Below are 115,343 nucleotides of genomic sequence, written 5' to 3'. Positions count from 1 at the left end.
CGACCTCTGAGCCTCTTGCCGCCGCTGATCGACGAGACCTGCCACGCCGCTTCGACGTAGGGCATTATCCGCTCGGCGCGACTCTTGCTATAAGCCACAGCCGCGATGCTGCCCGGGTGCCTGTCCGGCCGATGTTCGATCATTCGCGCACGGAAGCCGGTCAGGTGATCTGCGTAGTAGACCTCCCCTTCGGCCGGCCGCAGTCGGGGGGCTGTGGCCCCCCCGACGGACTGTCGATCAGCGGCGACGCGACGGGTGTGGTTCTCGACGGAGATTGTCATCCCGGTCATTGAGGTGATGGACAGGGCCTCGAGACGCGACCAGGACCCGAAATATACCTCGACTGCTGTCACAGAGGCGGCACCCATCCAGGTGTTGTTTACCAAGGTACTGCCATCGACGGAATCGCAGCGGCACACGAGGGAGCCGAGCGGCGGCCTCCTCATGGCCACGTACTTGACGTCTTCCCCCGCCCACACTGGTTCCATCTGACTGTTGTGATCGGCCAGAAATTTCATTATGGCATCTTGAGTGGCCTCCTGAGCATCGACGTCAAAATTGACAGGGCTGTCTCCGCTCTTGTTCATTTCGGAGTAGTAGACGTCATCCTGACCCTGGTCGTCGACCTGCAGATTGGCGCGCAGGCGGCCCAAGCCGCTCGTAGACCCCGCTTCTGCCAACTTGCGCCGGAAATGACGAGCGCTGTATTCGCGAGTGACCATATCATCCAGTGGCCAATCGATCCGGAGCGGATCACGCTCGAGCCGGTCGCCACCCGAAACGTTCGTCATGCAAACCACCCCTCAATCGGGTTTACCGATATCTGCCGTCGCTGCCTTGGCGGCCAACAGTCCCTTGTGGAGACTCTTTTGAACGACGCGGTTGACCTCGAGGTCGGGCCGCTTGACGCGGAAAGATTTGGACACCTGCCGACTTGGGCGAGAATGCCTGCGTGGCCCCACCGGGAGTGAGACCCCGAGTTGACCGCCGGAATCAGGAGATCACTTGCCTCGAGGCCCAGCCGTTCTGCGAACGCCGCCGTTGCAGCCGCGGCAGCGGTCTTGCTTCGTCAGGGTCTTGCCTCCGACCACACGAGTCGGCGCTCGCTCGCTCCGGGCCAGCGGTGGCGGCGGAGTTCGTGCTGTGATGCCTGCTCATTGGATACCCCTAGGCTAATCGCCGATGGGCTGACGCTACTGCGAGATACGACTGGTCCAGAGCCGTCCCCGGTGGAGTGCGAATGCCCGTACACCTGGGACGGCCGCCGTACCTCGCGGCCGTTCCGTCGCCATCAATGCTGGAACGAGCAGGTAGGATCCGCTTGATCGATTGCATGCCTCTCCGGCAGCTGCAACCGTTTAGCGTGCCTTCAAGCCGACTTCGGGGTGGCACTGGCGGGCCGCGCCGCCAACAGCAACCGGGCCCGACGTGCATCGAGTCGGATCGCCCAGCGGCGGTACTGGCCGCTGTCGGTCGACCAGGATGTGGCCTGAGACGCGGCGCGGCGGAGCGATTGCGCGGCCTCGATTGATCCTGCGGATGGGAACCAAGATCCGTCTGGTTGAGGACCTACAAGCCATGATCAGACCGCCTATACGACCCTGCCGGCGGCGCCAACCGGCAGCGATCAAGACGGTGGCTGACTCGCCTTGCAGAGGACAGTTGAGCACGGAGGAACTTTCATCAATGGGCGTTGGCGACAAATTTGCGACAGGGGGTGACGGGTTGATTCGATCACGCGCATCGTGGACGGTGGAAGCATGTCTGCGACCAGCGGATCCGGCTATGTGGGCTGGGTGCTGCGCAGCAACCGGCGTTTCGCCGGGAACGCTGACTTCCATTTGGCCCGCAACTTCGCTCGCGCCTTTCGATTAAGCGCGGAATCGGGCCTTGCCCCGTCGCAGATCACCCGGTGGGAGCAGGGTACGACGACAGCCAGCCGGGGAGTTCTCCGCCGATATGAACAGCTGTTGGGTGTGCCTCCCGAGTCGTTCGTCGTGGTGAGTGACGCGATGCGCCGCAGCGAGGGGCTGACCTTCGACGTCACGCCTGGCCGGCAAGACGATCAGAGCCGCCTCTATGAACTCCTCGACCGTGCCCTTGCTCCCGGCGAGATGACGGGAGCCGACTGGGGCGTACTGACGGAGCTGATCGCCGCGCAGCCGGCCTTGGTGCTCTATCCCCCAGGGTTGTGGACTGTGATCGCCGGGCAGGTGCTGAGCGAGCTTGTGGTCTCTGAGAACACTGCATGGCTTCAACGGCAGGAGGCCATCAGCCGCCTGTTGGAGCATCCCGTAGCCCGTCCGCATGCCGTAGCGGCGTGCGTTGGCATGGCCGACGATCAGTCCTCTCCAGCCGTCATCGAGCCCGTTTCCCTCCTCGATGTGGTGGCGCACGACGACGCGAACAGATATGTCCTTCGACAGATCGAGAACCCGAGCAGCGAGCGTGCTCGCTACGCTGGCCTGCTTGCCGCGGTACGAAAGATACGACATGGGCATTTCGCCGGGGATGACTACGTCCGGCTCGCCCGGGCAGTTCGGCAGGCAATGTCCGACTCGGCACCCGATTCCTCGATAGCCCCGCTGCTAGCCCAAGTCGCGACGGCACTCAACCGCCGCATGCCGGCCCAGCCCCCGCTACCGGGAGGCCTTCGCGCTACGGGTTCGTACGCCCCGGCCAACGGCGCTACCGCCCAGCGGACGGGGGCGCACGTGGTAAGCCAGCGCGTCGCCGACCTCGCACAAGTCCGCCTAGGCGACCACCGCGGCCGGGATCCCGTCCTGGCACGACTTGTCGGGCAGGCGCTGTTCCACGCCAATCCGGATCAGCGCCTGATGGCCACCATGCTGATCTCCGCGACACCGTACCGTGAGCCCGTGGCCGGGGCGCTGCTGATGCAGCTCCAAAGTGATTTGTCCCGCCGCGTCGAAGAGATGGCAGCGACGGCCTTGAGCATGTTGACCACTCTGCATGTCGACATACACAGGCCACTTATGCGGACCATTCTCGCCAGCCGCGCTTCCAACGCGAGCCTGCGCCACGCCGCGGCTTGGGCCACGCCGCACTGCGCCGGCAGGTATTCGCTCGCTAGCTGGCGGCAGATCCTTGCTGAACAGATTGCGGCGTGGTCGACCGCGCCGTCGGGCACGGCTGAATCCATCCTCCACGGCCTCACCTACGGCATCGGCACAGACCGCCATCGGGAGCTGCTGATTGAATTGCAGCAGCGAACAGAACTGCCGACCGCCGTCCGGCAAACCGCGCACTGGCTGCTGTCGTCACCGTCCCAGCCACCAGCCTGACCGAGCGGGATCGGTGTACCGCAAAGAGCGGAAGCGCTCAGATCAATACTCGGACCGCTGGCTAAGGGATGTCTCGTAACCCTGGCGTCCGTCTCTTGAGGATGATCGGGCAGGATGCCCGGGTGCAGGTGATCACCGCAACCCACCCTGAGTGGATCTTCCCGTTCACCGGGCTGCAGCCCGCCCAGTTCCGCAAGCTGGTCCGGCTGGTCGCCGAGCGTGGCGGTGACGCCATCGCCGACGGCCGGCCGGGCCGGCAGTGGGCCCTGGACCTCGCCGACCGGGTGCTGCTGGTGGCCACCTACTGGCGCACGAACCTGACGATGCGCCAGATCGGCCCGCTGTTCGGGGTGTCGCACTCCGCAGCGCACCGGGTCATCGACACCCTTGCGCCGCTACTGGCCCTCGCGCCGGTGCGCAAACGGCCAGTCGAGCAAATCGCCATCGTCGACGGCACCCTGATCCCCACCCGCGATCACCGCCTGGCCGCCCGGAGCAAAAACTACCGCTACTCGGCGAACCTGCAGGTCGCCATCGACGCCAGCACCCGCCTGGTCATCGCCATCGGCGACCCACAACCCGGCAACCGCAACGACACCATCGTCTACCGCACCAGCGGCATCGACCAGAAACTGGACGGGCGCCCGGTGATGGCCGACGGCGGCTACCGCGGCAACCCCGAGGTGATCATGCCGTACCGCAAGCCCGCCGACGGCAGCGACCTCCCGGACTGGAAGGAAGCCCTGAACGTCGAACACCGCAGGGTCCGAGCAGGGGTCGAACACGCCCTGGCCAGGATGAAGTGCTTCAAGATCCTGCGCGACTACCGCCGCGCCGCCCACACATTGGCCGACGCCACTTCCGGCATCGCCAACCTCCACAACATCATCCTCGCTGGCTGACCACCGGTCCGGCGTCGGGCAACGCCTTCACCCAGTTACGAGACGTCCCTTAGGTCCGTGAACACCGGCGGGTGTGTTGATAGGGCCTCACGACGGCGCCTACTTCGCGCTGAGCGTACAGCGTTCGTCGACGACGAGCAGGTTGGCGATCGGGGTGTAAGCCAGGGTGATGGTCTCGTCCCAGGGTTCGGCGTCAATCTTCGCGAGCTGACGGGCCAGCGCTCGGCGCAGCGCGCGCACGGCCTCGAGGTCACCGAGGTGCGCACGGGTGCGCATGGCCACCTGGTACAGCTGCTCGACCCAGGGGTAGTGGGGGATCGCGGTGTCGAGTGCGGCCCACTGCTTCGGCGGATGGCTTCCAGTTCCGAGGTGAGGGTGACCGCCGCGTCAAGGGCCCGTTCGCGCCGTCTAGCGGTAAAGCTCGACCCATTCGTAGTCGCAGCCACCGGCGAGGGGGCGCGGTAGGCGTCGACGGCGGCGCAGTGCGGCGGCGCGCTCCGTCTTACTGTTGGCGGCGTTTGCAGCGCGGACGGCGGTGCGTTCTTCGCGTGTCGGAGATCGAAAATGAACGAGGTCTTCGGTAGATGGTTCAGCGATCAAGCAGAACTTGAAACCGGAGACCTTGTGGACACCTAGACGAGTGATTCCCAACTCTGGGTTGGGCGGCGTGGCGGGTTGACCAGCACAAGAAGAGAGGGCATCGATGGTTGTTTGTGAAGACAGACCTCGACACCCTCTTGACCGCACTGTACGTCCTGATCGACGACCACGTCATCCCGCCGCATCGACGTGGGCCGGGCCGACCCAAGCGGCTGTCCGACTCCGAGCTGGTATGCCTGGCTGTGGCCCAGGTGCTGCTGGGTGCCCGCTCGGAGCACCATTGGCTGCGCCTGTGCTACGGCCGGCTCGGGCATCTGTTCCCGTACCTGCCCAAACAACCCGGATACCACAAGCGGGTCAAGGCCGCCGCGCCGCTGATCTGCCGGGCCACGCTGTACCTGGCCACGCTGTGCCCGTCGTGGCGCGACGACCTGCGGTTGCTGGATGCCACCCCGGTCCCGTGCGGCACGTCTCGGCCCACCGTGCAGCGTTCGGCGTTGGCAGAGATCGCCGGGTACGGCTACTGCGCCTCCCATTCGCGCTGGTACTGGGGGTTGAAGCTGTACCTGATGACCACCGCCGAGGGAATGCCGGTGGCGTGGTGCCTGGCCAACCCCAAGATCGGAGAGCGGGAGGTGGCCGAGGAGTTGCTGGCTCACGCCCGCGAACTGGGCTCGCTGTGCAGCGGCATGGTGGTGTTGGCGGACAAGGGCCTGTCCGGCAAGCAGATCGATCGGTACGCCGCCGAGCAGGTCGGGGTGCTGCTGGCCCGCCCGGACCGCAAGGACGAGCAACGCCGCTTCGGCAACCTCGCCGGTGTCCGGCAGTGGATCGAGTCGGTCAACGACACCCTGAAAGGCCAGCTCAACCTGGAAGGACACGGTGGGCGCACCCCGGCCGGAGTGTTCGCGCGCGTCGCGCAGCGGCTCCTCGCGATGGCCGCAGCGATCTGGCACAACTGGCGGACCAACGCACCCGTCAAGCGTTCCTTGATCGCGTACGACCACTGATCAATTCGGAATCACTCGTCTAGGTTTCGCGATCCCGGGTGTCCGGGTCGTCGGCCCACTGCCACAGGCTGTCGCGCTGGGGCGATCGACTTGCGCGAGACCGCGGACAGAAACGGACCAGGCTTGCCAATCGCCTCATCGGGCGCCCTGGACGAGCAGATCGTCACGGTTCCCGGACACGCCGAAGCCGAGATGATGCTGCCGAGGCTGGCCAACAGCCTGCGTGAGGTCATTCAGCGTGACCCGGTCGCCGCGGGAGGTGAAGAAGATCTTGATGCGCATCATCGCGCCGGGGTCCTGACGCCGATGGCCGGCTCGCGTCAGGATCTCAGCCCGGATTCGGCAAGGAGTCGGCGACGGCAGGCCCTTCATCACACCAGGACATCTGGCCGCCTACGCCGGCTTGGCCCACCGTGAGGTGTCTCTGGGGCTGCCCTACCAGCACCAGCTCGGTTGCCAGCGTCGGTAACCGCCATTGAGATACACCTGCATGCCGGAGCACGTGTACAGCCCGTTGTAGTCGTCGACCATCCGCGTCCGGCTCCAGGTCTGCCCCGCGGAGGTCCAGGCTTTCTGGTTCTGACCGCCGTTGTTCCAGATGCTGATCTCCCCGTGGAACCGGCTGTCCCACGTCCACCACTCCAACCAGGAGGTCAAGCACTGCTTGGAATGGTAGAAGGTCAGGTATCCAGCAGCCATTTTCGACGTGTCGCGGATGATCAGGCTTCCGTCCGAGGTGGCCTCATAGCCCTGAGGTGGCTTGACCACCGTCCCGTCGAAGCAGTCAGCTTCGTAGTACATCTGGCCGTACCTCGACGACGCCTGTGCCGGGGGTGCGATCGTCAGGAGTATTACGAGGGCGGCGAGGGCAGCTCCGGAACCCTTAAGAAGCCTTCGCGTGAGGCGGGTCCGGGTCGGTGCCGGGGCGGCGACGGTCGGCTGACCGATGTCGTGGCTGTGCATCTAAACCTCCCATGTTGGTACTGCGGTCGGTGCGTGGATGCCAACAGGATCGGCTCTGGTGTCGAGTAGCGGCGGGGGCATTGCACAGAGTCACCGCCTATGCAATAAATGGCCCCTGGGTGCCGGGCGGAGTGTCTCCGGCCCGTCGCGGGCGTTCGTACGGGTCGGGTGCCGGCACGGCGGCACGAAGACCTGTCATCCGTAGATCCCTGCCGACAGATGCACCGATGCACCAGATTCGGCAGCTACTAAGGGCCGGGATCTGGCAGTAACATCAGCGGCGAGCGACAGCCCAGAAGGCGGCGGAGTTGCAAGCTGGGGCGGCGGCGCCTCACCGAGGAGGGGCTGCCTGGCCGCAGTGTTCGTTCTCGACGGCGCCATACGCACACTGTGCCGGTCCGCCCCGTTCTGTGACGCGCCGCGATCGATGGCGCGGGCCGCTGTGGCGGCGACGCTGTGCCGTGAGGCTTCCTTTCGGTAAGCCTCACGGCGTTCTCGGCGTTAGGTACTGGAGCTGTTACGGGCAGGCCTGACGGGGGGCGGTGCGGTATGCGCCGCCGAGGAAGCCGATGAAGTTGGTCCGGCTCACGGCCTGTCCGGAGCCCCAGCCCCGGTTGAAGCAGGAGTAGTTCGTTTCGTTGGTCATTTCGACGTGCAGGTGGACTCCGGTCCAGCAGCTGTTCGAGGTGTAGTTCCCGACCGTGCCGACGCGGGTATCCCACCGGCCGATCCACTGCCCGGCGCCCACGGTCGGATTGACGTGGGTGTAGGTGACCCAGCCGATGCGGCTGCCGCCCTCGTACAGACCGACAACGACGGCGTTGCCACCCCGGGCGCGCGTTTGCTCGTGCGTCTCGCCGCTGCGGGCCGCGCAGGCCAGGACCACCGTCTCGACCTTGGCGCTGATCGTGCGCCAGGTCTCGTTCGGCGCTGCGTACAGCTGCACATCCTGGCCGGCGCTCACGCCGAGGTCGACGCTCCAGTCCCCGACGTAGGGCATGCCGTTGCGGAAGGTGTGGTGGACGGTGGGCCAGCTGCAGTCGCTGGAGGGGTATGTCGCGCCGTTGCAGGCGCTGTCCCACACCGCCCAATTGCCGTTGATCGGCGATCCGACCCAGACCGAACTACGTGCGGTTGCCGCCGACGCCGGGGTGGCGGACGCGATGAGCATCAGGGCGATGGCGGCGATGACGGGGGTGCCGATCGCGCGGAGGGAACGCCACGTGCTTCGAGGGGACATCACTGCTCCTTCTGGGTTGGGCCGTTCGCGACGGCTGGCGGGTGGAACGGGACGACGGCGTGATGATGAGTTACGGGCGCGGGATCGTGCCTCAGCACCGGGCGCCGGGCCACGACTTGCGGACGGTTGTGGTGCCGGTCCAGGATTTGGTGACGCAGCCGCTGCCGACCGAGGCGTTGTAGGGTCCGTTGACCTGGACCCACGGGCTGCAGCTGAAGTAGCAGCTGCGCTCGAAGCGGTTCAGGACGGTGGTGGCGTTCGCGGGGGCGCTGAGCCCGATGAGGATCGTTGGCGTGACGAGCAGGGCAGCTAGTCCGACCCGTTGGACTCGGGTACGTCGTTGCACTGGCTCTCCTTCGCTGTCGTGATTTGCGGTAGAGGCGCTCGCGGGTGCTCCAGCCGTCAGGGTGGACGACCGGTGGCACGCCGTTCGGGGCGTGCCACCAGGATCAGCGATGCTGCCTGGTAGTGGCCTAGGCGTTGCGCACCGTAGTCGGCCGTGCAATAAATGGCCGCGTGGGAGCCGGCAGGAGCACCACCGGCCGCCATGGCCGCCCGTACCGGGCGGTTGCAGGACCGGCCGACCGGCCGCGCCTGCCTGCGCACCAGCACCGGGTGGGCTGGCTGCTGCGAGTCAACCGGTTGTACGGGCCGAGTGAACGGTGGCTGCGGTCGGCGGCCTTCGCCGAGGCGTTCCAGGGCGGCTGCTGGGCCGGGCAGGCCAGCATCTACCAGATCTCCCGCTGGGAGACGGCGGCAGTGGGTGCCCCGTACCTGGCCATCCGCCGGTACGAGGAGCTGCTGGACTTGCCGTCGCACCATCTCGTCGCGCTCGTGGACGCCATCCACCGGGACGCGACGTCCACAGGAAGGTGTCGCCGGCACTGGCGCGGGCGCCGGACCGGTTGGCCGCGTCGGACCGCCTCGACGAGCTCGTGGACCGGGCGGCTTCCTCGACGGACCTGCTGACCGGTGTCGAATGGGACGAGCTGACTCGACGGTTGGCGGCCGTACCGGGGATGGTGATCACGCCCCACCGAGCGTGGGCGGATATCGCCGAGCGGCTGCTCAGTGAGACCATCGTCGCCGACGGGATCGCCTGGATGCAGCGCTACGAGGCGCTGAGCCGGCTCCTGGCACATCCCGTCGGTCAACAGGCGGCGGTCGCCGCGTGCGCGAGTCTCGCAGCGGACCCCACGAACCAGGTATTCGTCGAGACGTCGAGCGTGCTGGACGCCAGCGACCATCCCGACGCGAACCGGTACGTACTCCAGCAGCTCGTCCACCCCACCAACGAGCGCGCCCAGTACGGCGCCCTGCTGGCGAGCGTCCGCAAGCTGCGGTTCGGGCACTTCACCGACGCCGACATGCCCGTCTGGTGGCGCACAGGGCCGGTGCGCCCGGGTCGATGACCTCGGCCTCGCCGGGCTCGAACGGCCCGGCGCCCGCCGGGGCGTCGTGGTTGCCCGGCCAGCCCCCGCCCGTCCGCATCTCTCAACAACGCGTGGATCGCCTCCGGCGACAGCAGACCAGCAGCCCGCGCAGCCGCCTCACCATCAGCAACCACCGGCGTCGACGGCACCGTCTGAGGCCGACCAGGGGCGGGTGCTCGTGCGGGTGTCGGGGAAGGTGAAGCCGTCCCTGGCGAAGAAGGTGGAGGCGGCGTTGACCGGGCTGTGACCGTGAACGATGGCCCGCTACCCCGGGGCGGGTGGCGGGCCGCATCATGTCACCGGTCAGTTGACGATCTCGACCAACATCTGGGTCTGCTAGTCCCAACGCCGTTCAGTTAGGCGTTGGCGAGGTCGGTCAAGGGGTGTGTTGATCAGGAAGTAAGGAGCGGAGTTCCGGTATCAAGGTTTGTCACTCCAAGACAACCCAGAACCAGGAACTCCGCTTGGTGGATCAGATTGCCATAACCCGGACGGTCAGGGTAGCGACGGGGCCGTTCGCGGCGGGTCACCTCGGTGAGCTGACCCGGCTGTTGCCGTTCGAGATGATCGATGAGGTTCTGACTGCGACCCGGCGTACGCAGCGGCGGATCCGGCTGCTGCCTGCCCGGGTTGTGGTCTATCTGCTGATCGCGGGCTGCCTGTTCGCCGATCTCGGCTACCGGCAGGTGTGGTCGAAACTCGTCGCTGGTCTGCATCCGCTGCCGGTGCCCGACCCGTCGGGCAGCGCCCTGCGCCAGGCCCGGCAGCGGCTGGGTCCGGCGCCCATGCGGGCCTTGTTCGAACTGCTGCGCGGCCCAGCGGCTACCAGCGCTGCCACCGTGTGGTGGCGGGGCCTGATGCCGGTCGTCATCGACGGCACCGTACTCACCGTCGCGGATTCGCCGGCCAACCTGCGCCGCTACGCCAAGCAGCGGGGCAACAACGGCGGTTCCGGCTATCCCACGCTGCGGCTGAGCGCGCTGCTGGCCTGCGGCACCCGTTCGGTGCTCGACGCGGTGTTCGACCCGCTCAGCACCGGCGAGATCGCCCAGGCTCACCATCTGGCCCGCAGTCTGCGCTCCGGGATGCTGTTGCTGGGCGACCGCAACTACGCCAGCGCCGACCTGATCACCAGGATCGCCGCGACCGGGGCCGACCTGCTGATCCGCTGCAAGAGCAGCCGTAAACTACCTGTGCTCGGCCGCTATCCGGACGGATCCTGGCTCTCAGCCGTCAGCGGCCTGCGGGTCCGAGTCGTTGATGCCCGGATCAGCATCACCACCACCGGCGGCAGCCAGACCGGCGACTACCGGCTGATCACCACCCTGCTCGACGCCCGCCGCCACCCGGCAGGCGACCTCGCCCGGCTCTACCACCAGCGCTGGGAGATCGAGACCGCCTACCTCGAACTCAAATCCAGCATCCTCGGCGGACGAGTCCTGCGAGCCCGCACCCCCGACGGCATCGACCAGGAAATCCACGCCCTGCTCATCACCTACCAGGTGCTACGCACCGCGATGACCGACGCCACCGACAGCCGGCCCGGCCTCGACCCGGACCGGGCCAGCTTCACCACCGCCCTCAACGCCGCCCGCGACCAGATCACCCTGGCCGCCGGCGTCATCGCCGACACCGTCATCGACCTGGTCGGCGCCATCGGCGAACGCGTCCTGGCCAACCTGCTACCCGAGCGCCGCATCCGCACCAAAACCCGAATGATCAAACGCTCGAACTCCAAATACCAGGCCCGCGGACCGAACATCGACCGCCGCACCTACAAGGCCACCACCAACATCGACGTCATCACCAACGAACCTTGACACACCAGCCACCGGCCTAACTGAACGGCGTTGCTGCTAGTCCTCCGGCTGATCCGCGGCCGCGTACCGGACCTCCTGGATGTGCTCGATCAGCAAGTCGGGGGTGTGGGCCTTCTTTGCCCGGCAGGTTGGGGCTGGCCGGCCGGCTACACCGGCAGAACATATGCCGTGACAGCCCAGCCCTGCGCGGGTGTCACCTTGGTGGCGCCGGAAACCCGAACCTGGCGAGCATCTCCGCTTGGCGTTGCTCCCGCCGTTGCTTCCAGTTCGCGTCGCATACCCGGCAGCGGCACGGCGGATCCCACAGCGCCACCTTCCGGCGGTGACGCGTCGCCGTCGCGGCCTTCCGCTCCTCGGTGAGCGGACAGCCGGCCCGCTCCAGGTAGGCGAGTGCGGCCCGCTCCCACGTTCCGTCCTCGCCGATGCTGGGGATCTTGCCCCACAACTCCATCTCACCTAGAAAGCCGTTGCAGCCCGAGCAGAGCAGACCCCGGATGCACTTCCCGCAGGTGTTGTGGTGGTCAGGGCAGCAGACATGGTCGTGATCGATGTAGAGGGGAATCGCGTCGGCCCCTCGCAGGTTTCCTCGCCCGCAGATGCCGCATACTCCGTCCTGGGCGTTGCGGAGTTGCCGGTACTGGTCTGCGGTGATGCGGTGCCGGCCGAGGGCTTTCGTCGGCAGGCCGACGGCGCATACCTGCCACGGGTCGCGGCCCACGCCGACCAGCGCGGGCCACGCCTTTACGGGGTGTCCAGGTGTCATTGCGGGGACTGCCACGGGCCGGCCGGGCATCCGACGGGGCTGCTCACCAGTTCCCGTCGCCGTACAGGGTCGAGCACGCCTCGGCCAGGTCCAGGGCAGCCTGGCTGATGTTCAGGTTCGCGTCGACCGCAGCGTTCTGGTCGCTGTTGAGGTCGGCCGTCTCTCGGGCGGTGACCGCGTCCAGCAGCTTTCGCCCATGCTGTCGCATCACGTCGTCGTCCGACTTGGCAGCATTCTCGGCGGCCTTGCGGGTGTCTCCGAGGTTGTCGAGCAGGGCGAGCATGTCGTGGGTCAGGGTTTGGCAGGCGAGCCGGTTCCAGTCCTGCGTCGGTAGGGCGGCGGGGGTGCTGGTGGGTGCCGAGCTGATGGCCTTGGTGTCGGCCTGGTCGCTGGGGTCCTTGCCGCACGCGGTGATCCCGAGGGTTAACGCGGGGAGCAGGGCCAGGGCGGCAACCGTTCGGCGATGGATGCGGCTGTACGGGTCAGTCATGGTCATCTCCTTCCTTCGAGTGTGTCAGGCGTGCGAGACGGCCAAGATGAGCAGGTCGGTACGACCATGCTGGATCAGGTAGTCAACTAGCCGCTGCCGGACCTCCGGAGTGTCGTTGTGCTGGACGTTGAGCGGCGGCGCTCAGCCTCGATCCAGGCTGTGGTCGCCGACGCCGAGGCGCCGGCAACTGCTCGACGCCGGCGTCGATGCCAGTGAGGTCGAGGTGCAGCCACGGGGCAACTTCGTCTACTTCGGCGATCTTGACGGCAAAAGGTGGTCGCTGCAGGCGATTGAGTCACGCCCCCGCGGCATCGAGGCAGCCAGTCCGGCGGCGCGCTGATGACCACCACCGTGGTGGAGAACTTTCCCGGCTTCCCCCACAGCATCACCGGCCCGGAGCTGATGGACCACCTCCGCAAGCAGGCCGACCGCTTCGGCGCCCAGTTCATCCCCGACGACGTCACCCGCGTCGACCTTGCCGGCCTCATCAAGAGGGTATGGGTCGGCGAGCAGGCTCACCAGGCACAGGCGGTCATCCTCGCCACCGGCTCCGCCTGGCGACCCCTCGGCGTCACCGGCGAGCAGGAGCTGCTCGGCCACGGCATGTCGGCCTGCGCCACCTGTGACGGGTTCTTCTTCCGCGACCAGGACATCGCCATGGTCGGCGGCGGAGACACCGCGATGGAGGAAGCTACCTTCCTCACCCTCTTCGCTCGCAGCGTCACCATCATTCACCGCCGGGACACCTTCCGCGCCAGCCGGATCATGTCCGACCGAGCACTGAGCAACGACAAGATCCATGTGGCGTGGAACAGCGTGGTCGAGGAGATCCTCGGCCACGACGGCCCCGTCGCCGGTGCCCGGCTGCGCGACGTCCACACCGGCGCCACCCGGGTCTGGACGTCACCGGCGTGTTCGTGGCCATCGGACATGACCCGCGCAGCGAGTTGTTCCGCGGCCAGGTCGCGCTCGACGATGACGGCTACGTCACCGTCGACTCCCCCGGAACCCGCACCAACCTTCCGGGGTGTTCGCCGCCGGTGACCTCGTCGACCACACCTACCGTCAGGCCATCACCGCCGCAGGCACCGGCTGGCACCGTCGGGCTCAACCGTCATGGTGATCTCGTCGTTGCGCGGTTCAGGCGTACGAGCGGCCAGGTACGCGAAGTAGATGTAGCGGTAGTCGAACTCGTGGTGGCGGTCGTGAACCCAGTCGAGCCATTGATCCACCTGCGCCAAGGTCCACCGATTCATACGCCCCTCCCCTAGATCCTCACCAGCTCACGGTCACTCCCAACGCCATAGACCCAACGCTATCGATGGGCCGCCACCTGGCCTTTCAGGGCCAGCGCCGCCACATGGCTCAGACCTCGCCTCTCCCCGTGCCGGCAGCGCAACGGCACGCGCCGGTCACCGAGGCGGGCCCACGGCGGGACCTGAGTGGTGGACTGGGCGGCAAAGCCCGTGATTGAGTCCGCCGCCCGTTCCCCACGTCGATCCCAGCTGCTGCATCGCCCGCTCGCCTCGGACGCCGGCACGTGCTTCTGCCGGCTGCCGATCCCTGAGGGGCGAACCGCCGGGCTGAGAGGGCGAGTTCCGTGGGACGTCAGGAGCTGCAGGTGTTCAGCATGCTTTGCAGGGCGGACTTCTCCGACGACTGCAGCGCCAGGCCCCAGGCGTACTTCACGGTGATCCACATCTTGCTGTAGGTGCACCGGTACGACGACAGCGACGGCTGCCAGGTGGACGGGTCCTGGTCGCCCTTGGCCTGGTTGACGTTGTCGGTGACGGCGATCAACTGCGGATGGCTGAGGTCGTTGGCGAAGCTCTGCCGCCGGCTGGTGGTCCAACCGTTGGCGCCGGATCGCCACGCTTCGGCGAGGGGCACGACATGGTCGATGTCGACGTCGGAGGCGGCGGACCAGGTCGCGCCGTCGTACGGGCTGTACCAGCGGCCCGACACCGCGGCGCAGCTGCTGTCGGTGACGACGGAGGTGCCGTCGCGCTTGAGGACGGTCTCGCGGGTGTTGCAGGCGCCGCTGATGGTGATCCAGTGCGGGAACAGGTCCCGGGAGTACCCGCTCGTCGAGCCTTCGGTCCGGACGGTCAGCGCGTTGAGCTGTGACTGGGCGGTCGACTTGGAGGGGATGCCAGGAGGCGTCGCGAGCGCTGGCGCGGCGTCCATGGCGATTAGGTAGGCGCCGGTCAGGGCCACGGCGGCTACGGCGGTGACGGCTCGCCGCAGTACGGGTCGGGTGGACTGTCGGGTGACTGGCATGAAGGCCTCCTCGGCAGCGCGATGAACAGCGACCATCTCGGCCGAGCATGTCCATCGACGGTCGCCTTTGTGAAGAGAGAAAGAGCCTTCTGCGAATACTGGTCCCATGCCAGCTTGCCGGCGCCGCGCCAGCGGCCCGGCGGGCAAGCCTCTTGGTACTGCCGCTCGCGCGTGTCGACATGGCGACGCAGCGGCGATGGCCGCTTCGGCGGCGTCCTACAGCGCGAGTCTCAGGCTGGTAGAGCACCTGGATTCTGGGAGCGACGGTGGCCAACGACCTGATCGTCATGACCTGGAACGTGGAAAACCTGTTCCGCCCCGACGACACCGACACGCCGGCGACGGAAACCTACGCCGCGAAGCTCGCCTACCTGGCCGGGCTCATCTCGGGCACCGGCGCCGACGTCGTCGCCCTCCAGGAGGTCGGCTCTCCGGCAGCCGTTGAAGACCTCCGGGCAGCCCTCGGCGCGCCCTGGCAGGCGCTGGTGTCCTCCCACCCGGACGGCCGTGGCATCCGGGTGGCTGTCCTCGCCCGGCACGCCCTCACCGAGGAAGCGCAGATCCTCGCGCTGCCGCAGGCCGGGCTGCCGGCGGTCCCCGACGTTGACGGCACCACGTTGGCCCACCTGGGTCGCGGAGCGATCCAGGTGCACGTCGACTGCGGCGGCCCAGGCTTGCGGCTGCTGACCGCCCACCTCAAAAGCAAGCTGCTCACCTACCCCGGCGGGCGGCGCTACCCTCTCACAGAAGACGAACGCGCCCGCGGCGCCGGCTACGCCCTACTACGCCGCACCGCCGAGGCCGTCGCGCTGCGCGTGCACCTCAACGAGGTCCTGACCGCGGCCGCCGTCGACGGGCCGCCGGGCATGCCGACGATCCTGTGCGGCGACCTCAACGACGGACCGGACGCCGTCACCACCGTCCTGCTCGAGGGCCCAGCCGACGGAGACGTCAACCGGCCGGACAAGGGCGACGCGGTCCGGCTATACAACGTCGGACGACGACTGCCTCCAACCCGTGCCTACTCCCGCATCTACCAAGGCCGCCGGGAACTCATCGACCACATCCTGGCTACCCGCGACCTGCAGCTGCGCCTGGTCAGCATCGAATCGCTCGTCGACGACATCACCTCTATCGGCGCCTCCACCCGCAGCCGGGAGGCGGTCATCGTCCCTGATCACGCCCCGGTCCTCGCCCGGTTCACCGGCCTGTAGCCCCAGGACCTGACGCTCCCAAGCGGGTCAGCGCTGGTTAGTCATCCGGCCGGCATCCCGAACGGGTCTGCGCCCTCGCCGAGGAGTAGCGGCACGTCGTAGACCGACACGTCCGGTCGCGCTCTGGCATACCGCACGCGGTGGCGCCACCGCTGGTGCTCGAACGCCACGTCAGCGTCGATCTCCGCCACCACCGTCGGCTCCACCTGCATGTACGGCAAGGGCTCGGGCCGGTCCAGCTGGCCGGACCACGATGCGGGCAGCGGCTGCGGCCACGGGTGAACGACAGAGCCAGGGCGCGGCATCCGCGGCGGCGAGAGCAGCGGAGCCAGCTCGGCGGCCTGAGCGGAGGTCAGCGGATGGGAGCGCCCGGTGTACCGCAGCCGCCCCCGCCGGTCGAACCGGCCCAGCAACACCGTCTCCGGGCTGCTAATGCCGCCGGTCAGCCCACCGACGATGGCCTCCGTGACGATCCGAGTCCGGAACTTCGACCAGCCCCGCCGGCCCGGCTCATACCGGCCGCTCAGGCGCTTGCTCACCACGCCCTCGATGCCCGCCGCGACGGTCCAGTTCAGCAGCCAGTCCGCCACCTGCCGCATGTCGCCCGTCTGCGGGGTCAGAGTCAGCTGCGCCGGCGCGTCGGCGAGCAGCCGCTCCAGCCGGGCCCGACGCTCCGATAGCGGCAGGTCCAGGATCACCTGCCCACCGACATCCGCGAGCAGGTCGAACAGCACGTAGTGGGCGGGGAACTCGCGTGCCACGCGAAGCAGGTCACGACCGGCGGTCACTCGGCGCTGAAGCTGCGCGAAGTTCGTCCGCCCGCGCTCCCAGACGATCAGCTCACCGTCGAGCACGACGCCGGGTGGGATGGCTGTGCGGATCGCGCGGGTGATGTCCGGGAAGTAGGTGGTCAGGTTCCGGCCGGCCCGGGACTGCAGGGACACGGTGTCGGTCTCGCGGAAGGCGATCGCCCGCCACCCGTCCCACTTCGGCTCATGCACCAGGTTCGGATCCTCCGGCACCGCGTCCACCGGCGCGGCGAGCATCGGCGCGACGGGCCGGCGCAGCACCGGGTCCGCCGCTGTGCCCGCCCGCGTCCGGGCGGGGCTCACCACGAGCCTCCCCCACACCGGTCGTGAGCCCGTCTCATCTCCCCCTCCCCACGTCATCGTGGGAGGGAACCGGGCCGCCTCGGGCGGAGATCCGCGACAATGAATGCACGAGCGGGCGCAGCACAGTTATCGCAAGCCCGTCCAACAAAGGATGCGCCGCCCCGGTCCCGGCCACGTCGGGCCCAACCTGCTGGGACCGACCGGGCTCCCTACCACCGCCCTGACCTCAAGAAGGAGAAAGCGCTCGGGTGCCTGGATGCGGACCAGGCGGACCACTCGCGTGGGCGTTAGCACATTCCGGCGGCAACCCGCCTGGTCACGGAGGGTGTTAGCACCCTTCGGTCATGATCAGGGTGTGTTCCACAGCCGCCGAAGTTCTCCACAGCACGCAGTCCGCCCTGGCAAGCTGCGGCCACCAGCGGCGAATCTGAACACAGTCGGCGAGGTCACCGCACGGCTGCTGGCCACGGCCACGCGCAGGTGGAGCAGCCGCCGCCACAGGCCACCGACGACCGGTCCCCGCAGCTAACAGATGCGGGGACCGGTTCTCCCCCAACCGGCCCTCCGAATCCGACAGCAGAGCCTCGGACGCCACGCCGCGTCGTCATCCCCCACGTACGGTCGGAGGGTGGACGTGCTGCTACGCGGCGGGCCGGGTGACGGCCAGGTGGTGCCGGGCGGCGAGGAGACCGTCGTGTGGCAGGCCTGCCTGTACGAGATCACGCCGGAGCATGGGCGCCGCAGCGGGCGTGATCTTCGGGTCTACCGGCACCGCCCGGACTGCTGCGAGCCCTACGGCCGAGGCTCCGAGGACCCCTGTGAGTGACCCGTCGTCGCAGGGCAGATGAAGCCCATCCCATCCCGATCTCACGGTTGGTCGAACGTATGTACGATCAGCTCGTGCAGCAGGTGGTACGGCGGTGGTGGAACGGAATCTGGGGGCGCCTGACCCGGCGCGACGTGTGGCTGGTCCGTGAGACGCGCTGGACGGTGATGGCCCGGGCCGGGGACACCGAGTCCGGGAAGGTGCTGCGCTGGGAGTTCGACTCGGAGCCGGAGGCCCTGCAGATGATTGATCGTCTGCTGCGCGCCGACACCGCCGGCCAGTGGCGGGAGCAGGACCGCCGTACTCCCCCGTCGACTGCTGGCGCCGGTGAGGCGCGGCGGGTCACATAGTTGACGTTTATCGTGCTCCCCGCACTGGGCCGGTCGCCGGCAGCAGGCCTTCTCCGGCGCAGGTTCGAACCAAGCTGCCGCGGGTGAAGATCAACGCGCTCGTGCATGATGATCGCCGCTGCGGGCAGCAGTCAGCCGTCCTCGCCATCTCGGACAAGACGGCGCCGCTGCGGCGGCCGGTGCAACCGCAATCGGCGAGTCGGCTGGGGCCTCGGAAGCCGCACTTCAGCCCGCTAGGCATGGTCACGGCCATGCACGCTTACTCCGGTAGTTCAGACGGGTACGGCTACGGCTTCCGGTCGGCAACGTAAGAGGGCATCTCGTGTGGATCTGATCTGATACACGCTGGTTGCTGCCTTGCTGGAGTCGAGGATCTTGCGCCCTGATGATCGGTGGATGACGACCCCTCGCCGTCCGTATCGCACCGATCTGTCTGATGCCAGGTGGGCGTTGATCGAACCGACCATGACCGCCTGGCGGGCGGCTCAAGGCGGCCTGGGCCTGAAGAAACCGGTGCATGACCTGCGGGAGATCGTGAATGCGATCCTGTACGTCAACCGGACCGGCATCGCCTGGGAGTACCTGCCCCACGACTTCCCGCCGTACAAGACCGTGCACTCGTACTTCACTCGCTGGGCCGCTGACGGCACCACCGAGACGATCCACAACCTGCTGCGCGGCAAGGTCCGGCAGGCAGCCGGCCGTGACCCGGAGCCCAGCGCGGCGATCATCGACTCGCAGAGCGTCAAGACCAGCAGCAACGTGCCCGAAGCCAGCCAGGGCATCGATGCCGGCAAGAGGATCAAGGGCCGCAAGCGGCACCTGGCCACCGACGTCCTCGGTCTGCTGCTGGTGGTGATCGTCACCGCCGCCAGCGTCTCCGACACCGCCGCCGGCCGTGACGTCATCGACCGCCTCGCCGCCACCCACCGTCACATCAGCACAGTGTGGGTTGACGCCGGCTACCGCGCCACTGCCATCGCCCGCGGCGCCGCCCACGGCATCGACGTGCAAGTCGTGCCGAAAACACCAGGCCAGAAGGGCTTCCAACCCTTGCCCAAGCGGTGGGCCATCGAACGCACCAACGGCTGGATCATGCTCCACCGACGACTCGTCCGCGATTACGAGACGTCACCAGAGCACTCCCGAGCCCACATCCACTGGGCCATGATCGACAACATGAGCCGGCGATTGACCCACGAGACGACTCCATCCTGGCGCGACGACCACCCCGAGACGGACACACCGCCACACACCTAAACGGGATGCCCTCTAAGAACCGCGAGCCGGCAACGTCACGATCAGACCCCGCTCCCGAAGCAGGCGGACAGCCGCCCGGACCGTTCCGCGACTGACGCCGTACTCCTGCTGTAAATGGGTCTCGCTGGGGACCGGCTGGCGCGGCTTGAGCTTCCCGTCCTCGATCTGCTTGGCGAGGAGGTCTGCGAGCTGGATGTAGAGCGCCACCGGAGACATCTCGTCAACCATGAGCCGGACCTTATGGACGCGCAGCCTGAGTAGGCCGTAGGGTACGGGCAGGACGTATAAGACGGGTTGTACGAGTAGGACGAGTTCGATTACCTTTCGCAGGCGTCCGCAAACCCACAGCCAGGAGGGATCTCATGAGGTTCTGGCCGTTCAAACGCCGTCCGCTACCAGTCGATCAGTCCGGCCCAGCGACCGCCTACCCGAACCGTTCCGGAGCGCTCGGTCCGCTGGCCGTCTCCGAGGTCCAGGCCCGCCGCAACGCCGGCCGCCCGCACTACTGGGCAGTCGAGCCGACGATGGAGTACCAGCGCACCCCGCTCCTCACCCTCGGCCAGCGGTACCGCTCTCAAGGTCGGGCCCAGTGATGGAGGAGAAGTTTCTGACGCAAGTCCCGTTCAAAGTCGTCCTCGCCTCGTATTGCATCGAGTTCCACGAGCGGAACCTGTGCGCGAAGTGCACGGACGCCGGATGTCCTCGGCTCGATGACGCCGCGCACACCCTCGACCGCTACCGGGCCGATCGGTTGGAGCGGTACCGGCTCCGTCGAGCGCAGTAAGGGATCTGTCTACGGAATCGTTTGGCAGCGGCGATGCGTTCATCGAGCGCCGCCCGTCAGGGACGAACGTCGACGCAGCAATGCCTCTCCCCTGTTCGGCACCATGAATCCCATGCGTGTCAGGGCAAGGTCGGGATATGCACTCGGGCCCACGTCACTGCCAGGGCTCGTGGCAGGGGGCAAAGCCCCTGCCACGACCTGATCAGCGTGTTCTAGTCGTGACCCTAAGACATCGGCTTTTGGCTGCTGAGCATGCGCACGGTCGTGCTGAGCTTGATCGGCGCGTCATCAGGGCCTCTGAGGAAGGGGCTGATGTAGATGGGGCGGCGCAGCGCTCTGCGGGGTCCGTATGCCTGGTTGCGCCAGTGGCCAGACACCCAGAACCGGCTGCTCTGAGGGTGCCCTGGGTCGCTTGACGCCGATCGTCCAAGCGGCGGTCGAGTGCCGCGGTTGGCGCCGATACGGACGACCCGAACCTCGGGCGCTGGTCGGTTGGTGCGGGCGTAGGACTTGCGCATGGCTTTGTCGACTTCTGCCGTTGTAACGCTGGCGGCCTGCTGTACGACCAGCAGCCAGGTGGCGACCAACGCTGCAGCGGGATCAGCGCCGGGCAGCTGGTGCTGCTCGTGTACCTGAATGGTGCTCGTCGGGGCGAGCCAACCCACCTGTTCGCGCAGTCGCTGGAGCGGTGTGCCCTCCAGGCCGCCGCCGAGGGTGCGGTAGTTGATTAGCCGCCAGCCGTCGCTGGTGATGGTCCAGGAGGCGGCGGCGATCTCCCGCCGCGTCACGGGTCGCGACCACACGAGCAGTCCGTCGGTGGAGGGCATGAGGTCGCGGCTGATGGTGACGTCGGGGAGTTTCTCTGCGGCGTACTCGGCCAGGTCAGTGAAGTCGCCGTCGATCCAGAACAACCGGGCTCGGTCCAAGCCGGCGGCGATGTGGTCGCGTACGTCGGTGGATGCGAGCGCGAATGGGAGGTCATCGTCGGCTCGGTAGAGGCGAGCGAGCCGGTCGCGTACCTTGGGCAGCTCGCGGGCGGTGATGAGAGTGGCGGGCCAGGCGGTGGTCGTGATGAGCGTCCGTCCCGGGACCCGGGCGTTCAGGAACGCCCGGTGCAGTTGCCCGATGCGCTCTAGCACCTGCGGGTGGTCGCCGAGGCCGAACGCCTGCAGCGCCCGGTCGACGACCTTGTGGTGCCTGCCATCGTCGATGTAGACCTGGCACGTCGCGCACGCCGCCCACGCTTGGCCGAAGTTCTGCACCAGTCCCGCGGCCGCCCCGATGGCGACGGCGGTGACTTCGCCGCCGACGAGCGTCCAAGTCGGGTACGGGTCCCCACAGAAGTCGCAGGTGCGATGGACCGTGTCGAGTTGACTGACCGGTACGGGCACGGGTTCGTGTCCGTCGGTGGCGAGTTGGATCGGGTGTACGTAGGTGGGCGGTGTGCCGAGGATGTTCAGTGGGGAGAGGCAGATCTGGCAGGCCATCTCCTCGCGCGCGGCGGTCACGCCGTCGCCTCGTTGCTCAGCCGGCGGTCACGCAGCCGCGGCCCTCGACGGCGCCTGACGTCGGGCATCGCCATCCCCGGCTCGTAGACTGCGTGGCGGTTCCGGCCGCGGTGTTTGGCGTGGTACATGGCGATGTCCGCGCGACGGAGGGCCACCTCTTCGAACGGGTCCGTGCTCTCCGCCAGGGCGATACCGACACTGGCGGTGACGGTGACCATGCCGGGTGCGCCATCGGTAGTGAGGTTGACGGGCTGGGCGATGAGTGCGACGAAGGCGTCGGCGATGCGGGCCAGGTCGGCGGTGCGGACGGGCAGCAGTGCAGCGAACTCGTCGCCGGAAAGCCGGGCGGCGGCGCCGCCGTGGAGTGCGGCGATGTCGGTGATGCGGCCACCGATGGCCGCCAGGACGTCGTCGCCTCGGTCGTGCCCGTGGGTGTCGTTGACCGGTTTGAACTCGTCAAGGTCGATCAGCACGACGACAATCGGCTGAGAGGAAGCGACCTTGGCGAGGGTGGCGTGTGCGGCGAGCAGGCCAGCGCGGTTGAGCATGCCCGTGACCGAGTCATGTTCCAGCTGCCAGATAGCGTCGGCGAGCCGGTTCCGGAGCCCGCGGACGGATGGCCACATGGTGAGGCCGCCGAGGGTGAATGCCACCAAGGCGGTGGCGATCATGATCAGTGGTAGGGACACTGGACTCCTCCATCTCAATGGAGAACCCGGGACGCGGCGTTTCCTAGGCGAGGCGTCCCGGGTCCTGATACGACGACGGCCCGCCATGTGGCGGGCCGTTTTGCTGCTTGCCGATCGTTGACGGCACGGCAATGGCTGCACCGGTGGAGGCAGCGGCCGGCGTGCTAACTCAGGCGACATGGCGAGCAGCAGGGATCCGACACGCGACGACCTGGCCACGACCGGCGGATCAGAGGGTGCTGTCACGAACGCGATGCTGTTCGGGTGCGTCGAGGTGCGCCGCCTGGCCGCGGGTGTTCGTGCTAGCGGCGCACGGGGTGCGCGGCCTGATCGGCGCGCAGTGTGCCGGCCAGGTCCGCCGGGATGTCGGCGTAGGTTTCGACGGCCAGGAGCACTTCGATCGGGTCGAGAATCGCCTCGATCAGACCGAGCCGGACGGTGTCGGGTTCCTTGTCGGGATCGGTGACGGGGTCCCAGGCGAAGTCGACGACGGTCGCGAAGTAGGTGCGGTGTGGGTTCCAGCCGACCTGAATGGAGTAGCGGTCGAAGCCGGGTTTGGGTGCGAGGGTGTAGAGACTCATCGGTTCCTTTCACAGGGCCGCTCGGCCGAAGGCGGTCCGGCAGGAATTGCGCGGGTGGTGCCGCAGCGAGCGGCAGATGGGCCCGGTGGGGTCGCCCGACTTTCGGGCTCATGCCTCGGGCTGACGGGCGCGTTGCTCGGCGAGGTCGACGATCTTGTCGCGGCGTGCGGCGGGAAGGCCGGCGAGCAGGTCGATGTACTGCTGTTCCTGTGGGGTGACGGGTTCGGCGAAGGCGGCCTTGTAGTCCAGGCGTGCGGGTTCGTGTGCGGCCTCTATCGGGCCGCTGTGGTCGTAGGCGGAGGCGACCTGACGTAGCTGCTCGGCCGCGGCGAGGGGGTCGCGGGACAGGGTGGTGTCGTAGATGCGGTAGTTCGGCGGAAGGTCAGCGGCGCCGATGGCGATGATCAGGCACAGGTTGGCCTGGACGTGGTAGGCGTGAGCCTCGCTGCGGGTCGGCGTTTCGCCGCGGGCCCGCATGGCGGCGCGTTCGGCGTGCCAGCGCAGCCGGGCTTCTTCGGCGTGTCTGGCGAGGGCGAGCAGCATGCTGCGGGTGGGATCCACTTGGTGCCTCCTGTCGTTGAGTGGTTCCGGCTACTTGTCGGATGGGTTGGCTCGGTCGGTGTCGGCTGCCTGCTCGAACACCGATGGCGGGAGGCCGGCGTGCAGCGCCTGCAGCAGCAGGTCGGCGAGCCGGTATTCGGGGTCGGCCTGCAGGGCGCGGTCTGCTGCCATGCCAGCGAGGGCTCCGTCGCCGCAGCGCCATGCAGTGATGGCGAGGAGGGTGGCCGGTGCTGGCACGAGCGCCTCCTCGGCGCGGCGGGTGATGTCGGCCCAGAACGTGACGTGCCGGTCGTGCGGCTGGGTGCGGTCTACGGCAAGGTCCCGCACCGATGACCGCTTCAGGAGCACGGTGAGCCAGGCCACCTCGTCGTCGGTGAGGCGCTCGCCGTTGTCGTGCTGTCGCAGCGCGTCGCGGACCGCCAGGGCGCCGGCTTCGTCCGCAGCGGCGGCGCCGGCGGCGCTCACCGCCGTCAGGCGGGTGACCGCCGCGGTGGTGGCGCGGCGCATGCGGTCGCGGGCGGCGCCGCCGATGGGTGCGAACCGGGCGGCCACGGCTGCCCGGTTCGGTAGCGCGACCTGCCCGGCGGCGGTTGCCTGCACGGCGATGAGCGAGGAGGTGGGATCGAATGGGGTTCCCTGCGGCGGGCAGCAGTCGGGGTTGTCGCAGGTGAGGTTGAAGATCTGGGTACCGGTGACCCGCAGCAGCTCCAGGACGGGCATCCCGCTGGCGGTGAATGCCTCGTGAACGGTGTGCAGCGCCGGATCGATGTGCTCGGTTCCATATCCGACGATCATGAGGTCGGTGATCGGCTGCTGCCGCCGCAGGACCGTGACCAGGTTGGCGGCTACCTCGAGGATCTGGCGTGCGGGGGCGCCGGGGGCGGGCAGGTCACCTCGAGCGGCGAAGACGATCCGCCGGTCCCTGCTCGCGATGACGACGATGCTGCCGTCGCCGGGACGGAAACCGAGGAGATACGGCACCGCGGCCACCAGGTCGGCCGGGGACCGCACGGTCAACTTGTTGTGGGGAAACGACATGACGATCTCCAATTCAGCTTGGTATCGGGGCAGGATTCGGATGGTCGGCGAGCCGGACGAGCCGCGTGGGCGCGTCGGGTGGGCGCTGGACCCTGCGTCTCCCCTGCCGGGGGAGCCCGATCAGACGGTCGGCGCGGTCGACGGCTCAGTCGCGGTCGGGATCCAGGTACCGGTCGAACCGGCGCCCTCGACGCTGGCGGTCAGCGTGATCAACGTGTGCTCAACGTTGGCCAGCCCACCGGTCAGGTTCGCGCGGACGGGGCTTTCAGCGGTTGCGGCCACCGCCGGCGGAGGCGGCGTGGCCGCGGCGCGAAGCATGTGCCCTCGTGGTGAATGAAGGAAGGCGGCCACCGGATGGTGGCCGCCTGCAGGGATACGGGTGCCGTGCCCCGGTCGCCGCTGAGGCGAGGGGCGGGTATGAGCGCTGAGGGTCTGAGCCTGGGGTGAACGGCGGCCGACCGGGAAGGGTGGGCGCGATGCCGTCGCGGACGCAGCAGATCAGCAGCAGGAATAAGGAGAAGAGGCTTCAAGTTAACCGCAGATACTGCTGGTGTGGCTGGGGCTGTCAGGCGTTGCTGTCTGGCAGGACCTGACAGCCCCGGCCCACTGGTATCAGCCCGTGGCGGGTGTGACGCGGGAGTTCACCTGGCCTCTCGCCTCAGGACGAGCACGTCCTCATGTGCGACAAGGTGCACCGGCACGCCCTCGGCCCTGGACTTGCGTACCGCCATGAGCCCGAACATCGAGGCGCGGTGCACGATCTGCCCGTCGCGGACGGCGGCAAGCATCGCCGCGCACCGCTGCACCGGAATCAGCCCCACCGACTGGGCGACGGCCAGGAACTCGCCGGGCAGGTCAATGAAGTCATCCGGGCTGCGCCGTACCGGTCGGCACGTGATGACCACCGTGCCGCCTGGGCGCAGCAGCTGGTAGCTAGCGGCCAGGATCGCGGCGAACCCGTCGAGCAGACCCGACCACCCGACGTAGGCAAGGTTGCCCCGCTGGCGGTCGCCGTACAGGTGCGCGCGCTTCCTGACCCCCGTGCCAGTTGCCCGGACAAGTCCGTGGGTGGACCGCCCGTATGGCGGGGAGGTGAGCACAAGCCCGACCTCACCGACCGCCGCCACGGGAGCGAGCTCCAGCAGGCCGGTCGCGTCGCCGGTGATCACCGTCGCCATGCCGGCGGCGCCCTGGGACGCGGCGAGGGCAACGTTGGCCGCCGCCAAGGCGGTGAACCGCGGTTCGATGTCCACGCCGAGCGCGTGCCGCCCGAGATGCATGGCCTCCACCAGCGTGGTGCCCGACCCGCACATCGGGTCGAGCACCAGATCCCCCGGGGCGGTGTAGGAGGCGATGGCGTGCGCGGCGAGGTGGGGCAGCATCTTCCCCGGGTGCGTGGACGACTCCGGCACGTACCGGCCCCGTCGCTGGTCGCGGGAGGGCTGCTGGCAGGTCAGCCACACCGACGTGATCGGCAGAGGCTCAGGCATCGCCGCCGCCTCCCACCTGTGCATGGTGGGCGCTGCGGGTCAGAATCAGCACGTCGGTGTGGATGTCCAGCTGCGTGTGCTGGCCACGCCGGGGCGGTTGGTCGGCCGCCACGATGTGCTGCAGGTACGCCAGGCCGGCCCGCTTGGCGGCGGTGACGATGTCGACCGGCAGGATGAGATCGCCGTGCGGGAGCAGCACCGCCACGCAGCCGCCCGGCACGAGGCTCTCGTGGCAGCGGCCGAAGAACTCGCACGGTGAATCGGTGTTGTCGACTAGCCATCCGGTGACGATGAGCGTCGCCGCCTCGCGGCCCCAGCGCCCGTGGCAATTTGCTTGCAGGTGGGTGCGGCGGTGTGCGGCGATGATGGCGCAGGCCAGCTGCGGCCCCTCGGCCAGGTCGATGATCAGGTCGGACGGGTGAGTGAGGTTGTGGACCAGCCGGACGCCCATCGCGTTGGACATGGTCTCGCCCGGCTGCGGGGCGGGGACCGGCCAGACGGTGATCGGCACGGGCGGGTCGCCGGGCACCACGTCCCCTACCGGGAGCGGCGGGCTGTGGCGGTTGGCATCGGTCATGGGCACGGTGGCCCCCGGACCGGCGGGCGTACTGACGATCCCCAGTGCGCCGCTGACAACCCGATCGAACCCGCTTCCGGCCTGACAGCACCAGTCACCGCGGCGCGTGACAGCCAGTCACCCCGCCGTGCGGGCGGTCGGCACACCGCGAACCTGACACCACCGGGCACAACCTGTCCCGGTCGGACAATCGCTAGTGGTGTCAGGTCTGGCTGTCCCAATCGAGGTCTCGGCCTTCGCGCAGGGCGAAGCGCTCCGTCGAGGGGACACCACCATGGCATCAACCGCCCGCACAAGGACGGCCGACACGGCGCTGACCACGGCTGAGAAGGCCTTCGAGCTGCTGGCCTGCGAACCCGCGCCGCTGGCGTTCGACGCCCGCCCAGTGCCTGGTCTACCGGACACGACCATGCCACTCGACGAGCTGCGCAAGCTGCTCGTGGACGAGCGCTACGACAGCGACACCACCGACGAGCTGTGGCGGCAACTGGCCCACCACGCCCGCGAATGGGGACCAGCCTGGGTCGTCGGCGCAATCGGCGTGGCTCTGCCCGCACTGACGCACCTCGCCGCAAAGATCAGCCGCGGACACCCCGGGCACTCCGACGACGTTGACTCCGAAGTCCTGGCCGGCTTCCTTCAAGCGCTGCGCACGGCGGACCTCGCCCCGCCCAGGCTATGGCTGCGACTGTGCTGGGCGGCATGGCGCGCAGGCACCACAGTCGTCAAGAGCGACAACGGCGAGGAGCTGCCGCCGGACCTGCCCAGCGGCTCACGGTCGCCGAGGATGCCCTACGGGCACCCGGACCTGCTACTCGGCCGAGCAGCCGCCGCCGGCCTGATCACCGCCGAGGCCGCGGAGCTCATCAGCGCGACGCGGTTCGGCGACGCGTTGATCGAGCAACTGGCCGCCGAGAGAGGCGTGACCGCACCGGTCCTGCGCATGCGCAGACGCCGCGCCGAACGCGTCGTGGCCGCCGCCGTAACGCGGGGCGACCTATCCGACCCGACCCGCTCCTCCGCCCGCCGCGAACCCGCCAGAGCGGCCTGACAACGCCTAACCTGGTCGACATGTAGGCAACTGGGCACGTGGGGGTCTAGCAGCGGAGATGCTTCTCGACACCTCACACTGCTCCCCCGGTGTCCGTGGACCTCTTGCGGACTACTCGGTCAAGGGACGGCTGTTGGCTACTCCTGGGACGTGCTTGAGGTTTGGTCGGCGTGGCGCGGGGGCCGAACACCAGGCCCAGCCGAGGCGTGCGCCGCCGTAATCCACTGCCCGGAATGGGACGCCTACTTGCCGTGGGCGCCAGGCTGACTGCACGCACGTAGTCAGACCGCTGGCCGTCCACCACAGCCTCGGCACGCGCCGGGGGACCAGGGGCGGCCGGCGTAGATCGTCGCCTCATCGGGGAACTGGTCTAGGGCGTGTCCTGTCGATCATGTGAATGCGCACCCCCAGCTGCGCGCTCGGGGCGCATCCGGGCCGGGCGTCGCGATGCCTGTGCCGCTGAAAGAGCCTTTACCTCGCGTGTCACGATTCCTCGGTGACGTCGCAGGCCAGGTCCCCGCTGGGTGGGGCGACGTGTCATCGACCCACCCAGCACGGAGCTGGCCGCCCGACCCTGCCGATGGCCGACTCGCCGCTGACCCAGCCAAGCCCCGGAGGGGATCCTCGGACCGTCGCCGCTGAAGGCGGCTACTCGCAGACGTCGCCGTCGTTGTCGCGGTCGATGTACCAGTAATACTCCGGGTCCTCGCCCTGGACATACGGGCCGTAGCCGTGGGACTTAGCCTCGGCGCAGGTGCTGAAGCGGGGGTCGTTGTTTCCGCCGCCGCCGGTGTCGCCGCCGGTGTCGCCGTTGCCGCCGTCCGGCTCGCAGGCTTCGCCATCCAGGTCGCGGTCCAGGCCAGTGCGGTACCCAGGCTGACCCCTGCGGAGCGGAGCCTTCCCGGCGGCGCGCACCGCGTCGCAGTTCTTGTAGTAGACCGCGGGCGCGGTGGTCTTCTTCGGGCTCGGCTTTGGCGACGGCTTCGCGCTGGTCGGCGCGGCCGTGGTCGGCGAAGGCGATGGCTCCGGCGCCGCGGAGCTGGCCTCGGTGGTGATCGAGGGCGCCACCGCCTGGACCTCCTGGGGGGCCGCGGTCTTCGGCGACTTGCTCGGCTCGGGGGTGGGCGGGCCGGCGGCGATGCCGATGCCCATCAGGCCACCACAGCAGGCGAGCACGGCGACGCCGCTGACTAGGAGCACCTTCACCGCGGTCGACTGGCGGCGCCACCACGACGGGCGCGGCGGCGGCGCGAAGGCCATGGTCGGGTCGTACGGCGGCGGCGGCGGAGGGGGCGGCGGCGGAGCCTGGCCGCGCCACGGGTCCTGGGGAGGCAGGTCAGTCACACAACGCAGTGTGAACCAGCGTGTCAACAATTGATACTGGACAACTGGCCGGAGGTGTGTCTGTCAAGCGACACGTTGGTCAGGATCTTAACTGCCGGGTTTACGGTCGGCGGGTGGGATTCTCCATCAAGCTCGCGCCCGGTATACGCGTCCGCGCCTCATCGCGGGGGATCCGCACCAGCCTCGGCCCGCGGGCTGCCAGGATCCACGTCGGCGGCGGTCGTACGGGCTTCTCCACCGGTGTCGGCCCGGTCGGCTTCTACACCTCCCTCGGCGGCGGTCGTAGCCGCTCCGGTGGCCGCAGCACGTCACCGACGGCCTATCAACGGCAGCTCGCCGCGCAGCAGCGTCAGGCCGCCCAGGCGCAGCGGGCGGAGGAGGCCCAGCGCCTGGCGCAGGCGTTCCTGCGCATCCTCGACCTGCACCGGGTGAGCTTCCCTGCCGCCAGCCGACCGGTCGCACCTGAGCCCGCACCACCCGACCGAGCCAGCGTCTACAGGCACTACGAACAGCACGCCCTGGCCGGAGTCGGAATCTTCGAGCGGAGCAAGCGGGCCCAGGCCAAGCAGCAGGCCGCGCAGTGGGCCGACGTCGAGGTGCAGCGCCAGTGGGCCAGCCTCTTGGAGCAGAGGGCCGGCTGGCAGCAATACCTCGATCAGCGGTGGCAGCAGCTGTGCAGCAACGACGCGGATGTTGTGCTGGAAACCCTGGAAGAAGCCTTCGAGGACAACGAAGCCCCGAGCGCCGCCGTCGGAGTCACCGGGGACGAGGTCTCCCTCGTAGTTCTCGTGCCTACCGTCGAGCAGGTCGTGCCCGAGCGCATGCCCACCACCACCCAGGCCGGCAACCTGTCCCTGCGGAAGCTGCCCCAGCGCGACCGCGCCGCCTACTACAGGCAGTTCGTCTGCGGGCAGATCCTCGTCACGGCCCGGGAAGCCTTCGCTGTCGCACCCGCGATCGGCTCCGTGCGGGTGGCCGTGCTGCGCCACGAGGGGCCGGACAGCTACGGCCGACCCCTCGTGTCCTGCCTTCTCGCCACCAGGATCCACCGTGCTTCGCTGAACGGTGTGCGATGGGCGGACGCCGACGCCGCTGCCATCGTCAACGACGCCAGCAGTGAATTGCTGCTCAACCCGCGACCTCGAACCGGCGAGCTGCTACCCCTGAACATCGCCAACGAGCCGGCAATCACCGAACTCATCAACACCGTCGACCTAACCGAACTGACCGCCGGCCAATAGTCCGCCACTGCACACCGGGCCATGCCGCCCAAAGACGAATGTGCGACTCGTCCGTTGCCCACCAAGGGGCCACGTGCGGCGCCGAAGCTGGCGGAGTTTCCGCCGATCGGGCAGTCTCGGATCACCACCCCACCGCCGCCGCGTAGGAGGACCACGCATGGCTGAACCGTCGCCCACGCTCACCGACCTGATCCGCGTCATGGACGCCCACCCGATGCTCTGCGACTTCGGCTACGGCAAGTACGACGGCCCCGGCTTCGACCACACCGCGTCCCGTGCCAACCTCGTCGAGAACCTCGACCAGGTCCTCACCGCGCACGCGTGGCTGAAGACGCTGCACCCGACGGGCGACCGGGACTGGCCGACCTCCTACGGCCTCAAGCACCAGGGCGAGGCCGCCGGCGTCGGCTACGTCACCAACGGGGCGCTGATCGCCGCCGCGTACATCGCCGGGGTCCCGGTGCGCGTGCACCCCGGCAGCCCGAACCCGGGCATCGGCTTGGCGCTGACCCCGCCGCCGGAGCCCGCACCGGCCGGGAGCTTCACCGCGTGGCTCACCGACCAGCGCGGCGTGAACCACCCGATCGGTCACCTCGCCGACGACGTGGCCGAAGACGAGTGCTGGCCGACCACGGGCACCGAGTATCAGCAGTTCGCCGAGCACCTGGACAAGCACCGCGCGTCCAGGCCGGCGTGGGACACGCTGCGGGAGGCGTGGGAGGCGTACAGCGGCCATCCGGCGCCCAGCGACGACGAGGAGGACCTGTAGGCAGCCGGGCAGAGGATGCGCGCGGGGCGTCCGTAGCTTGCCCGGCCATACCCCGCACCGCGAGCCTCCTGATCGTTGCCGCGATGTTCCTGTTCCTCGCCGCCGGATACCTCACCGTCGCGATCCGGCGGATGTCCGGAAGCTGGCTGGTCCATGCCCTGCTGACCGCCCTGGCGGCGGGTATCGCCGTGCAGGGCTGCTTCCACCAGTGGCTCGGTCAGCAACCAGCCGGTCACAGGCTCGACGCGAAAGTTTGGACTCGGAAGTGTCGGTGCGTCGCACGCCCAGAGGCGGTTGGCGCACCGCACACGCCCTCGATCCGCGCAGCTGCCCAGCTGCGCAGAGTGTGCCGATGCGGCCGCCCTCTGTACATCGCGGCGAATCCGGGCGACCATCGGGTTAGGTGATGCACGAACGAGGCGCGGCCGCAACAGGGGGTGTCGATGGCTCCTGGAGGCTCCCGGCCTGCCGGCATTCCCCGACGTCAACCGAAGGTCCGCTTTAGGTGCACGAAGTGCGCGTGGACTGCGAAACGGGCTCCGAACCTTCAATACTGTCCACGGTGCGGGGCCCGCGCCGTCCGGCTGAACCCGCCCAATGGCTGAGCAGATGATCCCGGGCACCCTCGCCACGTTGTCCGCGGTGTTCCGCCGCCGATTCCTGTTCAATGCGCTGCTTCCCACGACGGTGTTCGCGGGCGTCCTGACACTTGTGATCATTGAGAACGTCAGCTCGATGCAGATCGTCGGCGCGTGGTGGAGTCGGCTCGACGTCATCAGCAAGGCTGTCGTCCTTCTGGTGATCTCAGCGGCGGTCTGGTTCCTGGCCGTGGCGGTCGCCAGTCAGTGGCGCGCCATCGTACAGCTCTTTGAGGGCTACCCTGCGGTTCGACTTTTCGGCTGGAGGGCGCCGGGCGTCAGCTGGCACGCCCAGCGCAGATGGGAGCTGTGGGAAGGCGACAACGATGACCATGAGCGGGCGTTCCACCGCTACACCCTTATTGAGGACGCTTCCGAGCCGTACGAGGACGGCGACGTCCTCCCCACGACGCTGGGTAACATCCTGTTAGCCGGCGAACGCTACGCTCTGTCGCGCTACGGCATGGACACCATCCAGTTCTGGCCTCGACTGTTCCCGCTCCTGCCGGCCGAGTTTCGGGCGGAGTACGAGGAGTACATCGTCGACTACGAATTCCCGATCGTCGTCGCGTTCCTGTCTGCCGCGACTGGGACTGCCGGAGGAGCGGTGAGCCTGCTGTGCGGCGGCTCGCCGCTGCTATTCGCCACATGTTTCATCGGCGGCACCCTGGTCGCCTACCTGTTCTATACGCTCTCTTTCTCCGCCGCCGAGGAGCTGGCCGAGCAACAGCGGACCGCGTTTGACCTCTACCGGCATCTGCTACTGGAGCAGTGGCCCACCCCGCCCGACGTGCGTGACGAGCGTGCCGCCTTCACGCAGATCGCCGCCTTCATTGTGAACAACTCGCCGCCGGAGTGGGGTCGACCTCAATCACTGCACCGGCAGCGACACCGTCGCGATCAACCAGAGTGATCACCCGTCAGGGTGACGTCGTGGCCGGTCGCACGAAGATGAGCTTCGCCGTCCCGCCCGCGGCCAGCAGCACGGACTCGGTCGACGCCGGAACCGCCAAGACGACAATGTAGGCGTCAGGCTGCTTGCCGAGCGGCCGCACGTCGAGGACGATCGCGTCGTTCAGAACTCCACTGCGCGGCCCCTCACTCGCGGTGCTCGACAGAAGCACGTTGATCCGGCCCCCGCGGGCGATCAACGCGCCACCGATGTCGGCCGCCGATGCGGGAAGACTCACCACGGATCGGCCCTGCAGATTTGCGCCGGACAACTCCGGGCCTAACAGCGCTGCGGACAGTGGCTTTCCTCGGCCGACGGCGGTCAGACTGTACCTGCCCAGGACGGCGGAGTCCTTGGTTAGCGAGTCGCGCGGAAGTTCTCCCGCACGGACCCATGCGAGCCGCACGTCCGCGGGAGAGAGTTGGCGGTACGCCGGAAGATCGACTGAGGCAACCCAGACCTGATGGCGCTCGTTGTCGCGCAGCCAGAGATACGCGGCACCTGCGATGCCCGCCACGATGACAAGTGCGAGGGCCAACGCCGATGCTCGCCAGCGCCGAGCGCGCAGCCGCGCGAGGCGCCTCCTTCTCGGCGCTGCTGGAGCCGATACAGGGCTCGACTGAGGAAAGGACATCCGCACACCGTAGGAAATCAGCCGCCAGTCCACCGACGGGCCCGAGCTCGCCGGCGAAGGACGCCCCTCTGGTGTCCGTTTGATGGCGCCGGAGCGCGTTCGTGCGCGGCAAGTGGCGCAAACCGTCCTCCCGCCGCCACCCGGCTTGGCACTGCGTTACCAGCGGTGTGCCGGCATTAAGGATCGATTCGCCGAATCCGCAGGCAAGGGCCGTCGTCGTCAGGTCGACCGTGAGCTCGGCGAGTCGCTGATTGGTCTTGTCAGGGTGTGACAGGCGGGTGGCGAGTTCATCGGAGCTGACAGTCGAGATCTGGGCGGTGCATGTCATCCACGGCATGCCCGCCGGGGTGGGGACCTGAATCCGGCGAGGCCATCGGTCCGGCATGACTGGCGCGGCGTACTGACACATCGCAGCCCTTCGCTACACGCAAGGGAGGAGCGCCCCCACCGGACCTCACGGTCCTTCGCCCGGTCCCCACCGCGGCGGCCCACACATCCCTGTGGAGCGCCGCAATGCACACGATCTCTGTTCTCAACGACCTGATTCTGACCGCTGCCGCCCCTGGCGGTGGAGGCCCGAAGTCCATTGCCCAGGTCATTTCCAACATCACTGGCTGGGTCATGGGCATCATCGCGCTGGTCGCGACGATGTTCCTGGTCATCGGCGGCCTGCGGTACATGGCCGCCGGCGGTGACCCGGCCCAGGTCGAGCAGGCGAAGGGCAACGTCAAGTCCGCGCTGGTCGGCTACGCCCTCGCCGTACTGGCCCCGGTGATCCTGCAGGTGCTGCAGGGCATCCTCGGCGGCTGAGGCGGGCGGTCATGGTCGACTGGATGATGAACGGCCTGGTCAGCTGGCTCGCCGAGAAGGCCGTCGACCTCCTCGGCGGCCTGCTGGCCTTCCTGGCCTCCTCCATTTTTGTGTCGCCGGACGTCACCGTCCTGCCTCAGGTGACCTCGATCGCCGACAAGAGCGCCCTGGTAGTCAGCGCCTGCTTCATCCTCGCGATCATCGCCGTCGGTATCGCTGCGATGGTCGGCGACTCGGTCGAGATGCGCTACGGCATCAAGGAGCTACTCCCCCGGCTCGTCGTCGGGTTCGTGCTGTCCGCGTTCGCGGTCCCGCTGACCGGTGTTCTCATCGACGTCGCCAACGCCCTGACGGTGTCGATCGCCGGCACGTCCGCGCCGACCATCGAGGCGGTCACCTTCGTTCGAGCTCGTATCGCCGCGGCGATGACCGACGAGGGCTCCGCCCTGCTGATGGCTGTCATCGGGCTGCTCATCGTCGTGTTGATGTTCATGCTCGTCGGCACCTGGCTGGCGCGGATTGGGGTGCTGGTCGTCCTGGCCGGGATCGCGCCGGTGGCCCTCGCGTGCTACGCCACCCCATGGACGCAGGGTGCCGCGCAGTTGTGGTGGCGCAGCCTGCTGGGTTGCCTGGCCACACCCACGCTGCAGGCGGTCGCGTTCACGGCGGGCATCGACCTGCTGATCGATCCGGAGTCGAACCTGCCGATCCTGCTCGGCCTTCCGGGCTCGGACGCGGTGAACCTGATGCTCGTCATTGTCGTTCTCTGGGTCACGATCAAGATCCCCGGGATGATGCGCCGCTACGTGGCGCGTTCCGGGTCGTCGAATACGGGTGAGGTTCTGCTGCGTGCGGTGTTCATTCAGGGCGTTACCCGCCGTCTGCCGCTGCCGCTGGCTCGTGTAGGTGCTGCTGTGCGGGGTGGGCGATGACTGTCGAGGACACTCACCCGCGCGCGGTCGTCCCGGCCAACGTCAACGAGCCCGACCGGATCGCGTTCGGGCTGACGTTCCGGCAACTCGGCATCATCGGCGGCACAGGGCTTGCCGGGTTCGGTCTCCACCGCACGCTCGGGCACCTGCTCCCGCCGGCGGCGTGGATCGTCGCCGGGTTCGTCGTGTTCGCCGTCGCGGTCGTGGTGGCGCTCGGCCGCCGTGACGGCCTGCCTCTTGATGTGTGGCTGCGACACGGCTTCACCCTCAGCCGCAGCCCACGCACCCTTGCGCCGGGTGAGGCTCGGGTCAGCTCCGTCGCGGCGGTAGCGGGCGCGCCGTGCCTTCCGGCGCCGCTGCGTTCTCCGGTCACGGCGATCAGCCGGACAGGAGTCCTCACCAGCGAGGGCAGCGACAAGGTGTTGATCGCCTGCGGCACCACGAACATCCACCTGCGCACCGGTAGCGAGCAGGCTGCGCTGCTGGAGGGGTTCGGTCGGTTCCTCAACAGCCTGACCGGGCCAGCGCAGATCGTGGTGGCCGCGCAACGGCACGACCTGACCGTCTACGCGCAGGCGACCGTCGACTGTGCGCCGCGTCTGCCGCATCCGGCGTTGGAGGCCGCCGCCGACGACTACGCCGAGTTCCTCGTGGACCTCGACAGCCAGCGGGATCCGTTGCGCCGCCAGGTCCTCGCCGTCGTCACCGGCGCGCACGCGGCCGACCCGGCCGTGCGCGCTCTGTCCGGGCTCGGCGTCGAAGCCGCCGCGCTGGACGGGCCCGCCGTCGCGGCAGCCCTCGCGGCCGCGGTCGATCCGTTCTCTTCCCCGCCGCCTGGCCCCCGCGCGGTGCCCGGCGCCCCGATCACCCTACGGAGCACACCATGAACCTGCTGAAGCACAAGAGAAAGAGTTCTGCGGTCGGGGAGGGGATGCCTTCCCCGGCCGCGTTGTCGGTCACGCCGTGGCACGTGCAGGTCGGCGATGGCTACGCCGCCACGTATGCGGTGTGCGGCTACCCGGCCGAGGTCGGCCCCGCCTGGTTGGATCCGTTGCTTGCCTACCCTGGCCGCGTCGACGTCGCGGTGCACCTGGAGCCCGTTGTGCCGCAGCTTGCGGCGCCGATGCTCAAGCGTCAGCGCGCCCGCCTGGAGTCCTCCCGCCGCCTCGACGCTGACCAGGGGCGGCTGGGCGATCCGATGGTGGAGGCGGCAGCGGCCGACGCGGCCGACCTCGCCGAGCGGGTCGCCCGCGGGGCGGCGAAGCTGTTCGAGGTCGGCATCTACGTCACCATCCACGCCCGCACCCTCGACGAACTGGCCACGCTCACCGCGGGCGTGAAGTCCGCCGCCGCCAGCGTGCTCCTGGACTTGCAGCCGGCGACGTTCCGCCACCAGCATGGCTGGATCTCCACGTTGCCGGTCGGTGTGGATCCGCTACGGATGCGCCGCATCCTCGACACCACCGCCCTCGCCGCGGCATTCCCCCTCGCCTCAGCGGATCTCGCCGCCCCCTCCCCCGGCGTCGTCGCCCCGCCTGAGGGCGTGCTCTACGGGGTCAACACCGCCTCCAACGGGGTGGTGGTCTGGAACCGGTGGGCGCAGGACAACCACAACAGCGTCGTCCTCGCTCGCTCCGGTGCCGGGAAGTCGTACTTCGTGAAGCTGGAGGTGCTGCGCAACCTGTACCAGGGCACGGCGGTCAGCGTGATCGACCCGGAGGACGAGTACGCGCCCCTGGCCGAGCACGTTGGCGGCACGGTCGTGCAGCTCGGCCAGCCCGGCGTCCGCATCAACCCCCTCGACCTGCCCGCCGACGACCGGCCCGACACCCTCACCCGCCGCGGCCTGTTTCTGCACACGCTGGTCTCGGTCATGCTCGGGTCGGCACCGCCGCCGGCCGAACGCGCCGCCCTCGATCGGGCGATCACCGCCACCTACCACCAGGCCGGGATCAACGGCGACCCCGCCACCTGGACCAAACCCGCGCCGCTGCTGCGAGACCTGGCCGCCGTACTCGCCGCCGACGACGACCCTGCCGCCGGGCACCTTTCCGCGCGTCTCGCCCCCTGGACGGTCGGAAACTTCGCCAGCCTTTTCGACGGGCCGACCACCACCACCCCGGCCGGGCACCTGGTGGTGTGGTCGCTGAGGCACCTGCCCGACGAGCTGCGCACCGTCGGCACGCTCCTCGCGTTGGACTCGATCTGGTCAGGCATCGATACACCCACCGCGGGCGGGCGCCGGCGGCGGCAGCTCGTCGTGGTGGACGAGGCGTGGCTGCTGATGCGCGACGGCGAAGGCAGCCGGTTCCTGTTCCGGATGGCGAAGGCCGCCCGCAAGCGCGCGGCGGGCCTGTGTGTGATCACCCAGGACGCGGCCGACGTGCTGTCGACCGACCTCGGCCTCGCTGTCGTGTCCAACGCCGCGACCCAGGTGCTGATGCGCCAGAGCACCCAGTCCATCGACGCGGTGTCGGAGGCGTTCAACCTGACCGCCGGTGAATCGCGGCTGCTGCTGTCGGCGCCCCGCGGCGAGGGCCTGCTCGTCGCCGGCCGGAGCCGGATTCCGTTCCGCGCTGTCGGTTCGGCCGCCGAGCACAAGATCGCCGTCACCGGGATCGAGGAGGCCGAGTGATGACCCACCCGACCTGGACCGAAGAGGTCTCACACTGGATCATCGCCCGGCCATGGCTCGGCGTCCTCACCGCCACCGCGATCGTCGGCGCGGTGTTCGCCCATGACCAACTGCTCGCCTGGCGACACAAGCGACTCGTGACCGGCGCGCGGTGGCTGACCATCGCCGCCCCACCCGAGGTCACCAAGGAGGCAGCCGCCGCGTTCTGGACCACCCTCGTCGGCGTGCTCACCCCGCCAGGGTGGCGGCACAGGCTCTACGGCTACCCGCACGTCGGGTGGGAGTACACCTGGACCGGCCGCTCCCTGACCATCCGGGTGTGGGTGCCCGGCATAGTACCGGCCGGCGCGGTCGAAGCTGCCGTCCGCGCGGCCTGGCCCGCCGCGACCCTGACAATCGTCGACGCCGCCGCACCGATCCCGGCGGAGGTTGGCGAGGCGGTGGGTGGGGCGCACTGGCCGCAGCACACCGAGGTGCTGCCGCTGCGCAGCGAGCACGACCCCGATCCGCTGCGGGCGCTGGTCTCAGCTGGCGCCGAGGTCCGCGACCGGGAACATGCGTGCGTGCAGGTCCTCGCCCGTCCGGCATCCGTCCGCCGCGTGCGTGCGGCCAGGCGGTCGGCGGCCAGCACCGGCAATCATCCGCACGGGCGGCCCGATGTGGCCGCCCGCGCTGTCTCCGGGGCGGCGCGGCTGGCCATCGAACCCCTCCTGTGGCTCCTCGACGTGTTCACGCCCGGCCCGTCCCGGCCTCACAGCCCGGCACACGCCACGACGGCGCGGGCGGTAGAGCGGGACCCGGTGGCCGGCGCCGACGCCCGCACGATCGTGGACAAGGCCGTGCGGGTGCCGCACTTCGAGATCGCGGTCCGCTTCGCCGTGGCCGCGGACGCGGACAAGTCACCGCCGGCCCCAGAGCGGGCCACGCAGGTCCGCTCGCGCCTGCTCGGGCTACGGCACGCCATCGCCGCGGCCGCCGCGACCTACACCGGCCCGAACCGGCTGCGGCGCATGAAGATGCCGCAACCGGTCGCCACCCTCGCCGGCCGGCGGCTGCGGCGCGGGTTCCTGGCCACCGTGCCGGAACTCGCGGCCCTCGCCGCGCTGCCGCAAGACCTCGCCGTGCCGGGCCTGGACCGGGCGCGGGCCAAGGCCGTGTCAGCGCCCGTGCAGGTGCCCTCCGGCGGGCGAGGCGTGAAGGTGCTGGGCCGGTCGCAGATCGGCCGCCACAGCGTCGGCCTGACCGTGACTGACGCGCGGCAGCACGTGCATGTGGTCGGCAAGACCGGCGTCGGCAAGAGCACGCTGCTGCTGAACATGATCCTCGGTGACATCAAGGCCGGCCGCGGGACGGTGGTCATCGACCCGCGCGGGGACTTGATCACCGACGTCCTCGACCGGCTCCCCGCCTCCCACGCCGACAAGATTGTGATCGTCGACCCGGACCAGGAGAACCCGGGCTGCTTCAACCCCCTCGACGACCAGGGCGATCCGCACCTGGCGGTGGACAACCTGGTGGGTATCTTCGCGAAGATCTTCCAGGGCCAGTGGGGGCCCCGTATGGACGACACGATGCGGGTGGCGTGTCTGACTTTGATGCGGCACGCCAAACCCACCCTGAGCCTGGTCCCGTCGCTGTTGCAGGATCGGGAGTTCCGGGCCAGGTTCACTCACGGTCTGGACGATCCGGACGGGCTCGGCGGGTTCTGGCTCTGGTACGACGGCATCAACGAGCAGTTCCGCGGCCAAGTCATCGCCCCCGTCCTCGCCAGGCTACGCGCGTTCCTGCTGCGTGACTTCGTCAAGAGCGTGATCGGCAACGCCCACAGCTCATTCGACATGGGCACCGTGCTCGACGGCGGTGTCCTGCTGTGCCGGCTACCGAAGGGCATGCTCGGGGAGGAGACGAGCCGGATTCTCGGCTCGCTGATCGTGGCCCGGGTGTGGCAGGCCGCCATCGCCCGCGCCACCGTCCCCGAGCACCAGCGAAAAGACGCCTGCCTCTACGTCGACGAGTGTCAGAACTTCCTGACTCTGCCGGGCAGCGTCGGGGACATGCTGGCCGAGGCACGCGGGTTCCGCCTCGGGCTCGTCCTCGCCCACCAGGACCTCGCCCAACTACCCAAGGACGTCGCCGCGGCGATATCGGCCAACGCACGGTCGAAGCTGTTCTTCACCGTCGACCCCGCCGACGCGCGGGAGCTGTCCCGGCACACCAAACCCGAGCTGGATGAGCACGACCTCGCCCACCTCGACGTCTACACCGCCGCCGCCCGCCTGCTGGTCGGCAACCGGGAACTACCGAGCTTCACGTTCGCAACCAACCAGCCGGCGCCGGTCGTGGGCGAGGCAACCGCGATCCGGCAGGCATGCGCCGCCGCCCACAGCCGCACCGACGGTGAACCGCCGATGCAGCAGCTCGCCCGCACGGCGATGAAGCGGCGCATGACCGAACGCGACCGCTGACATCCCGGGCCGGCTCGTTCGAGGGCTCGGCTGGGTGCGGCACAGGGGGCTCGTTTGGGGGTGTCCGCGACACGAGGCCCCACACGAGTCCCCTCCGCCCGGCCTGTCAGGCGCCTGAGCTGCCCAAACCCGCCGGCCGACAGGACCGAAGCCAAGATCAACCTATCCCGACTCCCTACGGGATTCTCTCTTCACGGGGTGAACCGCCTATGCCGCAATCACGCTCTGCCAGCCTGCTGGCCATCTATCCCCACATCACCAGCCGCGACCGCCGGCTGCTCCAACTCCTCGACGACCACCAGGTCCTCACCACCGACCAGATCCACCGCATGCTGTTCCAGGCCCGCCGTACCTGCCAGATCCGCCTCAGTGAGCTGGCCGCCCTGGGCCTGCTGGACCGGTTCCGGTTCGCCCGCACCGGAGGCGGCAGCCAACCATGGCACTGGACGCTCGGCCACCACGGGCACCGCTTCCAAGCCGCCGCCCACAACCGGCCGGAACCCACCGCCCGGACCAGCCGTCAAACTGTGCAGCGGCTGTCGGCCAACCCGCACCTGACCCACCTGCTCACCGCCAACGAATTCTTCGTCCGGCTCACCGCACACGCCCGCCAGCACCCGGAGGCGCGGCTGGACCGGTGGTGGTCCGAAACGCTGACCACCAAGCAGTACCGGACCATCACCGCCGACGGACACGGCCTGTGGAGCGTCGCCGACACCACCGTCGGGTTCTTCCTGGAAGCCGACACCGGCACCGAAGCACTGCGCAGCCGGGTGGTCACCAAGCTCGACCGGTACGCGCAGCTGATCCGGCGCGGCTGCCCCCGATACCCGGTGCTGTTCTGGCTCGGCAGCGAGCAGCGCGAAGAACACCTCCACCGGCTCCTGCGTGGCCGGCCCGGTGACGTCCCGGCCGCGACCGCCACCCACCACAACGACCCCGCCGAAGCGGTCTGGCTCCCGGTCGGCGCCACCGGCCGGGTCCGGCTCACGGCGCTGCCCAGCGACCACGGCCATCCGGTGGCGGACAACCCGAACTACGACGAGGGCGTCTTCGTGCTCTGACAGGCCCTGATGTGACTACCAGCGATTGTTGGCACTTTGTCCCGCACCGGGTTTGATGGAGACATCGAAACCTGGGAGGAACACCAGCGATGCCCGCACCCAAGAAGTACAACGATGAGCTGCGTGAGCGTGCGACGCGGTTGGCGGTCGAGGCTCGCCGGGATCCGGCGTCCGCGGTTGGAGCGATCCGGCGGATCGCCGGTCAGCTCGGGGTTCATCCGGAGGCGTTGCGGACGTGGGTGAAGAAGGCCGAGACCTACGCCGGTGAGCGGTCGGGCATCACCAGCAGCGACGCGGAACGCCTCGCCGTGTTGGAACGGGAGAATCGTGAGCTGCGGCGGGCGAATCAGATTTTGAAGTCCGCGGCGTCTTTCTTCGCGGCGGAGTTGGACCGTCCGTCGCGATGAAGGTCGACTTCGTCGACTCCCAGCGGGTCGAACACGGTGTCCAGCCGGTCCTGCAGGCGCTCGAAGACACGCCGGCACAGATCGCACCGTCGACCTACTACGCCGCCAAGACCCGCCCGGCCTCGGCCCGGTCGCGGCGCGATGAGGAGCTGACCGCGATGATCGAGCGGATCCATGCGGAGAACTACGGTGTCTACGGCGCTCGCAAGGTGTGGCACGAGCTGCGCCGCCAGGGCGTGCCGGTGGCCCGGTGCACCGTGGAGCGGCTGATGCGTGAGTCTGGGCTGCGCGGGCTGCTGCGCGACAAGTCACCACGCACGACCCGGCCCGCAGCCGAGACCGGCCGCCCCGGTGACCTGGTCAAACGGGACTTCACCGCGGAACATCCGAACCAGCTGTGGGTCGCCGACCTGACCTACGTGCGCACGAGTGTGGGCTGGGTGTACGCCGCGTTCATTCTCGACGTGCACTCCCGCATGATCGTCGGCTGGCAGGTCGCCACCAGCCTCTACACCGACCTGGCTCTCGACGCGCTGAAGATGGCGATCTGGCGCCGCGAGAGTCAGGGTGCTGACCTGCGTAAACTGGTCCACCACTCGGACCGGGGAGTCCAGTATCGAGCGATTCGCTACACCCAGCGGCTCGCCGAGGCCGGCGCCGTCGCCTCGGTCGGGTCCAAGGGCGACTCGTACGACAACGCGATGGCCGAGGCGTTCAACTCCCTCTACAAGGCCGAACTCGTCCGCAACACCGGCCCGTGGCGCGGGCTCGACGACCTGGAGATGGCCACCGTCGAGTACATCGACTGGTACAACAACCGCAGGCTGCACGGCGAGCTCGGGCACATCCCGCCCGCCGAACACGAGGCACTACACGCGATGACCCAGCCGGTCACCGCACCCCTGAAAACCAGCTAACCAACTCTCCATCAAACCCGGGGCTTGACACTTCTCTGTCCGGCGTTGGCACCCAGTGACACCGGCGAAGCCTTCACGTCAGCACGCCAATAGGCAACATGTGCCGCAACGACGATCGGCGCCGGAGCCTGGAATACGAGTCGGCGCAGCGCGGCCAGGCGACCGGGGAGCGCTGGGACACCGAGGTCCCGGATGAGTGGGCGATCGTTTCGAGAGTGAGGGGTCGGCCTGGTTGGCTGGAGCCAGGGCTGTGTCTGGTTTGATCCCGTGTCGCGCTGACACAGCACGCGGTCGGGCGTGAGGATGTGGGCATGAATTCATCGCAGCCAGTCGTCGACCCCGGGTCCGAGCCGGACACGACCGCGGGCGGGCCGGTGAATCCTGCTGGCGCGCGGTCCAGGCCCCCATCGCCGGACTCGCCTGGGTCTTCCCCGGATCACCGCTACCTGCTCGACAACGCGAGGGTGGAGGCGGGCGAGCGGTTCACCTGGCTGGCCGAGCTGTTCGACGGTGTCACGCGTGGGCACTTCGACCGGCTCGGAGTGAGGGCGGGCTGGCGCTGCTGGGAAGTTGGTGCCGGGGGCCCCAGCATTCCCGAAGCACTCGCCACGGCCGTCGGACCAACCGGTTACGTGCTGGCCACGGACATCAATCCGGCCTGGTTGGACCCGCACGGCGGCTACGAGGTACTCCGGCACGACATCGTCGGGGACCCGCCGCCGCGGCCAGGCACGTTTGACCTGGTACACGCGCGGCTCGTGCTCGTTCACGTGCCCGACCGTGCCCGGGCGTTGGCGACGTTGGTGGCGGCGCTGCGGCCCGGCGGTTGGCTATTGGTAGAGGATGCCGACACCGAGCTGCAGCCGCTGGCCTGCCTCGATGAGGTTGGCCCGGCGCAGCGGCGCGCCAACCGGCTGCGGCGCGCCGTCCGGGAGTTGATGACCCGCCGCGGCGCCGATCTGCGATACGGCCGTACGCTGCCGCGGGCGTTGCGTGCGGCGGGCCTAGTCGATGTCACGGCGGCCGGCTGCTTCCCGGTCGGCGGGGTAGCCTGCGACCGGCTGGAGACCGCGACGGTGCGCATGGTCCGCGCCGAGTTGCTCGCCGCAGGGCTGGCCAACGACCTCGAGATCGACGCGCACCTGGCCGCCGTCGATGCCGGCGAGCTCGACCTCACCCTCGCGCCGCTGATCTCGGCTTGGGGACGCCGCCCAGGCTAAGCAGTCTGCCTGAAGTTCCGCATGTAACTGGGTGGCAGCTTGGAGCGGCCGGCCGGCCGGCCTTCACACCACCGTGATCACAACTCCCGACGGGACCTAGGCGTGCCGGGGTTTCGGGGTTTGTCGCGGCCGAGCACCCCGAGGTGCGTGGAGGACACCGGATCGCGCGTCCCACATCGTGACCTGCTCTTGTATGGCGGTGGCGACCAGATCACCTGATGGCGAGAACGCGATCGACAGGCAACTGTCGTCTCCGAGCCTCAGCGGCGGCGTGGCCTCGTGCGCTTCGATGATCTCTGGCGTCGTTCCGACGCGTTCTACAGCGGCTCGTGTGAGATCCGGTGGTCAGGAGCCGGCAAAGACGGCGCGTGGCTCCAGCTCTGGGAGTGCGCCGGGACCGCCAACCAGAAGTGGTGCACCGGCTGAGTGACGGACGCACGGCTCGTCCCCCGGACATCGGGAGACGGGACGCCGGGCACCTCGTCCGCGGTGGGTCCGCTACGGCGCCGGATCAGCTCCGCTGGTATTCCTCCCAGGTGAGCACGGGGCTCACCACCGGCCCGTCGTCGGGACCCCGGTTCGCCAGTCCGTTGAGCCCGAGGTAGTAGTCCCCCGCTTGGTGCTGCGCCGGCGCCGACTGGTCGGTGTCGGCCAGCGCCACCGCGTGGATGTGGTAGGGCCAGTTACCCTGCGCGGGCGTCCGCAACCAGGCGGCGAAGCCGACCCGGCGCAGGTGCCGGAGCACCGTGGTGCGGTAGATGCCGGACATGCCGTCCACCGCGAGGTCCAGCGCCCCGCCGCCGTCGTGGGTGCCGGCCGAGGTCGGGTCACTCGTGCTGTACGAGCCCTGGCTGATCGCCAACTGGCGGCCGAGCAACCGCTCGGCCTCCAGCAGCATCGTCCTGGTCCGGCTGTTCACACGGGCGCCACGGAAGTCCAGGACACTACCCGGTGTCAGCGGTCGGACCACGGTGAACCGCTGGTCCCCCAGTGTCCGCAGCGAGGTCAGCCCCGGCAGGCCGGTGGCGTCGAGGCCCGCGTACCCCAGGGATCGCTGGTAGGCGGCATACGCGGCCACGGTGCTGGTGCCGAAGTGACCGTCCACGTAGGTGACGGCGAGCAGGCCCCGGTCCCGCAGCGCCCGTTCGACGAGGAGCACGCTGTCGTGGCTGCCGGCGGTGATCGCGGTGTCCGCCCGCCTCGGTCGATCTGCGCCGCCTTGATCAGCGCCTCCATGTCGACCTCCGGCAGGGCCGCCCTGCCCGGACCGGCCGCGAGCAGCCCGGCACTGACCGCGCCGAGCGTCGCGCCGGCCGCGCGGCCGAGCAGTCGCCTCCGGTCCAGCAGGGTGGCCTCTGGCCGGTCGCGGCGCCCGGGTCGCCGCCCCGGCCCGGCCGGCGTTTCCGGCATCACCAGGCCGCCGGCAGGTAGGCGACCGACCAGCCGCGGTAGGAGCCGTGGTCGAGGTAGCCGGCCACCCCGACCCCGCCGCCGACCGAGGTGCCGATCACCTTGCCCTCGCCCAGGCTGATCGCCACGTGCCCGGTGCCCACTGAGTTGTGGTACCAGACCAGCGCGCCCCGCGGCGGGATGCCGGAGGTCTTCAGGTAGCCGTTGCTGCTTTCCCAGTCACCGCCGATCTCCGCGGTGTTCCAGCCCGAGCCGCCCCACCCGTACGCCTGGGCGACGAAGGCCAAGCACAGGTTCTCGTAGGCGGTGGAGCGGTACCGCTGGAAGGCCCAGTCGATCGCGCCGTTGGCGGATCGCGGGTTCGTCTTCGACGACGGCTCCTCGCCGACGTAGGCGCAGCTGTTAACGACCTGGCCGTCCGAGCCGGTGTGCACGTAGGCGTCGGAGACCATGCCGCCGTTGGACAGCAGGTCCCACAGCGTCGTGGTGCCGTAGGTGCCGGTCACCGACTGGCCGTTGGTCTGGCACAGCAGCGTGACCGTCGACCCGTCGGACACGGTGCGCCAGGCCGCGTAGCCGGTCCCTGGTCCCGACCGGACGCTCAGCGCCGTGCCGGAGGTGTTGATGGTGCCGGTGGCCGAGTCGGCGTACGCGTACGCCGTGCCCGGCGCGGTCCCGATCAGGACGACGGAGAGCGCGGCGGCGGCGACGGCGGCGACCGGGCGGAGCGATACATTGACAATCTTCCACATGACTGAGGAAGCTAGCGGCTGCCCGCGGCCCGGTCCACGCCTGTTTGGATATTCGTGCCGTAGGTGCCTATCGACACGAAACTAACCTTCACGCTTCCGGTAGCCCACCAGCGGCGGCGACCGACGGCAGGGCGGGGGCCATCTGCTGGGGCTGTTTCCAGGCAGCCACGAGAAACCGCGCGAAGGACTGCCGCACGCCGGTGCACCAGCATGCCGCTGGCGCCCGCAATAAGGCGCTCCCCGGCAAGTGCGGCGACGCCCGGTGTGCAGCATGGTGAGGCCAGCGGCCGGTCCGGGGGCGGGTTTAGCACGAAGAGCCGCGCTGAGCAGTCCCGCGACGGCCTGTTCCCGGTCCCGTCGCCTCCACCGTCGCACCACCTGGGCATGATCGCGCCGACCGAGCGCTTGGCGGACGCCCACTGCCAGCTATCGGTGGAGTCAACCTGACAGCCACGCAGGCGGTTCTGTCAGTGCAGCTCAGAGGCATGGTCGTGATTCCTGACAGGGGCTGTGCTGTCAGGTCACGCAGCTACGGTGCAGCTTCTTCTATTTGCTCGCACCGCCGCCCGTCTGCCCCTTCCGCAGCCTGCCCGCGCCTGCGGGATCACCCACAGCCCACCCCTTCGGTCGGCTCGTGATCCACGCCTCGCGCCCTTCACGGCAGCTCGCCGGCTCAGACGCCGCGGCCCGGTGGCACCACCACGCATCCACCCCCTGCCCACCCATTCAAGAAGGGAGCACCCTGTCATGGTCAAGCCCAGGCAGCTCACCATTCGCGTTGTCACCGTCTGCTTCGCCCCCGGCGATGACATGGACTGGTTCGCCGCCTCCGAGAAGGTCAACGACGTGCTGCACGCCAACGGCACCCCGACCCGCCGCTACCATGTCCGCCACCGCCCCCTGATCGGCTGGCTGACCCGCTTCTTCCGCTACCACCTGCTCCACACCGCCCGCCGTTTCGGCTCGATCACCCTGGCCGCCGGCGGCCGCAAAGGTCGCCTCGACCTGACCGGCACCGCGGCCAAGGCCGCCGAACGTGCCGCCCGGCGCTGGCACGCCTGGAACACGCACATCGCTGCGACAACCCGCCCGGCGCGGACCTGGGAGGACTACCTCGCCCAGCACCACGCCGACCCGGCCAAGGTCCCCCTGGCCGAGGCCCGCCGCCGCTTCGAACAGCAACCCCGCGTCCTGGCGATGCTCGCCCACTCCTTCGACCCCTACGAGCTGCCCGTCTACCAGGCTGGGGAAGCCACCTACGCGGGGCTGTACTGGCGCATCGCCCTGATCGGCGAAGCGCTGATCACCACCGACGGCCGTCTCCTCCTCTCTGCCAGCGACTCCATGGCTGACCGGTTTCGCTTCCTCAACGAGGCATGCGGCTACCTGCGCGACCTGCCCCGCAGCGCACGACTGTGCGCCGTCGCCATCGCCTAAACCCCTATCGCCGAACACCAAGGACCGGTCGCAGCCCCGCTACGACCGGCCTTCGGCATGCCCACAACCCGCCCCGCCAGCAAAGGAGACCGCGTGTTTCTGACAGATCCCGCCCTACGGCGCATCGCCGCCGACACCAACGACGTCCTGCCCGAGCACCTGTGGCGCCATGACACCGCCACCCTCGACGCCCTCGGCGACCTCGCCCGCGTCCTGCACCAGACCGCCCTCGGGTTCAACGACAGCACCGCCACCCTCGACAAGTCCCTCACCCGGCTGGGAGAGCTTGCCGAGGCAGCCCACCAGCAGCTGGCCGCCCGCGCCGACCTACACCTGTCCGGCTACCACCAGGCGCTGACCGACGCACTCGCCGCCCGCGAGCGGCACATCGTCCTCGGGACCATGCTCGTCACGGCCTACCGCGGCTGGCGCAACCACCGACCGATCGGCCCCGCCGACGAGCGGCATCTGCTGCTACAACCCGGAGACCCCTCCCGCGGCGTGGCCGTCCTGAATCCGCAGGAGCCGCACACGTGGCTGGTCTTCCCCGACGCCGAGGCCGCCAGGGCCTTCGACATCCCCTACCCGTGCCGACTTGTCGGCGAGGTCACCCAGACCGACGCGGGCTGGACTCCGACCGCGTACACGAACCTGCAGCATCGCCAGACCCAGCCCGGCCTGACCTACCCGCTGCCGGTCTGTGACGACCTCGCCTCGGCTTGCCGGTCATTGCTGCGCTGGTGGCACCTGCGCCACTCCGACGCCTGGCGCAGCCGCACCCCCGGCCAGCTCACCCCGGTCGAACTCGCCCACCTCTGCGCCTAGGTTCCTGCGGGCCGGAGCCGACGAGCCCACCGCCGCCGGCCACCGGCCCTCGGCGGCACCACGTCGCGTCAGGTCACCGAGCCGCAATCAGCAGCACCCGACTACGGCAGCGCCCAGCTCCACGCGTCTGCCGTGCGGACCGCTGCCCGCGACCCGGCGCACCACCGCCCGACAGAACAGCGCGGCGGGCGTTCCAACCCCTAGTTCCCAAGGAGGGAATCGCACATGGAAAGTCTGTCCCTGACGCCTGCCACGCAGGCTGTCCTCGACGCCCTGACCGAACTCGGCCGAGGCAACGTCCACGAACTGGCCGCCAAGTCCGGCAAGGCCCGGTCGACCACCGACAAGGCGATCAAGACCCTGGCCGACGCCGGTGTGATCGTCGCGGTGGACACCGACGCCGACCCGGCCGACGGCACGCCCACCCAGTGGACCCTCGCGAGCCAGGTAGAGGACCCCGACGCAGCCCCGGACGACGTCGACCGCGCCGACGAGCGCGCCGGCATCGCGGACGAGGCCAACCTCGCCGACCCGGACCTTGACGACGCGGCCGACGAGCCAGACACCGGCGATACCGAGCGAACCGATCAGCCGGACGACGGCGAGGGTGGGACTGCCCCGGACGACGCCGGCGCCGACACGGAGGACGAGGCTGGCCAGACCGAAGACGGCGACGAGGACGCCGGCGGCGAGGACAGCACGAGGGACGACGAGAGTCCCACCGTCGCCGTTGTGCAGGCGACGCGTCCCGGGGACCGCAAGGTCATGGCCATCAAAGGTGTCCTGGCCGACTACGGCGACGCCGGCGCGACCCTCGATGTGATCGTGGCGGAAAGCGGCATCGGTCAGCCGACCGCGACCCGCCTGCTCACCGCGATGGAGCAGGCCGACGCCGCCCGCCGCCTACCCGGCGCACCGCAGCGGTGGATCCCGGGCCCCACCAAGGCCAGCGAGGTCGACCCGAACCCGGAGCCGCCCCGCTGCCCGCTGTGCCACCAGGTCATCCGCGGGCTGGCCACCGCGCCGAGCGCCACCGCGGCGGTGCTGCCCCTCATCCGCCCGGATGGCACGCTGCACGTCGTCGGGCCGGACAGCGAGACCCACGTCGTCACCCTGCCCACGCGCACCCGCGGGACGGGCGTCGCTAGGAGCGTGGGCCGGCGCGGCGACGGGACCGTCAACACCGACGGCAGCCAGCCGTTCGGCCGGGGCGAGCTAGAAAAGCTCACCCTCGACGTCCTGGCCGCCAAGCCGGGCCAGGCGATGACCCCGCAGGACATCGCCACCGCGATCGGCGGGCAACTCGGCCGCACGGTCAGCTCCGGGGCGGTGCGCAACAACTGCACCAAGGCCGCCGCCGCCGGCCGCATCCTCCTGGTCTCCGACGCGCCGCTGACCTTCGCCCACCCGACGCCAGCCGACAACGGCACCGCCGCCCAGCAGTCCTGACCCCCACCATCCCCATCCACCCCGGGGGCCGAGCCCGCTGGGCTCGGCCCCACAGCATCGAGAGGAGAAACCCGTGCCGCACGAACTCGAAACGTTCGCGGACGGAACCACCGCCTTCGCCAGCGCCCGCCTGTCGGCCTGGCACCAGCTCGGCACCGTCACCCAGAACACAATGAAGGCCGAGGAGATCATGGCCGCCGCCCGACTCGGCGACTGGGGCGTACGCACCATCCCCACCGTCGGCATCGACACCGTCGACGGCGTCGAGGTGCAGATCCCCGCCGACGACAAGCGCATGACCGTACGCCGCAACCCCGCCACCGGCGAAACCGAGTACCTGGGCATCGTCGGCACCGACTACACCGTGGTCCAGAACGAGCAGTGCGCCGAGATGCTCGACCGCCTCGTCGATCAGGTGGGCGGCGCCCACTTCGAGACCGCCGGCGCCTCCGCCGCGGCAAAAGCGTGTTCGTCACCATGAAGCTGCCCGACGCGATGGAGATCGCCGGGGTGGACCGCCTGGACATCTACCTGATCGGCACCACCTCCCACGACGGCACCGCCGCCCTGCGAGTAGACGCCAGCCCAATCCGAGTCGTCTGCGCCAACACCCAACGCGCCGCCTTCGCACATGCGGTCGGCCACTACACGTTCCGGCACACCTCCAACGTCAACTCCCAGATCAGCCAGGCCCGCGAGGCACTGGGCCTGATGTGGAAGTACGTAGAGACCTTCGAGAAGGCCGCCGAACGGATGCTCCAGACCGAACTCACCATGCGCGAGTTCGAGAAGGTCGTCGCGCAGGTGTGGCCGGTCAAGGACAACGCCTCCGAACAGACCCGCAACAACGCCAAGCAGCGGCTCGGCACCCTCAAGTACCTCATCCGCGAGGCCGACACCCAGAAACCCATCACCGGCAGCCGCTGGGCCGGCTACCAGGCCATCACCGAATACCTCGACCATTACCAGCCCGCCAAGAACGACGCCGTCCGCGCCAACCGGGTTGTTACCGGCAACGTCGGTGACCTGAAGGTGGCCGCCTTCGACCTGCTCAAGGTCTGACCTTCCTCATCCACCCCCAGCCGGGGGCGGCGGTGGCCCGTGCCGCCGCCCCCGACCCACAGAACGCGACTTACCCAAGTCACAACCGAGCCATCAAGGAGGGATCAGACCGGGCGGCCAACCCGATAAACAGCCACATCCGCCCACGACACGACCCGCGGCAGTCGCTCTCTCCACCGGCTGGTCAGCATCCCCGCGTCACTGTCCCGGCCGCGCGTCCGCGCGGAGACCGGCCCTTTTTGTGTTCCCAGAAGGGCAACACCATGATCAAGACCGTCATCGGAGCAGTCACCGTCGTCATCGTGGCTTGCTTCGGACTGCCCATGCTGCTGCTGTCGGCCATCACCGGCGGCGGATCCAGCGGATGCTCGATCTTCGTCCCGCCCGCCGTGCGCACCTCCGGGCAGCCGCCCAGCGCCGGCAGCTGGGACACCGAGCAGTTGGAGAACGCCGCGACCATCATCGACGTCGGCGTTGCCAAAGGCGCACCCCGCTGGGGTTGGGTCATCGCCGTCGCCACCGCCATGCAGGAATCAGGCCTGCGCAACCTGCCCCACCTCGGCGACAACAACGACCACGACTCCATCGGAGTGTTCCAGCAGCGCCCGAGCCAGGGCTGGGGCAGCGTCGCGCAACTGTCCAAGCCCGCCTACCAGGCGGGCAGATTCTTCGACAAACTCCTGACCGTTCCCGGCTGGGAGTCGATGCCCCTCACCCAGGCCGCCCAGGCAGTCCAGGCCTCGGCCTTCCCCGACGCGTACGCCGTGTGGACCGACGACGCTGTGCACCTGGTGGAGCAGCTGACCAACACCCTGACGAACTGCGCCGCCGATGCGCCCGCCGCCCTCCCGGAGGGGTTCGCGCTCCCCGGCAACACCCCGCCCGCCGTCACGACCGCCATCTTCTGGGCTGTGAATCAACTCGGCACCCCGTACCACTTTGGCGGATCATGCACCGACCCGCACTCCGGCAACCCGGACAAACAGTGCGACTGCTCATCGCTGATGCAGGCGGCGTACCGCGCGGCCGGCATCTCCATCCCCCGCGTCACCACCGACCAGGCCAACGCCGGTAGGGCCGTAACCGACCCGGCGCTCCTGCTCCCGGGCGACCTCATCCTCATCCCGGGCAGCCAAGGCACCATGGCCAACCCACGTCACGTCGGCATGTACCTCGGCGAAGGACTTGTCATCCAAGCCCCGAAGACCCGCGACGTCGTCAGGATCACCCGCCTGAGCAGCTGGATCAATCAGATCGCAGCGCTTCGTCGCATCGTCAACTAATCACATCAGCGAGCATCCACTCGACCAGTCAGGAGCGATCTCTGAACCAGTTCAGGATCCCTCGGGCATCCCTGATCTCGTTCGACGACGCCCCGCTCTGACCGTCATCATCCTGGTACTCGTAGTCGCGGCGGATGCCGACGTCGTCGGTGAACGTGTCGGTGAACGTCTCCCGCCGCGTGTACTTCCCGTCGGAGCTCCAGCCATCACGGCTCGTGGTGCGAGTCTCCGAACGGCCCTTGTAGGTCTCGTCGTACTCGTCGACGAAGTTGGCCAGGAAAGTCACCTCGTCGTCCTTCAGGCGCGCACCGGAGACGTCCAGGTGCTCACCGATGCGGTCGCGGAGCCGCTTCTTCTCATGCCGATCCACCTAGACGAGTGATTCCCAACTCTGGGTTGGGCGGCGTGGCGGGTTGACCAGCACAAGAAGAGAGGGCATCGATGGTTGTTTGTGAAGACAGACCTCGACACCCTCTTGACCGCACTGTACGTCCTGATCGACGACCACGTCATCCCGCCGCATCGACGTGGGCCGGGCCGACCCAAGCGGCTGTCCGACTCCGAGCTGGTATGCCTGGCTGTGGCCCAGGTGCTGCTGGGTGCCCGCTCGGAGCACCATTGGCTGCGCCTGTGCTACGGCCGGCTCGGGCATCTGTTCCCGTACCTGCCCAAACAACCCGGATACCACAAGCGGGTCAAGGCCGCCGCGCCGCTGATCTGCCGGGCCACGCTGTACCTGGCCACGCTGTGCCCGTCGTGGCGCGACGACCTGCGGTTGCTGGATGCCACCCCGGTCCCGTGCGGCACGTCTCGGCCCACCGTGCAGCGTTCGGCGTTGGCAGAGATCGCCGGGTACGGCTACTGCGCCTCCCATTCGCGCTGGTACTGGGGGTTGAAGCTGTACCTGATGACCACCGCCGAGGGAATGCCGGTGGCGTGGTGCCTGGCCAACCCCAAGATCGGAGAGCGGGAGGTGGCCGAGGAGTTGCTGGCTCACGCCCGCGAACTGGGCTCGCTGTGCAGCGGCATGGTGGTGTTGGCGGACAAGGGCCTGTCCGGCAAGCAGATCGATCGGTACGCCGCCGAGCAGGTCGGGGTGCTGCTGGCCCGCCCGGACCGCAAGGACGAGCAACGCCGCTTCGGCAACCTCGCCGGTGTCCGGCAGTGGATCGAGTCGGTCAACGACACCCTGAAAGGCCAGCTCAACCTGGAAGGACACGGTGGGCGCACCCCGGCCGGAGTGTTCGCGCGCGTCGCGCAGCGGCTCCTCGCGATGGCCGCAGCGATCTGGCACAACTGGCGGACCAACGCACCCGTCAAGCGTTCCTTGATCGCGTACGACCACTGATCAATTCGGAATCACTCGTCTAGTTTTTCCCTCTTCCCATCCGGTGTTCTGGAATCCGCCTGATCCGAACGATAGGTGTGTCCGCAAGTGCTTGGCTGCGCACTGCCGCTCCTCGTCCTATACCACCGCGGCGCCCATACCAGGCCTCCCTGCGTCAGCCCGTCGCTGCCGAACCGCGACTAGCGATCCACTTCTCGTACTCCTGCGCGATGATCGTCATGTCGCCGATGACGGCAACGTCCGGTCACCGCGCCACGCGTGCGTTAGGGCCTCGGCCGTGCACGTGCAGATGGCGTTGGCAGCGTAGCCCGCATGCCGCCCTCGCCTTGACGGAGCCAGTCGAAGCCGTGGTCCACGAGGAATACCGTAGCTTTCGCGTACAAGCACTCCGCCAGTTGCCCCCGCCGCGTGACAGCTCATCGAGCGCCGCGCCAACCGGACTGCTGATCTTCAGCAAGCATCCTGACGTGCGGAAGCGTTCCGCTCCGATCGGTCATCGCCCTCAACGGAGCAGCCCTGCACCGTTTACGCCTGCCCGGCGACGGGGGACAGCCCGCGTCCCGCTGCGGCAGCCGGTGGCGGCGAGTCCCGCGCCGAGGGCTGGTCGGCTCCCTGGGCCGGCCGGGCGCGCCGAGCCAAGCCTCGGGTAACGGACTCAGCGCCCGTACGGTGTCGGGCAGGTGCAGCCGGGATCCGCCCGTCGGGCAGCCGCTCCGGGCCGCAGATTGCGTGCGGCTCAACCGACGTCGTGGCGGAACCGCAGACACGTGTGCTGTGACCTGGGGTGCTGTGACCTCCGGTGCGGTGACCTGCGGTGCGGTGATTCCAGCACCAGGGCGGCGGCCCGCTGTAGCAGTGCGCTCAGCTGCCGGGAACCCGTGAGTCATATCGGATCTGCGGCGCCGATGACGTCCGCTGGCGGTCCCGGCTGATGTGGCTTGACCCCGGCGACGGATTGAGCGTCGATCGGGTCCGCCGGTGGCTGATCCGTCGGCGGCAGTCCGCACCATCACCCCACCGCCTGACAGGGCCTGCTGACGAAGAGGCGCAAGAGATGCCAGTCCCGGATTCGGCCTACAAGCTCCGCCATAGATTCCGGCCGTGAGCGATCGCACGACGCGCCTTCACCGCCGACTCAGGTATCCCGGCATACCCCGCCCCCGCGGCGGCCAAGACCCGGCTCTCACGCCGATCGTCGACAGGTTCCCGGACGGTGAAGCACGCCGCAGCAGCTGAGTTCGCCTACCTATCGCACCGCCGCACGAAGCGCCGGCGGTGCCAACCCAGAGATCGGCCCGGGGCGCCACGACAGGCATCCCGGACCCAGACGGACGGAGATACGCAAGCCATGAGTCAAGCCGTCAAGGCTGCCCTGATCACCACGAAAGATCTTGGGAAGAACGAGCGAGCGGTGGCCATCGCCATCGCCGCCCATGCCAACCGTGAGGGCAACGCCTGGCCTTCCGTGGCCACCCTCGCCGAGTACGTCGGCTGCTCCGAGCGCACGGTGCAACGATGCCTGGCCAAGCTCGTGCAACTGGGTCGCCTCGTCGTGTCGAAGGTCGCCGGCATCGCCACCCGCGTCTATCGGCTGGTGTACACGAACCGACGGACTACAGCCGCAGTGGGGGTGACAGAACAACCGGCGGGGGTGACAAATTCGCCTGCCGGGGGTGACAGCCAGCGTGTCACCCGAAGTATTGAAGACCAATTGAAGGGCGACGCGCCCGTGAGGCCTCCAGCGTGGCGGCGGTTTCTGCCGACGAGTCGGCGGGCTCCGGTGCCAGCCGGGACCGACTGGCGACGCGCGGCCACGCCAAACGCCGGCGGCCGGTGCCAGCGGCCTGGGCATATTGGTCAGCCCGCTGGCCGCTGCGTCCCCTGCCGTTCCGAGGCGATCGAGCGCAGATGAACGGCCGGACCGGCTGACCAGGTGCTGTCGGCTCTGCGGTGGAACTCCGTCGCGCCGAGCTGGAGCACGAGCACGCGGCTGGGATGCTCCTGCCGGTAGACGGCGTAACGGTCTACTCCCACCACTGAAGTCGCAAGCCATCCTGGTCTCGAAGCCCGGAGGCCATTCAGGATCCGGTCGTCTGGTATCTGCGGAGCGCAGCTTCGGCGACCTGGCGGAGGTATTTGTCGCTGCCGGGTTCGTTGCCCTGCTCTTGGACGACCACCAAAGTGTTTCCGATCCGGACGAGGATGCTGTCGCCCTCCAGCGTGTCAGAACCGGACATCATGCTGCTGCTGACGTACATACTGTCATCGCCCAGCCGCGGCCCTGGTGCCACTGCGAAGCGGTACCTGTCGCCGATGCCAAGGCCGGACGACACGACGAGGGTGGGGCAACGGCTGATGAAGGTTCGCAGGTCGGTCATTGCTCGCCGTGCACCGTCACCGGCGTAGGTCCTGAGGATTTCGTTTCCCACCCAGAAGCCATCGGGACCCGCGTCATAGCCGAGGGTGGCTGCGGCCATCGCTGACGGAGTCCCGCTCAACCGCGTGGCCGACAGCAGCGGGATCATGCTGGCCGAACAGGGTGCTTGACCGCCTGGGCGTTGCTCTCCAGCATCCGCCGGCATGACTGTCGCGATCTCCACAGTGAATCCGGGCGGCAGTGAGTCCGTTGTCACCAAGCGTGCGGACAGCGTCGCGGAGTAGCCGCGTCCGCCGGTCGCCGGAACTGCTGGGGAAGCTGGCCTCGTGGCTGCGGCCGAGCCCGTCGCCTGTGCCGTGGATGGGGTCGTTTTGCCCGCTGATCGATCGGCTGTATGAGCCGTTGAAGAACCGCACGCGGTCACCATGCAGACGGCCACCACCGCGACCGATCTAGGCAGCACCATCCTGAGTACCGGGCAGACTCCACCTCTCGCGCGCGACGCGTCAGGCTACCAGCGCGTGCGAACACATCCCCATCTGTGCCGCTCTGAGGCCTGGGCAGTGTCTGGACCGGCGACCACCACCAAAATCGCGCTGCGCAGCCTCGCCGACGCTGGCTCGCCCTCCAAGCCGAGATCGAGAACCTCGACAGCCGTCTGGCCGTCCTCGTCACCTCCCCCGCCCCGCATTTGGGTCACGTTGCCTAAATTCGGCATCGACACTGCCGGGCCGTCCCCTTGTCGCCGTACATGCCGTCGGGGTTCATCGAGTAGTCCCACCACCGGCCGGTCTTGATCTCTATACCGTTGACACAGAGGTGAAGGCGCCCCGGCGTCTGGCGACCATGACGATCGAGTCGATGGTCGTCCAGGTCACGGCCTGGTGAACGGGTGCGACGGGTCAGCGGGTCCGCCGGCAGCACGGTTCCGTGCGCGAACTCGGATGCCGGCGAGCCAGGCGTCGAGCGTGCCGTCCCGGCGGCCGGAGCGTGACGCCCTGCGGCGAACAGGCCAGCCGACTCGCGCTGCTGTGGTCGGTGACCGGCGGCGAGCCGCAGACGTACGTCGAACTCGACGGCTGCCACCGGATCATGCTGGTCGACCATCCGGGCGCCTCGATCATCGGGCAGGGCGATGCCGCACCGGCGGGGCTGATCGACAAGCCGTGACCTTTCGGTGGTTCGGCACCTATCCCGGAGCAACCCACTTTCATTCAAAAATTCAAAAGTTGAATCGTATCTATCTAAAGATTAGCGTGTGGCTCATCGATCTTTTGTGCTGCGAGATCGAAGACGCCGGCCAAGGGAGGCGAGCCCCACCGATCCTCCCGGCCGGGCCCCCACCACTCGCACCAGGAGGAACCATGACCGCACCGAACGGCCGGCACCGACGCCGGAGAGCCGCGCTCGCGGCCGCAGGTGCCGCTTTGGCGACCCTGCTAGCTGCCGTCCCCGTCACCCCGTCCGCGGCGGCGCCCGTCAACGCCGACGTCCCGCCCCAGGAACCCGGCGTCACCCTGCGCTCATACGACATGGTCGTACCACTGTCGGCGCTGTGCACCCTCAAACCCGCACAGACTCCGAACGTCGACAAGCTGATGCCGCAGATCAACTGGACCAGCACCGACGAGTTCGGCCTGTCCGACCGGTTCATCAGCCACGCCATCGCCAACCTCACCGTGCCCACCGACGGGGAGTACACTTTCCGCCTCACCAGCGACGACGGGTCGCGGCTGACGATCGACGACAAGCTCGTCGTCGACCACGGCGGCCTGCACGGCGAAACCTCCAAGGAAGGGTCGCTCACCCTGACCGCCGGCCTGCACCCGTTGTTCGTCGAGTTCTTCGAGAACGGCGGCGGCCAGGTGCTGCGGCTGGAGTGGCGTCCCCCGGGCGCGAGCGGATTCGAACTCGTGCCGGCCTCCGCGTTGAGCACCGAGGCCGACGTCGTACGCGTCACCGCCCCGGGATGGAAGTACTGCGAGGGTGCGACCGACTCGGCGGGAGACGGCCTTCCCCTGGATCGGGTGCACCCCGGCTACACGCTCACCGACCTGCGCCCCGAAGGCTTCAAGCCGCAGGTCACCGGCATGGCCTTCCTGCCCGACGGCGATCTGGTGATCTCGACCTGGGGTGGCACCGACAACGCGACCGGCGAGGTCTACCTGGTCGAGGGCGTCACCGGCAAGACCGGCCCCGAACAGGTCACCTACCGCAAGTTCGCGCAAGGGCTGCGCGAACCGCAGGGAGTGGCGGTGGTCGACGGCACCGTCTACGTCAGCCAGAAGCACGAGCTGACCGCCCTGCGCGACACCGACGGCGACGGCGTCGCCGATGACTACCGGAGGGTGGCAACCTGGCCGTGGGGCGGCAACTTCCACGAGTTCGCGTTCGGCCTGCTCTACCGGGACGGGTACTTCTATCTCAACCTGTCAGTCGCCATCAACCTTGGTGGCGCCACCACCGTGCCCCAGCCGGCGCGCAACCGCGGCACGTCGATCAAGGTGAACGCCGCGACCGGCGAGATCACGTACGTCGCCGGCGGCCTGCGCACCCCCAACGGCATCGGCTGGGGACCGCGCGGCGAGGTCCTCGTCACCGACAACCAGGGGGGCTGGCTGCCCGCGAACAAGCTGGTCCAGATCAAGCAAGGGGCGTTCTACAACCACTACACCACCCCCGCGGGCCCGTATGACGACAAGGCGGTGACCCGTCCCATCGTCTGGCTGCCGCAGAACGAGATCGCCAACTCGCCGTCCACGCCGGTGCTGCTGAAGCAGGGGCCGTACGCGGGGCAGCTGGTCGTCGGTGACGTGACCTACGGCGGCCTGCAGCGCGTCTTCCTGGAAGAGATCGAGGGGCAGTACCAGGGCGCCGTGTTCCGGCACACGCAGGGCCTGGAGTCCGGCATCAACGAGGTGGCCCTCGGCCCCGACGGCGCGCTCTACGTCGGCGGCCTGGGCGCCGGCGGCAACTGGGGCCAGGAGGGCAAGCTCACCTACGGCCTGCAGAAGCTGACACCCAACGGCACCTCGGTCTTCGAGGTCAAGCAGATGCGCGCGTCGCATGTCGGATTCGAGCTGGAGTACACCGAGCCGCTGTCCGCCGAGACCGCGCAGCAGCTCGCCGACGCGTACCAGGTGGAGCAGTGGCGCTACGGCGCCACGAGCCAGTACGGCGGTCCGAAGCTCGAGCTGGAGACACTCAAGGTGGCCAAGGCCGAGCTGTCGGCCGACGGCCGCACGGTCGAGCTGCAGATCCCGGGACTGAAGGAGAACCGCGTGGTGCACGTGCGCTCGCCGCGTCCGTTCTCCTCCGCCGGCGGCGAGGAGCTGTGGAACACTGAGGCCTGGTACACGCTCAACGAGATCCCGGGCCGCGTGGTGCAACCGCAGACATTCTTCGAGGCCGAAGAGGGCCGAACGGTCGCGGTCGGTATGGCCACCGACCACGCCGCCTACTCCGGCGCGGGCTTCGCCGCCGGGTTCACCGAGAACGGCTCGTCGACCCGGATCTCCGTCGACGTCGGCGAGAGCGGCAGCTACGACCTGGCGATGCGCTACAGCAACGGCCCGAATCCCTACTCCGGGCAGAAACAGCTGAGTTTGTACGTCAACGGCGAACGCGTCGAGCAGACGGTCTTCCCCTCGACCGTGACCTGGGAGGAATGGGGGACGGTCACCTCCACCGTGCCGCTGAACAAGGGGCGCAACGTGGTCGAGTACCGCAAGGAGGCCGCGGACTCCGGACACGTGAATCTCGACGTGCTCGCGGTGCGGCCGCACGGCAAGCGCGTCACGCTGTTCAACGGCCGCGAGCTCACCGAATGGCAACACACCGACGGACGCGAACCGACCTGGACCGTCGCCGACGGCGCCATGACGGTGCGCAACGGTGACCTGCGCACGGTGCAGGCCTTCGGGGACTTCCGCCTGCACCTCGAGTTCAACCTGCCGCTGTACCCGCCGGACGTGACCGGCCAGGCACGCGCGAACAGCGGCGTGTTCCTGCAGGACCGCTACGAGATCCAGATACTGGACTCGTTCGGCATCGACCCGCCTCAGAAGAACGACGCCGCGGCCATCTACAACCAGAAGGCCCCCGACGTGAACGCGGCGCTGCCGCCCGAGACCTGGCAGACGTACGACATCGTCTACCGGCAGGCCCGCTACGACGCGGCCGGCAAGAAGGTCGAGAACCCGCGCGTCACGGTGGTCTGGAACGGCGTGAAGGTGCAGGACGACGTCGAGATCCTCGGCCCGACCGGCAGCAGCCGGCCCGAAGGCCCGGCGACGGGTGCAATTCGGCTGCAGGATCACGGCAACCCGGTCCAGTACCGCAACATCTGGATCGAGCCCCTGGACCTGTAGGTTCGCCGGCGATCAGAACGCGGGTGGTCGGGTACCGGTTCGCCGGCCCGGCCGCCCGCGGCCTGGATGGCCCGACAGCTTGTGCCCTGGCGCAACGGAGGTCGTCGTGGCAATAACGGTTTGGCGCGGGGCGTCCCGGTGACATCTGGATACTTCACGCCGACGACCGGCCGGTGCGCACGCACGTCGGCTATGACGGTGCTCCGTGGCAGATCCGCTAGCGCGACTTATCCATGAAAAGTGCCGCGAGCCTCGGCAGACGCCGGCGGACCTCGTCCTCGTCCTCGAAGTCCCAACCCTGGCCGAGCTCCGGGTATCTGCCGGTGACCGGCTTGGGCAGCTCCATGCACCCTGTCACAGCCGCATATGCGTCCCATACGATGCCATACATCGTCTCGCATTCGAGATCGAACGCGCCGTCGACCGCAACGCGTTGGACGACCGGCAGGTCGGCGAGCGTATCGGGGTCTTCCACGGCGCGTTCGAACGTCTCTCGCCCCTGGGTGAGCAGCCAGCCGCGGAAGTACTCGAAGCCGTCGTCGGAGCAACCGCCGTTGATCAGATAGGCCGCCTGCCACAGGTCCCACCGGTACGATTGCGCACGCAGGTCCCACAGCGGCTGCGCCAGTTCCGCGATCCTGTCGATCGGCAGGGCAGTCAGCAGCCGCAGTGTCTGTTCGGCGATGTCCTCGGCGTCCGAGGGGTCGGCCGCAGACTCCCGAGCCTTCGCCACCACGTTCCAGAACTTATCGACACTCACGACGCGGGAGTATGACAGCTGTCTCCGACTTCACCGCCCACCGTTCGACATCGTGCCCGTGCCTGACCGGCCGTCTAGCTCACCGCGCCTAGGAAATGAGCCGGTCGCGGCACGAGCGCGGGTTTGCGGTCACGGCACTAGCTGTAGTGCCCATGAGCGGATGAGAAACTACCCATCGGCCCACTCTGTCCGGTCAGGCGCCAAGAGCCGGGGGCCGCTGGCGCTCCGCTCTGCCGTCGGCCCCACTGGCCGCTGCTCGACGCTCGATCTGGCGTCAACCCGTGCCTCCAGGCCGGTGCCGCCTACTTCTCGGCCAGGCTGCCACCGAACTGAGTGGCCAGGGCGATGGTCTCGCCCTGGGGTTCGGCGTCGAGATCAGCGAGGGCTTTGGTGAGGGCGCGTAGCAGGGTGCGAATGCCGTCGACGTCGCCGAGGGCGTGGCGGGCGTGCATGGCGCGGGTGTAGAGGGCTTCGTTGTAGTGGTCTAGGCCGATGGCTTTGTCGAGCAGGTCGGATGCGGCCTGCGGGTCGGTGTCGATGAGGTCGTCGGCGAGCAGGAGGTGGGCTTCGGTTCCCCAGCGCCGTACGGCTTCGCGGTGTGGTTGAAGCCATTCGTAGTCTTGGCCGTCGGCTAGTGGCGCGGTGTAGAGGTTGCAGGCGGCGGTGAGCAGGTCGCGGCGTCGTGGGCCGGTGGCGATGGCTGCGGTCCGCAGGAGGTCGCGAAGTGTCCAGACGTCGACGTCGACGGTGGCCGGGTCGAGTCGGTAGCGTCCCGCGGTCTTGATGACGTAGGCGTTCTTCGTGTCTGCGGTGCCGGCGCGGCCGAGGACGTGCCGCAGGTTGCTGGCGTTGGTGTGGACGCGTTGGTCGGCTTGGCTGAGGCGGGCGTCGGGTTCGAGGTATTCGCCGATGTCGCGGGTGGTGACTCCGTCGGGGTGGCAGGCCAGGAACACGGCGAGTTCGAGGGCTTTGGCGCGCAGCGGCCGGCCGGGCTGGGTGATGTTGTCGATGCGTGGCTCGCCGAGCACCCGGAGCTGTGCTTTGCGGGTGTCCGCGTCGGGCTGTGTAGTGACCGCAGGCTGTTCGGTGGGATTGGTGTCGGTTCGGTGGGCGTGCAGTGGGACGACCGAGACCGGTACGGCGGGTGATGCGACAGCGGGCGGTTCCCCGGTCTGGGCTTCCCGCAGCGTCGTGAGGATCTGTATCACCTTGTCGTGGTCGAGTACGGGCAGGCGCGGCGGCAGAGACTCTGCCGCCTGGCCGGACACCAGTGTCGCGTGGCCGTCGGGGCCGACCTCGACGGTAGGGCCGTGGGTCCATTCGCCGAGCAGCAGCGCCGAGACGTGCAGGTCGGCACCGAGAGCGAGTGCGGTCTTGGCGCGCATGCGGGCGCCTGCGGGCGGGGTTTGGGTGAGGAGCATGATCGGCGGCAGCGGTTCCTCGTCGGAGGCCTGTTGGCGCCGGGTGTCGAGGTCCGTGAGGGCGTGTTCGTCGAGGATGCGGCTGCGGTGCAGGAGTTTGGCTTCCATCAAGGCGAGCAGGTCACCCGTGCTGTCGGCGATGTGCAGTCGGGGCCATGGGCTGAGGGACGCCGTGTCGGGTCCGAGCAGTGTTTCCAGGGTGGCGGCGTCGATGATGACTTCGCCACGTGCGTCGGGGTGGTGCGGGCCGCCGGATGCCAGGACTGCGACCAGGGCGCCGCGGGCAGCGGCGTGGGCGCCGTCGCCGACGATGCCGGTTCCGCCCGGCGGCAGCGGCGCGAGGTCGGGCAGGAGTGCGGGCGGCTCGGTGTGGTGGCCGTCGGGTTGCGGCAGTTCGGGGACGCGGGCCACGGCGCGGCGCAGCTGCAGCACTGGCGGTGGCAGTTGCGTGGGTGGGTCGGCTTCGGGGTCGCCGGTGTATCGGCGGCGGCGTTGCGCCCAGACCAGCGCGACGGCGGCGCTGATCGCGGCGGCGAGTGACCAGGGCAGCCAATTGGATGGTGATAGCTGCACCCCGTGCTCGTCAGTTGCCGCGGTCGAGCCTTGTGTGTCGCCCGCGGCTGGCGAGGCGGACCGCGACGCCGGCGCGGTGGCGGTGGCGGTGTCTTTCGGGCTCGGCGAGGTGGACTCTCGGGCGCTCGGGGTCGCCGATGGTGTGCTGCTCGGGATTGGTGCTGCTTCCTGATCGGGCGTGGCGGACGGCACGGTAGGACTCGACGAGTCTGAGGCGGCACTTGGCGATGCCGACGGGGTCGCGGTCGAGGGTGATGGCGCGGGCGGAGCGGGCGGTGCCGCCGGTGTGGCGGTCTCCGGTGGGCGGGCGTCGGTGGGGAGCCGGAGTTCCCAGCCGGGGTAGATGAGGTTGCAGTCGCGTAGGGTGCCGCCGATTCGAGGGAAGTGGCGGTGCTTGTTCAGGCGGCAGATTTCCGGCCATCTGTTCGCGTCGCCGAGCCACTGCTTGGCGATTGTGGACAGGGTGTCGTGTCGCTCGACGGTGTAGACGTAGCGGGTGTCTACGACCCGGATCAGCGCGGGACCTCGCGCGACCGCTTGCCGAGGAATGACACCGCCGCCTTCAGCGGAGGCGACGACGGCCGCTGACCTGTCAGCGCCCTGCCCTGTGGTGAGGGATCCGACGGAGGTGACGGCGATGGCGGCGGTGCCGGCCAGGCCGAACACGAGCCGGTGCAGCGGTGCCGGAAGCCGCAGCGCCGGGATCCGCCACCGGGTCAACACCGCGAACAGCTCGGCGAGCAGGAGCAGCGCGAACACGGCCCACAGCAGCCACAACGCCCAGACGGCCCCGCCGGCAAGAACGTTCGGGGTGAACCGGCCGCTCGGCTCGTCGAACCAGGCGACGATCTGCGGCCACGTCGGAAGCCGCCGCACAGGGTCGCCACCGACGGTCCACAGCAGCGCAGGCACGCCGACCAAGAAGATGAGGGCACCCACGCCGACGCGGACTGCCCGGACCACAGCCGCTGACCGCCGCCCCGGCGGCCGACGCATTGACGACTCGTGCGGTGCATAGACCGTGGGACGCGCATACTCGGCCAGCCGATTGGCTTTATCCCCCGACTCCTGCAGCACTCTCTCGCCTCCACCCGCGCCGATGCTGACCTTCCCCCGCATACATGAGGATGACTGTCCATGGCCACCTCGCGGAGAAGGATTCTCACCATACGCGCACGAGGGATCACTGCGCGGGACTGAAGTTGACGATCCACTCCCCCGCCGGGAGAGACTGCCGCACATGCCAAACGGGGGCAGCCGACTATCCATCGATCTCAACTCGTCGGCCATCACCGCAACCATCGACCGGGCCGGCGCCCGGGTCCCCGTCATGCTCGACGGCCGCCTCGCCATGCCGCACAGCGTCGCCCTCGACCCCACCGGCCACATCCAGGTCGGAGTGTCCGCAGCGTCCCAGCCGTCGGCGAACCATCAGTTCGTCAACGATCCGCTGAAGCTGCTCGGCGGATCAGCAGCAGACCAGTCGATCGACGGCGTGCAGCTGCTCGCCGCACAGCTGTGGCATATCGCCGACCAGGCCGCCCGCCAGGCCGGTGAGCCAATCACCGCCCTCACGGTCACCATCCCGCCGAACTGGGGACCCCGCCGCCGGGCACAACTCGCGGAAGCGGCAGCCCGCGCCAGCCTGCCCGCCCCTGCCATGGTCACCGCACCAGCAGCCCTCGCCGCCTACACCACAGCCCACGGGCTCACCGCACCTGACGGCTCCTGCCTGCTGGTCTGCCAGGCCGACCGCCACCCGGTCACCCTGACCATCCTTCAGACCAGCTCCGACGGATACCGCGAGCTGGCCACACGATCGATCGACCTGCCCCGCGACCTCGACCAGGTTCTCGCCCAGCGAATCGTTGACGTGGCCACCACCGACGACGACCCGCTGAGAGACGAGATGGCCCAGCCTCCGCAGGACCAGGACAGCTCAGCGCTGCTGGAATCCGTCCGCCAGGCCAGACAGCTCCTGAACGTGCAGGACCGCGCGCCGGTGCTGCTCCCCGCGCCCCGCAAGCCCGCGGTCATCACCCACGACGACGTCGCTATCGCGGCGCAGCCCCTCCTCGACGGGGTTCACGTCGCGGTCCGGGACACCCTCGAAGCGGCCGACGTCGACAGCCAGCACCTCAGCGGCGTCATCCTGCGCCAAGCCGAAGCGGTACCGGGCCTGCAAGACCGGCTCACCACAGCCACCGGTCTCACCGCGGCAGTCCTGGCCGACCAGTCCCATGCTCTCGCCGAGGGCGCCCTGACCCTCACGGCGTCACGCGAGCACACCCTCACGGCCGCAACCACTCACCTACCGCGGGTCCGGCTCCGCGTCCGGGATCTGACCAGCGCGCTCCTGCTCGGCGCCTGCTCCCTCACCCTGCTCCTTCAAGCCATCTTCACCGCGGACATCACCACCACGTTCCTGCGGGTCGTCGGTGTCCGCACCTCCCTACCGCAACTCGGCGCCGCCGGCGCACTCGCCATGCTCACCGCGCTCGCCGTAGCGCACCTCGCCCCCACCACCTGGCTCGCCGGCGCACACAGCACGGCAACACCCGAACCCGCGACCGGCAGTCTCATCCGACGCGGCTACCTCGCCGCCGCCATCGGCGGCGCAGTCACCGCCGGCCTTTACGGACTCGCCACCGGCACCTCCGTCCGATACGACTACAGCCCCTACCTGAAATGGACCCTCAGCTCCGCGCTGCCACTCGCCGTCTGCGCCGCCGTCATCGCCGCGACCGCACCCCGCATCCCCGCCAACACCCTTCCCGCCTGGCTCGCGCGCACCCGGCCAGCGATCCTGCACGCCGCCATCGCCACCACCGGCATCTACCTCATGCGAGCAGCACTCACCATCACCCCACCCGTCGACCTGACCGGCATGCCCGGCCTCATCGGCAGCGCCGGAGCCGCGCTCCTCGGCGTCGCCACCGCCCTCACCGCCAGTCGAAGCCGCACCATCCGCACCATCACCGCACCCGGCCTGGGGATCGGCTACGCCATCGTCTTCACCAACGACACCAACGGGGCACTCATCGTCGGGTACCTCGTCGCCCTCATCTGGTGGGGTATAGAACTCACGGCGCACACTCTGCGACTTGCCTTCCCCACCGCAGGCGCCGCGCTCCGCCGCCTTTTCGACGGCAGAGATGCCTGAGGTTCTCACACACGGGCCCGTCTCGATCTTGCGGCGGCCGGCACTAATGTCAGCTGGACCGGCGGACCCTGAGGAGCGTCTCGTATCTCCTTACCGCCCGCTCACCTGCTCGTCATGAACGCTCGCTCGATATCGAGCAAGTCCTGGGCGTTGTTCTCTCTGACCCAGGCAAGGAACCGGCGACGACCCGGGATCCGACCGAGCCGGATCCCGCGATGGCCGTCTCCTACACCACCAGCGCGGACGTGACCCGCAGCCCTTGATACGGGTTTCGCTGCCTTCTCGCTGCCTCGCCGAGCCGGTCAACCATCGCCGACCGGCCTGCCGCCGACCGTCTCGTCGTCCCCTCCGCCGCCGGCACGGCCCTCGACCCGCACAATGTGCTTCGGGCCTTCCGTCCGGTCGCCGCCAAAGCGGGCCTTGACCCGCGCGACTGGACTCCCCGCGAGCCGCGGCACAGCTTCGTGTCCCTGCTGTCCGACAGCGGCAAGGCAGCATCGGCACGTGACCCGCTCTCGAGCGTCAGCCCCGAGCAGACGGGGATCCAAAATGGGCAGGTACTGCACGCCGACCTACTAGGAACATATTGCTCTCTACACCAGCACCGAGGCGCTTCGTTGGTACAGACGCCACTCGCTCGACCGTTGAGATATGGCGACGTCGGGAGCGCGGATTGCTGCCGGTCAGTTCGTGGGCAGCGACCTTGTGGGCCAGTCGCGCGACTGGCCTACTTGCACAGGGCACAAAGTAGACCCGCCAGGCATTTACCGGCTTATCATACCTTTCATACCACTTATAACCGAGAGTAGTAAGCAGATATTCAACATCGTCGATTAGCCGCCGGTCGGCATTCGTGAAGCATGCACGCGTACTGTTTCCTGCCCGTTCCAAACTACCATCAGAATCGATCAGTCCTTGAAGCAGACTGTGGCGTTGCTCGGCCGACGACCTCAAGTAATCCAGGGGAACGTACTTCCGCCCGAGTACGCCAACCATGCGTAGACGTTCCCGTAAAGATTCGTTGCGCCCGGCCCTGGGTTCGCCCCGCCTGCAAGGGCCACAACTCCGGCGGACCATGTCTTCGCCGTACTCATGACCCCAGGGACAAAGGCCGCGGCGCCGCCGAATCCTAAATACTCCAGCGTTGCCCCTTTCCTTCTCCCAGACAACCTCTTCATGTGGATGCATGAACTGGCTAAGCAAATTTTCGTACTCACCACGCAGACGATAGTCCATCGCGATACCAGCATCGCGCGCCTTCCCATCACCCAACCAAAGGCCCAAGAGATACGGCTCAACGGCAAGCTCACGTTCAGGCAATTGCCACTCCACGCCAGCGGACAGCCGATAACGCTTGTCCCCCGATGGCCGTAGATAATCCTGGCTCACCTGCTCACTGGTCGCCCTGACTGTATCGAATCTTGTCCCCTTGCCGGTCCGCCGCTCCAACGTCCACGCTTGGCGGGCTGAGCAAACAACTCTTTCGCCATCGGAGAAGGTGATCGCATAGCAATCCGCCCCTTCTAAGAGTTCTGCGTCCTCGGCCAACTGTATGGGGTGACCACTCTCGCTCAAGACAGTGCTGCCGGCTCGCAGACCCCCAACCGTGGTCCAACCGCTGGGCGTAGGTACCACAGTGTTCACGGCAAGGGATCCACCATCATCCTCGGGATGCATGACCGAAGCGTAAGGACTCGAGTTGCCGGACGGCCAGCCTCTCCAGCACAGCATCGTGGAGGCCAAGTTCTGGGCGCCCCGTCTAGCGGGTCCGTCCACGTCACTGACGTCGGGCGTTAGTCCGGGAGCTTTCCCGGCCTTGTCCCTAGCCGCCTGGGCCCCGTTGCTGTAGGGAGCATCAGGGCCGTCGGGGCTAGTGCCATTCGGCGGCCGCCGCTTGCCCAGGAAGCCGCGGAAGAGCCGGCAGAGGCTTGAGACCGCCCGCCTGTGGTCATCATCGCTCAGAAGGCGGTCCGATATGCACCTGCACCGAACGTCTCCGCCCGTACCGAAGGGCGAGAAGGAAAGGCTGCTGCCATGGTGGCGGGCGGACGTCCGAGCGACTGCAGCCATCGCAGCAGGTACGCCCGGCCGGCGTCGCCTGTGATCTGAAACCACACGATGCCGGGAAAGACGCTGGCGCCGTGTAGCCGACGCAGACCGCTGATGGTGCCGACGTTCCAGGCCACGGCGCCCTGACGCAGAAGGAAAGGCATCACCGGCCGATCGGCGAGGGCGTACAGGCGCGTGATCCCGGCCGGGCTGAACTCGGCCGGAACGCTCATCAGGGTGGCCGCGGTCGACAGGCACAGGGTGGGCATGGTGAACGCGTCCAGGACCGGTCCAGGTTCGGAGACCGGAAACCGGCAAAGCCGAGCCACCGGCCCTCCGGACGCGACGGCCACGACGAACTCGTTCTTGCCGGTGGGGGCATCGGGCCAGCTGAGCTGCCGGTTAAGCAGATCGGCGCGGACCCACAGAACGATCACGTGGACGCCGAGGCGGGGGGTGGGAGCCGACCAGGTCCGCAGCGCGCTCGGCCAGGTCGTCCAAGGGCACAAGGTCCACCGGGAGGGGTCCGGTGTCCCGTAGCAGCAGGACCTCCCGCTCGTGTTCGTCAACATCATCCAGGATCGGGTCGCGAACGTCATCGATTTCAATCCGCTCACGCAGGGTCGGCGCGAGCCGTTCGACCTCGCCCAGAAGGTGCCGGAGGAATTCCCGCCGTGCCGCGGAATCGAGCGTCGGCAAACCGAGGCGGTTCATGTCCCGAGCCACCGAATCGTAGAAGCCGTCCAGCTCCGCCGGGCTCGAGATACTCGTTAACCCTTCCGGGTTCCACGATGGGAGTCGCAATCCCGACAGCTTGTCGAGCCGCTGATCCGGCGAGACATCGAGTCCGCCGATATCAGCGATGCGCAGCTTGTCAAACCCGTTCTTCATGATGGGCAAGAATGCCGCCGGCGCCATGCAGAAGCGGAGAAGCGCATCCATGACGAAACGGCCGAAGTCGAACTCAACTTCGCCCATGAGGGCCCGGCCGCGCTTGTAGTGATCGCGGTAGCCGGGCGCCTCCTGCAGAAATTCCTGCCCATAGGGGTCGGCCTTGATGGAGAGCGTCGTCGCGTAAACCCTCATGAACCCGTCGCACTTGGTCCCGCCCGTACCGAAAGAGACGTAGCAGCCGATCGGGAGCGACACCGTGTTCGGCGAGATCCTTGGCGAAGCGCGTGAGCAGGCCCCAGGGCGTTCTGTGGTGCAGACGCTCATGGACCGACACCATGGCTCGATCATGCCGGCGACCAAGGGCCGCCGCACTCAGGGTCCACCGGCGTGAATGATCATAGGCCCCGGGCGGTTGTTCCATGACGCCGATCCTAGAGACCCCAATAGATCGTCAGCACTGAGTGCCATGGCGGCGAGTGGGCGCACACCACAATGGCGAGGTTCGTCTGTGGCTATGACACCGTTGGTCGGCGCCGGCCTGCCGCCCGGGGCGCCCGTGATCTCGCCGACCCTTCTTCGCTGGCTGGCGGCCCGCCGTGACGACTCGCCATCTTCTGGGCCGTGAACCAACTCGGCACCCACATCACTTCGGCGAATCCTGCACCGACCCGCACTCCGGCGATCCGGCCAATCAGTGCGACTGCTCGTCGCTGATGCGGCTTACCGGGCGGCCGGCATCTTCATCCCACGCGTGGATCACAAGTCCGCCGACTCAATCCAGCCCCTGCTCTGTGCGTACATCAGGGCCTCGGTGCGGTTGCGCGCCGACAGTTTGCGGTAGAGAGCGCGGAGAAGGCGGAACATCATCCGCTCGGAGTAGCCTACGGTCCGCGCCAGCTCGGCCACCGTGCTGCCACCGGCCAGCCGCTGCAACCACGCCAGTTCCTCCGGCGACGGCCGGTCGTCGGCCGAGGCGCTTCCCGCGGCGAGCGACCGAACCGCCATGACCGGGACGATCGAGAGTCCGCCGAGCAGCGCGGCCAGTGACTGCCGCAGCGAGTCCGGGGTGCACTGGCGCGGCAGGACGGCCATCGCTCCGGCGCGGAATGCTCGGACGTACCCCGGGGTGTCCGGCCGATCCAGCAGGGCCAGCAGAAGGGCTTCCGGTCGGCCGGTGCGCAGGTCGGCTAGCAGATCCCACTCGGCGGAGCCGCTGAGGCTGAGCACTACCACTCGGGTTGCCGGGCCGCGCGCCCAGGCGAGCAGGTCGTCCGGGGTGTCCACTGAGCAGTCGAGGTCAGCCAGCGCTCCGGCGACGCCGTGCCGCAGCAGCGGCAGCGGATCGATGATGACGGCGCGAATCGTTCCCGTGGTGGCGATCCTCCCCAGTGGCGGCATGCCCGTAGATCTTTGGTCATGCCCTGCCGCGATACCACCATCGCGTGGGCGTGTCCCAGGGCCGGACCACGACACGTCCGTACTAGGTGAACGGCGGTGTTCTGCCGTCAATGTCGTCATGGACCCGCTCGATACGATCCGCATACCGTCAATGACGGGTGGTGACGATGGTCAACGGCTTCACCGACAACGATGACCCACGCTGGTCACGCAGCCATTGGCAAGTCGATTGCGAGTTCAATCCCGAGGCCCGATTCCTGGTGCCCGGTCAGTACGTTTACCTGACGTACCGCGACCCCGCGCGCTTCAAGGACCAACTGCGAGTATCCATCGTCGCCATCCGGGAGGTCGGCGGCGAATGGTGGGCTGACCTGGACGGGCCACCATTCGGAGCACCACGGTGGGCGCTGATCCTGGCCGCCTGACGCCAAGCCTAGAAGCCGATCCCTGCAGCGGCCCTGATCGGGGCTAGGATGGCCTCGTCGGCGTCATCTCCGAATAGGCCTAGCAAGAACTCGTTATGGTCCACGACGCCCCGTTCCCGGGTGAGATCGCGCGCTTGGCGGAAGGCGCGCTCCGCCTCGTCCGGGAAAGCGTCATCAACCAACGCCAAGCCGGTGAGTGCCAGCCCCTCGGCGTCCAGCAGCTGATAGTCGTCCTTTCGCTGGTTCCTCGACCACAGCTGCCGAGCTGCAGCGCGGAACGCGGCGCGGGCCCTATCATTCCGGCCCTGGCGGAAAGCCACCAGGCCGGTCAGGTTTAACGCGCTGACCGCAGTCACCGGCGAGGCGTAACCGGCGGCGGTGTCGGCGACCTCTGCCGCCGCCGCCAGGTCGCCGGCAGCGAGCAGGGCGAAGCCGCGGGTCGCGTTGATTTCCCGCAGCAGCCGGTGGTTGTCCAGCCGCTGGGCTGTCCGCGCGCCCTCTTGGGCGAGCCGGGTCGCCCGCTTGTAGTCGCCCGTGGCGAGCGCGTTCGCGGCCAGACCACCGAGCACCCAGGCGCTGCGCGCGTCGTTGCACGATCTTTCCGCTAGTACCCGCGCTTTCAGCAGCAGTCCGCGGGCGGTCACGTGGTCGCCTCGTAGGCTACGCAACCACGCCTGGTTAATCAGCTGGGAGGCGCGCCGATCGTCGCTGCTCGGGCCTACGCTCATGCTGTCGTTCAGCCGGGCGACCTCGTCCATCTGGTGCTCGGCGAGATCGAAGTTGCCGTGCTTGGCGGCGCACGTGGCCAGTCCGGTCCTTGCCTTTACCTCAAGGCCGGGCTGACCGTAAATCTGCGACTCGTCGATCGCTTCGCCGTACTTTTCCGCCGCCTCGGCCAGCTCGCCGCGGTCGGCTAGCAGGTTGGCCCACTGTACGGTGACGACAATGGCGTTCTTCCGATCGCCCAGCGTGTGCGCCAAGCCGTAAGCCTCGTCGACATCCTCAAGCCCACCAGTGTCCCCGTCGTACTGGCGCATGGCCGCTCGCAGGTAAGACAGGTTGGAGCCGTGCGACTCCGGCCGATCCAGGACGTACCTCAACGTCTTACGCCATGACGTCAGGACATGACTCTGTCCCCAACGCGACAGATACGCGTCATCGATTTCGTTCATTAGGCTCATCGCCTCGTCCCAGTCATGCGTCCGCATCAGCAGTTCGATTTCGCCGAACTGCGGCCACAGATCGCCGATGGCGTTCGCCGGCTCCCGGCGGTGGGATTGGAAATATGTCACGCCCCTCCGCCGGAGGTGCTCTTTGGTGAGCAGGCTCGCTGGCCCGGCGCTCTCCTCGGTCGGCAGCGTGGACAGGGCGAGATCGGCTTGTTGCGTCGGGAGGTAGTAGCGATCGCCGTAGCTGTGCACAAGGCGAGCATGCCGCAGGTACTCCAGCGACGCCGCCGCTCGCAGCGTCGGGTGCGCCTCGGCCAGCAGATCTGCCACAGCGTCAGCGGAAACCGGACGGACGAAGACCGCCAGTGCCTGCAGGACCCGGCGCTCTTCCAGCCTTAGCCGGCCGAAGATTTCGGCGAATAGCGCTCGGGGTGCGTCGTCGGCATGTTCCAGCAGATCGGCCACCTGATCGACAGTCTGGCTCCTATCGAGGGTCAGGAGCCCGGCCACGAGCTCCATCGAGCGGGGCAACCCGCCAGTTCCGTCGTGGAGCCACTCCAACTGCGCCGTAGAGGCCGTGGCCAGCCCCAGCGTGCCGCGGGCGTCCATCTTGCGCAACAGGTCCTCGGCGAAGCGGAACGGCAGGCCATCCTCCATGTCGACCAGCATCGTGTGCCGACCGGCTCGGAGTGCGGCCGGGACCTTCCGGACCAGCATGAGCACCGAGACGGGATGACCCGAGGTGCTCACCAAATGGGTGATGAGATCGCGGAGGTCGAGGTCGGTCCACCTACCGTCTTGGTCGAAGAGGCGGTCGGCATCGTCAATCACCACCGCGACCGGAGCCGTTCCGAGCTTCGAGATGACCTTGTCGGCGACCGCTCGCCACGGCGCCGTACTCACCTCCGTGAGCAGTGGCTCCCGGTCGGCCTCGTCGGCCAGATCGACCAGGTCGGCCAGCAGCGCCGCCGCCGAGATCCACCGGTAGCCGCGGACGGAGAAGTAGAGCAGGGAGCGCAACGATGGCTCCTCGGCCGCCTCCTGCCCGTCGCGGATCGCCCGGACGACCGCAGTCTTGCCAACCCCGTCCTGGCCCTTCAGCATGATTAGCCGGTACTTGGTGCCGACCAGCTCGCGCAGGACCAGGGCCACTGTCTCGGCGCGGTCGTAAAACCGAGCCGACGCGATGCCAGGCATCTCGTTGATCGGCAAGAATCCGCGCCCGGACGCCGCACGGCCGGACTCGGTCGGCTCCGCAGTCACTGTGGCCGCCTCCTGCACCACCTCTACGGCGGGCGAGGGGCCGTCGTTGAGACCGGCCAGGTGACTACTCAGTTCCGTCAGCGACTCGAGGAAATCAACGGTCGCGTCGATCGTGTGGCTGCCCGGCAGGTCGATCGGGGGTGCCGCGTCCGGCCTGATCTGGATCAGGACAACCGGCCGGCGGAGGCGACGGGCCTCGGTCAGCGTGTCGGTGAGCCCGCGCGGGCGGCCGTCGCCGCTATTGTCCTCACCGAGCACGCACAGCACGATGTCTGGACTCCAAGCGGCCCCAGAGTCGCCGGCCCGGCCGGGCTTCGCGGCCCCGCCGTCGGGCGGCACTTGGGGATCGATGTGGTCGACCATGTCGCGTAACACCGGCTGTAGCCGATCCATGAAGGCACGACTGGCGGGCCCGTCCGCGCAGAGCAGCGCCGTCCGGGGAGGAAGCTTCACCAGCGGATCCCGACCGATCCGGCGGGGCGACGCAGCCCACGCCTGCAGGACCCGCTGGGCGGCCTCCGCCCAGCTTCGTTTCCGGCTCATCCGCTCCCGAAGCTCGGCGGCTCGCGCGAAGGCGGCCTCAGGAGCGTCGAGGACGGCGGCAATGGCTTTGCTCCACGGCCGGATGTCCTGGCCGTCGCGGTGCACGGGCAGCACCAAGTCGCGAGCGAGGTCGGCCGCTTCGTCGCACAGCAGCTCCCCGAGGCCGCTCTCTTCACTGACCAGAACCGGGACGCCCGCGACGATCGCTTCCTGCCCGACGAGTCCGAATCCGTCCGCTCGAGATGGCATCAGAACGAGAACGGACCGGCGTAGGTCGTCCTGCAGGTCTGCTGCTGTTCTCGAGTAGCTGCGTAGGTCGATGTGCAGAGCTGACCCCGCCCACTGCCGAACCTTCTCCTCGGTCTTGGCTTGCTCGCCCGGCGGCACGCCTCGGAGACGCAACGCCACGCCGCGTGTGCTGCCGGCACACAGGTTGATCGCTTCGGCGACCGCCCGGGCGGCCACATCGAGACCTTTGATGTCGTAGTCCTCCAGCCGGCCCGCGATGAGGACCTTGCGGGCGCCACTCGGCGGAGGGCATTGGGCCGGTTCGCCGATGAGGTCGAAACCGGGATCTAGCCGGATCGGGACGGGAACTTTCGACCGCAGGTCGTTCTCAGCTCGCCGCCACAACGCTGGACCGACCGCCAGCACCCGATCCGCCGTGACCATCTGTGGAAGTTCCTCTTCCCATTTGATCTCGGCTCGGTCCCCTCCCATCCGGTCCGGATCAGTGTGGACGACGTGGAAGTACACGGCCATGGGGAACGAGTCGTCCCGGTGCGTCTCGGCGGAGCGCCCGGTCACCCGGCCGTGGCCGATGATTATCTGGGGCAACCAGTCCCCCAGCGAATGCAGGCGCCGCATCAGAAGCTCGCTCTCGGTCCATCCAGGCCGGCGCCCAGCAGTGATCAACCGCACTCCGGCATCCCGCGCCGCCGCGATCTCGTCCGGGTCGGCATCGATGACCAGGCAGCAGACGTCGGCGGCGCCTGAGTCGGCCAGGGCGAGGCACAGTTCGCGGTTGAACGTGCTGACGCCGCCACGCGCCGATGACCAATGAGTGTCGATGGCAAGGACCCGGACCGGGGTCCGACCGTTGCTCGCCATGTGACGATGATGTCACTGAATGTGCGCCGACAGGAGCGCCCGTTCAGACGAGATCGCCGACCTGGCCGCAGAGCGCGCACCGCTCCCGTTCGGACCAGGACCCGCGGTTGAGATCATTTGGATTCAGACGGTTTTGGCCGAGCTCAACCCTGGCTGCGACCCGGAACGTCCACAGCGCTTCGGCGAACGGATGGTACACGTCGTGGTACTCGCGGGTGGACAGCACGACGCCGGACCGAACTGCGTTGCGGATGCCGATCAGTCGATCGAAGGCGGCCTCTCCGGCCGTCACCAAAGCCGGGCTCGCCGACATGAGGAGGCGTTCGCGCACGCCGTACATCCCGGCCGCATGGACCGCGGAGGACGCTGTGGTGCCCCGCTCGGGCTCGTCGCGCCGGGTGCGGGCGACCTCGCGCAGAGCTGCGTGGGCTTCGTCAAGCGCCAGGGCGAAGTCGACGTACGTCTTGAGGCGGTCCGACTCCCGATCCCGGCGACGCTGACTGCGATCGTTACGTACGCCAGCCAGAAGCGTGCCACCTAAGGCGATGACCGCGCCTAGCGCGGTGCTGGCGAGGGGGATCCAGTTGGTGCCGGCCATGACCGCATCATCGCCCATGCTGACCACATCGATCAGTTGCGGCAGAACTTCCCAGAGCGAGTTCGTTTAGGTAGCCGCGCTACCGCTCGAGTAAGAGAGCGGCGGGCCGCTAGCACAGCGTGTCGCCCGCACGGGCAGGCGGCGTCACCGGGAATGGCGTTCTTAGAGGTCCTAACAAAGTCGTGCGGCGTGTCGGTAGGTGATGATGCAGGTGGCGAGGGCGAGGAAGGCGTCGTGGATGTCGTCGCGGCGTTCCCAGCGGATGCGTAGCCGTTTCATGCCGTGGTACCAGGCGATCGTGCGCTCGATGACCCACCGGACCGTTCCCAGACCGGAGCCGTGGGGCTGGCCGCGGCGGGCGATGCGCGGGCGGATGCCGTTGGCGCGTACCGCTCTGCGGTACTTGTCGTGGTCGTAGGCGCGGTCGGCGAACAGCTGGTCAGGGCGCTGTCGGGGCCGGCCGCGGCGGCCTCGTACGGGCGGGATCTTGTCGATCAGCGGGAGTAGTTCGGTGACGTCGTGGCGGTTGCCTCCGGTCAACGACACGGCCAGGGGAATGCCGGCGCCCTCGGTCAGGACGTGATGCTTCGAGCCCGGGCGGGCGCGGTCGACCGGGCTCGGCCCGCTTTTGGGCCACGTCGGGCGGCCCGCACATGCGAGGAGTCGATCACGGCGCGGGACCAGTCCAGCTTCCCGGCCGCCTGAAGCTCGGCCAGCAGCAGCTCGTGCAGCCGCTGCCACACCCCGACCCGGTTCCACTCCTCCAGCCGCCGCCAGCAGGTCATCCCGGAGCCGAACCCCAGCTCCTGGGGCAGGAACTCCCACTGGATGCCCGTGTGCAGCACGAACAAGATCCCGCACAGCACCTGCCGGTCCGGGATCCGCTTACGCCCCGGGTGCCGCGGGTTGCGCACAGGTTTGGGCAGCAACGGCTCGATGCGCTGCCACAGCCCGTCCGGCACGATCCACGGCGGCTGCTCACCACGCCTCACGGCCCGACATCCTAGATCAGACTCCACAAGGGACAACAGATCTAGAGATCATTCTGTTAGGAACTCTTAGTGACGTCGGCGGCATCGAGCATGACGAGGCGCTGAGCCGGGAAGCCGGCAAGGAGGGCTACCTCGACGTAGACCTCGCCCGCCCTGGGGGTCGCCGCAGCCACGATCGTGGCCGCACAATGACCTGGCGGACAGCCGATCACCTCCCGGTGCGCGCCCGACTTCCTGCTCGACAGCGGCCGGCTCGACTTGCCCGACGACCTGGCGGCACTCGCGGTGAGGGCCCTCGACCGGATCATGGCCGCGGACTCCGTGGCGCGACCTGTGGCGGGACGCGACCCGGGGGCGTCAACGCGGCCTTCGACGCCGCCGGCGATTTGCGGAAGGCGGCGTCATTTGTGCCCGACGTGTGCCCAACGATCTTGCCGACCCGTCGCTCCGGTCCACCGCCCCGCCCCTGCCTGCTGGTCATCCCGCCTGCCTTCATCGGCAGGAGTGGACATGCCTTGCCCGGTAAAGGCGGAGCACCCAGCGGCTGGACGAGCTTGGTCCGGCGCGGTTGCTCACTCGGACGCCGCCGCAGGCGTCCTGGACCTCTGCCCGGTTGATGGGTGGTCCTCCGATCGCCCGGGTGTCACCTAGGAAATTACAAGCAACACTCATGACCGTGACATATGCACCCCACGCCCAGCCCGCCGCAGTGACCGCCAACGGCCACACCGGGCAGGTTCACTTCGACGGCACCTACATCACCATCACCCGCAAGGGCTTCCTCGCCCGCGCCTCAGTGGGCAAGGGCGAAAAGCGGATGCCACTCGGCTCGGTCAGCAGTGTGCAGTGGAAACCTGCAGGCAGCCTGGTCAACGGATTCATTCAGTTCGAGATCCCCGGGCAGGGCGGGTCTCGGTCGGCGTTCGGTAAGCAGACAACCGATGCGGCACGAGACGAGAACTCCGTGGTCTTCACCAAGAAGCAGATGCCCGAGTTCGAGCGGCTGCGCGCCGTGATCGAGCAGGCAATCGCTGCCCGCCACAACGCGCCGTCACACACGGCCGCACCAGTGTCGGTCGCCGACGAGCTGGCGAAACTCGCCGCGCTACGGGATCAGGGACTGCTGTCTCCCCAGGAGTTCGAGCAGCAGAAGGCCCGGCTGCTCGGCTGAAGGTGATGTTGTAGTCCGGACAAGAAGCGGACTGCGACTCAACGGACCCGGATTTCCAACGGCGTCACGCCTGCGGCGTCCGGGTCCCACCTTTCGGATGTCGGAGGGGTGAACGTGGCCCTCTGGCTGACCTCTTCGTCCCGAACGGCCGTCGGTCCTGTCATCCAGTGTCGGCCGCTGTCCCTGGGCCGCAACAGCGCAGGGTCGGCGACCATCTGCGGCTCATCGATGGCCCTGTCAGGTGTTAGCTGACTTTCTGCTGACGTTTCCGCCATCTGGCCAGTTGGCTTGGCTGGGGCCGGAGCTACAACCGCGCGCTCCTCGGCTGGTGCCAGCGCCGCCCGTAACGCAGGCCACGCACCAAGGGCACGATGATCGCCTTAGCCAACGCGATCCAGGTTCACCCGTCCTCCCCGGTCGCCGGTCGTCACCATCCTCTCCCGTTGTCCCACCGAGCCCGGCGCTGTTCCTGTCACTCGTTGCTGTCGAGGCGGCCCGGTATCCGTTGCTCGGGCAGCAGACCGAGGTTGTACGCAGCCTTCGGTGCGTGGTCGGCGTGGCCGGAGTTGATGGCCAGTTGGTAGGCATGGCGGGCACCATGCGGGTCTCCCTGCTCTGCTAGGAGCACGCCCAAACTGTTCGCCGCCGCTGGCGCATAGTCGGCGTGGCCGGAGTTGATGGCCGCCTGGTAGGCGTCCCGAGCACCAGGCGGATCACCCTGCTGCTTGAGAAGCTGCCCCAGGTAGTACGCGGCCATCGGCGCTAGGCCGGCGTGCCCGGAGTCGATGGTCAACTGGTAGGCGTTCCGAGCACCCTGCGGATCACCTTGCCGGATAAGCCGCGCGCCCAGGGTGATCGCCGCCGCTGGCGCGTAGTCGGCGTGCCCGGAGTCGATGGCCGACTGGTAGGCCGCCCGAGCGCCCTGTGGATCACCCTCCTCGTTGAGAAGCCGCCCCAGGTTGAACGCGGCCTTCGGCGCTTGGTCGGCGTGGCCGGAGTCGATGGCCAGTTGGTAGGCATCGCGGGCACCATGCGGGTCGCCCTGCTGCTTGAGAAGGTACCCCAGGTTGAACGCGGCCTTCGGTGCGTGGTCGGCGTGGCCGGAGTCGATGGCCGCCTGGTAGGCATCGCGGGCACCATGCGGGTCGCCCTGCTGCTTGAGAAGGTACCCCAGGTTGAACGCGGCCTTCGGCGCTTGGTCGGCGTGGCCGGAGTCGATGGCCAGTTGGTAGGCATCGCGGGCACCATGCGGGTCTCCCTGCTCTGCCAGGAGCAGCCCCAGGTTGACTGCCGCCCTCGGTGCGTGGTCGGCGTGGCCGGAGTTGATGGCCAGTTGGTAGGCATCGCGGGCACCATGCGCGTCGCCCTGCTCTGCCAGGAGCACGCCCAAACTGTTCGCCGCCTTCGGCGCTTGGTCGGCGTGGCCGGAGTCGATGGCCAGTTGGTAGGCATCGCGGGCACCATGCGGGTCGCCCTGCTGCTTGAGAAGCCGCCCCAGGTTGAACGCGGCCTTCGGCGCTTGGTCGGCGTGGCCGGAGTTGATGGCCAGTTGGTAGGCATCGCGGGCACCATGCGCGTCGCCCTGCTCTGCCAGGAGCAGCCCCAGGTTGACTGCCGCCCTCGGTGCGTGGTCGGCGTGGCCGGAGTTGATGGCCAGTTGGTAGGCATCGCGGGCACCATGCGCGTCGCCCTGCTCTGCTAGGAGCACGCCCAAACTGTTCGCCGCCGCTGGCGCATAGTCGGCGTGGCCGGAGTTGATGGCCGCCTGGTAGGCGTCCCGAGCACCAGGCGGATCACCCTGCTGCTTGAGAAGCTGCCCCAGGTAGTACGCGGCCATCGGCGCTAGGCCGGCGTGCCCGGAGTCGATGGTCAACTGGTAGGCGTTCCGAGCACCCTGCGGATCACCTTGCCGGATAAGCCGCGCGCCCAGGGTGATCGCCGCCGCTGGCGCGTAGTCGGCGTGCCCGGAGTCGATGGCCGACTGGTAGGCCGCCCGAGCGCCCTGTGGATCACCCTCCTCGTTGAGAAGCCGCCCCAGGTTGAACGCGGCCTTCGGCGCTTGGTCGGCGTGGCCGGAGTCGATGGCCAGTTGGTAGGCATCGCGGGCACCATGCGGGTCGCCCTGCTGCTTGAGAAGCCGCCCCAGGTTGAACGCGGCCTTCGGCGCTTGGTCGGCGTGGCCGGAGTTGATGGCCAGTTGGTAGGCATCGCGGGCACCATGCGCGTCGCCCTGCTCTGCCAGGAGCAGCCCCAGGTTGACTGCCGCCCTCGGTGCGTGGTCGGCGTGGCCGGAGTTGATGGCCAGTTGGTAGGCATCGCGGGCACCATGCGCGTCGCCCTGCTCTGCTAGGAGCACGCCCAAACTGTTCGCCGCCGCTGGCGCATAGTCGGCGTGGCCGGAGTCGATGGCCAGTTGGTAGGCGTCCCGAGCACCATGCGGATCACCCTGCTGCTTGAGAAGCTGCCCCAGGTTGACTGCCGCCCTCGGTGCGTGGTCGGCGTGGCCGGAGTCGATGGCCAGTTGGTAGGCGTCCCGGGCGCCTTGCGGGTCGCCCTGCTGCTTGAGAAGGTGCCCCAGGTTGTACGCGGCCCATGGCGCATGTCGGACGTGGCCGGAGTCGATGGCCAGTTGGTAGGCATCCCGGGCACCATGCGGATCACCCTGCTTGCTGAGGAGCAGCCCCAGGCCGACCGCCGCAACCGGCGCCAAGTCTGGATGACCAGATTCGCTGGCCTTTCGCATCGCTACGACTGCTGCCTCAGGATTACCGCGCACGAGCGCGCCAAGCCCGATGTTTACCGCGTCGCGGGCTTCGGTGACTGCGAGGAGCTCGGCCCAGATCTTGTCCAAGATTGGCCGTGGGGCATGTTCTTCTTGTCCATCGTCGACTGCGACGATGTAGTCCAGAATCTGGTGGCCTGCCGGAACGCTGGTGATGAGGGCCACTTGGGAGGCCACCGGCTGCTTCGCCCAGGCCAGCCCCTCGTTGAACAGGGCGGTAGTGGGATCGAGGTCGACCCGGACGCGACGCAGATACAGCGGAAACAGCCGCAATAGTTCCTCGCTCCTGATCGGGCGAGACAAGCCTGCGCGGCGCGCATCCACCGTTGCTTGGACGATGGCGCATCCCGCCGGCTGATCATTACGGCTGGCGCGATACTTGTCCAGCAACGCCTGGGCGCCGACGAGAGCCTCGGCGATGCTGCCCGTGACCGTTTCCTGCGGGTATAACTGCCGCGCTTCGGCCACCTCGGAGCCCGTCAGCTCGAATTCAAGGGGAACTTTGGCGGCGCGGCGCAGAGCGGCACGTGCAGTGACAGTGATGTCATCACCGGTGTTGAGGATCTGGTTCCAGCGGTCTTCGGTCATCGTCGCCACCAGGCATCCACGCTCAGCGAGGGCGTTGAGGACATCAGTGCTCAGGTGGGAGAGGTCTGCGGCCGTGAGGTCATCCAGCCAGACAGGGGTAGGCGTCGTAAACGCCAACGGAGGGTCCAGGCGCATCAACTGCGCCAACGCCTCCCCGTCTCGAGGCAGCAGCATCGGAGGATCTGCTCCGCCCCAGGCTGAGCGGGCTGCCTGCGCGGCCGTACGCGACTTGCCCGATTTAGCCGCACCTACGACTACCACGAACCCGAACGGTGGCCCTGCTTCGGCTAGCAGCTTGCCGAGCTTGCCGTCAGCGACGGGACGGCGAACATATGGTGCGGCGCCGCCAGCCGTGTACCGGGTGGGGGTAGCGCCGAGATCCGAGTCGGACAGCTCGGCCAGTCTGGGCAGCACCCCGCCGGGGCACTCCCGCAGCAGCTGTCGCACCGTCGCATGCCATTGCGCGTCCTGTCTCGCCCTCGCAGCTCGAACATCAGCAAGCTTCCCGCAAACTGCGGCGACAAATCCCAGACCACCAAGCCCGGCAGACCAGATGGACAACTTCGCCAACAGGTCCTGCTGCTTGTCCGCGAGTTTCATCCAAAGGGCCAGGATCGCCGTGACCGTGGATATGGCCATGGCCAGGATGGCCGCCACCGTGGAGACCGTCACCCACGCCGATCCCCGTACCTTTCCGGGCGCCAACACCCGGACCTGACGTCGAGGCACTGAGTTCCCTCCGTCTGACCACGAGAGCCGTCAGGGTAGGAGGCACGCCTCCGAGTTCCTGTCGTTGACCAGACAAATATGCCGGCCCCCGCCCAAGATTGGTCAAGTCTGTGGGGCAGGGGAGAATGACAAGACAATCTTCACGGACAAGGCACTGTCTTCCGGGGACTGTAGATCTTGTCCCCGTCCAGGAAGACTGGTAGCCCTCGGGGTGCTCGGCGAGGAGATCCGCGGGCGATCTCTGAGGAGGGCCGGGGTTCGGGGCGGAGCCCCAAGGTCTTAAGGCTTCCTGGTGTCCGTGAGCGTAGCCGGCCGGTCCGGCCGATGCCGGCCGGAGGTCGCCAGCAGGCCGGAGCCGGGCCGGCGCGGCCCGCTTGTGGGCCGCTTGTGGGCCGCCTTGACGACGTAGGGACCACGGAATTCGAGCTGCCCGACATCACCACCGGCGAGCGGGTGGTCCGCCCGGTAGCGCTCCTCTTCACCTCGACTCGGGGAAAGCTCGTCAACGATCGCTACTGGGCTGAACTGTGGTCAGGCTGGTGTGAGGCTGCCGGCTGGCCGAAGGACGGGACCTTCCACTCTCCGCGGCACTTCTTCGCCACTACGCTGATGAGCAACGGCTTCGAGGCTCAGGACGTGCAGAAGGCGCTGAGGCATGCCAACCTGCGGATCAATCTGAAGACCTACGTCCACTGGCTGCCGAAGAAGGACCGTCCGCGCGGGGTCGTCGGGCAGCTCCTACGTCAGGCTGCTGGCAAGCAGCCCAGCACGCCCGCAAGCCAAGATCCCGGCTAGTTTGTGCCCTGGTTGTGCCCGATGATCTCTTCCCAGGCGAATCGCATCAGAGGGGGTAAATGGTGGGCCGCCAGGGACTCGAACCCCGAAGCTATGGTTTGCCGGCGAGCCAGCCGGATCGAGTGTTGTGAGGTCATCCGGGCTGCTGACGTGCTTCGCGGCCGGGTTCGGCTGGCACGGTTGCTGTACATCGCTGCTGTACTGCTGGCGTCGGCCGAGCGCCTTCCCTGGTCCAGCCGAGGAAGCGGCGGTGCAGCACGCCGGCCGGCGTCCACGGCATGTCTTCGGTGGCTTGGACGAGATAGGAGCCGAGGTAGAGGGCCAACGACACCGGAGCACCGGCGTACTCCGCCCGTAGCTCTCGCTTGCGCGTCGGGCAGGGCCAGGGCAAGTCGCAGCCTCCACAGCTCCAGATCGGCATGACCGGGCCGTGGATGGTCACCGGACACCCTCCAGGAAGCGAGCGGTGATCGTTCGGGCCTGCTGGCTGGTTGCCCAATCCACCTGCCAGCACGGGTACGGCGTCAGCCGCGACCACCAGGCGCGGCAGCCGGTGCACATGCCGTCGAGCCCTCGCACATGCACGGCCAGGATCGCCTGCTCCCGGTGGTCTTTCACGACGTCTCCTCTCCTGGCCAGTGGCCGCGATTGATGGGGATTCCGTGTCGGGCGCGGCAGGGCAGATCGGCTCCGCAGCGGCAGATCCGCCGCCACTTCCGCCAGCACCAAACCGGCCGGTGCCTCCGGGCAAGAGTGAGGGCCGTCGCCACCAGGTACTCCTCGTACGAGACGTGCCGTCTGCTCGGAGTCGTCCGGCCGGAATCGCCGGCCGCCATTCGGCTCACCGCTGCTCTGCCAGCATGTCCTGCGCCGGCTCACGGTTGCCTTGGGATCGTCGTAGCTGTGCTGCGTGGTCGAGTAACCGCTGTTGCGCCGCCGCGTGCTCGGCGTCCTGGTACCGCTGCCCGGTCCCGGGCGGTGGTGGTGGCTCGTGCTGCCGGAGCAGCCATCGCACCAACAGGTACAGGTGGCATCGGATCGTCACGAGCCCGTCCCCTCATGGAGAGTCGGGAAGGCGAGCCCGACCGGGGCGTCAGAACCGTAGACGGTGTCCAGCCCCATCACACCCTGTGGGTCATCGGCATCGAAATCCATGCCGGACACGGTCCCGCCGAGTGGGATGCGGTGACTATGTCGACTGGTCATGTCACGGTGACATGAGCGGGCTCGACCTTGCCAGTACACCGGCCATAGGCTCCTGGCTGAGCACCATGGGTAGTCGCCTGACAACGCTGGGAGCCGTTGTGCTGCTGGGAAATCTTCGGATACCCGACGACCTCTGGTCGCGCGAGGACATGCACACGATTTTGGCCGCCCGCGATATCGGTGCACTGTTCCGGCTGCTCGCCCGGCATACCGGCGCGAGTCAAACTCGCATCGGAGCGGCTGTCGGCTTGGAGCAGGGCTACGTCAGCCGGATTATCGCCGGCCGACGGGTGACCTCAATCGACGTGTTGGAGCGGATCGCCAATGGCTGTGGCATGCCCGACGAAGCCCGGATGACGCTGGGCCTGGCGCCTCGCCAGCAGGCATATCGCCCGGCCATGGCGGATCACCCCCGCAGCCGGCACAGCGACCTGCCGGCCAACCGGTCCTGGCGCGATGACGTCCGGGCCGCCACGCAGCTATGGGAAGGCGACGTGAACCGTCGAGACATGCTTCGCCAGACAGTGTTCAGCTCCACCGCATACACCCTGCCCGCCCTACGCTGGTTCACCGCCACCATGGCGCAACCCGTTGAGCAGGAGGGTCGCCGAACAGTTGGTCAACCCGACATCGACACCATCCGACAGATGACCGCCACCTATCGGCGACTCGACAACCAATACGGCGGCGGGCATGGCCGCAACAACATCACCCGCTTCCTTCGCCACGAGGTCGCGCCCTTGGTGACCGAGGGCCGTTACGATCCGGCGACTGGCCGCAAGCTGCTCGCCGCCGTTGCCGAGCTGACCCAACTCGCCGGGTGGCAGGCGTACGACATGGCCGAACATGGCCTTGCCCAGCGATACCTCACCCATGCCCTCGACCTCGCCCGAACGGCCGACGACGCCAGCCTGGGTGCCGAGATCCTCGCCGCGATGAGCCACCAAGCCACCTACCTCGGGCACGCCGCCACCGGCGTCGACCTTGCCCGCGCCGCCCGGCAGACAGCACAGCGGGCTGGCCTCACCGTGCTGACTGCCGAAGCACTGGTTATGGAAGCTCACGCTCACGCTGTCGCTCTCGACGAACGCGACTGCGCCACCGCGCTGCACCAAGCAGAGCAAGCCCTCGATCGGGCCGACCGCAGCAGCGACCCCCAGTGGCTCGGCTACTTCGACGAGGCGTACCTGTCAGCCAAGTTCGGCCACTGTTTCAACGCACTCGGTCAACACCGCCGAGCCGAACGCTTCGCCGCTCGCTCACTGAAGATGGACGAACGCTACGTACGCGGCAAGGCCTTCAACCTCGCCCTCTTGGCCACCGTCCACGCCCGTCACGGCGAGCTCGAACGTGCCAGCGCCATCGGCGCGGAAGCCCTCACCCTGACCACACAACTACGGTCAGCTCGTGCCGTCCGTTACCTGCGCGATTTGCAAACCCGTTTGATGCCCCACCGCCGTCGGCCAGCAGTACGACAATTCATCACCCGGGTTGACGCTGCGCTCGGCCAACGTCGCTGACTACAGCTCACCCCGGGCCTTGCGCGCCACCAGCTCCAACACCGCGATCACCGTACCGGCACCCACGATCTCACCCTCGGAGACGAGATGCCGCGCCTCCTCCAGCGGAATCCAGGCCACCTGCTCGGTCTCGTTGACGTCCACCGCAGCGCCGGTGTGCTCCGCGTTCCGGGCAAGGAACAGCAAGTTCTCCGCGTCCGCGGTCGCCACCCACGGCTGAAACGACAGCAACGGCTCTACTGCGCCCGGATGCCACCCGGTCTCCTCCTCGACCTCTCGGACCGCGCACTTTGCCGGATCCTCGCCCTCATCGACATAGCCACCCGGCAGCTCCCACACCCACCGGTCGAACACGAACCGGTGCCGCCGCATCAGCAACAGGCGCTCCTGGCCGTCAATCACGGCAACCATGGCCGACCGGGGCGCCCGGATCACGTACTGCTCGAAGCAGACCCCATCCGGCAACTCCACATCCGCGATGCTCAACCGCGACCGCCGGCTGCCGTCTACAACCCGCTCACCATGAATCGTCCACCGCGTCGACCCGCTAACCAGCTCCTCCGTCACTCTGCCAGTATCCGACCAGCGGCACCGAGCCGCTGCCGCACGGCGTCCCGACGACTCGGCTCGATCCGGAAAGAACCCCGTCGGGGGGATGCGGACCGAAGTTTTCGGCCGCTGCGGATTGGTAGCGGCTCGCATCGGGGGAGCCTCCCTGCCCGAACAGTTCGACGGATCGCGCAACTGGGACTACCGTTACTGCTCATTCCGCTGGGACCGGCGGCCGGCCGGTGTGGATCTCACGACACGGCCAGACGCAGGTGGCGTGCATGAGATACGAGCCCGGACCCGGTGGTCGACCTAAAGCAGGCTGCTCGATCCGATGCTGCGCCGCGCGGTAGGTCCGCCGGCGTGATGCTGGGCAACCGGGCCCCCCGAGTTGCACAACAAACAACTACTGGCGGCGCCCGCGTACGCTTACATTGAGCGAGAAGGAGACTGCGTGTTCGCTGATACTCAGCCGCCCGTGGGTGCGATTCCGTACCTGCTGGCCGCCGCCGAGAAATACGTCAGTGTGCCCCGCGAGGTCGTCGAGAACCTGAAGCTCGGTCTGCGAGCCATCGGGATGGTTGCCTTCGCCTTGACCCGGCCGAGCGGGCTGACCCACCTCGCGGCCGTCGCTGACCGGGGCGCCCTGAGCCGGGAGGAAGAGGATTTCCGCCTGGCGCTGCTGCAGCGCGCCGCCCACGACAGCGAGGGCAGCCTGGACACGTCGCTGTGGGAGCTGAATGAGTTCGGTGGCCTGCCTCTGTCCTGGGCCGAACCTCGGCACACCGTACCGGTTCCCGCCGACGCCGCCGCCGATTCTCGCGTAGGGCTGCGGGCCATCGGTCTGCTGGTGTACGCCCACGCGATGCCGGACGGCACGGCGACGATCGCAAAGATCGTGTCGGGGCAGCCGGATCCCGGAGACGACGACATCGCGCGTCGCGCGGTACGTGATCTGCACGAGATGGAGGGGCCGGAGTCCATTCGGCACGCTGTGCGTGAGCTGCTGGACTCCGGCTACCTGCGGTCTCGCCTTCCGGACAGCGGTGCCAGCCGTGGATGAAAACCGGGTGCCGGCGGCCGGCGTGCAGCACGTAACCGAACCGGTGTGCGGGGTGGTCCCGCCGAGGCAGGTGCCAGGTGAGCCAGCGTGCGTTCGCCCGCAGAGGCACTGGGAGGCCGTGCCCGCTGGAGAGACCGGGCACATGCACTGGAACGGTCGACGCCGCTGGCCGGCCGCGGGCCAGTGGCAGCGGCCAGGGTGGTTGCGGGCGTTGCTCGCTGCCCTGACGACGGTGCTCGTGGGCTTGTCCATCGTGCTGGCCGCCCAACAGGCGTGGCGGGCGTTGCCGGCGTCTGGGATCGTCTCGCTGCTCGATCGCGGAACGCTGACGATTCTCATCGCCCTTTTGCCGACCATCATGGTGTGGTGGGCGTTCTCGCCGCGAGCCGGCCGCCCGCGGCCGGGCTGGTGGCTCGCGCTCGGCGTAGGCGGGCTGGCCCTCGCCGGCGACTTCGCCGCCTGGGTAGTGTACGCCAGCGCGCAGAGCTTGCCTTCGCCATGGGTCGCAGCGGCGATGTTCACCTTCATCCACGCCTGCGGCCCATTGGCTTTGATCCTGCCCCTGCAGACCTGGGCGACACCGGCCGAGGAGCACCCGTGACCGGTTCGCGAGGCCGTGAGGCGCATCTCCCGGACCTCGCCGCTCCGCCCTCGTGGGAGCCACCGGTCCGGCGATTGTCATCACCTGGGAGGCCGCCTTCGCCACACCCGTTGTCGTGACGACCCGGCCGGTCGTTGGCAGCGCCGGGTGGCAGGCCCTGATGAACGGCGTGGCCCCCAAGACCCTGCATCCGCCGTGGTCGCCCGCCGTCGTGCAGGGCCTGGCCGACGTGCTGGCCAGCACCGACTGGCCCGCCATGAGCAATAGCCAGATCTCCCGGTTGCTGCGATGCTCGGCAGACCCCCACCGCTTCACCGACGCCAAAGCCCGCAAGAACTACGCCGGCACGTCCCCGATCACCCGCGCCTCAGGCACCCGCACGGTCGTGTTGGCCCGCTACGCCCGCAACCAACGACTCGGCGACGCCATCCATCAGTGGGCCTTCTGCGCCCTGAAAGGCTCACCCGGCGCCCGCGCCTACTACGACGCCCTGCGCACCCCGCGGCACCGGCCACCAAGCCGCACTACGCCAACTCGGCAACCGCCTCGTCGGCATCCTCCACGCCTACGCCTCAGGACCAACACCGCCTACGACGAAGCAACCGCCTGGGCCCATCTCCGACCAACCACTTGACAACCCCAGAACATGGCATGTCTGCCGCGATCCGCGCTCGTACCACCGAGCTGCTTGGTAGCTGCCGACGGATGGCGTCCGGTAAGACTTGGCGTAGGCCTCAGAATCATGGTGCCCACGCTGCTGGGGTCGTAGGTACCTGTTAGCGGGCCCGTGAGCAAGTTCGAGTTGGATCGCTCAGCGGCGTCGCGGGTTAAGCGCTTGAGCTCGTGAACGGTGATGACCGGCATCTCGGGTGTGGGCTCCGAACGCCCTCCCCTGCCCGATGGGCGGCCGCTACGTGAGCTCGGCTACCGGGTCTGCGTACACGCCGGTGAAGCCGCGCTCGTTGCGAACGTGAACGACGGGCCATCTTCGCGAGATCAAGGCGTTCCGCCGGCTCGCGCTGGAAAGTCCTGGTAATCAGGCGCTGGTCGAGATAGCGCCTGATCTGCCTGGCCGTAGGGCCGCCGTCTAGCTTTCGATAGCGGAGGTGACGCGACGCTGAGCGTCGAGTGGCCCGTTTTGCCCGTACTCCGTCTGTCTCCGCATTGGGGCTTCACCACGTGCTGGCTGGTCGTGCCATCATGGCCCCAGTGATCACCCTCGAAATGGAGCCTCGATGAGCATGTACACCGAGCTACTCGTCGACGGCGCAACCCCCATGAGCGCGTACGAGGTGCTGGTATGGGACACGCTCAACGAGCACTGGCAGCGCCGCAACAACCGCCGTGGTCTGCCGAACTGGGCGAGCGCCACGCTCGATCGCACCGGTGAGGTCACGCGAAACGCCGTAAGCCGGGCTACGGAATCTGTGCCGGAGGCGGTCATGGAACCGATCCGTCGTGCAGGCGACGCGGTCGCCAGCATGGCCGTGCGGCCGGCTCTCGAAGCCACGGCAGCGATGCTCGAGCTGGTCAACGACTGGGCCCTGGAGCTCAACGACCCGAAGAGCGTCGAGAAGCTCGCTCGCAAGCGTGGCCTCGAACTCAACAGTTTCACCGAACTGCGGCAGCAGGACCTCAAGGTTTGCGACCGGCTCCTGACCCTCAACAACCTCAAGTGGCGGACCGCCGGCGCGTTCGAAGGTGGCGCCATGGGCCTGCTGGCCATGGTCCCCATCGCCGGGATCCCCGTCGCGATGACAGCGGACATCCTCGTCATCCAGGTCCTGAGCACGTCGATCGCATCGCGCATCGCGTACTCCTACGGCTACGACGCCAAAGACCCCGCCGAACAGGCCTTCATCCAACGCCTGGTACGCCGGTCCTTCATGGCGCAGGCGGCCAAGGCCAAGCCGTTGCGTGAGACCGCACGGGCGGCGAACGCGGTCAAGGGACGCATAAACTGGTCAGCCAAGCTCCGCACGGACCATCGCCTTTTGGCCGCCCTTGAGAAGTTGATGCAGCAGCTAGGCCCGGCCGGCTCCAAGGTCGCAGTTAAGGACGTCGCTAAGGTCGTGCCGTTCGTGGGTGTCCTCATCGGTGCCGGCATGAATTCCGCGATCCTCGGCAGCGTGGCCGCCGACGCCCAGCGGTACTGCCAGACCCGCTTCCTGTGCGACAAGTATGGGCTTCCGCTGCCGGCCGCACTGGCGACCAACCAGGACGACGTCTACCCCCAGTCCGACGCCACGTAAGTGACGGCCGCTGGGTGCAGCATGCCAGCGTCTGCGGGTCCCTACTTGCGGGCGAGCACCCGCGCCCCGTCCGGTCGTGCTTCGTCGTTCAGAGGAGCATCGGAACTGGATCGGCGCTAAGCCTATGCCCGTTCGACGGCGCGCTCTGAGATGCAGTGCACCAGCGCGGATGTGCACTCAACTGCCGCACACCGTGCGCTAGGCGGTGTCTTCAAAGGCTCACAACCATTGCAGTAGCGCGGCGATGGTGACCGTGGCCTGGTACGACGTGGCGGTCTTGTCGTACCGAGTCGCCACGCTGCGGCACTGCTTGAGCCGGTTGAAGCAACGTTCAACGACGTTGCGGTGTTTGTAGAGCTGGGTGTCGAAGGTCGGCGGGCGGCCGCCTCGACTGCCGCGCCGGCGGCGGTTGGCCTGCTGGTCGGCGCGTTCGGGGATGGTGTGTCCGATGCCGCGTCGGCGCAGGTCGGCCCTGATCGCTTTGGAGCTGTAGCCCTTGTCGGCGATGACGTGGTCCGGGCGGACCCGAGGTCGGCCAGGCCCCGATCGCCCGACCCGGATCGCGGCCATGACCTGGGGAAAGCGGCTGCAGTCGTTGACGTTGCCGCCGGAGAGCACGAACGCCAGGGTCCGCCCGAGACCGTCGCAGGCCAGGTGGATTTTGGTGGTCAGTCCACCTCGACTTCGACCGAGGGCGTGATCTTGTGGTTCGTCCGTTTCTCGGCGCCCCCTTTAGCCCCGGCTGCGTGCTGGTGGGCTCGCACGATGGTCGAGTCGACCGACACCAGCCAGTCGATGTCCCCGGCCGCGTCCGCGTCGGCCTGGACCCCGGCCAGCATCCGCGCGAAGGTCCCGTCAAGCGCCCACCTGCGGAAACGGGTGTAGATCGACTGCCAGGAGCCGTAACGGGTGGGCAGGTCCCGCCACGCCGCTCCAGCCCGGATCTTCCACACGATCCCGTTGAGCACCCGCCGATCATCCGCACGCGGCCGACCACCCGTCACCGCCGACGGCAGGTACCGCGACAACGACTCCCACTCGACGTCAGACAACTCGTAGCGACGACCCACGGCTACATCATCCGATATCAAGATCCTTTGAAGACACTGCCTAGGCCTGTGCCTGTGCCTGTGGCGTTACGGCGTCGGCCCGCCTGGCCGTTGATCGCTAAGGAGATGGTTCGGTGAGCAGCCGCTTCCGGTTCATCTCCGCCCACCGCGCCACGTTCGGCGTCAAGCGGCTTTGCCGGGTCCTGGCGGTGTCCCGCTCCGGGTTCTACTGCTGGAGCGCCAGCGAGCCGGCTCGGCAGGCTCGCGCCGCCGACGAGGATGCCCTCGCCGAGCAGATCAAGGTCATCCACGCCGACTCCGGTGGCACCTACGGATCCCCCTCGGGTGACCGTCAAGCTGCACGACCATGGTGTGCGGGTCAGCCGCAAGCGGGTCGAGCGGATCATGCGGCAGCGCGACGTGGTCGGCCGGCATCTGCGCCGCCGCAAACGCACCACCGTCCCGGATCCGGCGGTCGCGCCGGCGCCGGACCGATCCGCCGGGACTTCACCGCCACCGCACCCGATCAGCGGTGGTGCGGCGACATCACCTATCTGCGCGTCGGTGCTGGCTGGTTGTATCTGGCCACCGTCATCGACATCGCCACCCGACGGCTGATCGGCTGGTCGATCAACACCCACATGCGCACAGCCCTGGTCATCGACGCCCTGCACGCCGCGGTCGCCGCCCGGTGCGGCCGGGTCGACGGTGTGATCTTCCACTCCGACAGGGGCGCCCAATACGGCAGCGCCGACTTCGCCAACGCCTGCCAACGGCACGGCATCCGACCGTCGATGGGGCCGATCGGCTCGTCGTATGACAACGCCCTGGCCGAGGCATTCTTCGCCACCCTCTAACGGGAACTCGACGTCGACCACCGTCGCTAGGACAGCGAGACCGACGCCCGCCGCGACGTGTTCCGGTGGATCGCCTTCTACAACCACCGACGCCGCCACTCCGCGCTGGGCTACCTCAGCCCCGCCGACCACAACAGACCCTCACACCGACTACGCTGCGCCAGATCGCGGCATACCCCGGTGTCCACATCCCGGGGGAACCTCACTCGTTCGTCCCGTCACGCTTGCAAAGGTCGACGACCTGACGGCGTTCCGGCTTCAGCTCACCCGCCGGCAGGGCCGCATTGGCCAGGCGCCCGGGGCGCGGAAGGCCGGCAACAACCGCAAGCGGCTACGGGTTGAGGTCGCGGGGGTACGGCGTGACGGACTCCGCCGCTCTCGCTGCCGCCCTCGCCGGCGGCGTCATGGCCAGTTCGACGCCTCCGCACCGGCCAGCCCCTTGCCAACACCACGCCGAGCCGAGGAACTAGGCGGGGTGCGGCTCAACGAGTGGTGGAGGGACGATTCTGCCGGGTGCTACTGGCTTGAGATCACGGACCGGGATGACCTCGGCGCGAACGTCCAAGCGTCGCAGCGGGACGGTACCGGACGGGCCAACTGGTCGTACGCCCTAGTCACGGCCCTCTAGCCCGGAGACATCGTTCTGCCCTGGCAAAAGACACGGCATCAGGTGCCAGGCATCGTCGGCTCTTCGCGAGCCGTTGACGGACCGTACGAGGACGAGTTTGTCTGGCAGGCGCGTGGTACCTACGGTCAGAGCCGGCCCGCCAACCACGATCCACAACCTTCCTGGCGGTATGAGCTGACCGGCTACACCCCGCTGCCCGCACCTGTCGACCAGACGGCCTTCCAACAAGCGGAGCCAGCCCTTCGCCAGATCAAGCAGAAGCTCGACGGGACGTACCAGGGGGGCCGCTGTACTTCTTTCTCGCCTTCTACACCAGCCGTCCGGTGCGAGTGATGCAGGCGTACCTGATGAAGTTCCGTGCAGCGATTCTCGACGCCGTTCCGGAGCTGGCCGCCGTACCGCGTGTCCGTCCCTTACGGCCCGTGTACTCGGCTAGGCCGGCGAGCAGCCCTGCGCAGAAGACGAGATCTCGCCGCGGATCTGGGTACATCGCCGATCCGGTTCTCAGGCAGGCCCTAACGGCACGCAGTCGATCGAGCCGCCGCACTGTACGAGGGCTACGAGATTGAGGAGATAGGCAAGCCGTACGACCTGCGGGCCTTGAAGGGTGCCGAGGGATTTCACATCGAGGTTAAGGGCTCGCCAGGTACCGCGGACACGGTGGAGCTGAAAGAACGAGCTACGACACCCCTACGACGCCGAAACCCATCTCGTGGTCGTCGATCGGATCCGGTGGTCGCGCCTTCCGAACGGCGATATCGCGACCGAGGGCGGACGGGTACGCCGCTGGACCACCTGGAAGCCACATGAGGACGACTTGGAGGTCACTTGCTTCCGCTATCGCCTGCCCACCGGCGCCGAGCTGTCCGGTGCGGCGGGCGCTGTGCCGGAGCCCTCCTGACGCCGGGATCGTGATTCGGTGCCAAGCCCGTCCCGGGTCTGGACTAGCGCGGCAGTCGGAAGCCTTGAGGTTCGACCAAGCCAGCCATGCGGGCTTCCGTCTCGGCCTTTTCGGAAGGCCTGGCCGTGGTTCTGGCGTGGGGTGGGCTGGCGTCCCGGCGGCTCTCAGTGGCTTACCGCCCCGGCGCCGTAGGCGCCGGGGCGGTAAGCCACCGGCCGGGCTTGCCAGCCCCGCACCGCGCGAAGCGCGGCGCCTTGATCCAGGAAAGAGGAAATCGGCAGTACCAGCCGTGAACAGCGGGTGTCATGAAAATGCGACGGGAAACCGCCAATCCAAGATGTCCTCGGCCTTGTCGGTTACCAAGATTAACTCCCCGGCGGTTGAGGCTCGGGTAATCGCTGCTTGCAGAGCCTCAGCGAGGGAAGGATGTCGCTTGACTGCAGTTTTTCGGCCAGGACCGTACTCGGGCCATCTCTTCCCGTCCTTGACGATCCTCCTGATGTGGAGTTGATTCGAGTTATTTTTGGAGGCTAGTCCACCAATGTTTCGTAGATTTCGTGAAACCGCTACGTCTATGCATAGGCAGACCAGCTTGGCATTTCGGGAGGTGCTTCGCAGGTGCAGCAATGGAATGGCGGGAGAGCTCTGGTGAGCGGCAGCATGGCGCAACTCGCACAGTAGCTCAAAAACCGTCTTAAAGCTCGCGTTTCCCGGAGCGTACTTATCGACCTGCTGCCAAATGCGGGTCAGGGCACCCCAGACCCTATCTGTTGGCGTGCCGACCAAAGAAACTATGGCCTCCACATCCGATGCGCGGATATTTGAGCCGGCCCACATGAACGCCATGTGGTGCGGCATGAACGTGCCAGAATACAGCGAAGTGAGGGAATGCCCGATCTCTTGAAGGAGCAGGGAGCGATGGGCGCTGTTCGAATACTCTGCATCCCTAATTCTTTTCGGCAAAACCTCTAATACCCTGTTCTCGTAAAGAGTCGTCCCGCCAGGCAGGCTGCCTGGCGGGATTCTGGCAGCTGCTAGCGTTGCAGACCACTCCAGCATCCTCTCCTTAAGGAATGACTCGACCGCTACGAGCCCGTGAACCGCGATACCTCGCATCAGGTGGTCGGAGACAGCCGCGCTTGCGGCAGGTGAGGCACTCAAGGCAGCAAGGGCGGCGTCGATGGACGACAGTCGGCTTAGGAGATTATCTACGGCGCTCATGCTGCCTACCTGTGAGCGATTTCTTCCAGCATTTCCCTAATTGATATGGAGAATTTTTTGATAAGGTACGTGCTGTTTGTCCGCGCCGTTCCCTGGAACCGATACTCCTCGCCTAATCTTGCCATTTCATGAATGGCCAAATCTCTATGTTCAATTGCCTTCCCCAGGATGGAGTCTGGAAGTGAATCACAGGCAATCATCTGTGCGTCATAAACCAAGGGCGTGCCGATGAATCGCCAGCCCAGGGTTGGCCGATAAAGCTGGAAGGCATGCTCTCCCCAGAGTGCTTCGCAGGCCCGGAGCGCCCGCAAAAAGCGCTTATTGAGAGCTCCCGTATCGGAGGGGGAGGCGTGTTGGTTCTCGGCCATGAATCGGTCCATGGCGACCGATAGGCTTTTCTCATGCCGCTCCTCTGAGTTGAGGAGGGCAAAGAAACGGAGCACATACTCTACGTCCGCCATGCCAGTGCGACTCCGGCCGCCACGGATGTTACGCCCGATCTGAGCACGGAAGAAGCTGTCCCCGGCGAGCTCCTTCAGACTTTCGTTAAGAATCCCCGGGAATCTGGCGTTACGGATTTCCTGTCGTGATAGCGATTCACCTCCGGTGTTCAGTCGGACAAACAATACGTTTTTTGCGATTGGGTCAGAGCGCTCGTCGATTGTGATGAAGCGTACATAGCTTCTGGTGAGGAAGCGCATTTGTATAGTGTGCGGGAGTCCGTCGAACATCATGTCGTCGAATTCGTCTGCGAACTCTAGCCCGGTCAACCGAAGCTCGTTCTTGACGAAGTTGTTGATCGCTATGAGGCGCTGCCTGCCGTCGATCACCGAGCTTCTGCCATGAGGTTCTTCGGCCAGAAATACGGCAGGAACGGGCAGTCCTGTGAGCAGGGATTCTATGAAATGGCTTTGCTGGGCTTGGCTCCAGACGTCCCCCCGCTGAAACGCCGGGTTCAAGTCAAGCGCCCCTGTGTCCACCAGTTCGATGACCTGCCTGATTGACATGTCAAGGGACGCTGAATAGATATCGCGGAAAAAATGCTCTTGCTCGAAGTTCACCCTTGCTCCGTGGATTTTTATGTGCCTCGATAAGTGTAGCCAATTCGTTGCGTGGTGGTCCTACTCCACGGCCCAACGCGCTCCCGGCTGGTTCTCCGGCTCGTACGCCACGTAGGCCGGCCGCTTGTCCTTCAGCGCCCGGAAGGTGATCCAGCCGCGCACGCACTTCCCGTCCGGCAGGTCCTTCTCCCCTGTGGGGTATTCCGGCTGTGGGAACTGGTTGTAGGTGATGTTCGACGCGCCCATCTCGGTGTCGTCGGCGTAGACGAGCTTCCACCGGTCGTTGGTGACGGTGATGCCGTCGTACTCGTCGTCGAGGTTCTTCATCGCGCAAACCTTCACGTCGGCGGCGGCCCAGGTCAGCCCCGGCTGCCCATTTGGGCGGGGGGCGCTGGCGGCGACTGGCTGCCGGAATCCGTAGGCGGTGGCCGTCGCGAGATCCGCGATGGGAGCGGACTTCCCGAACGCCAGCGCCGCGTCAGCGGGACCGTCCTCGGCGGCCGCCGTGTCGGGCGTCGGGCTGGTCGTCGGGGCGGCCGGGGTGGTCGCGGGCGGCGTGGGGCTCGGCGGTGTGCTGGCCGGCGGCGGGGTGGGGGCCGGGTCGTCGCCGCAGCCGGCGAGCGCGAGCATCGCGGCCGCCGCGATGGCGAGGCGGCGGGTGCGGGTGGTCGTCAAGGTAGCTTCCTAGCTCCGGTGTGGATTCTCGACGGTCGCCATCATCGGCCCTTGGCCTGGGTCAGGCTCTGCCGGTATTCGAGCGCCTCGGGGATCTCTTCGTACTGCAGCAGGCTGCCGGTCAACTCGAGCAGGTGTTCCTTGGCCTCTTGTGGCGTGGCGTAGAAGAACTCACGTCGCTGGTTGATGAGGTTGACTCGGCGGTCGGCCAGGCGAGCGTGCATCTTGGCTTCGATGCCGACGGCATCGTCGGAGAAGAACAGGGCGTGCACGTCGAAGTTGAACGGTACGGAGGCGTCACTGAGTTCCTTCACTCGGTCGAGCGGGTCGAGGCGCCGGGTCATGCCGATCTTCACCATCTTTTCGCCGAACGCTCCTAGGTTCGAGATGACGTACACGTAGCCGGCGCGGACGTTGGCGGCCCGGTAGTCCACCTCCTCGATCGCGGTGTCGATCTGCGCCAGCCGCTCCTGCATCTGGGCGGCGCCGTCGACGTCGCCCTTGGCCTGCAAGGCGGCGAGGGCGTTGGCGTAGTGCTGGCGCTCCTTGTCCAGACGAGCGCGCTCGCGTTCGATCTCCTGCTGAACCCGTCGCTCTTCACGCAGTCGCGCCTTCTCCTCCCGCTCGCGCTCCTTCTCCTCGGCGACCTTCGATTGGTAGTCCGCCGTAAGCTCCAATTCGCGAACCCGCAGTCGGTGGTAGTCCTCCGAGATGCGGATGTGCATCGTCTTGCCCAGCTTGGCGATGGTGGAGGCCACCTTGCCCAGGCGCTCGACGGCCGAGTCGAGCTTGTAGGGCTTCAGGCCGCGGACCAGGTTGTCCGCCTCGGCGTTGTAGGCCCGCAGCATCAGCTTGGAGAAGTCCCGCACCATCACCCGCCCCTCGGCCGCGGAACCGTTCACCGTCCAGCCAGTCGCGGCCAGGACCGCTCCGCCTTCCCGCTTGGTCATGGTCTTGATCTGGCCCTGAAGCCCAGCCAGAGCTGCCTGGTAGGCGACCGCGTCCGACAGAGGATGCCGATACTCGTAGACGCCGGCCTCCTGCAGCAGCGCCGTCTCCTCGGTCACCACGACCTGCTGACGAAGCTCACGCAACCGGCGATCCAGATCCGCCTTCTGCACCTGAGCCGCCGCAGCCTGCTCCGCGATCTCGCGCCTCAACCGCTCTCGATACTGCTCCAGCTCGACCGCCGGCAGCACACCAAGACGGTTCATCTCCACACGGAGCCGCTCCAGCTCCGCGCGCAGATTCGTCACCTCCGCAGCCAACTCCCGCGCTTTGCCGCGCGCCCCGAACAGCGGAATCTCAGCGTCGTCGGCACGTGGCCTCGGGACCGACGGAGGCCCGGATGCAGCCACTACAGGTGCGGCAGCCGGCTGCTGCTGCGCCACCGGAACCGCAGGCGGCGCTTCGGCAACCCACAGCTGCCATCCCGGCGGCGGAGGCCCCCATGCCGGATCCGGCTTCCACCCAGGGCCAGGCACCCAACCCGCCGGCGGCGTCGGCCAATTCGGCGGAGCATTAAAACGGTACGCCACAGATCAATCCCCCACGTGTCACCCATGAACCGCTGACGCTAGCCTCGCAGCCGTATCTCAACATCGATCACTCAGCCAACAAGTCCCGCTAACAGGACCCGCCCAGGTACCCAACCGCTCACCCACAGTCAGGTACCCGACCAGGACGATGCAACGAACAGGGCCCCGACCGGGCGGCCAGCCAGCCCAGCGACCGCCCCGAACAGGTCCGCTGCGCAAGGTCGACGTCCGGTCGAGCACCGACCGATGCAGCCTCGCCTGACCACTTCAGCCCCGCCGAAGAGGTCACCGCCCAGGAAGCCCTGTTCAGAGGGCTGCCGGTGGGATTCGAATCTCAGTTGCCGGAATCCCCACCGACTTCGCCATGGCGGATCGAAAGCCGCACGTCGATGGAGGACGGCCCCAGTGACTGGCGTCGGCGGACCCAGGACGACAAGCCGCGGCAGCCAGGCGGGGGAGCAGCTAACGCTGACCACTTCGGTCTTCTCTGGGAGGTCACGCCGCACCGCTCGCACACATCGCCGCAGGTCGAAGGCCTCTTCCCTTCCCGGGATCGGTGAGCACTTCGGGCGCGGCGACCACTTAGCCAACCTGCACCCAATCTGCTCCCACTTGCAATGCCGGGACACCCAGCAGCTCCTTACGGCCGTGACCTGCGCATACTCCCCCGCCAGACGACATAGATTACCGTCGACTGCTGTGCTACACCGCAGAGCACTCCGGTGTGAAGCCGGACGTCGCACCGCCGCCGACCTGCGGGAGCGCAGAACTGCAGGTGGGCCCGAGCGCCGTTCACTGCTGTTCGGTACCCTTGTGTGCAGCTGGCTGTCGTTGCGTGCACCCGTCTGCTCCCATCCCGCTCCCCCCGGGATCCCGGTCTCCATGGGCAGGCGGTCCCCTGAGCCGCACCACAGTTGTTCCGGCAGGTGGTGTGGGCCGCTCCCTTCATGGGCCGGGCCATAGGTCCGCCTCGCCTGCATCCGGCTTCTCGCCTGTGCCTGTGCGGCCTACAGCAGCCGCGGCATAGCGCGTCACAGCTGTTCGACGACCTGCCGTAGTTCCGGGTTGAGTGTCCAGGCGTGCGTGTCGAGCAGCTCGGCCAGCGCGGCGCGCGCCGGTGTGCCGGTGGTCAATGTCGTGTAGCGGGCGGCGACCGCCGGCGTGCGACTCTGACCCGCGGCGCAGTGCAGCAGCACGACATGGCCCTCCTTGCGCAACTCGAGCAGCATGCGGGCGGCCTGATCGACCACGAAGTGCGGGTGTGCGTTGGCGCCGGGCTGGTCGACCAGCCACGCCCCGACCCTGTTTGCGACGGGCACGTCGTCGAAATCGTCGCAGCCAACGCGACACAGGGAGATCACCGCGGTGGCGCGCGCTGCGGCTGCGTCGGTGTGGAGGTTGCCGAGGATCACCCCGGGGTCGTGCGGGTGCGCCAGCATCAACGGTGCAACCGCTTGCCGTGGCGCGCGGGCACAGCCCGGCCAACCGCCATGGCCGGCCTGGCCGCCCTGGGCCGTCAACACGGCCAGGCGGATCAGGTCCGCCGCGCGCCGGTTCGGCCAGCCGTGAACGACGCGCTGCCAGGCCAGGGGCACCGCGGAGGAGCCCCACCGGGCGCCGAGCAGTGCCCCGGCGATCGCCGCGACGGTGTCGGTGTCGTCGCCGACGCGGACCGCTGCCGCCAGAGCGCGTTCGAGATGCTGGCAGGGGAAGCTGCCGTGGCCCGGGTTGTGGACCGGAATGTCGGTGTGTGTGATCGCCGACCAGGCGGCCTGCAACGCGGGGACCACGAACCCGTTGGGTCGGAACTGCTCCGGCGGCTTGGACTCCGCCTCGGCCAGCCAGCCCGACCATCGGTCACGGCGTTGCGCGGGCAGCAGGTCCAGACCCTCGCGTACCCCGTCGAAGGTCCCGTCGAGCACCGCCCGGCGGATCCCGGCGCACCACAGCACACACGCGTCCGCGGCCAGGGGGTCGTAATGGGTCAGTTCACTGACTGCGCGGGCGGCTTCCGCGACTGCCTCCGGATCGCCGAGATAGGCCAGCGCAACCGGCGCGGTGCGCATCAGGGACCCGTTTCCGGCGCTGCGGCCAGTCCGCCGGTGCAGATCGGCGGCTGCGTCTCGCATCGCCGCGGCGATGCCCGGTCCGCTCACGTGCGAGACCGCGTCGAGGACCTTGCGGGTTTGTGCCCCGATGTCGCTGGCGCCCTCCCGTTTCCACCGGAGGAAGTTGCCGGCGATGCGGTCGAGGGAGTCGCTGCGGCGCAGGTCCGCCCCGGTGGCGGACACCTCCGCGATGCACACTGCCATCTGCGTGTCATCACTGTACTCACCCGGCGCGTACGGGCCGAGTCCCCCACCGCGCATCTCAGGCTGCTCGGTCGCCGGAAGCGGCGGTCGGAACTCGTACGGCACGCCCAGCGCGTCACCGCACGCCGCAGCGAGGAGAACACCGGCAGCCCGGTCGCTCTGGATCGCATCCAGCGGTACGGTCCCTGTCATCGACTCCCCCACTCTGACAACTCCCTCATGGCCGTCGCCGCCGTCACAAGTCCGCTGGTCACTATGTCAACCGGGTACGACGTTCTGTACGCCGCTCGGGCCTCCATCAACGAGCTGAACCAGGAGACCTATGGGCGCCTGTCCGCCTTCGGGTCGAACAGGGGAACGAACCGCCGTGCCTGCGGCAAGGTCAGCGGGAGCAGCAAATGGACGAGATGCCCCACTAGCCACGAGTCGTGCACGCCCGTGCCGCGCAGCCGGCCCACCGCTACCGGCGTACAGGTCCGGTATCCCCCTGCTCCCCGTCTATCGCCAGCTCGGAGCTTGCTTGGTAGGCGAGGACGCGGCCGTGGCTAGGTGGTCAAATCCCGTCGGAGCCCGGGCCTAACATGTACGGCGCAACCCAAAAGTTGTAACGGGGGTTCCCCCGGCTGAGCTGGGAGCCGGGCACGCCCCCACCACTCGCATACCAGGCGTCCGCCCCACCCCTTGGAGGTGATCGACATGCCACCCAGGCGTTAAGAGCTCCTAACAGAATGATCTAGGTGTGCGGTCCTCAGTAGACGATCGAGTAGAGTGCTCGGCCGTGAGGAGGGGGAGCAGCCGCCGTGGATCGTCTCGGACGACCTGTGGGCCGAGATCGAGCCGCTGCTGCCGCCCCGTCCGCCGCGCAGGCACCGGTTCCCGGGCCGTAAGCCCCTCGATGACCGCAAAGTGTTGTGCGGGATCCTGTTCGTGCTCTACACGGCGATCCCGTGGGAGTACCTGCCCCAGGAACTCGGCTTCGGATCGGGGATGACCTGCTGGCGCCGCCTGCGGGACTGGAACGACGCTGGCGTGTGGCAACAACTGCACGAGATCCTGCTGGGCAAACTCCGGGCCGCCGGGCAGCTGGACATGTCCCGGGCGGTGATCGACGCCTCCCACGTCCGGGCGCTCAAAGGCGGCCCAAAACCGGTCCGAGCCCGGTCGACCGCCGCAAGCCAGGCTCGAAACACCACGTCATCACCGACGCCGGCGGCATCCCCCTCGCCGTCAGCCTGACCGGCGGCAACCGCCACGACGTCACCCAACTGATGCCCCTGGTCGACAAGATCCCGCAGATCAGAGGCATGCGCGGACGGCCCCGGCAGAGACCGAAGCGGATCTACGCAGACCGCGGTTACGACTATGACTGCTACCGCCGGGACCTGCGGGCCAAGGGCATCACCCCGGTCATCGCCCGACGCGGCGTCGCCCACGGCTCCGGCCTCGGCACCCGACGCTGGGTCGTCGAGCAGACCATCGCTCTGCTGCACTGGTTCCGCCGCCTGCGCATCCGCTGGGAGATCCGCGACGACATCCACGAAGCATTCCTCAGCCTCGCCTGCGCCATCATCTGCTGGCGACGACTCCAACACTCAAAGAGTTAGGAGCTCTAAGAGGTCCTAACAAAGTCGTACGGTGTGTCGGTACGTGATGATGCAGGTGGCGAGGGCGAGGAAGGCTTCGTGGATGTCGTCGCGGCGTTCCCAGCGGATGCGTAGCCGTTTCATGCCGTGGTACCAGGCGATCGTGCGCTCGATGACCCACCGGACCGTTCCCAGACCGGAGCCGTGGGGCTGGCCGCGGCGGGCGATGCGCGGGCGGATGCCGTTGGCGCGTACCGCTCTGCGGTACTTGTCGTGGTCGTAGGCGCGGTCGGCGAACAGCTGGTCAGGGCGCTGGCGGGGCCGGCCGCGGCGGCCTCGTACGGGCGGGATCTTGTCGATCAGCGGGAGTAGTTCGGTGACGTCGTGGCGGTTGCCTCCGGTCAACGACACGGCCAGGGGAATGCCGGCGCCCTCGGTCAGGACGTGATGCTTCGAGCCCGGGCGGGCGCGGTCGACCGGGCTCGGGCCGCTTTTGGGCCACGTCGGGCGGCCCGCACATGCGAGGAGTCGATCACGGCGCGGGACCAGTCCAGCTTCCCGGCCGCCTGCAGCTCTGCCAGCAGCAGCTCGTGCAGACGCTGCCACACCCCGACCCGGTTCCACTCCTCCAGCCGCCGCCAGCAGGTCATCCCGGAGCCGAACCCCAGCTCCTGGGGCAGGAACTCCCACTGGATGCCCGTGTGCAGCACGAACAAGATCCCGCACAGCACCTGCCGGTCCGGGATCCGCTTACGCCCCGGGTGCCGCGGGTTGCGCACAGGTTTGGGCAGCAACGGCTCGATGCGCTGCCACAGCCCGTCCGGCACGATCCACGGCGGCTGCTCACCACGCCTCACGGCCCGACATCCTAGATCAGACTCCACAAGGGACAACAGATCTAGAGATCATTCTGTTAGGAACTCTAAGTCCCGCGCACGGAGCGCGGGCGGCCGGAAGGCGATCGTCACATGGCCCGTACCGACGTTCACCGACCGGAGCGAGTGCAGCAGCTGGATCCGCAGTTGCGTCGCTGGTTCACCGACATCCACCGACACGGCTCCGGCCCCTGCGACCTCGACAAGTTCCTCGCCTCGCCCGCCTGGAACCGCACTCGCTGCTACCGGCAGCCCTCGGCTCAGGCCCCGAACCTTTGCGGCTGTCGGCTCTGCACCTTCCAGTCGCACCGTAAACTCGCCCACCGGCAGGAGCGCGTCACTTGGCGTTCGATCCGTCGGCAGCTCCTCGCCGAGCACCGCGGCGGCGAGCGCAACCTCGACGTGCCCCCGATCCGCGGAAAGGCCTGGTAGCAGTCAGCCGCGGTAAGTACCTGGCCTTCAACAACGGCTCGGCCATCTGACCGACATGGTCGACGAGTGGAGCCTCGATGCCGACTCCGACCGATACGGCGCCACGAAGGCGCTGAGTGTTTGAGGTTCCGGTGGTGGAGGTCGAGCTCGGTTTCATCCTCGCCGATGGACCACCACCGGAGCCTCGCCAACGATCGCTCAGGCTGGCGCGGCTGAGCGCGCCGAGCCTGATGCAAGGCTCAGCAGTCGTCCTGCTTCCACGTGCGGTCTTCCCGCACCCACGGCTCCTTGTTCTGGTTCAGGGCGGGCACGTCATAGGTGTAGGTCACTCGGGCCAGATCCCCTGAGATCTGCGCCTCGAAGGTCTTGATTGGCATCGCCTTGCCGTACATCTGCTTGGCGGCCGTCAGCATCCCGGTGAACTCGCTGAGGGTCACGCGTTCCTTGCATCTGGCCGAGAACAGCTCGTAGCCAGCCGTAGGCTTCGCGTCGAGGAAGGCGTCCGAGTACGCCACCACCGCCTGGCGAAGCTCCGCCTCCTCGCTGGCGGCCTGAGCGGTCGGGCTGGCCGCCGCCTCCGACGCCGTGCTGGCGGCAGGAGCTGGCGATGTCGAGGACGGAGTGGCTTCGGGCTTATCGGCGTTGCTGCTACAAGCAGCGAGGGAGAGCAGGCAAAGGGGCATTACGATCATGAGTTTCCGGATCATGGCGCGGACAGTACTGCCGCGATAGCCCTCGAAAATCGACGGGAGCAGGGCGGTTAGCTCGGCGAGCAGCCATGCAGGCGGTCGGCGCGCCACCCCCTCATGCGTGGGCCTGAGGGCGGACGGCACAACGGCTGTAACGCCCCCTCAATGCCGTGCAGATCGCGCCGCCCGCTGTTCGAACAGCGTTCGGATTACCTCCGCCGCTGGCGAACGCGCCGGGAACGGCTTGTCCCAGTCGATCTCCCCGCCAACATGGTCGACCGCATCCAGCAGTTGCTCGTAGGTTCGCGGTTCGAGGCCGTCCTCGGCGCCCTGCGGCCAGACCAGCAAGGCAGTTGGGCCAGTTTCGTCCAGGACGACACGCGCCACGACTGCTGGCGGGCTGATGGGCGAGTTCCTGCCCGGTTGTTGACGGAGAGGGCCGGCCTGAACCAGTAGAACCTCGTCCCCCGGTCGCACCGCGCGCTCGTCCCCGGGTTTCATGAGCCATGAGTCGACTACCCCGCGCCCGTAGCGTTGTTCGAGGTTCTCGCGGGCGGCGGCGGCCTTCGGTGGGTCCGGGACCGGGTCGTTGATGGCGATCCCGATCCACAAGCGGCGGGGCTGCGGCGCGGCCCGGCGTTGGGCCGGTACGTGGGCTGGGGACCGTAACTCTCGCGAGCCTTCCCGGCTGTAGCGCCAAGAGGGCATTGTGGTTCCTGTGAGCGATGTTGCCCTTTACTTCCCGTACGTCAACCTGCCCGGCGACAGTTGGGTGAAGGCCGCAGCCCTGCACTGGCCCCAGCTCGGCCGGATCCGTCCACACGGCTACTACGGCCTGCGCGACTCGGACACGGTTAAATGGCTCCGGGACGAACTCGACTTCGTCATCGACGTGCGGCCCGCGCACGGAAGCCGCCGATCCTGGGTGGATGACGACCTCCTCGCGAGGCTGAATAGCCGCAGCGTGGACACAGAGAACCAGATCGACGCGTTGTTTTACGACTTTCTCAACCGGCACAAGGACGAGCTGATACCTCGATACGGGGCCGAGGCGATCGGGGTCAAATCCCTCCACACCCAGGATGTCTACGATGAACTCCTGCCGCTCGATACCCGTTTGGAAAAGGTCCACCCCGGCAAGATGTCCTACGGGCTGGCGCACCGGCTGGCGGAGGACGGGCTGCTGGTGTCCCGCAGATACCAGTGGCGCCGCGTGTCCGACGGAAAGGTGCTCTGTATCAGCGACCTGGCGATGCACCGCCGCTTGGCCGGGGTCTACTTGGCGATCTTGGCGGACGTGGTCGCCCGGGAAAACGGAATGACGCCCGTCACCGATCAGCCATTGGTCTCTACCGCCACCTCGGGCTGGACGATCGAGGCGATGGCACAGGTCCTGCTCGCCGACGACATCGAGACGGCGCCGGAGGGTCAGACGGACTACAGCCAGGTGTTCGCGGTACTGGCTCTGCAGACAGTACTTCCGCGCGACTTGGCCGAAGTGCCGGTCGAGCGGATCATCGAGGCACGACGGAGGCTGCTGCCGCAGCTCATGCGCTATCGCGAGTTCCTCGACTCGCTCACACCGGACTTCGTGGCAATCAGCGGCCTCCGGGACCCAAACGTGCGGGCGGCCAAACTGCGCAACCACGTGGAGAGTAAGGTCGCGCAGCCGCTCGATGAAATGGAACGCACGCTCGGTCGGCTCGGCCTGCTACCGGTCCGAGCCGTACTCAGTCTCCAGACGCTCGCACCCCCGGCGGCGTTGGGGGTTGTGGCCAACGCTGTCCACCTGCCGCCAGTCGTCACCAGCGCGGGCGTGGTCGCGGGATGTCTGGTCGGGGCAGTAAGCAGCGCTCGATCAGCGGAGGCAAATCATCGTCGGCCATCCCACGGGCTATCTGTTGGACGTGCGGCACGAACTGGGCCCTTCCGACACCGTTGCGCAGATCCGGTCCGCCGTTCGGCGGGCGGCGCCTAAACCACGACGCTCCACAGCGGGCACCTGAGCGAAGGTCCCTCATGCCGGAAAGGGCTGGCCCCGTGGTGCCTTGACCGTTGTAGTGCAGGCCGTTCGGCGCTCAAGAATCAATTGCCGACCGGTACCCGCTCGTCGCAGACATGGCGCAAGTCAGCCCAGAGGAAGCCTGTCGCGACCTCTAGGCGGCGACCACAGGAGCGGATAGCTCAGGGCGCCGACCCAGGCTGGGCCATCAGACGCAAGCTGGGCTGTCTGCATAACATCCACCCCTGCCCGCTCAGCCATACGTGCGATCAGCCCGCAGGGCCAATCACGAACTGCGGCAGCAACCTCGCGGCCACCGCACCCGCATCGGTGGCTCCCTCCGCCTGAAGTGCCTCGACCAAGGCGAGGTTGACGTACATCGGCTCCGGGACGATCTCCGGGGACGCCGGCTCAGCCAACTGGGCCAGGAAGTCTGCCGGTACCGCGCTGCCAGCCTCGTGCGCAGCGAGCAGCGCGGTGACCACCACCTGTTGGTACCGCTGTCGCATCCGGCCCGGATCGCACTGCGCGAGGGCCCCACCCAGGGCTACGCGGGTCACGCTGACGAGTTCCTGCGGCGCCTCGGCAGCTGCAGCGCGGGCAACGGTACGCCAGGCAGAGATCCGGTCGCCGGGCTGCTGCCCACTGCTGACGATTCAGCTGGAGGAGGCCGGGTCCGTCGGCCCATCCCGTGGCTGCTTGCAGCGCGGCCGCCTGTTCCCCGGTGAGGGGCAGGTCGACCACGTACTCGGCGGCCAGGGTCATGATCACCTCAGCGGCCTTCTCCGCGGACAGTCCAGCGGCGGCGATGAGGTCGGTCGTGCCGAACGCCGGTACTCCTCGCGCGCGAGCCTGCGCTCGCAGCGCACAGTCGTCCGAGTACATCGCCAGCCCTTCGCCTTCAGCCAGCGTGATGACGTCGTCGCCGGGGTTGGAACCTGCAGGGACCGGATCATGTGGCAGCGCCGCGGCGATGTCCTCGAGCTCGGCTGCCCGCCGGCGTAGCAAGGCTCGGCCCGTCGCCGACACCTCCTCACGCTTGACCACTCCGCCTTCGAGGCGGACGAGGTGGCTGGCGCCGACGGACACCCATATCGCGTCGCGGCTGCGGATCGCGTCGTCGACGGTGCTGGTCGTTGTTCTCAGGTCAGGCAGCCGGTGCCGCAGAAGCTGACCGTCCCGGCCAAGCAGTTGCAGCAGGTGTAGCGCGGACAAGTCGGCCACGCCGCCCCCCGCCGCCAGTGCCGCTGCCGCTGCCTCGGCACCAGCGGCCCGTAGGGCCGAATGGTCGTCGGCTGCGATGACGGCGCCGAGCGAGCGCTGCAGCAGCAACTGCCCGTACGGACGGCGGGCCATGCTGGCGAACGTGGCCAGGGGCATGTCTTTCCGCAGTACTTGAGATTGGGCAACGCGCAGTTGCTCGTCCTGCGCGTCTTCCAACCGGCGGCGAAGCTCCTCGTCCGAGACCTGCTGCGGGCCGTGACCGGCAGCGGTAATGGTGTCGACCACGTGTCGGACCCGGTCTACGAACTCGGACGGCCATGGCACCTGGTCTCGCTCGACGCGGCGCAGCTCACGCGTCAGCAGGGCGGCAAACGCTGCGGCCAGAGCGGGGACGTGCGCGTATTGTTCGGCGAGGTCGGCGGCGATGGCCGCGTCAGCGGGAGTTAAGTCGTCGCCGACGTGCAGCTGTCCCCACAGGCGAACTTGTACCTGGTTGACCGGGGTGGGCCGATAGCTGGTGAGGATCCTACGGGCCTCGGGAACGTTTCGCTGGTAGTACAGGGCCGCGAGCAGGGGCCAGATCAACGCGTCGTTCTGGCCCTGCGCCAGCCCAGCGTGGCATAACCGCGCAACCCGGGGCCAGTCGCGCCGATCTGCTAGGTGCGTGACGACGCTGCGACGAACCTCCGATCGGACATCAGCGGACAGGCGAGGGTCGGCCAGCCAGTCTGAGATCACCTGGTCGTCAATTTCAGCGCTGCCCGGCAACTCCAGCATCCGGGGCAGCATCTCAATCAACATCGGGTCTTGCCACTGTCGCTGCTGGCGGTGCCACTCCTTCCACGCATGTTCGGTCCCGTGCTCCTTTGCCACGAGGCGGATGAGGTCGGCGACAGCGGTCACTTCACGGGCGGCCAGGACTCGGAGCTCCGGCAGTACGGCTGCGGCGTCGCGGGTGACGGCCTGCGCGCGGAGGGCAGCGAGTTGGTAGGGCAGGTCGGGTATGACCGAGCGGGCACGCAGGCCGTCCAGCGCGGGGATCGGCCAGACGCCGAGGTCCGCCAGTTTCAGCGCGCAAGCTGCGCGTATCTGGTCATCGTCGGCGGCGGCGAGTGCAGCGTGCCACGCCGTTCGGCGGGTAGCCGGGTCCGAGGTGTCAGCTTCGGTCACGTGTGCGTCCACGAACGCCAGCCGCGGATGCCCGGCGAGCAGGCCCCGGAAGTGTTCGAGTGCGGTCTTGTTTTCGGTCACGGTCGCGGCGGCCGCGCCGCGGGTGGCGATGGCGGGCGCGGCAGCCTCGCAATCCAACGCGTTGCCGCCGGCGACGGCCGGCAGCGCTTCCGCGATGACTTGCTGGGCGCTTCCCGTAAGCAGTTCGAGGTCGAGCAGTTCGGCGAGGGCCTTGTGGCTTGGGCCTGCCCAGCGGCGCATCTCCTGCAGCGCCGCCCGAGCGTGACGGAGTGCCGCTGCGCCGTCCGCCGCGCCGGCGCCACCGCGGCGGACCGTCCGTCGCCGCTTCAGCGCGTCGGCCAGACGGAGCTGCAGTGCTTCCCGCCCGGGGGTGGCGACGCCGAGCTCCAGGAGCCGGACCGCCTCGTCCAGGTCGCCCTCGCGAATCCGTAGCTCCGCCAGGAACGCCAATGCTGCCGGCTCCTCGAGCAGTTCCTGCTCGGTGGCGTTCAGGACGGACGCCGGTGCGGGCACGGCGCGGGCGTCACCCGGCGCGATCTCCAGGTACGCCAGCCCGCAGTCGGACAGCAGCACCGCGCCTGCCTTGCGGGCCTCCTCAAGTACCGGCCGGGCCCGCTCCCGCTGCTCGGCCTCCAGCATCGCCATACCGGCCAGCGCCCGTCGGCGCGCCGCCTGTCGGCCTCCCACGTCCGCGGCGCGCAGCAGCAGCGACGCCGCGACCGCCGCGTGTCCGTGGCTGAGTGCGAACGCGCCCGCGGCAGCCCAAAGCTGCGCTTGGGCGGGGCTGTTCAACAGCCAGGTCGGCTCGGCGGCGAGGATCTGCGCGGCGATCATCGGAGGGTTGACGACGCCGTCGGCGAGCATTTGCGCCATCATCGCCGCGCTCAGCGGGTCCTGTTCAGCGGCCAGGCGCAGCCCGCGGCAGACATCATTTGGCAGCCGGTCCAGAAAACGGTCGAACGCCTCGCGTGCCGGTTGCCCGGTGCGCCTGGCGATGTGCTCGAGCGGCTCCCGCGCGTTTGCGTCGAGGACGTTCGTCTCCGGGATGGCGACCAGGAACGACTTGCCGGTCGGCCGGGCTGTCGTTTCGTCGATGACCTGCCAGTAGCACGTGCGTCGGTCGGGGTGATACAGCACGACGATGACCGGCAGGCTGTGCCCTAGCCAGTAGTTGAGGTGGATGCCCTTGCCGCGAAAGGTCATCTCACCCTTGCCGGGCTTGCCCCGTCCGAAGTGCGAAGGGCCACTCTTGATCTGAACGCCGATCAGTCGGCCGGTCACATCGTCGTCGGGCGTGACGACCTCGATGTGGGCGTCGATTCCGTAGTCGGCGACAGACTGCTCCCGGAACTCCCACCCCAGGTCCTCGAGGACCGCGGTCAGTACCGCCGCGACACCTGCGCGGTCCGCGCGGTGCGTCTGGCCCCGTTTCGGAAGGTTCGCAGCGGCGCTCACGCAACAAGTCTGCCCCTGCTCTGGCTGGCGCCCAGGACGGCCCGCGCCCGGCGTGTCGATCTTCATTGACGGGGTCCGGCTCTTGTCGAAGGTGGGCAGGCATGACGGCACATCCCGAGCGACTTTGATGACCACGCTCGGTCGGGGTCCGTGTACCCGGAAGTACCCGGGGCGATCCGGCCGCCTCCAGCCCGTGCAGCACCATCGCGCCCACGCCCTGTACGCGTTCCTCGCCTCCGGCGTCGACGACGCAGCAGTAATGATCGTCGACAGCCTCGGTGAGCTGCAGACCACCACCACCTGGCACGCCCGCCGGGACGGCCCACGAGTCATCCTTGACCTGCGGCATGCGATCAACGACCCGGCTTCCCTCGGATACGCCTACGGGGCCGTCATCGAGCACCTCGGCTGGCGACGCGGCGATGAGGAAGGCACGGTGATGGCGTTGGCTGCCCTCGGTGACCCGGCCCGCTTCCGGGACCTGATGTCCCGGGCGATCCGGCTCACCGCGGACGGGTTCACCATCGATCCGGCACTGCTCGCCCTGCGGGTGCACTCCAGCCGCTACGGCCGAGTCACGCCCACCTTCGTTGCCGCGACCTGCCCGCCCCGCTCGCCGGCGGCGCCAGTCGAGCCCGTCCACGCCGACCTGGCCGCCGCCCTGCAGGAGCGCACCGAACAGGTGATGCTGCATCTCGCGGCCCGTGCCCGCCACTTGACCGGATCCGGACTGCTCTGCCTGGGCGGTGGGGGTCGCGATGAACTGCGTCGCGGCCGGTCTCATCGCCCAGGCCAGCATCGTCGACGAGGTGCATGTACCGCCAGCACCCGGTGACCCCGGCACCGCGATCGGCGCCGCAGCCGCAGCCTGGCTGAATGTGACCGGCCGTCCGCCCGTCGGCATCGCCCAGCGTTGCTACTTCGGCCCCGCCTACCCCGGCCTGACGCTGCCAGCCGCACCCCGACCCGGTCTCCACGCGGCCCGCCTGACCGAACCCGCGCACCACCTGGCCCGGCGCCTGGCCGACGGCGAGATCGTCGGGCTGTTCACCCGCGAACTGGAGGCCGGGCCGCGGGCCTTAGGGCACCGGTCGATCCTCGCCTCGCCCTTGAACGCCGGTGTAGTCGAACGACTCAACGCCACCGTCAAGTTCCGCGAACCATTCCGGCCGTTCGCCCCGGTCGTCCTCGCCGACAAAGCCGCCGACTACGTCCGCCTGCGCCACCCCTCGCCGTTCATGTCGCTCGCCGCGCCCGTAACCGACCTGACCCGCGACCAACTACCGGCAATCGTGCACATCAACGGCACCGCCCGGGTGCAAACCGTCACCCGCAAACAGCACCCCTTCCTCGCCGACGTCCTCAGCACCTTCGGCGAGATCACCGGACGCCCCGTCCTGATCAACACCTCGTTGAACATCAAGGGCAAGCCGATCTGCGGCACACCCGACATGGCTCTGGACTGTCTCGTCGAATCCGGCCTCGACGCGCTGCTCATCGAAGACTGGTGGGTGACGAAGTGAGGATCAGGTACAGCTTCTGGGGGTTCCTCGGCCCCGGCATCACCGACACCCCGGACGGAGGCCGCAGCCACCGCCGGACCCTGATCGACGGACTCTGCACGGCCGGCCACGACATTGTCTTCCTGCAGCTCAACCGCGACTTGTGCGAGGCAGGGGACGACCTCACCGGTCGCTACCGCTGGGACGTCGGCCTACCCGACATCGACGCGCTGTTCCTCGAATGGGCGCTCGACGCGCTGCCGCAGGACCTGCAGGGCCGGTACGGCGAAGTCGTGCTCACGGTTCACAACGGTGAGTACCTGAGGGTTCCGCTCGACGGCGAGGGTGAACTGGTCGCGGAGCTGCGCGAGCGTGGCTACGAGGTGACCCGCGACGATGACCTCATCAACCTGCTCGACGGCCTCGGCCTCGGCTCGGTGACCGCCTGAGGAACGACGGAGACGCCGGCATCGGTTCCGAGGACCGGTTCGTCGCGGGCGATGTAGCGCGTGAGGCAGCGCATGATCTCGTTCTTGGTCTTGCCCTCGTTAATCCGGCGGGTGACGTAGTCCTGGTGGGTTGGTGGCAGCGCATCGGGATCAGTGTGACTCGCCGCAGGGCGCTGTTGGCGTCGCGGTCGCCCGCCGCGGTGCAGTCGGTGGCAGTCGGTGCGCCCTGAGCTGGCCGGGACTGGCGCCACGGCGCAGAGTCGGGCGAAGGCGGCTTCGGACCGCAGCCGGTGGGGGTTGTCTCCCGCGGTGACGAGGAGCTGCCCGGGGTGAAGTCCGCGCCCCAGCAGCGGTTCGGCGTGGCCGCAGTAACCTCGCATTGCAGTAGGTCCTGCGCTCGCTGGGCACCGGGTCTTTGGGATGCCGCCGCTGACTTCTGCGGCAGGGGCGCTTGTATAGCCATGCTGCCGTCACCTACAGTCCGATTCGGTCAATCCGCGACCCACGGGAGGCTGATCGGGTGTCGACGTACGGTCGCCAAGATGACGAGTGGGACGTGCTGGTGGGCGCGGGCAAACAGTTCCTGCGCGAGCGCGCGCTGATAAAGCGCAACACGTCGTACACCGAGATGAGCGTGACGCTAGCGCGGCGCACAGGCTGCCCGGCGTTCGACTTCTCGGAACAGGCCGAGCGTGCTGCGATGGGCTATCTGCTGGGCCGGATCGTCCACGAGACGCATCCAGTTGTCGGGGCGATGATGTCGGCTCTGGTGATCTACCTTGATGCGAACGACGCCGGCCCCGGCTTCTACCAGCTCGCGCAAGACATGGGTCTGCTCCCAAAGGGCGCCTCGAAGCAGGCTCGAGAGGCGTTCTGGGTCCAGCAGGTGGGAAGGACCTTCGCCTACTTCCGCGCAGGTGGCCGCCTTTGAGTTCGAGCCCGGCGATGCCGCCTCTCGCGTGGGGCGGTTGGCTTCCGCTGGGCGACCGGGACGCTCGCCTGCAAGTGCCCCGAAGCCCGGGGCTCTACCGGGTGAGGCGCATCGGTGACAGCGCCCTCGCCTACGTCGGGCAGACCGCTGAGCTACGACGCCGACTCGGTCAGCTATGCGTGTTCAACCGCGATGAGATGCCATACAACGACCCACACACGGCCGCTCCCTGCCTCTGGGTCATGCGCACCGCGGACGGCGCGGAGTTCGAGTTCTCCATCGCCGAGCTCGCCGGGGACGTCAGAGAGCGCAAGCTGGCGGAGTGCGTGCTCCTCTCGGAGCACCGAGCGCAATTCGGTCGCTCACCGACGGCCAACTTCGGACGCATGCCCGACGGGTGGGTCAAGTCCACCGGTAACAATGCAGCGCTCGTGACAGCAGGCCGCAGAGCGCGCGGCTACCAGGACCCCCACGCCTCCCGGCCCGCCGATCACCGGCCAGCCCTCGACCTTGGCCGGGCTCCGACGGCCCGCGACTGGGCCGAGCTCCCCTGGAGTTCCTGGAGCTCGAGGCTGGTGTCGGAGCCGATGGTGGGCGTCTACCGGATCCGCCGCCCGGGCGAGGCGTGCCTCGTGTACATCGGTCAAGGACAGATCCATGCCCGATTGACCGCCCATGCCGCCAAGAGCCGACGCGAAGGCCACCGGCAGCGCGCGGTGTTCAGCCAAGCCCTCGAAAGCTCCTGGGCAGGCCTGCCTGGCTGCTCCCCTACCCAACTGCTCGAGATCGAGTGCGACCTGATCGCCAGTCACGCCCTCACCACCGGATCGGCGCCCGAGGCCCAGTTCCTTGGGTGAGCGCCGACCTTCTCGGGCCTTCTAGCTGTCTACAACACCCGTCCAGCCATCCCGCCGCGGCCGACGCCGTCAGGGCACAACGGAGGCAGGCCGCTATGAACAGCGGCATTGCCCCGAGCTCGACACGGCCACCCCGCAGGATGGGCAGATGTCGGCGCGAGATCGCGGCACAGCGGTGGCGACATCGCCCCTACGTTTGCGCTTCGATCTCACGGCACCGCCCTTCCCTGCGGCCGTTCGAGAGGGCTTGCGGTCACGGTCTAGCCCGGAGTCCAGCGCCCGCAGCACCTTGCGGACATCGTCCTGGGTGAACGCCGTCCACCCCCGTCCGTGCAATAGCCTCGTCAACGCCTCAGGGCTGAGATCTGGTGCCTTGATCCAGAAGGTGCGAACTGCCACCACGAAGTCACTCATTCGGCCGCTTGCAACGGGTTGGCCCACGGGTACGGCAAGGCTGCCGAGTCGCTTGGCTTGGAGTCCTTTGTTGTGACGCTCGCTCGGCACCGGGCCGGGGTCCCGTCGCAGGGCCGCGCGCACATCGGACTGCTTGACGGTCGTATACCCCAGATCACGTAGCCGCCGCGCAAGTGCCTTGTCGCCCATGCCGGGATGCTGCGCGCGAAGTGCATGCGCAGCGTTGACGATCTCCTGGTAGTGCGGCCGAGGAGCACGACTCGTAGGTTCAGGCACACGTCGCACCTGACGGCCTGGTCTGGGCGGGGCGCCGAACGGCTCGGCGGCGGTATTCGGGGTTCCTCGCGTGGCAGTCGGTCCAGCCACGAGTCGCGGTTGCGATCGGGCTGGTCATCCTTCTCCCAGTCGTGGCCGTGGTCAGAATGCCGTCCATCGGCGTCGGCGTACCAGTCGCCAATGCTGCTCGCCATGATGCCGCCTCCCCCGACCCACGCTGCCTGCCGGCGTCACGCTAAGCCTGCCCTGCCACTATCGTCTGTTGCCATATTTTTCTCCATCCGGAGCGAGCGCCAGATGCCCGATCCGTAGGCGTACAGAGATCGGCGGAGATGGCACATCCGGCTGAGGGTTGGGTGCGGCATCAACGAACCTTCACCAGATTCCCGACAGTGAGCCTGGTTCCCGTCGGGCAGGTGAGCGGCTCCCCATCGGGGTAGCGGGACGGGCCTCCGCGGGGCCAGCTGATCCTCACGCCGTCCAGGGCCGGAGGGGTCACGTCAGGACCGGCCCGTACCGCTATCCGGCTCGCTACGTGACCGGCCGCGGGCCGCGTTGATATCTGCGAGCATGCGACCACACCCGAATGTCACGTTGCAGCCATCGATCGGACCATTCCCACCAAGTCCGGCGACACTTAGGGTAGTGCGGTGTTGACCCGCGCCGACGGTCCGCTGGCGTGGCGAGGGTTGGACGCCGACCGCATGGCAGGAACAGGAGCGAAAAGCATCCATGGCTTCCGGGCTGAGCTGGCTGGACAGCTCTCGTGACGACCAGCAACGCATCCGCGAGTTGCTCAAGCTGTTCAGCGACACGGAGAGCCGCGACGAGTTGGGCATCGGCCAGGTCCGCGACGCGTTCAGCGATCTGCTGTTCCCCGGCACGTCGGTCATTCAGACCCGGGCCCGCTACCTGCTGATGGTGCCGTGGTGCTATCAGGAGGCGCAGCGGCGTGGGCTGCGCGGTGACCGGCTCGCCGCGCAGGTCGACCGCAACGAGCGGAAGGTGATCGACGCCCTGCTGCGTGGGGACGACACGGAGGGGGTGATCGGCCGACGCGCCGGGGTGGGCGTGCGTACGCTGCCGTCGAGCATCTACGCGGCGGCGCTGCTGCGGTACGGCATCCGCACCGGCGACGACGAGGCCGCACCAGACCGTCGGCTGGCGGCCGGCCTGGCCGAGGCCGGTGAGCTGACCGACCGGTCGAGCGGGACCTGGCACCCGACGCTGCCGCCGGCACCGGCAGGCTTCCCCAACGACGTCGCCGGTGGGCTGCGGCTGCACCCAAACGAGGCCCGCTGGCTGCGCGAGCGGATCCTCGCCGCCGCGCCGAGCACCCTGCTGGCGTATCTGCTGGAACCCGAGCATCGTCCCGGCTGGGACAGTGAGGCGCCGTGGGAGGAGCCGGTCGCGCTCGCC

95 protein-coding genes and 8 pseudogenes (2 of these 103 cut by a window edge) are annotated in these 115,343 nt (G+C 68.2%); 54 read left to right on the top strand and 49 right to left on the bottom strand.

Going from position 1 to position 115,343, the window contains the following annotated elements:
* Positions 1-791 carry the 5' portion of a hypothetical protein gene (locus AC0OLQ_RS16250; protein ID WP_484532028.1) on the bottom strand. The gene continues 322 nt to the left of window position 1, outside the view, so the window shows 791 of its 1,113 coding nt (coding positions 1-791); the start codon lies at positions 789-791; the stop codon falls past the left edge of the window.
* 969 nt (positions 792-1,760) lie between these two features.
* On the opposite strand from AC0OLQ_RS16250, the gene AC0OLQ_RS16245 reads away from it, so the two are divergent.
* Together AC0OLQ_RS16245 and AC0OLQ_RS16240 are read left to right on the top strand one after the other, a co-directional pair.
* Positions 1,761-3,305 carry a helix-turn-helix domain-containing protein gene (locus tag AC0OLQ_RS16245; RefSeq protein ID WP_484532027.1) on the top strand — a complete coding sequence of 515 codons (1,545 nt, stop codon included), beginning with the start codon at positions 1,761-1,763 and terminating at the stop codon, positions 3,303-3,305.
* A gap of 122 nt (positions 3,306-3,427) precedes the next feature.
* Positions 3,428-4,207: a transposase family protein gene (locus tag AC0OLQ_RS16240; RefSeq protein WP_484532318.1), complete on the top strand. Its 780-nt coding sequence runs from the start codon at positions 3,428-3,430 to the stop codon at positions 4,205-4,207.
* A gap of 99 nt (positions 4,208-4,306) precedes the next feature.
* Here AC0OLQ_RS16240 and AC0OLQ_RS16235 read toward each other — a convergent pair whose 3' ends face one another.
* Positions 4,307-4,483, bottom strand: a complete 177-nt coding sequence (locus AC0OLQ_RS16235; protein WP_484532026.1) for a hypothetical protein — start codon at positions 4,481-4,483, stop codon at positions 4,307-4,309.
* 437 nt (positions 4,484-4,920) lie between these two features.
* On the opposite strand from AC0OLQ_RS16235, the gene AC0OLQ_RS16230 reads away from it, so the two are divergent.
* Complete coding sequence (locus AC0OLQ_RS16230; RefSeq protein ID WP_484532264.1) at positions 4,921-5,817, top strand: IS982 family transposase; 897 nt, start codon at positions 4,921-4,923, stop codon at positions 5,815-5,817.
* A 135-nt stretch (positions 5,818-5,952) separates the two neighbouring features.
* Here AC0OLQ_RS16230 and AC0OLQ_RS16225 read toward each other — a convergent pair whose 3' ends face one another.
* The 3 genes from AC0OLQ_RS16225 to AC0OLQ_RS16215 all read right to left on the bottom strand — a co-directional run bounded on the left by AC0OLQ_RS16225 (position 5,953) and on the right by AC0OLQ_RS16215 (position 8,020).
* On the bottom strand, positions 5,953-6,189 hold the full coding sequence (locus AC0OLQ_RS16225; RefSeq protein ID WP_484532025.1) for a hypothetical protein: 237 nt from the start codon (positions 6,187-6,189) through the stop codon (positions 5,953-5,955).
* Between the two features lie 63 nt (positions 6,190-6,252).
* A complete protein-coding gene (locus AC0OLQ_RS16220) occupies positions 6,253-6,780 on the bottom strand; it encodes a hypothetical protein (protein WP_484532024.1) in 528 nt (175 codons plus the stop codon).
* A gap of 517 nt (positions 6,781-7,297) precedes the next feature.
* The gene (locus tag AC0OLQ_RS16215; protein ID WP_484532023.1) at positions 7,298-8,020 is read right to left on the bottom strand and encodes a M23 family metallopeptidase; all 723 of its coding nucleotides are present in this window, start codon (positions 8,018-8,020) and stop codon (positions 7,298-7,300) included.
* Positions 8,021-8,635: 615 nt separating this feature from the next.
* On the opposite strand from AC0OLQ_RS16215, the gene AC0OLQ_RS16210 reads away from it, so the two are divergent.
* From AC0OLQ_RS16210 to AC0OLQ_RS16200, 3 genes are all read left to right on the top strand, one after another.
* Positions 8,636-8,989 carry a hypothetical protein gene (locus tag AC0OLQ_RS16210; protein WP_484532022.1) on the top strand — a complete coding sequence of 118 codons (354 nt, stop codon included), beginning with the start codon at positions 8,636-8,638 and terminating at the stop codon, positions 8,987-8,989.
* Positions 8,926-9,432, top strand: coding sequence for a hypothetical protein (locus AC0OLQ_RS16205; RefSeq protein ID WP_484532021.1), 507 nt, complete (start codon positions 8,926-8,928; stop codon positions 9,430-9,432). Before AC0OLQ_RS16210 ends, AC0OLQ_RS16205 begins: the two co-directional genes overlap by 64 nt.
* A gap of 584 nt (positions 9,433-10,016) precedes the next feature.
* The gene (locus AC0OLQ_RS16200) at positions 10,017-11,273 is read left to right on the top strand and encodes an IS4 family transposase (protein WP_484527201.1); all 1,257 of its coding nucleotides are present in this window, start codon (positions 10,017-10,019) and stop codon (positions 11,271-11,273) included.
* A 193-nt stretch (positions 11,274-11,466) separates the two neighbouring features.
* Here AC0OLQ_RS16200 and AC0OLQ_RS16195 read toward each other — a convergent pair whose 3' ends face one another.
* On the bottom strand, positions 11,467-11,991 hold the full coding sequence (locus tag AC0OLQ_RS16195) for an endonuclease domain-containing protein (protein WP_484532020.1): 525 nt from the start codon (positions 11,989-11,991) through the stop codon (positions 11,467-11,469).
* A gap of 88 nt (positions 11,992-12,079) precedes the next feature.
* Entirely contained in the window at positions 12,080-12,526 is a 447-nt protein-coding gene (locus tag AC0OLQ_RS16190) for a hypothetical protein (RefSeq protein ID WP_484532019.1), read from the bottom strand.
* 315 nt (positions 12,527-12,841) lie between these two features.
* Between AC0OLQ_RS16190 and AC0OLQ_RS16185 the strand changes: the two are divergent.
* A pseudogene (locus AC0OLQ_RS16185) lies at positions 12,842-13,649 on the top strand (NAD(P)/FAD-dependent oxidoreductase); the annotation flags it as partial.
* Here AC0OLQ_RS16185 and AC0OLQ_RS16180 read toward each other — a convergent pair.
* Both AC0OLQ_RS16180 and AC0OLQ_RS16175 read right to left on the bottom strand, forming a co-directional pair.
* Positions 13,600-13,782 (bottom strand): hypothetical protein, encoded by a 183-nt coding sequence (locus AC0OLQ_RS16180; protein WP_484532540.1) that lies wholly within the window; start codon positions 13,780-13,782, stop codon positions 13,600-13,602. The pseudogene AC0OLQ_RS16185 and the gene AC0OLQ_RS16180 overlap by 50 nt on opposite strands.
* 352 nt (positions 13,783-14,134) lie before the next feature.
* A complete protein-coding gene (locus AC0OLQ_RS16175; protein ID WP_484532018.1) occupies positions 14,135-14,806 on the bottom strand; it encodes a GmrSD restriction endonuclease domain-containing protein in 672 nt (223 codons plus the stop codon).
* A gap of 266 nt (positions 14,807-15,072) precedes the next feature.
* On the opposite strand from AC0OLQ_RS16175, the gene AC0OLQ_RS16170 reads away from it, so the two are divergent.
* Entirely contained in the window at positions 15,073-16,020 is a 948-nt protein-coding gene (locus AC0OLQ_RS16170; RefSeq protein ID WP_484532017.1) for an endonuclease/exonuclease/phosphatase family protein, read from the top strand.
* A 41-nt stretch (positions 16,021-16,061) separates the two neighbouring features.
* On the opposite strand, the gene AC0OLQ_RS16165 is transcribed toward AC0OLQ_RS16170, so the two are convergent.
* Positions 16,062-17,132: an ATP-dependent DNA ligase gene (locus tag AC0OLQ_RS16165; RefSeq protein WP_484532016.1), complete on the bottom strand. Its 1,071-nt coding sequence runs from the start codon at positions 17,130-17,132 to the stop codon at positions 16,062-16,064.
* A 628-nt stretch (positions 17,133-17,760) separates the two neighbouring features.
* Between AC0OLQ_RS16165 and AC0OLQ_RS16160 the strand changes: the two genes are divergently transcribed.
* From AC0OLQ_RS16160 to AC0OLQ_RS16150, 3 genes are all read left to right on the top strand, one after another.
* Positions 17,761-17,958 carry a hypothetical protein gene (locus tag AC0OLQ_RS16160; protein WP_484532015.1) on the top strand — a complete coding sequence of 66 codons (198 nt, stop codon included), beginning with the start codon at positions 17,761-17,763 and terminating at the stop codon, positions 17,956-17,958.
* A gap of 74 nt (positions 17,959-18,032) precedes the next feature.
* Positions 18,033-18,308, top strand: coding sequence for a hypothetical protein (locus AC0OLQ_RS16155; protein WP_484532014.1), 276 nt, complete (start codon positions 18,033-18,035; stop codon positions 18,306-18,308).
* A 396-nt stretch (positions 18,309-18,704) separates the two neighbouring features.
* Positions 18,705-19,568 carry an IS5 family transposase gene (locus tag AC0OLQ_RS16150; protein ID WP_484532013.1) on the top strand — a complete coding sequence of 288 codons (864 nt, stop codon included), beginning with the start codon at positions 18,705-18,707 and terminating at the stop codon, positions 19,566-19,568.
* A 12-nt stretch (positions 19,569-19,580) separates the two neighbouring features.
* Here the strand turns inward: AC0OLQ_RS16150 and AC0OLQ_RS16145 are convergent, their stop codons facing one another.
* Complete coding sequence (locus tag AC0OLQ_RS16145) at positions 19,581-19,796, bottom strand: GntR family transcriptional regulator (protein WP_484532012.1); 216 nt, start codon at positions 19,794-19,796, stop codon at positions 19,581-19,583.
* A 134-nt stretch (positions 19,797-19,930) separates the two neighbouring features.
* Here AC0OLQ_RS16145 and AC0OLQ_RS16140 point away from each other — a divergent pair, with 134 nt between their 5' ends.
* Complete coding sequence (locus tag AC0OLQ_RS16140; protein WP_484532011.1) at positions 19,931-20,161, top strand: hypothetical protein; 231 nt, start codon at positions 19,931-19,933, stop codon at positions 20,159-20,161.
* Positions 20,162-20,576: 415 nt separating this feature from the next.
* Here AC0OLQ_RS16140 and AC0OLQ_RS16135 read toward each other — a convergent pair whose 3' ends face one another.
* The 8 genes from AC0OLQ_RS16135 to AC0OLQ_RS16100 all read right to left on the bottom strand — a co-directional run bounded on the left by AC0OLQ_RS16135 (position 20,577) and on the right by AC0OLQ_RS16100 (position 26,796).
* Positions 20,577-21,860 carry an AcrVA2 family anti-CRISPR protein gene (locus AC0OLQ_RS16135; protein WP_484532010.1) on the bottom strand — a complete coding sequence of 428 codons (1,284 nt, stop codon included), beginning with the start codon at positions 21,858-21,860 and terminating at the stop codon, positions 20,577-20,579.
* Positions 21,857-22,531 carry a GGDEF domain-containing protein gene (locus AC0OLQ_RS16130; RefSeq protein ID WP_484532009.1) on the bottom strand — a complete coding sequence of 225 codons (675 nt, stop codon included), beginning with the start codon at positions 22,529-22,531 and terminating at the stop codon, positions 21,857-21,859. The genes AC0OLQ_RS16135 and AC0OLQ_RS16130 overlap by 4 nt, the downstream gene beginning before the upstream one ends.
* A gap of 320 nt (positions 22,532-22,851) precedes the next feature.
* Positions 22,852-23,130: a hypothetical protein gene (locus AC0OLQ_RS16125; protein WP_484532008.1), complete on the bottom strand. Its 279-nt coding sequence runs from the start codon at positions 23,128-23,130 to the stop codon at positions 22,852-22,854.
* A 108-nt stretch (positions 23,131-23,238) separates the two neighbouring features.
* Positions 23,239-23,691: a hypothetical protein gene (locus AC0OLQ_RS16120; protein WP_484532007.1), complete on the bottom strand. Its 453-nt coding sequence runs from the start codon at positions 23,689-23,691 to the stop codon at positions 23,239-23,241.
* Positions 23,692-23,721: 30 nt separating this feature from the next.
* Positions 23,722-24,729, bottom strand: coding sequence for a DUF4192 domain-containing protein (locus AC0OLQ_RS16115; RefSeq protein WP_484532006.1), 1,008 nt, complete (start codon positions 24,727-24,729; stop codon positions 23,722-23,724).
* Between the two features lie 120 nt (positions 24,730-24,849).
* A complete protein-coding gene (locus tag AC0OLQ_RS16110) occupies positions 24,850-25,047 on the bottom strand; it encodes a hypothetical protein (protein ID WP_484532005.1) in 198 nt (65 codons plus the stop codon).
* 323 nt (positions 25,048-25,370) lie between these two features.
* Complete coding sequence (locus AC0OLQ_RS16105; RefSeq protein ID WP_484532004.1) at positions 25,371-26,219, bottom strand: TRM11 family SAM-dependent methyltransferase; 849 nt, start codon at positions 26,217-26,219, stop codon at positions 25,371-25,373.
* The gene (locus tag AC0OLQ_RS16100; protein ID WP_484532003.1) at positions 26,212-26,796 is read right to left on the bottom strand and encodes a hypothetical protein; all 585 of its coding nucleotides are present in this window, start codon (positions 26,794-26,796) and stop codon (positions 26,212-26,214) included. Before AC0OLQ_RS16100 ends, AC0OLQ_RS16105 begins: the two co-directional genes overlap by 8 nt.
* Before the next feature lie 196 nt (positions 26,797-26,992).
* Between AC0OLQ_RS16100 and AC0OLQ_RS16095 the strand changes: the two genes are divergently transcribed.
* Positions 26,993-27,847: a hypothetical protein gene (locus tag AC0OLQ_RS16095; RefSeq protein WP_484532002.1), complete on the top strand. Its 855-nt coding sequence runs from the start codon at positions 26,993-26,995 to the stop codon at positions 27,845-27,847.
* Positions 27,848-28,495: 648 nt separating this feature from the next.
* Here AC0OLQ_RS16095 and AC0OLQ_RS16090 read toward each other — a convergent pair.
* On the bottom strand, positions 28,496-29,191 hold the full coding sequence (locus AC0OLQ_RS16090; protein ID WP_484532001.1) for an excalibur calcium-binding domain-containing protein: 696 nt from the start codon (positions 29,189-29,191) through the stop codon (positions 28,496-28,498).
* Positions 29,192-29,304: 113 nt separating this feature from the next.
* Here AC0OLQ_RS16090 and AC0OLQ_RS16085 point away from each other — a divergent pair, with 113 nt between their 5' ends.
* The 3 genes from AC0OLQ_RS16085 to AC0OLQ_RS16075 all read left to right on the top strand — a co-directional run bounded on the left by AC0OLQ_RS16085 (position 29,305) and on the right by AC0OLQ_RS16075 (position 32,752).
* Positions 29,305-30,432: a DUF4236 domain-containing protein gene (locus AC0OLQ_RS16085; RefSeq protein ID WP_484532000.1), complete on the top strand. Its 1,128-nt coding sequence runs from the start codon at positions 29,305-29,307 to the stop codon at positions 30,430-30,432.
* A gap of 157 nt (positions 30,433-30,589) precedes the next feature.
* Entirely contained in the window at positions 30,590-31,201 is a 612-nt protein-coding gene (locus AC0OLQ_RS16080) for a YozE family protein (protein ID WP_484531999.1), read from the top strand.
* 597 nt (positions 31,202-31,798) lie between these two features.
* The gene (locus AC0OLQ_RS16075; protein ID WP_484531998.1) at positions 31,799-32,752 is read left to right on the top strand and encodes a hypothetical protein; all 954 of its coding nucleotides are present in this window, start codon (positions 31,799-31,801) and stop codon (positions 32,750-32,752) included.
* Between the two features lie 7 nt (positions 32,753-32,759).
* Here AC0OLQ_RS16075 and AC0OLQ_RS16070 read toward each other — a convergent pair whose 3' ends face one another.
* A complete protein-coding gene (locus AC0OLQ_RS16070; protein WP_484531997.1) occupies positions 32,760-33,308 on the bottom strand; it encodes an SAF domain-containing protein in 549 nt (182 codons plus the stop codon).
* Positions 33,309-33,938: 630 nt separating this feature from the next.
* On the opposite strand from AC0OLQ_RS16070, the gene AC0OLQ_RS16065 reads away from it, so the two are divergent.
* The 8 genes and pseudogenes from AC0OLQ_RS16065 to AC0OLQ_RS16030 all read left to right on the top strand — a co-directional run bounded on the left by AC0OLQ_RS16065 (position 33,939) and on the right by AC0OLQ_RS16030 (position 43,875).
* Positions 33,939-34,235, top strand: coding sequence for a pilin (locus AC0OLQ_RS16065; RefSeq protein WP_484531996.1), 297 nt, complete (start codon positions 33,939-33,941; stop codon positions 34,233-34,235).
* Between the two features lie 11 nt (positions 34,236-34,246).
* Positions 34,247-35,167: a TrbL/VirB6 family protein gene (locus tag AC0OLQ_RS16060; RefSeq protein WP_484531995.1), complete on the top strand. Its 921-nt coding sequence runs from the start codon at positions 34,247-34,249 to the stop codon at positions 35,165-35,167.
* The gene (locus AC0OLQ_RS16055) at positions 35,164-36,054 is read left to right on the top strand and encodes a PrgI family protein (protein WP_484531994.1); all 891 of its coding nucleotides are present in this window, start codon (positions 35,164-35,166) and stop codon (positions 36,052-36,054) included. Before AC0OLQ_RS16060 ends, AC0OLQ_RS16055 begins: the two co-directional genes overlap by 4 nt.
* Complete coding sequence (locus AC0OLQ_RS16050) at positions 36,051-37,802, top strand: VirB4 family type IV secretion system protein (protein WP_484531993.1); 1,752 nt, start codon at positions 36,051-36,053, stop codon at positions 37,800-37,802. The genes AC0OLQ_RS16055 and AC0OLQ_RS16050 overlap by 4 nt, the downstream gene beginning before the upstream one ends.
* A complete protein-coding gene (locus AC0OLQ_RS16045; RefSeq protein ID WP_484531992.1) occupies positions 37,802-40,267 on the top strand; it encodes a type IV secretory system conjugative DNA transfer family protein in 2,466 nt (821 codons plus the stop codon). The genes AC0OLQ_RS16050 and AC0OLQ_RS16045 overlap by 1 nt, the downstream gene beginning before the upstream one ends.
* A 209-nt stretch (positions 40,268-40,476) precedes the next feature.
* Positions 40,477-41,331 (top strand): replication-relaxation family protein, encoded by an 855-nt coding sequence (locus AC0OLQ_RS16040; protein WP_484531991.1) that lies wholly within the window; start codon positions 40,477-40,479, stop codon positions 41,329-41,331.
* 89 nt (positions 41,332-41,420) lie between these two features.
* Positions 41,421-42,655: pseudogene (locus AC0OLQ_RS16035) on the top strand (IS3 family transposase).
* A gap of 464 nt (positions 42,656-43,119) precedes the next feature.
* Positions 43,120-43,875 (top strand): methyltransferase domain-containing protein, encoded by a 756-nt coding sequence (locus tag AC0OLQ_RS16030; RefSeq protein ID WP_484531990.1) that lies wholly within the window; start codon positions 43,120-43,122, stop codon positions 43,873-43,875.
* A gap of 511 nt (positions 43,876-44,386) precedes the next feature.
* Here the strand turns inward: AC0OLQ_RS16030 and AC0OLQ_RS16025 are convergent.
* Together AC0OLQ_RS16025 and AC0OLQ_RS16020 are read right to left on the bottom strand one after the other, a co-directional pair.
* A complete protein-coding gene (locus tag AC0OLQ_RS16025; protein ID WP_484531989.1) occupies positions 44,387-45,034 on the bottom strand; it encodes a peptidoglycan-binding domain-containing protein in 648 nt (215 codons plus the stop codon).
* A gap of 250 nt (positions 45,035-45,284) precedes the next feature.
* Positions 45,285-46,037 (bottom strand): hypothetical protein, encoded by a 753-nt coding sequence (locus AC0OLQ_RS16020; protein WP_484531988.1) that lies wholly within the window; start codon positions 46,035-46,037, stop codon positions 45,285-45,287.
* Positions 46,038-46,784: 747 nt separating this feature from the next.
* Between AC0OLQ_RS16020 and AC0OLQ_RS16015 the strand changes: the two genes are divergently transcribed.
* From AC0OLQ_RS16015 to AC0OLQ_RS15995, 5 genes and pseudogenes are all read left to right on the top strand, one after another.
* A complete protein-coding gene (locus AC0OLQ_RS16015; protein ID WP_484531987.1) occupies positions 46,785-47,474 on the top strand; it encodes a hypothetical protein in 690 nt (229 codons plus the stop codon).
* A 93-nt stretch (positions 47,475-47,567) separates the two neighbouring features.
* Positions 47,568-48,299 carry a hypothetical protein gene (locus AC0OLQ_RS16010; protein ID WP_484531986.1) on the top strand — a complete coding sequence of 244 codons (732 nt, stop codon included), beginning with the start codon at positions 47,568-47,570 and terminating at the stop codon, positions 48,297-48,299.
* A 225-nt stretch (positions 48,300-48,524) separates the two neighbouring features.
* A complete protein-coding gene (locus AC0OLQ_RS16005; protein WP_484531985.1) occupies positions 48,525-49,748 on the top strand; it encodes a helix-turn-helix domain-containing protein in 1,224 nt (407 codons plus the stop codon).
* Between the two features lie 73 nt (positions 49,749-49,821).
* Positions 49,822-50,810: pseudogene (locus tag AC0OLQ_RS16000) on the top strand (DUF932 domain-containing protein).
* A 263-nt stretch (positions 50,811-51,073) separates the two neighbouring features.
* On the top strand, positions 51,074-52,093 hold the full coding sequence (locus tag AC0OLQ_RS15995) for a C40 family peptidase (protein ID WP_484532362.1): 1,020 nt from the start codon (positions 51,074-51,076) through the stop codon (positions 52,091-52,093).
* Positions 52,094-52,121: 28 nt separating this feature from the next.
* On the opposite strand, the gene AC0OLQ_RS15990 is transcribed toward AC0OLQ_RS15995, so the two are convergent.
* Entirely contained in the window at positions 52,122-52,463 is a 342-nt protein-coding gene (locus AC0OLQ_RS15990) for a hypothetical protein (protein ID WP_484531984.1), read from the bottom strand.
* An 81-nt stretch (positions 52,464-52,544) separates the two neighbouring features.
* On the opposite strand from AC0OLQ_RS15990, the gene AC0OLQ_RS15985 reads away from it, so the two are divergent.
* Positions 52,545-53,441 (top strand): IS982 family transposase, encoded by an 897-nt coding sequence (locus tag AC0OLQ_RS15985; protein WP_484532264.1) that lies wholly within the window; start codon positions 52,545-52,547, stop codon positions 53,439-53,441.
* Between the two features lie 1,348 nt (positions 53,442-54,789).
* Positions 54,790-55,353, top strand: coding sequence for a helix-turn-helix domain-containing protein (locus AC0OLQ_RS15980; protein WP_484531983.1), 564 nt, complete (start codon positions 54,790-54,792; stop codon positions 55,351-55,353).
* Between the two features lie 166 nt (positions 55,354-55,519).
* Here the strand turns inward: AC0OLQ_RS15980 and AC0OLQ_RS15975 are convergent, their stop codons facing one another.
* Positions 55,520-55,966 (bottom strand): hypothetical protein, encoded by a 447-nt coding sequence (locus AC0OLQ_RS15975; protein ID WP_484531982.1) that lies wholly within the window; start codon positions 55,964-55,966, stop codon positions 55,520-55,522.
* Positions 55,967-56,808: 842 nt separating this feature from the next.
* Here AC0OLQ_RS15975 and AC0OLQ_RS15970 point away from each other — a divergent pair.
* Entirely contained in the window at positions 56,809-56,988 is a 180-nt protein-coding gene (locus AC0OLQ_RS15970; protein ID WP_484531981.1) for a hypothetical protein, read from the top strand.
* On the top strand, positions 56,985-60,188 hold the full coding sequence (locus AC0OLQ_RS15965; protein WP_484531980.1) for a 3-keto-alpha-glucoside-1,2-lyase-like domain-containing protein: 3,204 nt from the start codon (positions 56,985-56,987) through the stop codon (positions 60,186-60,188). The genes AC0OLQ_RS15970 and AC0OLQ_RS15965 overlap by 4 nt, the downstream gene beginning before the upstream one ends.
* A gap of 217 nt (positions 60,189-60,405) precedes the next feature.
* On the opposite strand, the gene AC0OLQ_RS15960 is transcribed toward AC0OLQ_RS15965, so the two are convergent.
* Both AC0OLQ_RS15960 and AC0OLQ_RS15955 read right to left on the bottom strand, forming a co-directional pair.
* On the bottom strand, positions 60,406-60,948 hold the full coding sequence (locus tag AC0OLQ_RS15960; protein ID WP_484531979.1) for a DUF4240 domain-containing protein: 543 nt from the start codon (positions 60,946-60,948) through the stop codon (positions 60,406-60,408).
* A 302-nt stretch (positions 60,949-61,250) separates the two neighbouring features.
* The gene (locus AC0OLQ_RS15955) at positions 61,251-63,881 is read right to left on the bottom strand and encodes an AfsR/SARP family transcriptional regulator (RefSeq protein ID WP_484531978.1); all 2,631 of its coding nucleotides are present in this window, start codon (positions 63,879-63,881) and stop codon (positions 61,251-61,253) included.
* 301 nt (positions 63,882-64,182) lie between these two features.
* On the opposite strand from AC0OLQ_RS15955, the gene AC0OLQ_RS15950 reads away from it, so the two are divergent.
* Together AC0OLQ_RS15950 and AC0OLQ_RS15945 are read left to right on the top strand one after the other, a co-directional pair.
* Entirely contained in the window at positions 64,183-66,105 is a 1,923-nt protein-coding gene (locus AC0OLQ_RS15950; protein ID WP_484531977.1) for an Hsp70 family protein, read from the top strand.
* Positions 66,106-66,373: 268 nt separating this feature from the next.
* A pseudogene (locus AC0OLQ_RS15945) lies at positions 66,374-66,593 on the top strand (site-specific integrase); the annotation flags it as partial.
* Between the two features lie 34 nt (positions 66,594-66,627).
* Here AC0OLQ_RS15945 and AC0OLQ_RS15940 read toward each other — a convergent pair.
* From AC0OLQ_RS15940 to AC0OLQ_RS15925, 4 genes are all read right to left on the bottom strand, one after another.
* Positions 66,628-67,101 carry an LAGLIDADG family homing endonuclease gene (locus AC0OLQ_RS15940; RefSeq protein WP_484532361.1) on the bottom strand — a complete coding sequence of 158 codons (474 nt, stop codon included), beginning with the start codon at positions 67,099-67,101 and terminating at the stop codon, positions 66,628-66,630.
* A 962-nt stretch (positions 67,102-68,063) separates the two neighbouring features.
* The gene (locus tag AC0OLQ_RS15935; protein ID WP_484531976.1) at positions 68,064-68,591 is read right to left on the bottom strand and encodes a hypothetical protein; all 528 of its coding nucleotides are present in this window, start codon (positions 68,589-68,591) and stop codon (positions 68,064-68,066) included.
* Positions 68,557-69,303, bottom strand: coding sequence for a hypothetical protein (locus AC0OLQ_RS15930; protein WP_484531975.1), 747 nt, complete (start codon positions 69,301-69,303; stop codon positions 68,557-68,559). Before AC0OLQ_RS15930 ends, AC0OLQ_RS15935 begins: the two co-directional genes overlap by 35 nt.
* A gap of 501 nt (positions 69,304-69,804) precedes the next feature.
* On the bottom strand, positions 69,805-70,446 hold the full coding sequence (locus tag AC0OLQ_RS15925; RefSeq protein WP_484531974.1) for a DNA-binding response regulator: 642 nt from the start codon (positions 70,444-70,446) through the stop codon (positions 69,805-69,807).
* Between the two features lie 158 nt (positions 70,447-70,604).
* On the opposite strand from AC0OLQ_RS15925, the gene AC0OLQ_RS15920 reads away from it, so the two are divergent.
* Entirely contained in the window at positions 70,605-70,871 is a 267-nt protein-coding gene (locus tag AC0OLQ_RS15920; protein ID WP_484531973.1) for a hypothetical protein, read from the top strand.
* Between the two features lie 8 nt (positions 70,872-70,879).
* Here AC0OLQ_RS15920 and AC0OLQ_RS15915 read toward each other — a convergent pair whose 3' ends face one another.
* The 3 genes from AC0OLQ_RS15915 to AC0OLQ_RS15905 all read right to left on the bottom strand — a co-directional run bounded on the left by AC0OLQ_RS15915 (position 70,880) and on the right by AC0OLQ_RS15905 (position 76,519).
* Entirely contained in the window at positions 70,880-74,956 is a 4,077-nt protein-coding gene (locus AC0OLQ_RS15915) for a glycosyltransferase (protein WP_484531972.1), read from the bottom strand.
* 43 nt (positions 74,957-74,999) lie between these two features.
* Positions 75,000-75,554 (bottom strand): hypothetical protein, encoded by a 555-nt coding sequence (locus AC0OLQ_RS15910; RefSeq protein ID WP_484531971.1) that lies wholly within the window; start codon positions 75,552-75,554, stop codon positions 75,000-75,002.
* A 171-nt stretch (positions 75,555-75,725) separates the two neighbouring features.
* Positions 75,726-76,519 (bottom strand): IS5 family transposase gene (locus tag AC0OLQ_RS15905; protein WP_484532360.1). Its coding sequence is split into 2 segments (ribosomal slippage): positions 75,726-76,186 and positions 76,186-76,519, totalling 795 coding nucleotides; the frame shifts between segments, so codons are not numbered across the junction.
* A gap of 697 nt (positions 76,520-77,216) precedes the next feature.
* On the opposite strand from AC0OLQ_RS15905, the gene AC0OLQ_RS15900 reads away from it, so the two are divergent.
* Positions 77,217-77,717: a DUF4429 domain-containing protein gene (locus AC0OLQ_RS15900; protein WP_484531970.1), complete on the top strand. Its 501-nt coding sequence runs from the start codon at positions 77,217-77,219 to the stop codon at positions 77,715-77,717.
* Positions 77,718-78,189: 472 nt separating this feature from the next.
* Here AC0OLQ_RS15900 and AC0OLQ_RS15895 read toward each other — a convergent pair whose 3' ends face one another.
* The gene (locus AC0OLQ_RS15895; RefSeq protein ID WP_484531969.1) at positions 78,190-81,759 is read right to left on the bottom strand and encodes a tetratricopeptide repeat protein; all 3,570 of its coding nucleotides are present in this window, start codon (positions 81,757-81,759) and stop codon (positions 78,190-78,192) included.
* Positions 81,760-82,203: 444 nt separating this feature from the next.
* Between AC0OLQ_RS15895 and AC0OLQ_RS15890 the strand changes: the two genes are divergently transcribed.
* Positions 82,204-82,611, top strand: coding sequence for a tyrosine-type recombinase/integrase (locus AC0OLQ_RS15890; RefSeq protein WP_484531968.1), 408 nt, complete (start codon positions 82,204-82,206; stop codon positions 82,609-82,611).
* 133 nt (positions 82,612-82,744) lie between these two features.
* On the opposite strand, the gene AC0OLQ_RS15885 is transcribed toward AC0OLQ_RS15890, so the two are convergent.
* Both AC0OLQ_RS15885 and AC0OLQ_RS15880 read right to left on the bottom strand, forming a co-directional pair.
* The gene (locus AC0OLQ_RS15885) at positions 82,745-83,053 is read right to left on the bottom strand and encodes a hypothetical protein (protein WP_484531967.1); all 309 of its coding nucleotides are present in this window, start codon (positions 83,051-83,053) and stop codon (positions 82,745-82,747) included.
* Complete coding sequence (locus AC0OLQ_RS15880; RefSeq protein ID WP_484531966.1) at positions 83,050-83,229, bottom strand: hypothetical protein; 180 nt, start codon at positions 83,227-83,229, stop codon at positions 83,050-83,052. Before AC0OLQ_RS15880 ends, AC0OLQ_RS15885 begins: the two co-directional genes overlap by 4 nt.
* A gap of 686 nt (positions 83,230-83,915) precedes the next feature.
* Here AC0OLQ_RS15880 and AC0OLQ_RS15875 point away from each other — a divergent pair.
* Positions 83,916-85,337 carry a helix-turn-helix domain-containing protein gene (locus tag AC0OLQ_RS15875; RefSeq protein WP_484532359.1) on the top strand — a complete coding sequence of 474 codons (1,422 nt, stop codon included), beginning with the start codon at positions 83,916-83,918 and terminating at the stop codon, positions 85,335-85,337.
* Here AC0OLQ_RS15875 and AC0OLQ_RS15870 read toward each other — a convergent pair whose 3' ends face one another.
* Positions 85,338-85,904, bottom strand: a complete 567-nt coding sequence (locus AC0OLQ_RS15870; protein ID WP_484531965.1) for an NUDIX hydrolase — start codon at positions 85,902-85,904, stop codon at positions 85,338-85,340. It lies immediately after the preceding gene.
* Between the two features lie 436 nt (positions 85,905-86,340).
* On the opposite strand from AC0OLQ_RS15870, the gene AC0OLQ_RS15865 reads away from it, so the two are divergent.
* The 4 genes and pseudogenes from AC0OLQ_RS15865 to AC0OLQ_RS15850 all read left to right on the top strand — a co-directional run bounded on the left by AC0OLQ_RS15865 (position 86,341) and on the right by AC0OLQ_RS15850 (position 89,802).
* Complete coding sequence (locus tag AC0OLQ_RS15865) at positions 86,341-86,949, top strand: hypothetical protein (protein ID WP_484531964.1); 609 nt, start codon at positions 86,341-86,343, stop codon at positions 86,947-86,949.
* A gap of 211 nt (positions 86,950-87,160) precedes the next feature.
* Positions 87,161-87,550 carry a hypothetical protein gene (locus tag AC0OLQ_RS15860; RefSeq protein WP_484531963.1) on the top strand — a complete coding sequence of 130 codons (390 nt, stop codon included), beginning with the start codon at positions 87,161-87,163 and terminating at the stop codon, positions 87,548-87,550.
* A 160-nt stretch (positions 87,551-87,710) separates the two neighbouring features.
* Positions 87,711-88,184: pseudogene (locus AC0OLQ_RS15855) on the top strand (transposase).
* 601 nt (positions 88,185-88,785) lie between these two features.
* The gene (locus AC0OLQ_RS15850; protein WP_484531962.1) at positions 88,786-89,802 is read left to right on the top strand and encodes an EcsC family protein; all 1,017 of its coding nucleotides are present in this window, start codon (positions 88,786-88,788) and stop codon (positions 89,800-89,802) included.
* 219 nt (positions 89,803-90,021) lie between these two features.
* Here AC0OLQ_RS15850 and AC0OLQ_RS15845 read toward each other — a convergent pair.
* Positions 90,022-90,872, bottom strand: a pseudogene (locus AC0OLQ_RS15845) (IS5 family transposase).
* Positions 90,873-90,985: 113 nt separating this feature from the next.
* Between AC0OLQ_RS15845 and AC0OLQ_RS15840 the strand changes: the two are divergent.
* Entirely contained in the window at positions 90,986-91,708 is a 723-nt protein-coding gene (locus AC0OLQ_RS15840; protein ID WP_484531961.1) for an IS3 family transposase, read from the top strand.
* Between the two features lie 51 nt (positions 91,709-91,759).
* Positions 91,760-92,050 (top strand): annotated as a pseudogene (locus AC0OLQ_RS15835) (hypothetical protein); the annotation flags it as partial.
* A gap of 1,490 nt (positions 92,051-93,540) precedes the next feature.
* Here the strand turns inward: AC0OLQ_RS15835 and AC0OLQ_RS15830 are convergent.
* The 5 genes from AC0OLQ_RS15830 to AC0OLQ_RS15810 form a co-directional block, all read right to left on the bottom strand.
* Positions 93,541-94,458: a hypothetical protein gene (locus AC0OLQ_RS15830; RefSeq protein WP_484531960.1), complete on the bottom strand. Its 918-nt coding sequence runs from the start codon at positions 94,456-94,458 to the stop codon at positions 93,541-93,543.
* 5 nt (positions 94,459-94,463) lie between these two features.
* Positions 94,464-95,519, bottom strand: a complete 1,056-nt coding sequence (locus tag AC0OLQ_RS15825; protein ID WP_484531959.1) for a GmrSD restriction endonuclease domain-containing protein — start codon at positions 95,517-95,519, stop codon at positions 94,464-94,466.
* Between the two features lie 60 nt (positions 95,520-95,579).
* On the bottom strand, positions 95,580-96,194 hold the full coding sequence (locus AC0OLQ_RS15820) for a hypothetical protein (protein ID WP_484531958.1): 615 nt from the start codon (positions 96,192-96,194) through the stop codon (positions 95,580-95,582).
* Positions 96,195-96,235: 41 nt separating this feature from the next.
* Positions 96,236-97,450 carry an SNIPE associated domain-containing protein gene (locus AC0OLQ_RS15815; protein ID WP_484531957.1) on the bottom strand — a complete coding sequence of 405 codons (1,215 nt, stop codon included), beginning with the start codon at positions 97,448-97,450 and terminating at the stop codon, positions 96,236-96,238.
* Positions 97,451-98,763: 1,313 nt separating this feature from the next.
* Complete coding sequence (locus AC0OLQ_RS15810; protein WP_484531956.1) at positions 98,764-100,236, bottom strand: ADP-ribosylglycohydrolase family protein; 1,473 nt, start codon at positions 100,234-100,236, stop codon at positions 98,764-98,766.
* Between the two features lie 612 nt (positions 100,237-100,848).
* Here AC0OLQ_RS15810 and AC0OLQ_RS15805 point away from each other — a divergent pair.
* Positions 100,849-101,648 (top strand): IS5 family transposase gene (locus AC0OLQ_RS15805; RefSeq protein WP_484532358.1). Its coding sequence is split into 2 segments (ribosomal slippage): positions 100,849-101,185 and positions 101,185-101,648, totalling 801 coding nucleotides; the frame shifts between segments, so codons are not numbered across the junction.
* A 15-nt stretch (positions 101,649-101,663) separates the two neighbouring features.
* Here the strand turns inward: AC0OLQ_RS15805 and AC0OLQ_RS15800 are convergent.
* A protein-coding gene (locus tag AC0OLQ_RS15800; RefSeq protein WP_484532357.1) for an IS5 family transposase occupies positions 101,664-102,457 on the bottom strand; the annotation gives its coding sequence in 2 pieces (ribosomal slippage) (positions 101,664-102,121 and positions 102,121-102,457; 795 coding nt in all).
* A 138-nt stretch (positions 102,458-102,595) separates the two neighbouring features.
* On the opposite strand from AC0OLQ_RS15800, the gene AC0OLQ_RS15795 reads away from it, so the two are divergent.
* Complete coding sequence (locus tag AC0OLQ_RS15795) at positions 102,596-102,934, top strand: hypothetical protein (protein ID WP_484531955.1); 339 nt, start codon at positions 102,596-102,598, stop codon at positions 102,932-102,934.
* 239 nt (positions 102,935-103,173) lie between these two features.
* On the opposite strand, the gene AC0OLQ_RS15790 is transcribed toward AC0OLQ_RS15795, so the two are convergent.
* Complete coding sequence (locus AC0OLQ_RS15790; RefSeq protein WP_484531954.1) at positions 103,174-103,734, bottom strand: hypothetical protein; 561 nt, start codon at positions 103,732-103,734, stop codon at positions 103,174-103,176.
* A gap of 51 nt (positions 103,735-103,785) precedes the next feature.
* On the bottom strand, positions 103,786-104,235 hold the full coding sequence (locus AC0OLQ_RS15785) for a hypothetical protein (RefSeq protein ID WP_484531953.1): 450 nt from the start codon (positions 104,233-104,235) through the stop codon (positions 103,786-103,788).
* Positions 104,236-104,341: 106 nt separating this feature from the next.
* Here AC0OLQ_RS15785 and AC0OLQ_RS15780 point away from each other — a divergent pair, with 106 nt between their 5' ends.
* Positions 104,342-105,601, top strand: a complete 1,260-nt coding sequence (locus AC0OLQ_RS15780) for a DUF6236 family protein (RefSeq protein ID WP_484531952.1) — start codon at positions 104,342-104,344, stop codon at positions 105,599-105,601.
* A gap of 435 nt (positions 105,602-106,036) precedes the next feature.
* On the opposite strand, the gene AC0OLQ_RS15775 is transcribed toward AC0OLQ_RS15780, so the two are convergent.
* Complete coding sequence (locus AC0OLQ_RS15775; protein WP_484531951.1) at positions 106,037-109,495, bottom strand: DUF4365 domain-containing protein; 3,459 nt, start codon at positions 109,493-109,495, stop codon at positions 106,037-106,039.
* 193 nt (positions 109,496-109,688) lie between these two features.
* Between AC0OLQ_RS15775 and AC0OLQ_RS15770 the strand changes: the two genes are divergently transcribed.
* The 3 genes from AC0OLQ_RS15770 to AC0OLQ_RS15760 are packed head-to-tail and all read left to right on the top strand — an operon-like array spanning position 109,689 to position 111,446.
* Entirely contained in the window at positions 109,689-110,330 is a 642-nt protein-coding gene (locus tag AC0OLQ_RS15770; RefSeq protein ID WP_484531950.1) for a carbamoyltransferase N-terminal domain-containing protein, read from the top strand.
* Entirely contained in the window at positions 110,254-111,018 is a 765-nt protein-coding gene (locus AC0OLQ_RS15765; RefSeq protein ID WP_484531949.1) for a carbamoyltransferase C-terminal domain-containing protein, read from the top strand. Before AC0OLQ_RS15770 ends, AC0OLQ_RS15765 begins: the two co-directional genes overlap by 77 nt.
* Entirely contained in the window at positions 111,015-111,446 is a 432-nt protein-coding gene (locus AC0OLQ_RS15760; protein ID WP_484531948.1) for a hypothetical protein, read from the top strand. The genes AC0OLQ_RS15765 and AC0OLQ_RS15760 overlap by 4 nt, the downstream gene beginning before the upstream one ends.
* Here AC0OLQ_RS15760 and AC0OLQ_RS15755 read toward each other — a convergent pair.
* Positions 111,374-111,769, bottom strand: a pseudogene (locus AC0OLQ_RS15755) (transposase); the annotation flags it as partial. The gene AC0OLQ_RS15760 and the pseudogene AC0OLQ_RS15755 overlap by 73 nt on opposite strands.
* Positions 111,770-111,966: 197 nt before the next feature.
* Between AC0OLQ_RS15755 and AC0OLQ_RS15750 the strand changes: the two are divergent.
* From AC0OLQ_RS15750 to AC0OLQ_RS15740, 3 genes are all read left to right on the top strand, one after another.
* Complete coding sequence (locus AC0OLQ_RS15750; RefSeq protein ID WP_484531947.1) at positions 111,967-112,377, top strand: hypothetical protein; 411 nt, start codon at positions 111,967-111,969, stop codon at positions 112,375-112,377.
* 242 nt (positions 112,378-112,619) lie between these two features.
* Positions 112,620-113,234 carry a hypothetical protein gene (locus AC0OLQ_RS15745; RefSeq protein WP_484531946.1) on the top strand — a complete coding sequence of 205 codons (615 nt, stop codon included), beginning with the start codon at positions 112,620-112,622 and terminating at the stop codon, positions 113,232-113,234.
* A gap of 1,422 nt (positions 113,235-114,656) precedes the next feature.
* Positions 114,657-115,343, top strand: the 5' portion of a protein-coding gene (locus AC0OLQ_RS15740) for a DUF6361 family protein (RefSeq protein ID WP_484531945.1). 549 nt of this gene lie beyond the right edge of the window; only the first 687 of its 1,236 coding nucleotides appear in the window; it begins with the start codon at positions 114,657-114,659; its stop codon lies off the right edge, out of view.

The organism is Micromonospora sp. Utrum1 (assembly GCF_057197805.1).
The sequence above is the reverse complement of the archived record's forward strand: the minus strand, read 5'-3'. Positions and strand labels throughout refer to the sequence as shown.

Excerpts from the sequence above, each read along its gene's own strand:
- AC0OLQ_RS16125 (WP_484532008.1), bottom strand. The coding sequence starts at position 23,130 with ATGAGTCTCTACACCCTCGCACCCAAACCCGGCTTCGACCGCTACTCC.
- AC0OLQ_RS16115 (WP_484532006.1), bottom strand. The coding sequence starts at position 24,729 with ATGTCGTTTCCCCACAACAAGTTGACCGTGCGGTCCCCGGCCGACCTG.
- AC0OLQ_RS15830 (WP_484531960.1), bottom strand. The coding sequence starts at position 94,458 with ATGAGCGCCGTAGATAATCTCCTAAGCCGACTGTCGTCCATCGACGCC.
- AC0OLQ_RS16050 (WP_484531993.1), top strand. The coding sequence starts at position 36,051 with ATGAACCTGCTGAAGCACAAGAGAAAGAGTTCTGCGGTCGGGGAGGGG.
- AC0OLQ_RS16190 (WP_484532019.1), bottom strand. The coding sequence starts at position 12,526 with ATGACTGACCCGTACAGCCGCATCCATCGCCGAACGGTTGCCGCCCTG.
- AC0OLQ_RS16105 (WP_484532004.1), bottom strand. The coding sequence starts at position 26,219 with ATGCCTGAGCCTCTGCCGATCACGTCGGTGTGGCTGACCTGCCAGCAG.
- AC0OLQ_RS16015 (WP_484531987.1), top strand. The coding sequence starts at position 46,785 with ATGGTCAAGCCCAGGCAGCTCACCATTCGCGTTGTCACCGTCTGCTTC.
- AC0OLQ_RS16045 (WP_484531992.1), top strand. The coding sequence starts at position 37,802 with ATGACCCACCCGACCTGGACCGAAGAGGTCTCACACTGGATCATCGCC.
- AC0OLQ_RS15745 (WP_484531946.1), top strand. The coding sequence starts at position 112,620 with ATGCGCACCGCGGACGGCGCGGAGTTCGAGTTCTCCATCGCCGAGCTC.
- AC0OLQ_RS15980 (WP_484531983.1), top strand. The coding sequence starts at position 54,790 with ATGAGTCAAGCCGTCAAGGCTGCCCTGATCACCACGAAAGATCTTGGG.
- AC0OLQ_RS16060 (WP_484531995.1), top strand. The coding sequence starts at position 34,247 with ATGGTCGACTGGATGATGAACGGCCTGGTCAGCTGGCTCGCCGAGAAG.
- AC0OLQ_RS16200 (WP_484527201.1), top strand. The coding sequence starts at position 10,017 with ATGATCGATGAGGTTCTGACTGCGACCCGGCGTACGCAGCGGCGGATC.
- AC0OLQ_RS16040 (WP_484531991.1), top strand. The coding sequence starts at position 40,477 with ATGCCGCAATCACGCTCTGCCAGCCTGCTGGCCATCTATCCCCACATC.
- AC0OLQ_RS15940 (WP_484532361.1), bottom strand. The coding sequence starts at position 67,101 with ATGGTTGGCGTACTCGGGCGGAAGTACGTTCCCCTGGATTACTTGAGG.
- AC0OLQ_RS15925 (WP_484531974.1), bottom strand. The coding sequence starts at position 70,446 with ATGCCGCCACTGGGGAGGATCGCCACCACGGGAACGATTCGCGCCGTC.
- AC0OLQ_RS15810 (WP_484531956.1), bottom strand. The coding sequence starts at position 100,236 with ATGACAGGGACCGTACCGCTGGATGCGATCCAGAGCGACCGGGCTGCC.
- AC0OLQ_RS15915 (WP_484531972.1), bottom strand. The coding sequence starts at position 74,956 with ATGGCGAGCAACGGTCGGACCCCGGTCCGGGTCCTTGCCATCGACACT.
- AC0OLQ_RS16080 (WP_484531999.1), top strand. The coding sequence starts at position 30,590 with ATGGCTGAACCGTCGCCCACGCTCACCGACCTGATCCGCGTCATGGAC.
- AC0OLQ_RS16020 (WP_484531988.1), bottom strand. The coding sequence starts at position 46,037 with ATGTGGAAGATTGTCAATGTATCGCTCCGCCCGGTCGCCGCCGTCGCC.
- AC0OLQ_RS16100 (WP_484532003.1), bottom strand. The coding sequence starts at position 26,796 with ATGACCGATGCCAACCGCCACAGCCCGCCGCTCCCGGTAGGGGACGTG.
- AC0OLQ_RS16235 (WP_484532026.1), bottom strand. The coding sequence starts at position 4,483 with ATGCGCACCCGTGCGCACCTCGGTGACCTCGAGGCCGTGCGCGCGCTG.
- AC0OLQ_RS16110 (WP_484532005.1), bottom strand. The coding sequence starts at position 25,047 with ATGCTTCGCGCCGCGGCCACGCCGCCTCCGCCGGCGGTGGCCGCAACC.
- AC0OLQ_RS15910 (WP_484531971.1), bottom strand. The coding sequence starts at position 75,554 with ATGGCCGGCACCAACTGGATCCCCCTCGCCAGCACCGCGCTAGGCGCG.
- AC0OLQ_RS16065 (WP_484531996.1), top strand. The coding sequence starts at position 33,939 with ATGCACACGATCTCTGTTCTCAACGACCTGATTCTGACCGCTGCCGCC.
- AC0OLQ_RS15850 (WP_484531962.1), top strand. The coding sequence starts at position 88,786 with ATGAGCATGTACACCGAGCTACTCGTCGACGGCGCAACCCCCATGAGC.
- AC0OLQ_RS16005 (WP_484531985.1), top strand. The coding sequence starts at position 48,525 with ATGGAAAGTCTGTCCCTGACGCCTGCCACGCAGGCTGTCCTCGACGCC.
- AC0OLQ_RS15900 (WP_484531970.1), top strand. The coding sequence starts at position 77,217 with ATGACCGTGACATATGCACCCCACGCCCAGCCCGCCGCAGTGACCGCC.
- AC0OLQ_RS16180 (WP_484532540.1), bottom strand. The coding sequence starts at position 13,782 with ATGAATCGGTGGACCTTGGCGCAGGTGGATCAATGGCTCGACTGGGTT.
- AC0OLQ_RS16150 (WP_484532013.1), top strand. The coding sequence starts at position 18,705 with ATGACGACCCCTCGCCGTCCGTATCGCACCGATCTGTCTGATGCCAGG.
- AC0OLQ_RS15795 (WP_484531955.1), top strand. The coding sequence starts at position 102,596 with ATGGCCCGTACCGACGTTCACCGACCGGAGCGAGTGCAGCAGCTGGAT.
- AC0OLQ_RS16140 (WP_484532011.1), top strand. The coding sequence starts at position 19,931 with ATGAGGTTCTGGCCGTTCAAACGCCGTCCGCTACCAGTCGATCAGTCC.
- AC0OLQ_RS16225 (WP_484532025.1), bottom strand. The coding sequence starts at position 6,189 with ATGAAGGGCCTGCCGTCGCCGACTCCTTGCCGAATCCGGGCTGAGATC.
- AC0OLQ_RS16175 (WP_484532018.1), bottom strand. The coding sequence starts at position 14,806 with ATGCCAGTCACCCGACAGTCCACCCGACCCGTACTGCGGCGAGCCGTC.
- AC0OLQ_RS16215 (WP_484532023.1), bottom strand. The coding sequence starts at position 8,020 with ATGTCCCCTCGAAGCACGTGGCGTTCCCTCCGCGCGATCGGCACCCCC.
- AC0OLQ_RS15950 (WP_484531977.1), top strand. The coding sequence starts at position 64,183 with ATGCCAAACGGGGGCAGCCGACTATCCATCGATCTCAACTCGTCGGCC.
- AC0OLQ_RS16055 (WP_484531994.1), top strand. The coding sequence starts at position 35,164 with ATGACTGTCGAGGACACTCACCCGCGCGCGGTCGTCCCGGCCAACGTC.
- AC0OLQ_RS15975 (WP_484531982.1), bottom strand. The coding sequence starts at position 55,966 with ATGATCCCGCTGCTGTCGGCCACGCGGTTGAGCGGGACTCCGTCAGCG.
- AC0OLQ_RS15765 (WP_484531949.1), top strand. The coding sequence starts at position 110,254 with ATGAACTGCGTCGCGGCCGGTCTCATCGCCCAGGCCAGCATCGTCGAC.
- AC0OLQ_RS16075 (WP_484531998.1), top strand. The coding sequence starts at position 31,799 with ATGGCTGAGCAGATGATCCCGGGCACCCTCGCCACGTTGTCCGCGGTG.
- AC0OLQ_RS16130 (WP_484532009.1), bottom strand. The coding sequence starts at position 22,531 with ATGATCGCCACCGCCTTGGTGGCATTCACCCTCGGCGGCCTCACCATG.
- AC0OLQ_RS15995 (WP_484532362.1), top strand. The coding sequence starts at position 51,074 with ATGATCAAGACCGTCATCGGAGCAGTCACCGTCGTCATCGTGGCTTGC.
- AC0OLQ_RS16245 (WP_484532027.1), top strand. The coding sequence starts at position 1,761 with ATGTCTGCGACCAGCGGATCCGGCTATGTGGGCTGGGTGCTGCGCAGC.
- AC0OLQ_RS16145 (WP_484532012.1), bottom strand. The coding sequence starts at position 19,796 with ATGGTTGACGAGATGTCTCCGGTGGCGCTCTACATCCAGCTCGCAGAC.
- AC0OLQ_RS16220 (WP_484532024.1), bottom strand. The coding sequence starts at position 6,780 with ATGCACAGCCACGACATCGGTCAGCCGACCGTCGCCGCCCCGGCACCG.